The sequence below is a fragment of the Mesorhizobium bavaricum genome, assembly GCF_056781655.1.
Genome location: NZ_CM165566.1, coordinates 3964587 through 4076288, shown reverse-complemented (window position 1 = coordinate 4076288; position 111702 = coordinate 3964587). Strand labels below are relative to the sequence as shown.

Below are 111702 nucleotides of genomic sequence, written 5' to 3'. Positions count from 1 at the left end.
CGATGGCCGCGAGCCGCGTTGGCGCCCAGGTGCACAGCTTGGCGAGCATCGGATCATAGAACATCGAGATCTCGGAGCCTTCGGTGACGCCGGTGTCGTTGCGGATGACGACGTCGCCGAATTGTCCTTCCTCCGGCGGCCGGTAGCGCGTCAGTCGGCCGATCGAGGGCAGGAAATTGCGGTACGGGTCTTCGGCATACAGTCGGCTTTCCACCGCCCAGCCGTTCAGCTTCACATTACCTTGCTTCAAGGCGAGCTTTTCGCCGGCGGCGACGCGGATCATCTGCTCGACCAGATCGATACCCGTGACGAGCTCCGTCACCGGGTGCTCGACCTGCAATCGTGTATTCATTTCAAGGAAATAGAAGTTCTTGTCCTTGTCGACGATGAACTCGACGGTGCCTGCGCTCTGATAGTCGACTGCCCTGGCCAGCGCCACCGACTGCTCACCCATGGCCTTGCGTGTCCTGGCGTCGAGGAACGGCGATGGCGCCTCTTCGGCGACCTTCTGGTTGCGGCGCTGGATCGAGCATTCGCGTTCGCCGAGATAGACCGCGTTGCCATGCGCGTCGGCCAGCACCTGGATCTCGATATGGCGCGGATCGACGACGAACTTCTCGATGAAGACGCGGTCGTCGCCGAACGAACTCTTGGCTTCCGAGCGCGCCCGGTCGAAACCGTCGCGCACTTCCGACTGGCTCCAGGCTATACGCATGCCCTTGCCGCCGCCGCCGGCCGAGGCCTTGATCATCACGGGATAGCCGATCTCGCCGGCGATCTTCTCGGCATGGTCCGCATTCTCGATGACGCCGAGCCAGCCGGGCACGGTGGAAACCTTGGCGGCCTTGGCGAACTTCTTCGATTCGATCTTGTCGCCCATCGCCCTGATTGCCCGTGGTTTCGGGCCGATGAAGACGATGCCTTCCGCTTCCAGCGCTTCACAGAAGGCCGCCCGCTCGGAGAGGAACCCGTAGCCGGGATGCACGGCTTGCGCACCCGTCTCCTTGCAGGCGGCGATGATCTTCTCTGGCACGAGATAGCTCTGCGCGGCAGGCGAAGGCCCGATATGCACCGCCTCGTCGGCCATTTCGACATGCACGGCATCGCGATCGGCATCGGAATAAACCGCAACCGTGGCGATGCCCATCTTGCGCGCCGTCCTGATGACACGGCAGGCAATCTCGCCGCGATTGGCGATCAGGATCTTGGTGAACATGCGGAATGTCATCCCTCGGGTCGGCCGTTCCTTTTATGGCCTGTGTCGGCGCGGTCAAGCCGGCCGGGTCAATCGCGACCTTTCAATCGATTTGGGATTAAAATTCTCCGTATTGGCCCATGCCTGGAACCAGCTAGCTGTTGATCGCCAAGACAAAACCTGAAAGCTTGCGCAAAAATCGCCTTTGGAGGAATTGCCTGATGAAAACCCGCGCCGCAGTCGCAGTCGCCGCCGGAAAGCCGCTGGAGATCATGGAGGTCGACCTCGACGGTCCGCGCGACGGCGAGGTGCTGGTCGAGATCAAGGCCACCGGCATCTGCCACACCGACGAGTTCACGCTGTCGGGCGCCGATCCCGAAGGCCTGTTTCCGGCCATCCTCGGCCATGAGGGCGCCGGCGTCGTCGTCGATGTCGGCAAGGGCGTCACCTCGGTCAAGAAGGGCGACCACGTCATCCCGCTCTATACGCCCGAATGCCGGCAGTGCCCGTCCTGCCTGTCGCGGAAGACCAACCTGTGCACGGCGATCCGCGCCACCCAGGGCCAGGGCCTGATGCCCGACGGTTCGTCGCGCTTCTCGATCGGCAAGGACAAGATCTTTCACTATATGGGCTGTTCGACCTTCTCCAACTTCACCGTGCTGCCCGAGATCGCGCTGGCCAAGGTCAATCCCGACGCGCCCTTCGACAAGATCTGCTACATCGGCTGCGGCGTCACCACCGGCATCGGTGCGGTCATCAACACGGCCAAGGTCGAGCAAGGCGCGACCGCCGTCGTCTTCGGCCTCGGCGGCATCGGCCTCAATGTCATCCAGGGCCTGAAGCTTGCCGGCGCCGACATGATCATCGGCGTCGATTTGAACAACGACAAGAAGCCTTGGGGCGAGAAGTTCGGCATGACGCATTTCGTCAATCCCAAGGAGATCGACGGCGATGTCGTGCCTCACCTCGTCAACATGACCAAGCGCGGCGCCGACCAGATCGGCGGTGCCGACTACACCTTCGACTGCACTGGCAGCACCAAGGTAATGCGCCAGGCGCTGGAAGCGTCGCATCGCGGCTGGGGCAAGTCGGTCGTCATCGGCGTCGCCGGCGCCGGCCAGGAAATCTCGACACGGCCGTTCCAACTGGTCACTGGACGCACCTGGATGGGCACCGCCTTCGGCGGCGCGCGCGGCCGCACCGACGTGCCGAAGATCGTCGACTGGTACATGGACGGCAAGATCCAGATCGACCCGATGATCACCCACACGCTGAAGCTCGAGGACATCAACAAGGGCTTCGACCTCATGCATGAGGGCAAATCGATCCGAAGCGTCGTCGTTTACTGAGGAGGAGAAAGCCGCCGACCGAAGGGCCAGCGACTGAAGTTGCACAGGGTTCAACAAGGGAGGAATAAATGCCGGAAAAACTGCATCCGAAAATCGACAATGGGCTGCCTAAGGAAAGCGCGAGCTTTGCCGGCGGCACGCTGGTCTGCGCCTGCACCAGCAAGCCGGTGAAGGTGAAGGTCAAGGGCCAGATCGCCCACAACCATGCCTGCGGCTGCACCAAATGCTGGAAGCCGGAGGGCGCGGTGTTCTCGGTCGTTGCCGTGGCTGGCACCGGCGACGTCACCGTCACCGAGAACGGCGACAAGCTCAAAGTGGTCGACCCCAGCGCGCTGATCCAGCGTCATGCCTGCACCGGCTGCGGCGTCCACATGCACGGGCCGGTCGAGCGTGATCATCCATTCAAGGGCCTGTCCTTCATCCATCCTGAGCGCTTCGAGGAGGACGGCTGGTCGCCGCCGGGCTTTACCGCCTTCGTCTCGTCGATCATCGAATCCGGTGTCGATCCGAAGCGGATGGACGGCATCCGCGCGCAGTTGAAGTCCATCGGGCTGGAGCCCTATGACTGCCTCAATCCCGGCCTGATGGACTATATCGCCACCTGGACGGCGAAGAAGTCCGGCGCCTTGCCGGGGTAGCAGCCGATTGGATCACATCCATGGGGCCGGACGAAATCGCCCGGCCCCATATTCATTGGAACCCACGATGCCCGCACCGTCAATTCTCGTCGACGCCGATGCCTGCCCGGTCAAAGCCGAGGTCGAAAAGGTCGCCGAGCGCCACGGCGTCGTTGTCACCTATGTCTCCAATGGCGGCCTGCGGCCTTCGCGCGATCCGATGGTCCGCAACGTCGTGGTGTCTAAGGGCGCTGACGCCGCCGACGACTGGATCGTCGACAATGCGCACGCCAACGACATCGTGATCACATCAGACATTCCGCTCGCCGCCCGTGCGGTGGCGCTCGGTGCCCATGTGCTCGGGCCCACCGGGCGCCCGTTCACGCCGGAAACGATCGGCATGGCGGTGGCGATGCGCGACCTCAAGCAGCATCTGCGCGAGACCGGCGAAAGCAAGGGCTACAATGCCAGCTTCGCGCCGCAGGACCGCTCGCGGTTTCTCGGCGAACTCGACCGCATCTTGCGGCGCGCCCTCAAATCCGCCACACCGCAGTAGAAACCGAGCGCCATCCAAGGGGGCGACGCCATGGCTGCCGAAACCCCGACGAAGAACCCCATGCAGCGCCACATGCTGTTCGCGATGTCGTTCGGCTTCGGCGTTGTGGCACTTGTCGTGGCGTTGCTGCTGCATGCCTCACTCGCCTATTCGATCGGCGCCAACGCATTCTTTGCCGCCTACGTCATCCTTGTCGTCGGCCAGATGCCAAAGTTCACCGGCAGGTATCTGAGCAAGAATGCGCGCGCCACCGACCAGCCGGTGCTGGTCATCTTCGCGGTGACGCTTGTCGTCGTCGGCGTTGCCACCTTCTCGCTGTTTCAACTGATCAACCAGAAAGACAGCGCTCACCCTGTCGAGCTTGGCTTTGCGCTTTTGTCGATCCCGCTCGGCTGGTTCACCATCCATGCCATGGCAGCTCTCCATTATGCCCATGTCTACTGGATGGACGGCGATGCGGTCGACGCCGAAACCAAGAAGAAAATCCCGGTCGGCGGCCTGCTGTTCCCAGGCGACAAGCGGCCGGAAGGCTGGGATTTCCTCTACTTCTCGACGGTCATTGGCATGACCGCGCAGACTGCCGACACCAACATCTCGACAACGCATATGCGTTGTGTCGTGCTTGTCCATTCGATCCTGTCGTTCTTCTTCAACACGGTGATCGTCGCCGCGGCCGTCAATCTCGCGGTCAGCCTGGGCAGCCCATAATAATTCCGTGATCGGATGAAACATCGGTTTGGTTGGCGACGTATCAGGAGGACAATGAACGCGCAGGCCACGCCGCGAGGCCGGGAGACGAGACAAGATGGAATCGGTTGCCAGAAGCCAAGCCGCCGCCGGACCGGATGCGCCCGCTTCGAATGACACAACGCTGATCTATCGGCAGTCGCGCTGGACGCGGCTGACGCACTGGATCTGGGCCATCTCGCTGTTCTTCATGCTGCTGTCCGGCCTGCAGATTTTCAACGCCCGCCCACAGCTCTACATCGGCAAGCAGTCGGGCTTCGACTACAACAACACCATCTTGGCCATAGGCGCCGAAAACACCGACGCCGGCACGCGCGGCTATACCGAAATCTTCGGGCGTCGCTTCGACACCACAGGCGTGCTCGGCTGGTCCGGTCCGGCCGGCAACGAAACGGCGCGCGGCTTTCCGTCCTGGGCGACCATCCCGTCCTATTATGACCTCGGCACCGCCCGCGTCATCCATTTCTTCTTTGCCTGGATACTGACCACGACCTTGATCGTCTGGCTGGTCGCCAGCACTGTGAATGGCCATCTGCGTCGCGATCTGGCGCCGCGCCTCGACGATCTCAAGCGCCTGCCGCAGGACATCGTCGACCACGCCAAGCTCAAATTCCACCACACGCGGGAATACAACACGCTGCAGAAGATGGCCTATGGCGGCGTGCTGTTCGTGCTTTTGCCGCTGATGATCATCACCGGCCTGGCTATGTCGCCCAGCATGAACTCGGTGCTGCCGTTCCTCAACGATCTGCTCGGTGGCCGGCAGACGGCGCGCACCATCCATTTCACCGTCATGGTGCTGCTGGTCGCCTTCTTCGTCGTCCACATTCTGATGATCCTGGCTGCTGGCCCGATCAACGAACTGCGCTCGATCATCACCGGCTGGTACCGCACCGATCCTCCCGCACAGGGCGACAATTCCACCGAGAGGAGTGCGTGACATGGGTAAGTTCCAGATCAGCCGCCGGAAATTCCTGACGGGTGCCGGCCTTGGCGCCTCCGGCATCATGCTGTCGGGCTGCGACGCTTTCGACAGCCAGCTTAGCATTGGCAGCGGCCTGCGCAGCTTCCTCGAAAACGCCAATGGCCTGACATACCGGGCGCAACGCCTGCTTGCCGGCCGCGATGCGCTGGCGCCGGAATTCACCGAGGCCGATATCCGCCAGCCGCAGCGGCCGAACGGCGTCACGGCGCCGGACGACGACGTCTACAAGGGTCTACTCGCCAACAATTTCGCCGACTGGCGGCTGGAGGTTTCGGGTCTTGTCGAAAAGCCGCTGTCACTTAGCCGCGAGCAATTGATGACCATGCCGAGCCGCACCCAGATCACCCGCCACGACTGCGTCGAAGGCTGGAGTTGCATCGCCAAATGGACCGGCACGCCGCTGTCGCTGGTGCTCGACCAGGCGGTGGTCAAGCCGCAGGCCCGCTACGTCATGTTCCATTGTCTCGACACGATCGACCGCAGTCTCTCCGGCGACATCAAATACTACGGCACGATCGACCTGATCGACGCCCGCCACCCGCAGACGATCCTTGCCTATGGGCTGAATGGCAAGCCGCTGCCGGTCGAGAACGGCGCGCCGCTGCGTGTCCGCGTCGAGCGTCAGCTTGGCTACAAGATGCCGAAATATCTCTACAAGATCGAGCTGGTCGACGGCTTCGCCAATGTCGGCGGCGGCAGGGGTGGCTATTGGGAAGACAATGGCTACGACTGGTACGGTGGAATCTGAACCGCAAAGCGCAAGATGATGATCGGCCCGGGGGCGTAGCGAGCGCCGCCGCGTGTTCAGGCTACCTTGTCGAGCAGCGGCTTCAGCGCCGGGTGGATTTCTGGCGAGGCATGCTTGATCAGGGTCAGCAGCGCGCGCTCGTTCTCGTACAGCGGCCTGTCCGCCCCGATGTGCTCGATCAGCCAGCTGGCTTCGCCGGCATCGATCGTCTCGGCGCGGCGCGCCAGGGCTTCAGTCGCCCTGTTCTTGGCTTCCCACTCGGCCTCGATGTCGTCGGGGGACCGGTAGGCCTCCATGATGCCGGCGAGGCCGCCGGAGACCATGCGGCTGAAGAAGCCGCCGATTTCCGGATCGGCGGCTTCCAGGAAGGCATCACGGCGCAGCGCCACATCGCGTGTCGGCGCCTCATAGCCGGCCGAGCACATGACGAAATTGGCGATCGCCTTGACGAACAGATCGTTCCAGGACGGATCGTTCTCGGCCTGGGCTGTCCGCTCATTGATCTTGAACAGCACTTCGGCCTCGGCACGGGTGATGGCGATGTTGCCGTCACCGCCATGGGCGTGGAGGATCCGGCGCAAAAGCTCGACCTCCGCCTTGGCGATCAGTCCGGGAACCAGCGCACCGCCAAGCATGAGCGGCCCCTTGCCGTCGATGACGGCGTGGGCGACCTGCTCCAGCGCATAGACGCAAAGCTGGCTCGGCGACGATCTCGCCTCTTCCAGCACATGGACCAGCAGCTCGAGTTCGGTGCGGCTGTCGACCATGCCGTCTCGCGAGATCGTGCGGATCAGCCACTCGGCATTGTCCTGCGAGATGTAGCCCGACGGCTTTTCCTGGTGGACGATGTAGTCGGTGACCGCTTCGACGAAAAAGCCCGGCCATTCCTGGCACTTCTCCTTCGCCGTGGCGTCGAGCGCGAACAGTGCCTCGGCCTCGCCGCGCGTCACCACGCCATCGCCGAACACTTCATGGCGCAACATGGCCACGTCTTCCCTGGTGATGCGGCTTTTCGAGGTCAGCCCCGCCACCGGCGCACTCATGATCAATTCGCCCATTTGTCGTCCCCGTCCGCTGCCGGCAAGCGCCGGCGCAAAGCCTCATGGCTGCCAACATATCAGCAGTGTCTTGAAAATCCGGCAAACGGCGTGGTTAGCGAAGACTTGTCAGCAACACGTCGCAGGCAGGTGACAATGTGTCGTCGACGGGCTATGGATGACGAGTCGAGGGCTCTTGCGAGTCCTACCTGTTTGCGGGAGAGAGCAGCGAAAGCTGCCGCCGAAGGGGAAATCGCCCGAAATCTCTCAGGCAAAAGAACCGTAGACGGGAAAGACACTCTGGAAAGTCGGGGCTTGCCCCCGCGCCGAAGGTGTAAGCGCCGCTGACAGAGTTCCGGTTGCGCGAGTCTCTCAGGCTTCAGACAGAGGGGCACGGACTGGTCGCCATTCGCGGCCGATTGCGTGCGACTCTGGAGATGACATGACGGGCGACGACACCAAACACCTTCCCCTGGAAGATATCCACGTAGCCGCCGGTGCACGCTTTGGCGCCTTTGCCGGCTGGTCGATGCCGCTGACCTATCCGGCCGGCGTCATGAAGGAGCATCTTCACACCCGCGAGCATGCCGGCCTGTTCGACATCTCGCATATGAAACTGTTCGAGATCAGCGGGCGCGAAGTGGTTGCGTTGCTCAACCGCGCCTGTCCTGTGGATGCCGGCGCGCTCGAAATCTCGCAGTCCAAACTGTCCTTCTTCCTCAATGAAGCAGGAGGCATTCTGGACGACCTGATCGTCACCAGGCTGGGCGACCAGCGCTTCATGGTGGTCGCCAACGCAGGCAACGCCGTGGCCGACGAAAAGCATTTGCGTGCGCTTGCCGCGGATTTCGACGCCAGGGTCGAGCCACTCGATCGCGTCTTCCTTGCCGTCCAGGGCCCGGAAGCCTGGGCAGCCCTTTCCCGCGCCGGCATCGAGACCGGCTCACTGCTGTTCATGCATGGGGTCGAGCCACGGCAGAACTGGTTCATGAGCCGCTCCGGCTACACCGGCGAAGACGGTTTCGAGATCGGCCTGCCAGAGACAGATGCGCGCGACCTCGTCGCGAAATTGCTCGGCGATGAGCGCGTGCTGTGGATCGGCCTTGCCGCTCGCGACAGCCTCCGACTGGAGGCTGGGCTGTGCCTGCACGGCCAGGACATCACACCGGAGACCGACCCGGCCAGCGCCAGACTGACGTGGGCGATCCCGAAAGATATCCGCGCCTCCGGCGCTTTCATCGGCGCCGACGCCCTGCGAGCCGCCGTAGAACGGGGACCCGCGCAAAGGCGGGTTGGGTTGAAGCCGGAGGGCCGCCAGCCGGTACGCGCCGGCGCCGCGCTCTTCGATGCCGACGGCAATCCCGCCGGTCATGTCACGTCAGGCGGCTTCGGCCCCTCGGCCGGCCATCCGGTAGCCATGGGTTATGTCGCAACGCCGCTGGCAAAGCCCGGCACACGGGTTTTCGCCGACGTGCGCGGCACGAAAATCCCTGTCGATATCAGCTCCCTGCCCTTCACACCGCATCGCCACCGCAAAGGATGAATCCGATGGCAAAGACCTATTTCACCGAAGATCACGAATGGCTCCGCGTCGAGGGCGGCATCGCCACGGTCGGCATCACCGACTACGCGCAGGAGCAGCTTGGTGATCTCGTCTTCGTCGAACTGCCCGAAACGGGCAAAAAGCTCGCCAAGGGCGATACCGCCGTGGTGGTCGAGTCCGTCAAAGCGGCATCCGACGTCTACGCGCCGGTCGACGGCGAAATCACCGAGGCCAACGGCACGCTGTCGTCTGATCCGTCGCTGGTCAATTCGGCGGCAACCGGCGCCGGTTGGTTGTGGAAGATGAAGCTGGCCAATGAGAGCCAGTTGGAAGGCCTCATGGATGAGGCCGCCTACCTGGCCCACATCGGCTGAAAGCAGGACCAAAAAAGATGACCGCAGCACTCACCCCCTTCTCGGCCCGCCACATTGGCCCCGGCCTCAACGATGTCAGAGCCATGCTGGCCGTGATCGGCGTTCCCTCGGTTGAGACGCTGATCAGCCAGGCCGTGCCGAGATCGATCCGCCTCGACTTGCCGCTGAACCTGCCCGTGCCGGCCAGCGAAGCTGAAGCCCTGGCCGAATTGTCAGCGACGATGGCAAAGAACACGGTGTTGAAGAGCTTCATCGGCGCCGGCTATCACGGTGTCGATGTGCCGCCGGTGATCCAGCGCAATCTGTTCGAGAACCCGGCCTGGTACACGGCCTACACGCCCTACCAGGCCGAGATCAGCCAGGGCCGGCTCGAAATGCTGTTCAATTTCCAGACCCTGGTCGCAGAGCTGACCGGTCTGCCGGTGGCTTCGGCCTCGCTACTCGATGAAGCCACCGCCGTCGCGGAGGCGGTCGGCATCGCGCTGCGCCATCATCGCGACAAGCGCACCAAGGTGGCGCTGGCCGGCACGCCGCATCCGCAGACGCTGGATGTCGTGCGCACCCGCGCAGAACCGCTCGACATCGAGATCGACGGCGAGACGATCGACGACAACACCGCCGCCCTGCTGGTCTCCTGGCCGGACACGTTCGGCGTCTATGGCGACCACAAGGCAGCGATCGAGAAGGCTCGCGCCACCGGCGCACTGGTCATCTTCATTGCCGATCCGCTCGGCCTGACGCTGACCGACGCACCGGCGAAACTCGGCGCCGACATCGCCGTCGGCCCGATGCAGCGCTTCGGCGTGCCGATGGGCTTTGGCGGCCCGCACGCCGCCTATTGCGCCGTCTCCGACAAGCTGACCCGGCTGATGCCCGGCCGCCTCGTCGGCCAATCGACCGACAGCAAGGGCCGCCCGGGCTATCGTCTTGCGCTGCAGACGCGCGAGCAGCACATCCGCCGCGACAAGGCGACCTCCAACATCTGCACCGCGCAGGCGCTGCTCGCCAATATGGCGACGGCCTATGCCATCTGGCACGGCCCTGCCGGATTGCAGGCGATCGCCGGACGCATCCATGGGCTGGCCAACCGCCTGGCCGCCGGTCTAAAGGCAGCAGGTGTTTCGGTGCTCGGTGCCAGCCGCTTCGACACGGTGACGGCGGAGGTCAAAGGCAAGGCCGCGGCAATCGCATCTGCCGCTGAAAAGACCGGCCGGCTGTTGCGCATCATCGACGCCGACCATGTCGCCGTCTGTTTCGACGAGACCTCGACCGATGCCGATGTGGAGGCGATCGCCGCGCTGTTTGGCGCCAAGGCTGGGACCGCCGCTGCCAGCACCGTGCCTGGCAAGCCGCGTGGCAAGGAGTTCCTCACCCAACCCGTCTTCCACGAGAACCACTCGGAAACCGAGATGATGCGCTTCCTGCGCCGGCTGGCCGATAAGGATCTGGCGCTCGACCGCGCCATGATCCCGCTCGGATCCTGCACCATGAAGCTCAACGCCGCCGCCGAGATGATGCCGGTCAGTTGGCCAAGCATTGCCAATCTCCATCCCTTCGCACCGGCCGCGCATTCAGCTGGCTATCGCGCCATGATCGGCGAACTGGAAGGATGGCTGTCGGAGATCACCGGCTTCGCGCCGTCACCTTGCAGCCCAATGCCGGCAGCCAGGGCGAATATGCCGGCCTGCTTGCCATTCGCGGCTACCACCGCTCGCGTGGCGACAGCCATCGCACCGTCTGCCTGATCCCGTCCTCGGCGCATGGCACCAATCCGGCGAGTGCGGCGATGGCGGGCATGAGCGTCGTCGTCGTGCGCTGCAGCGAGGATGGCAATATCGACATGGACGATATGAGGGCCAAGGCCAATGAGCATTCAAGAAATCTCGCGGCGCTGATGTTCACCTATCCCTCGACGCATGGCGTCTACGAGGAAGGCGCGCGCCACCTCTGCGCCCTCATTCACGAGCATGGCGGCCAGGTCTATTTCGACGGCGCCAACCTCAACGCCCTGGTCGGTCTCGCCCGCCCCGGCGACATCGGCGCCGACGTCTGCCATATGAACCTGCACAAGACCTTCTGCATCCCGCATGGCGGCGGCGGCCCGGGCGTCGGCCCGATCGGCGTCAAGGCGCATCTGCAGCCGTATCTGCCGGGCCACGTCACCGAAGGCTCGGGCCATGCGGTGTCGGCCGCCCCTTTCGGCAGCGCTTCGATCCTGCCGATCACCTGGATGTACATCCGCATGATGGGCGCTTCCGGCCTGAAGCAGGCTACGGAAACCGCCATCATCTCGGCCAACTATGTGGCGACGCGGCTCGCGCCGCATTTCCCGCTTCTCTACAAGGGCAGGCACGATCGCATCGCGCATGAATGCATCCTCGACACCCGCGTGCTCAAGGACAGCGCCGGCATAAGCGTCGACGACATCGCCAAACGGCTGATCGACTATGGTTTCCATGCGCCGACCATGTCTTTCCCGGTCGCCGGCACGCTGATGGTGGAGCCGACCGAGTCCGAGCCCAAGCGCGAACTCGACCGTTTTTGCGAGGCAATGATCGCCATCGCTGGCGAGGCCGCCAAGGTGGCCAAGGGCGAATGGCCCTTGGCCGACAACCCGTTGGTCAATGCACCGCACACAGCCGCCGAGGCACTGGCCAGCCAGTGGAGCCATCCCTATTCGCGGCTGGAGGCGGCCTACCCCGCCGGTGACGCCGACACAGCAGCCAAATACTGGCCGCCGGTGTCGCGCATCGACAATGTTGCCGGCGACCGCAACCTGGTCTGTTCCTGCCCCCCGCTGTCGGACTATCTGGGTGCGGCGGAATAACTACGCTGAGCGCAAGGCCGGCTTCACCGGTTCGGCCTTGCCCGTCCTTTTGCGGCTGATGACGCAATTTCGCCCGGCGCGCTTGGCGGCATAGAGCGCTGCGTCGGCCTCGGCCAGCACGTCATCGAGGCTGCGGCCGTCGGCCTCGCCAAAGCCGATGCCGCCGCTGACCGTGCTGCGCAACGGACCAATCTGGGTGGCAACGATTTCGGTGCCGAAGGCGACGCCGATCTTGCTGGCGAGATCGTAGGCCCTTTCATCCGTCATCCGCGATATGACAACGGCGAATTCCTCGCCGCCGAGGCGAAAGGCGTCGACGCCGGTTCTGGCATATTTCTTGATGACCGCGGCGAAGCGGCACAGGACCTGGTCGCCGACCGGGTGACCGTAGACGTCGTTCGTCCGCTTGAAGTGGTCGAGGTCAAACATGACGACGAACATGAATGGACCGAAACTCCGCTCCCCATAGAGCGATTTCAGCGCCCGACGGTTCATCAACCCCGTCAGCGGGTCGGTCATGGTCTCGGCCTTCAGCTCGATCTGCGCCTGCAGATGATGGAGGGAGAGCGTCAACGCGCCGAGCCCGGTCATGCAAGCCACCGCCACCACGGAATTCAGCCGTTCGGCCCAGTTGTCGGGTGCGACCGCGAGCACCCACTGCCCCCTGCCCAGCAGAACCATGCCACAGAGCGCAAAGGACACCGCACAGGTGCCGCTCAGAAACGAAACCACCAGCAGGATCCGGCGATCATGGCTGCCGTTGATCCAGAACATCGCGCCGATCGCCGACAGCAGCGCCGTTACCGTCGCGTAGGTGATGATGAAGCCGACACCATCAAGGCCGATGAAGGTCACGGCCGCACAGACCGCCATGGCGGCAAGGGTCGGTGCAAAGGCCCGTCGATAGCCGGGCACGCCGAGATATTGCATGGCCGACAAGCAGATGATCAGGAACCCCAGGCTCAGCAGCACGAGCACGACCTGGCAGAGCAATGGATCAGGCTGCTTGGTGTATCGCCAGAACAGGATCACATGCGCGACGAGCACCAGAATGCCGCACGCCACGGTCAGGACGAAGCCCGCCTTGGGCGCGGTGCACCAGATCGCGAACATGGTAGCGCTCAGGCAGATCCCCGACAGCGCGGCCGCGAGCAGGAGCGAACTGAAGTCCAACATGTCAGGCGAGAGCCTCTCGAGCGTCGGTGGGTGCGCTGCATTCTAGGTCAGCGGCAGCCCTCGGATACGGTTTTCGGCCGACCTTTCGACGCAACCTGCGGATAGGGTTTACAAAGCGTCGATGCCCTGTGTCCCGAAACCGCACCCTTGGACGCGACGACCGGATCAGCCCTTGTTCAGCAGAGCGAGATTGGCGTTGACGACCGTGGCATCGGCCATGCCGGCCTTCGCTTCGAGCAGCAGCGCCTTGGCTTTCTTGCGATTGCCACGCAACAGTTGCGAATAGCCCATGTTGTTGACGATCTGCGGCTTGCGGCCGGCGACTTTCAAAAGCTGGTTGTAGGCACGGTCAGCAAAGTCGAAGCGGCCAAGCTCGTCATACGAAGCGGCGAGCCCCATCCAGGCTTCGGCATTGTCGGCCTTCAACTCGACAGCCTTGCGGAAATGCTGTTCGGCGAGGCCGTAATTGGCGTCGCGAAACTGCGCCTTGCCTTCCGCCAGTTCGGAGGCGTCGATGTCCTTTGCCGCCGGTTGGATGGCGGTGGTCTTGGTCGTATCGACGCTGCCCGTCGTACAGCCAGACATAATCAAGACGGCCGCCAACGCGGCCATTGCCGAGAAGTTACTGTGACGCATGCCCCTGCCTCATCGCCCGATTTGCCGGGTCGTTCTTCGGGAAACACACTACATCCGAGCGATTAAACTTCGGTGCCGAAATGCGCTTAAAATTAGGCTTCGGGCACACCGGCCATTAACCACCAGGCCGCGAACCTCCGAGTGAAGACCTGTTTTCCCGCGTTCTCACGGTCCCAAGGCTTTGAGCGCCGCCGGAACCGGATAGCGGCTGCCGTCATAGCGCAGCCGATAGGTCCGCTTTACGGACTTGCCGGGATGGGACTGGCACTCACCATTCTTGTCGGGCAAGGGATTGTCGGTATCCGTCCGCTGGACCACGGTGATGTCGTGGTAGCCATGATGTTTCGCCGAGCTCATCGCCAGGCTGACCTGGCTGGTATGAAAGGACCCGGCGCAATTGGTATCGCCTTCGCCGCCATTGTCGGCCACGACGAGGCCGTCGAGCACCAACCGCAGGGCATTGCCGTCGAGGGCATAGAGCCGCAGGTCGGTTTCGCTGAAGGGATTGGGCAGCGAATTGTTTGCCATTTCGATGCGCAGGCCAAAGGCGGTGACATCGGGCGACAGCGTGTAGCGGCCGGTATCGAATTCGATCTTGCGGATGGCGACGGCATCATCGTTCATCAGCCCCGGCTGCAGCAGGCGCTGGCGCACCTGCCGGCTCGTCCTGTCGACAACCAGAAGCTCGATATCGCCGACATGCTCGCCGTCACTGGATTTGGCGCTGTCGATCAGCGGCACTGCGACCAGCAGCAGGTCGTCATGCGCCGGCCAGATCTTGCAGACCACCCCCGGCCTATCGTAATCCGTGAGCGCCAGGGCGATGCTGATATCGGGTTCGAGCGTCAACGCGGCGCTGTCGCTGCTCTTCCGGGCCTTGGGATAGGCCTGCTGCACGAGGGCGACAACATCGCCGCAATCGCCGGCCGCGGCCCAGGCTGGCGACAGACTGGCTGTAGCGAGACCTAGGAAGAGGGTGCGCAACAGCATTCGCATGGGCTTCTCACTCATTTGCGGACTTTGCCGATCCCGATGTAGGGCTGTTCAGGCCGGGCCCACCTGAATATCAGCATTTCCTAGTGCGTCGTCATTTTGACGATGATCGGAATGATCGCAATCATCAGCACCACCGGCAGGATGCACACCGTCACCGGCACCGACATCTTGGCCGGCAGGGCGTGCGCCTTCTCCTCGGCCAGCGACATGCGCTTGTGGCGCATTTCATCGGAAAAGACGCGCAGCGCCCCCGACAGGCTGGTGCCGAGCTCCTTCGATTGCTGCAGCAGCGTGGCGAAGGACCGCACCTCGTCAAGGCTGAGGCGGTCGGCCAGCGCCTTCAGCGCATCGTCGAGGCTGCGCCCGGCCCGCAGTTCCAGCGACACGAGCTGCAGGTTCTGGCTGAGCGCGGGATAGGTCTTGGCGAGTTCCTTGGAGACGCGCTCGATGCCAGCCTCCATGCTCATGCCGGCATCCGAGCAGACGATCATCAGGTCCATGAAATCGGGAAAACCGTTGCGGTATTCGCGCCGCTTTTCCCGCCCCCTCTGGCTCAGCACGAGGCCAGGGAAGAAATAGCCCGCCACTCCCGACAAGATGACGAAGGCCCAGCGGCTGGCCATCGTCGAGTCGGGGCTGCCCAGCCATTGATTGAGCACAAATGCGCCGATCGCTGAGCCGACCATCGCGGCGAAGCGTACGAGAAAGAACATGCCGACCGCACGCGGCTCCATGTAGCCCGCCTGGATGAGCTTCATGCGCAGCCGGGCGACATTTTCCGGATCGCTCTTGGCGTAGAATTCCTGCGCCCTCTTCACCGCCTTCTCGCGCACGATGCCGGCATTCTTCTTCTGCACCGGCTCGGGCTTCGCGGCCACGGGACCGTCATCCACCTTGAGTCGGCGCTTGACCTCGTTGTGATCGCTCTTCGCCGTCACCATTGGCCAGGCAACCGCGACAGCGCCCAGAGCCAGCAGCAGGACGGCCGCCGGCATCAGCGAGGTCGGCGCAAGCGAAGCGAGGAATTCGATGAAGCCTTGCATGTCAGAACCTGAAATTCGACATCTTGAACATCATCAGATTGCCCAGCATCAGCCAGGCGATTGAGCCGCCAATCAGGTACCAGGTCTTCGGCTCACCCCAGACGTCGCGGTAGAAGCCCGGCATCAGTGCCATGATGGCGGCAAACAGCAGCGCCGGTATCGCCGTCAGGATGTAGGCCGACATGCGGCCTTCAGTCGAAATGGCGCGCACCTTGCGGCGCAGCTTGCCGCGCTCGCGGATCGTCAACGCCAGGCCGTCGAGGATTTCGCGCAGATTGCCGCCCGAACTGCTCTGGATCGAGACGGCGGTAACGAACAGCGGCAGGTCCTCATGGCCGACCCGGTCGAACAGCGAATTCAAGGCCGTAACCAGATCCGACCCATAGGTCACCTCGTCGGCGATGACGCCGAACTCGGTGCCGATCGGGTCGGGCATTTCGCGCGACACCATGGCGATCGCCACCGGCACCGGATGGCCGGCCTTCAGGCCACGCGTGATCAATTCCAGCGCCTCCGGCAATTGCGTGCCGAACCTCTTCAGCCGGCGGCCGCGTTTGAAGCGCAGCGCCATCACCGGCAGCACCGGCACAAGCATGACAAACAGGATAAGCCCGAGCAGCGGCGGCATGCCGTACCAGATGGCCGCCAGAGCCGCGGCGAATGCCACGCCACAGGTGATCATCAGGAATTTCGGCAGCGGCATGATCATGCCCGACTGGGTTCGCAGGGCGCGGAACCGGTCCGGCGAAAACAGCGACGTGCCCGCATCCAGGCCGCGCTCCTTGCGCAGCTGGACAAGCACTTGCTCCTGGCTGATCCTTTTGTCCTGCAGTTTCATGCGCCGGTTGATCGCGGTACGCTTGTCGCTGCGGCCGGCAAAAAGCAGGTAGCAGGCTTCGGCGATCAGGATGCCGGTAAGCGCTGCCGTGGCATAGACGATGTAGATCGCGCTGAGTCCGTCGAACACCTGGGCTACTCCTGCGGCCGGCCGGGTTCGAAGTATCGTCCGGGGAACTCGATGCCCATGGCGCGCAAATCCTCGAGGAAACGCGGCCGGATGCCGGTCGCCTCGTAGTGGCCGAGGATCTTGCCATCGGCCTCCATGCCGGTGCGCACGAAGCGGAAGATCTCCTGCATCTGGATGACGTCGCCTTCCATGCCGGTCACCTCGGCGACGCTGGTCACCTTGCGCTTGCCGTCGGACAGGCGCGTCAGTTGCACGATGAGGTCGAGCGCACTGGCGATCTGGCTGCGGATCGACTGCACCGTCATCGGCATACCGGTCATGCCGAGCATCTGCTCGAGGCGCGAAATGGCGTCGCGCGGCGTGTTGGCATGGATGGTCGCCATCGATCCCTCATGGCCGGTGTTCATCGCCTGCAGCATGTCGAAGGCTTCCTCGCCACGGCACTCGCCGAGGATGACGCGATCTGGGCGCATGCGCAGCGCGTTCTTGACCAGATCGCGCTGCTTCAGCTCGCCATGGCCTTCGATGTTGGCGGGACGCGTCTCCATGCGCGCCACATGCGGCTGCTGCAGCTGAAGCTCGGCTGCATCCTCGATGGTGATCAACCGCTCATCTTCCGGGATGAAGGCCGACAGCGCGTTGAGCATGGTCGTCTTGCCGGTGCCGGTGCCGCCCGAAATGATCGTCGTCTTGCGGGCATGCACGGCCGCCGCCAGCACTTCAGCCATGTTCTGGGTGATGGCGCCGAATTCAACCAGCTTGTGCAGGCCGAGCTTGTTCTTGGAGAACTTGCGGATCGACACAAGTGGCCCGTCGACCGCGACCGGGCGGATCGCCGCGTTGAAACGCGAGCCGTCCAGCATACGCGCGTCGACCATCGGCTGCGATTCGTCGACCCGGCGGCCGACCGCGGCGACGATCTTGTTGATGATGCGCAGCAGATGCGCCTCGTCCTTGAAAGGAATATGGACCGGCGTCAGCTTGCCCTTCTTTTCGACAAAGCAGTTCTGGTGGCCGTTGATCAGGATGTCGTTGATATCGGGGTCCTTGAGCAGCGGCTCCAGCGGACCGAGGCCGACCATCTCGTCGACAATGTCGTCGACCAGCGCGTCAAGCTCGACGGTGTTGATCGCCATCCGCTCCTGCTTGGTCTTTTCCGACACGAAATCATGCACTTGCCGGCGCATCTCGTCCTTGGGCAAACGCTCCAGCGCGACAAGATTGATCTCCTCGAGCAGCAACCGGTGGATACGCACGCGCGCATCGAGAACCTTGTTGGCATTCTTTGCCGGTGTTGCTTCCGACTTTGCCGGCAGCGCCTTTCGGTTGGTCGGAATGACGACCGCATGATGCGCGACCGGCATTGGTTCGGCGGCGCGCTGCGGGCGCGCATCGCGGTTCTGCAGGGTGGAAAAGCGGCTGGTCATCCGGCCTTCCTCTTCAGCAATCCCCGGCCCATGCCAAACAGCGAGCGCGACTTCGTCCGCGGTTGGACTGCTTCCTCCGGCAGGATGATCTTCTTCAGATCGTTGATGACATTGGCGTTCGGGTCGATCTCGTGCAGCGGCACGCCGCGATCGACCGCCTCGCGCACCAGCCGGTAGTTGTTGGCGATACCGCCGACGAAATGCTCACCGAGGATTTCCTGGACGTCCGCCTGCTTGATGCCGTTGTCGAACATCTTCTGCTCGAAACGGTTGACGATGACGTTCGGCTTCACTTCCTTACCGACGGTCTCGTAGACCGCCTGGATCAGGCGCTGCGTGTGGCGCAGACACGGCACCGTCATTTCGGCGACGATATAGAGCTTGTTGGAACCGAGCAGCACGGTCTCCGTCCATGGAAACCAGGTGCGCGGCATGTCGATGACGACATTGTCGAAATAGGCCGAAACAAGGTCCAGCATGCGCACCACGACATCGGTCTTGAACGAGCGCATTTCCGCCGGATGCGTCGGCGCCGCCAGCACGCAAAGCCCGCTGGCATGCTTCGACAGCATCACGTCGAGCAGTTGCCGGTCGAGGCGTTCGGGCTGGTTTTCGATCTCGGTGATGTCGAAACGCGGTTCGAGGTCGAGATATTCGGCACAGGCGCCCTGCTGGAAATTGAGGTCGACCACGCAAGTCGACGCGCCGCGCGTCACCGAGTGGTGCAGCTGAAAGGCGGTCTGGAGGGCCAGCGTCGTGGTGCCGACACCGCCCGCAGCCGGCATGAAGGTGTAGATCTGCGACTCGGTGTTCTCCTCGCGCCCGGGTCCCTGCAGCGCCCGCACCACGGAGCGCACCAGGTCAGCGGTGGTGATCGGCTTGACCAGGAAATCCGCGACCTTGAGCTGCACCAGGATACGCACGGCGGCGGCATTGAACTCCTGGGTGACGACGACCACCGGGACCTTGTCCTCCAGCCGGCGCATGATGCGCTGCAGCGACTCGACCTCCTCCAGCCTTGCCGCATCCATGTCGACGATGATGGCGCCGAAGTCGGCTTCCTGAATCTCGCCGCGCAGCTCCGTGATACTCTTTTCCACTGTCGAGAGCTGGATGATCTCGGAGGCGGCGAATGCGGTCCGCGTATCCTGCACAAAGGTCCTGTCGGTCGATACGAGCAGGATCTTCCTGGTCTTGGTGCCGTTTGCCATTCTGTCAGCCTGTCAGGTCGATCGACCGTTGAATCAGTTGCCCGCGAGATCAGTTGCTTGTGGTGGATTGCGACGCCTTCGCGCTGGCCGCCTGATCGGGGGTGATGACCGCCGCTTCGCCGCGCTGGGCGGGAACAAGAAGTTTTGTGTTCTGGACACCGTATTTCCAGGGATCGACCATCTGCATGGCGGTGTTGGCGGCTTGCGCATTGCCAGCGGCGGACGACACCCCTTCGGTGCGCACATAGTCGTCGCTGGTGCAGCCGACGGCGAGGCCGGCCAGCAGCAGGGCGATGCTCGATCTCAAGACCAGACGCATGGTTTCAATCCTTGGGCAGGTCGAGGAAATGCCCGACCGTGGTAACGGCAGCCGGCTGCGCGACACTGCCGCCGGCCATGGCCAGCGCGCGATTGGTGTCGGACGTCTTCACTTCCTCGGTGTTGTTGAGAAAATAGTCGACGTTGCTTGCCGGCTGCGTACCATCGGTCGGTTCGACGAGCTTCTTTGACGGGTCGACCGGCTTGACCAGATAGGGGGTGACGATGATGACCAGATCGGTCTCACGCCGCTGATAGGATTTCGACGAAAACAGCGCTCCAAGCACGGGCATCTTGCCGAGGCCGGGAATGCGCGACGTGGTGATGTCGTTTTGCGACTGCAGCAGTCCGGCGATCATGAAGCTCTGGCCGTTCTTCAGGTCGACGGACGTCCTGGCGCGGCGCACGATGAAGCCGGGCACCGAAATGCTGCCGATATTGTAGGAGGATGACGCGTCGATCGACGAGACTTCCGGCGCGATGTCCAGGCTGACCAACCCGTCCTTCAGCACCGTCGGGGTGAAATCCAGGCTGACGCCGTATTTCTTGTAGCTGACGGAGATCTTGCCGTTGTCCTCGGAAACCGGGATCGGGAATTCGCCACCGGCGAGGAAGCTTGCCGTCTGGCCCGAACGGGCGATCAGGTTAGGTTCGGCCAACCGACGCGCCAGGCCGCGCTCTTCCAGCGCCTTGATGGCGATATCGATCGACACACCGTCCGACAGCAGCCGGCCGATGATCTCGCCGGTGCCGGCCGCCGGCACCGTGCCCGGTTCGATCGAGACATCGCGTCCGCCGAGGCCGTAGGCGAAATTGGCGCTGTATTTGGCCCCGAGATCCTGGCCCGCCTGGCGGTTGATCTCGACGAAGCGGACGTTGAGCTGGACCTGCTGCGACGACGAGATGTTGACCGAGTTGATCACCTCTTCGGTGCCGGAAAAGCGCGTCGCGATCTTGTTTGCCTTTTCGGCGGCGACCGCGTCATCCGCCTCGCCCGACAGCACGACACGGCCATTGGCCGAGCCGACCTTGATCCTGGCGTCCGGCACGCTGGCGCGGATGGTGCTGGCCAGCTGGTCGGTGTCGAGCGTCACCTCGATGTCGACAGTGCCGACAAGCTGCTTCTTCTCATCGAACAGCGCAATGCCGGTGGTGCCGAGATTGTTGCCAAGCACGTAGAAGGATTTGTCGGTCAACGGATTGACGTTGGCGATCTCCGGATCGCCGATGACGATCTGGTAGAAGGCGGCGTTGGTCATGATCGTCTTCGGCTTGCCCTTGGCCACCTTGATCGAGGCATTCTTGGTCGACGACACGTAGACGATGTCGTTGTCGGCCCTGGCCGAGGTGCCGAACGCCAGCATCCCGGCAGCAGCCAGCGAAGCCGCGACAGCCACGGTGCGCAAAACGCGCAACCGTCCCATGATCCGATATGTGATCAGCCCGAACATTGTCCCGTCCCTCACCCAGTCCCCACTGGCTTCTATTTCTGGTCCGGCGAAGGAACCTGGTATTCCTCGGCCTTTGTGCCGCGTGTCACGATGACCGTCTTGAATTTCGGTTTCTCCGGCCCTTTCGCCACGGCATCGAACAACGAACTGGCCGCCGCCTGCACATTCGAAGCGACCGAACCGCCGAAGGAAGAGATGGTGGTGACGCCGTTCTTGCCGTCACCGCCTTCGCTGGCGGAGCGAAGCGACAGCGACAGCGTGCCGACGGTGCGGGCAAGCGCCACTTTCTGCGCGCCTTCGGTCGTCACCTCGATGGTCACGGAATTGGCAATCTGCGGCGTGGTCTGGCGCGAGTCGGCGCCCTGACCGACGCTCAGCACCTTGGCATCGGAGACGACGATCTCTGAAGTGACCGTCGAACCGGCAGCGCCTTGCGCGTTCTTGGCCACTTCCTGGATTTCACCGGCATCGCGCGTCAGCACGACATCGACCCGGTCGCCCGGCGTCACGAAGCCGCCGACACCGGCAATCTCGTCGGTGCGAATGGTCACCGCCCGCATTCCGGGCGTCAACATATTGGAAAGTGTCGCGCGGCCATTGGGCCCGGACAGCTTGGTGAGCAGCACCGGTTCGTTGACTTCGATCGGCGTCAGCACCACGCGATTGCCGTCGCCAAGCAGCCCATCGATGGTCGGGAAGGCGCCCTGCGGCAGGGAATCCTGCGGCCAGGGGATTTCGCTGAGCTTGGTGCGGTCGAGCTCCATGCCATAGCGCAACGGGGCATTGGCCACCACGATGGTCTTGAACTCGATTTTGGGTGCCGCGGGAGCGGCGATCGACGCCGTCTTCTCTTCGCTATCGGCCCTGGCCTGGCTCTTGACCCAGAAATCCGCCGCAAAGATCGAGATCGCGCCGAAAACGGCGGCGATGCCGATCATCGATATGGCCTTGCCCCTCACGCCGAAACCCCTGATAGCCCGTAGTTTCTTGTTTTGTTGGGCTCACGCTAGGCGGCATTGTTAAAGAATCAGGAATCTTGTGCGGCGGCATTTGACCTATTTCCGCCGGCTTGGTTATCGAATGGTTTTGGGTTAAGACGGGGCAATCCCCCGAACGGAACAGGAACCTCCGTCGCTTGGCGCTGAAAAGCGTGGCAGTATCGCGAGGTGATTCGCAGCATCGGACTCTATGGCAGGCATGGACGACAACAACGACCTTTTCGGCAATCTGGACAAGCAGCCGCCGCCGGTGCGCACGCCGGCGCGCCCGGCCGATCCGCTGGTGCAAGCCACCAAGCGTCCTGCCGCGACCAAGGATGGCAGCGAGGGCTATAGCGCCGCCGACATCGAGGTGCTGGAAGGGCTGGAGCCGGTGCGCCGCCGGCCAGGCATGTATATCGGCGGCACCGACGACAAGGCGATGCACCACCTGTTCGCCGAGGTCATCGACAATTCGATGGACGAGGCGGTCGCTGGCCATGCCACCTTCATCGATGTCGAACTCTCGGCCGACGGCTATCTCGCCGTCACCGACAATGGCCGCGGCATCCCCGTCGATCCGCATCCGAAATTCAAGAAGCCGGCGCTCGAAGTGATCATGACGACGCTGCATTCGGGCGGCAAGTTCGACTCCAAGGTCTACGAAACATCAGGCGGCCTGCACGGCGTCGGCGTTTCCGTGGTCAATGCGCTGTCGGACCATCTCGAGGTCGAGGTCGCGCGTGGCCGCCAACTTTATCGCCAGCGCTTTTCGCGCGGCGTCCCGGTAACCGGCCTGGAGCAGCTGGGCGAGGTTCACAATCGGCGCGGCACAAAAATCCGCTTCCATCCCGACGAGCAGATTTTCGGCAAGGGCGCGGCATTCGAACCGGCGCGGCTCTATCGCATGACGCGCTCGAAAGCCTATCTGTTCGGCGGCGTCGAAATCCGCTGGACCTGCGACCCGTCGCTGATCAAGGAAAAGGACCAGACGCCGGCCAAGGCCGAGTTCCATTTTCCTGGCGGCCTGAAGGACTATCTCAAGGCATCGCTCGGCGACGAGTTCCAGGTGACGCGCGAAATCTTCGCCGGCAAGAGCGACAAGCAAGGCGGCCATGGCTCGCTCGAATGGGCGGTGACCTGGTTTGGCGGCGACGGCTTCATCAATTCCTACTGCAACACCATCCCGACCGGAGAAGGCGGCACCCACGAGGCCGGCTTCCGCAACGTGCTGACACGGGGCCTGCGCGCCTATGCCGATCTCGTCGGCAACAAGCGCGCCTCGATCGTCACCTCGGAAGACGTCATGATCTCGGCGGCGGGCATGCTGTCGGTGTTCATCCGCGAGCCGGAATTCGTCGGCCAGACCAAGGACCGGCTGGCGACCATCGAGGCAATCCGCATTGTCGAGACCGCGATCCGCGATCCATTCGACCATTGGCTGGCCGACAATCCGCAGGAGGCGTCGAAGCTGCTCGAATGGGTGATCGCGCGCGCCGACGAGCGGGTTCGCCGGCGCCAGGAAAAAGAAGTGTCGCGCAAGAGCGCGGTGCGCAAATTGCGGCTGCCGGGCAAGCTCGCCGACTGCACGCAAAATGCCGCGGCCGGCGCCGAACTGTTCATTGTCGAAGGTGACTCGGCTGGCGGCTCGGCCAAGCAGGCGCGCGACCGCGCCAGCCAGGCCGTGTTGCCGCTACGCGGAAAAATCCTCAATGTCGCCAGCGCCGGCAACGACAAGCTCGCCGGCAACCAGCAGATTTCGGACCTGATCCAGGCGCTCGGCTGCGGCACGCGGTCGAAATATCGCGACGAGGATTTGCGCTACGACCGCGTCATCATCATGACCGACGCCGACGTCGACGGCGCCCACATCGCCTCGCTGCTGATCACCTTCTTCTACCAGGAGATGCCGGCTCTGGTGCGTGGCGGCCACCTCTATCTGGCGGTGCCGCCGCTCTACTCGATCCGGCAAGGCGGCAAGGTCGCTTATGCCCGTGACGACGCGCACAAGGACGAGCTGCTGCGCACCGAATTCACTGGGCGCGGCAAGGTCGAACTTGGCCGCTTCAAGGGTCTGGGCGAGATGATGGCCGCACAGCTCAAGGAAACCACCATGGATCCGAGGAAGCGCACCTTGCTTCGCATCGATGTCATCGATGCCGAGGCCGCGACCAAAGACGCCGTCGACGCGCTGATGGGCACCAAGCCGGAAGCCCGCTTCCGCTTTATCCAGGAACGCGCCGAATTCGCCGCAACGGAAGTGCTGGATATCTAGGCGCCCGCCGGTCCATAACAGGCTCAACTTGCGGAGACGGGCATGTGAGCTGGGAGCGGCTGAAGGGCTATTTCGAGACCAGTTTGGCCGGACTAACGCAACCAACGCGCTCGGACTGGATTTTCGCCCTGCGCACCGTTTCGGCGGGCTTGATCGCGCTTCTGGCCGCCTACGCCCTCAAGCTCGACCACCCGCAATGGGCCATGATGACGGTGTTCATCGTCGCCCAGCCGGTCGCCGGCATGGTGCTGGCGAAAGGCTTCTACCGGCTGCTCGGCACGCTCGCTGGCGGCATAGCTGCGATCGGCATCACGACGGTGGTCGGCACCGGCCCTTGGGTGGTGGTGACGGTGCTTGCCGTGTGGATCGGCATCTGCACCTTCGTCTCATCGCTGCTGCGCAATCCCGAAGCCTATGGTGCAGCCCTTGCCGGCTACACCGCGATGATCATCGGCCTGCCTGCCTTCGGACAGCCGCACCTCGTCGTCGATGTCGCGGTCGCACGCTGTGCCGAGATCGTGCTCGGCATTGTCTGCGCCGGCCTGACCAGCCGGCTGATCCTGCCAAAACTCGCCAGCGACGCCATCATCTCGCGGCTGAAACACTGCATCCTCGATCTTGCCACCTATGCCGGTGGTGCATTCTCCGGTGGTGATCCGGCAACACTGTCGGGCCTGCACCGAAAGCTGGTCACCGACACCCAGACGCTTGGCGAGATGCGCGCCTATGCCAGGCTCGAAGCACCGAGCTTCGCGCCGCGCGCGCATCCGGTCCGGCGCACCATTGGACAACTTCTCTCCGCCCTGTCGGCGGCACGCGCGCTGCATTCCCACGCTGCCCCGAAAAACGCGGCGCTCATTCCGGTGCGCTCGGAGCTGCAGGCCCTTGTCAGCGAGCTGGCGGCCAAACCCGGCGCTCTGGACGACACCGCACCCTGGGTGGCCCGGCTCGACGCGATCTCGGTCAAGGCACGGCAAATGCCCGAAGCATCAAGAGATCAGGGCGACGACAGGGTCGGCACCATCACCCGCCTCACCATCGCCGCCGATTTCGCCGAGGCGCTCAAGCAGGTGCTGCGCGGCCTCGACGCCTTGCGCGCGCCTGTCACGCACCCGGCGCGGGGCAGCAGGCAACCCGCGCTGGTGGTGCATCGCGATTACCCCGGCGCATCGCGCAATGCGGTGCGCGCTGCCCTGGCCACGTTGCTGGTCGCGGCCTTCTGGCTGACGACGAAATGGTCAGAGGCGGCCGGTACGGTCATTCTCGTTGCCGTCGTGTCGAGCCTGTTTGCCGCCCGCCCCGACCCCGTGCAAGTGTCCTGGGGCTTCTTCAAGGGAACGCTGCTCGCTCTACCCTTTGCCTTTCTTGTCGGCCAGATCGCATTGCCCGCGTTGCCCGGCTTCGGCTGGTTCATGCTGTTTGTCGTGCCTATCCTGGTGCCTACGGCGCTGGCCATGGCCAATCCACGCTATGTCGGCGTGGCGACGGCCTTCGCCATCAACTTCCTTGCCTTCCTCAGTCCGCATCAGGGGATGACCTATGATCCTGGCCCATTCTTCGCCGGTTCGGCGTCGGTCCTGGTCGGCATCCTGCTGGCGATAGGTGTCTTCATCCTCGTGCTGCCCGCCGATCCGTGGCTCGCGGCCAACCGCATCGTGCGCGCCATGCGCGAGGACCTGGCGCGGCTTTGCCTGCATGAGCGCGTGCCGAGGCGTTCGGCCTTCGAGAGCCTCGCCTATGACCGCATCAACCAGCTGATGCCGCTGGTGCAGAATGCCGGCAGGAAAGGCGATGCGGTTCTCGGCGGCGGCGTCGTCGCCGTCACGGTCGGCCTGGAGATCCTGCGGCTGCGCGGCGCAAGCCAGGGCCATGCCATTCCATCCGAGACCGCGCTGTCGATCGCCAACTTCCTGAGGGGGCTGGCTCGCGAACTGCTCTTTCGCGCCCCCGGCGATCCGCATACGTCGACCATCGCTGTCGCCCGTGACTATGCGGCGAGCATCGCACAGCGCAACGGCACTGGCGAGATGCTGCAGATCGCGGCCTCGCTGCGCATCATTGCCGCCGCGATGGAGGATTTTCCGGACTTTTTTGCGAAGGATCGGGGCTAGAGTGGCTAAGCGTATTCAGGCAGGAATCGCCATTTGCAGGCCGGCATCACCTGCGTATCGAACACTTCAGGCCGCGGCGATTGCCAGCGCATGGCCCCGTGCATTTTCACGCAGCGCATCGAGATGGATCGACTTGACCAGCGCGGCAAGATCGCCTTCGGCAGACTGTCCGCCCAATTCCTTGAGCATCAGCCAGCTGACCTCCTGCACACCAGCGACGCGCTTGCCATTGGCAACCTCGCGCCAGATTTTCAGCGCACGCAGGATGATGGCATGCGTCACGGCGGCGAGACCGGCGCTGCGGAACAGCGCCTCCAGAGCCACATCGTGCCCGCCGGCAAGCAGCGTCCTCACCCTTTGTTCGGACTGCTGGCTGAGCGCGACCAGCGCCGAGCCGAAGAAATCGACCTTGCCGTGCGTAATGGTGCGGATGAGGAAGCTGGCGGTGAGATCGCCGCGCAGCCTGAGATGCTCGATGAGCGCCGGATGTTCTACCTGGCGCGTGCCTTCGATCAGCGTCACCGAAGCCTTGACGCAGGCGTCGCGCATGACGCGGTCGGCTCGTGCCGCACCCATCAACGCCATAACCAGCGGCGACGTTTTCAGCATCTCGCCAAGCTTGACGAGCAGCATATGCCGGCAGTCGGCAGGCAGGCGGGCGTCCGATATCAGCGCCTCGCGCACCAGAGGCAGATGGCCGTGGCGTTCGGCCATGCGGCGGAAGCTGAGCGAGGCGATGTCGGCGCCGCTGTTGGCGAGCAGCACGGCGCAGGCTTCCGCCTCGCCGATCTCGGCGATGGCCGCCGACAAGGCCATAGAAACCAGCGGCCGGTCGGCGATCAGCTTTTGCGTCACCTTCGGACTGCTGGCCACGCGGTTGATCAGATCAGCGTCGGTCAGCAGCGGCGAGCGCGCCAGCACCACGCCGGCGACTTCCGGCTGGTCGGAGGCCAGTGCGCTGATGATCTGCAAGGGCGCATGGAGGCTCATGGACAGCGCCTCGGCCATCGCCAGCCGCACCTTCGAGGAAGCGTCATCAAGCAGGAGTGTCAGCGCCGCCTCGGCCGCGCAGCGGTCCTCGAAAGGCAGGTCGGAATTGACGTACGCTCGAGCCAGAGCATTGGCCGCGGCGGCCCGCTCCGAGACCCTGGCCGTGCAAATCCATCTCAAAAAATGCGAAACAACCATACCGCCTGCTTACGCCCCTTGCCAGAATGCTCCTGGCCCCGTGCAGACGGTAGGCAGAAATGGTTTACGAACGGTTCACCATGTTCATTAACTGGCTTGCGAGCCCTGGATGCAGCGCCTATCAACCCCATACGCAGCAGAGGAGCAGGATATGGCCGGACTTTATCTCCAGGAGTTCGTCGTCGGTCATGTCTTCCAGCACACACTGCGCAAGACCGTCACCGAGAGCGACAACATGCTGTTTTCGGTCATGACGCTGAATCCGCAGCCGCTGCACATCGACTTCGACTTTGCGGCGAAGAGCGAATGGGGCAAGCCGCTGGTCAACTCGCTTTTCACGCTAGGTCTGATGATCGGCATTTCGGTCAACGACATCACCGTCGGCACCACGGTCGCCAATCTCGGCATGAAGGAGACCGTGTTTCCGCATCCGGTCTTCCATGGCGACACCATTCGGGTGGAAACGACGGTGCTTTCGGTGCGCGAGTCCAGGTCGAAACCGGATCGCGGCATCGTCGAATTCGAACATCGCGCCTACAACCAGAACGGCGATCTCGTCGCCAAATGCACCAGGCAAGCAATGATGCTGAAGAAGGCCAGCTGACGAATGCGTTCTCTGCTGTTCGTCCCCGGCGATTCCGAAAGGAAGCTGGAAAAGAGTTTTGGTGCCGGTGCCGACGTGATCATCGTCGACCTTGAAGATTCCGTGGCGCCGCAGAACAAGGCGCTGGCGCGCGAGATCGCGGCGCGCTTCATCCTTGAACGCCGGGCGCAAACCAGCTCGGCGATCTACGTGCGCGTCAACGATCTGTCGTCCGGCATGACGGATGACGATCTGGCGGCGCTTGTTTCAGCTAAGCCCGACGGCATCATGCTGCCCAAGTCGAACAGCGGCCAGGACGTGCAGCATCTCTCGGCAAAGCTCAGGGTTCGCGAGGCCGAAAGCGGCTTCGCTGACGGCGCGATCAAGATCCTGCCGATCATCACCGAAACACCGGCGGGGGTGCTGGCGGCGGCGACCTATGCCGGGACGAGTGCACGGCTCGCCGGTCTCACCTGGGGCGCCGAGGATCTGTCGGCGGCGATCGGCGCGCGCAATGCCCGCGACGAGCGCGGCCGCTACACTGATGTTTTCCGCTTCGCCCGAACCATGACCCTCCTTGCCGCGGGCGAGGCTGAGGTCGCGGCGATCGACACCGTATTCCCGAATTTTCGCGACATGGCGGCCTTCGAAGCGGAATGCGCCGAGGCCGAGCGGGATGGCTTCACAGGCAAGATGGCGATCCATCCCGACCAGGTGCCCGTCATCAACGCCGCTTTCACGCCTTCGGCCGAGGCCGTCAAACAATCGGCGGCAATCGTCGCGGCGTTCGCGGCGGCGGGGAATCCCGGCGTGGTCGGCATCGACGGCAAGATGTACGACCGCCCGCATTTGCGGCTGGCCGAGCGGCTTCTGGCCCGTGCCAAGGCAGCCGGGATTTCGGCTTAGTCTTTACCCCAGTGCGGCCGGCGCATCGAAAAAACCTCGCTGACGCTGGCATAGTCCATATAGCCGAGGCGAGCGACGTTGCCGGCCTTGGTGATATCGAACAGGCCATCCTTCAGGAAGGCATCGTCGATGTACACGCCGACCACTTCGCCGGCGACGACGACCGCGCTCGTCGGCGATCCATCCAGTGCCTTTGGCCGGAAGACCTCTGTCACCCGGCATTCGAGCGCCGCAGGCGCTGCCGCCACGCGCGGCGGTTTCACGAGACGCGAGGGTGCCATGGCAAGATCGGCATGGGTGAACTCATTGACGCCGCGCGGCGCGTTGACGGACGTGCGGTTCATCTTCTCGGCGAGATCGCGGCTGACGAGGTTGGCAACGAACTCACCGGTTTCCTGGGCGAAGGCAGCGCTGTCCTTCTCGCCTTCAGAGGAAAACCAGACGATGAACGGCCGCGTCGAAACGGCGTTGAAGAAGGAGTATGGCGAGAGGTTGATCTCGCCTGCTCGGTTCATTGTCGATATCCAGCCGATCGGGCGCGGCGCCACGATCGCTTTCGACGGGTCGTGCGGCAGCCCATGACCCTTTGACGGCTCGTAGAACATTCAGCCGTTCCACGGCCCCGAATAATCGGCATAGAGCTTTTCCGGATCGGGCCGGGGCCGCTCCGGCGCCGGCCCCGCATAGGAGCCGATATGAATGAAGCCAATGACGCGCTCCTGCGGTGCCAGCCCGAGCAGCGCCCTGCCCTCCGGCACGTCCGAATACCAGTTGCTGATCATGTTGGTACCATAACCCAAAGCATTGGCCGATATCATCAGGTTCATTGCCGCCATGCCGCCCGACAGGAACATCTCCCATTGCGGGATCTTTGGATTCTCCCTGGCGATCGACACCACGCCGATCACCAGCGGCGCACGCGAGAACCGCGCCAGTTCCTGGTTGCGGCGGCCTTCCGGCAACGGCCCCTCCCGCTGCTCGGCAAGCGCCGCCAGCTGTCTGCCGATCTCGACGCGGGCGTCGCCACGGTAGAGGATGAAGCGCCAGGGTTCGAGCCGGCCATGGTCTGGCACCCGCGAGGCGGCGGCGATCATCGTCGCGATCTCCGCATCGCTCGGCGCCGGCTCCTTCAAATCGGGGATCGGTGCGGAGTTTCGGGTCAGCAGGAAGTCGATGATCGGCGACGCCATGGGCGCAAAGTCTCCTAACACACTCTGTTTTGAGCTGAAGCGCACCATCGGGAATTCGGGCGGCTCGGGCAATGGCGCGGCGCGCGCCGGACGGAAGAGTCGTATCACTCGGACTCTTAAGCCTTGAAATTGCCACTGCCATGGGCTTCAACGCAAGGCATGTTTGAGGGGACACTGCGTCTTTTCCTGGTCTGGTTGGTCGCCTTGCTGTTCATGGCGCCGTTTTCGCTCGCCTTGGCGCAGAACGCGGACGGTGTTGGCAATCTCAAGCTTCCCGGAATTTCGAGCTACGCGACGCCGAAAAGCGAGAGGTCGCTGGCGCTCGGGAGCGGCGGTGCCATCACCTTGTCCGCCCAGTTGACCGACAAGGGCGCCGAGATCACCCGTGGCATCGTCTGGCGCGTCTTCAAGCCCGAGGCCGTCAACGGCAAATTGCCGATGGTCGCCACCGCGCATGGCGGCACCGCCGTCTTCCAGCTCGAACCGGGCAGTTACCTGGTTCATGCCTCCTATGGCCGGGCCGGCGCCACCAAGCGCATCACCGTTGTCGGCAAGGGCGCCAAGCGCGAAAGCCTTGTGCTCGACGCCGGCGGCCTCAAGCTCGACGCCGTCCTGTCTGGCGGCGTGCGCATTCCGCCGAAGAATCTGCGCTTCTCGATCTACGAAGGCACCGCCGAGCCGAATGGCGAGCGCGCGCTGATCATACCCGATGTCGAGCCCAACAGTGTCGTGCGGCTCAACGCCGGCACCTACCACGTCGTCTCGACCTATGGCGCGGTCAACGCGGTCATCCGCTCCGACATCCGCGTCGAGGCCGGCAAGCTGACCGAAGCCACCGTCGAGCATCACGCCGCCGAGATCACGATGAAGCTGGTGCGCGAGACCGGCGGCGAGGCGATCGCCGACACGTCCTGGTCGCTGCTTAACGAATCCGGCGATCCGATAAAGGAAAGCGTTGGCGCCTTCGCCTCGATGGTGCTCGCCGAGGGCGACTACACCATTATCGCCAAGAACCGCGACCGCATCTACCAAAAGGATTTTACGGTCGTGGCCGGGCAGAACCAGGAAATCGAGGTTCTGGCCACCGAGGCCGCGGCGATGGACCCCGAGGAAGGCGCCGACTAACCTTCCACCGCAGATTGGCTGATTTCAGGCCGCCAGCTTGCTCCGAGCGGGGAGAAACGGAAGCCGGCGACGCGCCACAATTGGCGCCATGTCGAAAACACCGCGATAGAGACGATCAAGCAAGGCCTTGCGGTCGCGCAGCGGCTCCAACTCGCTCCAGCTCAGCACATCGCCGACGCGCACGTCGATCGCCTTGCCAGACAGCCGCGCGAATTCGCGGGTGAGCAGTGACGTGCGCAGCGTCAGCGAGGCCTTGCCGACGAATTTCGCCAGGCGGCCATCGCTCTCGGCCATGTTCATCGGGCCACTGACCAGGTGGAACAGCCGACCGTTCTGCCCGTGAAAATACATCGGAATGACCGACGCCCTGGCGTCCTGGACGAGACGGGCCGGAAACATCTTCCACGGCAGGTCGCGCGCCCGGCCAAAACCTTTCGGCGCGGTGGCGACGCCGCCGGCCGGAAACACCACGATGGCGACGCCCTCTTTCAGCAGCCGCACCGCCTCGTGGCGCACGGCCATGTTGTTCTTCAGGGCGTCCTTGGTCTCGGAAAAGTCGATTGGCAGCGAGTAAGGTTCCATCTCGCGGATCTTGAGCAGGTCCTTTTGGATCATCACCCGGAACGGTCGCCCCAGTTGCTCGGCCAGCGACAGCACGGCAATGCCGTCACCGATGCCGAACGGATGGTTGGCGACGATGACCAGCGGGGTATCCGGCAATCGCACTGGCGGCCACTGATCCGCGGTCCGCACGATCAGGTCGAGCATGCCGCTGAACACCCGCTCGCCGGTCGGCACGACCTGGCGGCGCCAGAAATCATAAAGTGCGGTGTAGCGGTCGCGGCCCGACAGGCCTTCGACCGAATGAATGAACCAGCGCGTCAGCGCCGGCTGGCGCGGATTGGCATAGGACAGCTCGGGAAAGGGTCGTTCGCGCAATTTCAGCTTGAGCATAAGGGCTCGTTACAAGGTCGGCGTGACAGGGATATGAAAAGGGCGGTGGATCGCTCCACCGCCCTCTCGTCGGGACCATGCCGATCAGGCAGCGCGCTTGCGCCGGCGATCAGGCGTGATCGCCTCTTCGGTCAATTGCGCGATCGCCTCGGCAAGGCCAAGCGATTCCTGGTCACGCGAGCCGAGCCTGCGCATGTTGACCGTCTGCTCCTCCGCCTCGCGCTTGCCGCAGACGAGAATGACCGGAACCTTGGCGAGTGAGTGTTCGCGGACCTTGTAGTTGATCTTCTCGTTGCGCAGATCGGCTTCCGCCAACAGCCCGGCGGCCTTCAGTTTTGCCACCACCTCGGTCGCATAGCCGTCGGCATCCGACGTGATCGTCGCCACCACCACCTGCAGTGGTGCGAACCACAGCGGGAAATGACCGGAATAGTTCTCGATCAGGATGCCAAGGAAGCGTTCCATTGAACCGCAGATGGCGCGATGCACCATGACAGGCTGCTTCTTCTCGGAATCCGAGCCGATGTAGAAGGCGCCAAAACGCTCCGGCAGGTTGAAGTCGACCTGCGTCGTGCCGCACTGCCATTCGCGGCCGATGGCATCCTTCAGCACATATTCGAATTTCGGCCCGTAGAAGGCGCCCTCGCCCGGATTGATCGAGGTCTTGATCCGATTGCCGGACCGCGTCCTGATCGTCTCCAGCACGCTGCCCATGATCGCCTCGGCGTGATCCCACGCCTCGTCGGTGCCAACGCGCTTGTCCGGCCGCGTCGACAGCTTGACGCTGATCTCGTCGAAGCCGAAATCGGCATAGGTCGACAGGATCAGATCGTTGATGCGCAGGCACTCCGACGCCAGCTGCTCCTCGGTGCAGAAGATATGCGCATCGTCCTGCGTGAAGCCGCGCACCCGCATCAGCCCATGCAGCGCGCCCGATGGTTCGTAGCGATGCACGTTGCCAAATTCTGCAAGTTTTACGGGCAGATCGCGATAAGACTTCAACCCATGCTTGAAAATCTGCACATGGCCCGGACAGTTCATCGGCTTCAGCGCGAAGACACGATCATCATCGGTATCGTCGCCGGCGACCGTTACCTTGAACATGGCGTCGCGATACCAGCCCCAGTGGCCTGAGGTCTCCCATAGGCTCTTGTCGAGCACCTGCGGCGCGTTGACCTCCTGGTAGCCCTGCTCGTCGAGGCGGCGGCGCATATAGTTGACCAGGTTTTGGAACATCTTCCAGCCTTTGGCGTGCCAGAAGACGACGCCCGGTCCCTCCTCCTGGAAATGGAACAGGTCCATCTCGCGGCCGAGTTTCCTGTGGTCGCGCTTCTCGGCTTCTTCCAGCATCGTCTGATAGGCTTCGAGCTGCGCCTGGTCTGCCCACGCGGTGCCGTAGATGCGCGTCAGCATCGGATTGTTGCTGTCGCCGCGCCAATAGGCACCAGCCACCTTCATCAGCTTGAAGGCGTTGCCGATCTGCCCGGTCGAGGCCATGTGCGGGCCACGGCAGAGGTCGAACCACTCGCCCTGCGCGTAGATCTTGAGGTCCTGATCCGCCGGGATGGCGTCGATCAATTCCAGCTTGTAGCGCTCGCCCTTGTCGGCAAACACCTTTTTCGCTCTGTCACGCGACCAGACTTCCTTGGTGAACGGCTTGTTGCGCGCGATGATCTCGCGCATCTTCTTCTCGATCACCGGGAAATCGTCGGGTGTGAACGGCTCGTTGCGGGCGAAGTCATAGTAGAAGCCGTTCTCGATCACCGGCCCGATGGTCACCTGCGTCCCCGGCCACAGCTCCTGCACGGCCTCTGCCAGCACGTGTGCCGTATCGTGGCGGATGAGCTCCAGCGCGCGCGGGTCATCGCGGGTGACGATCTCGACCTTGCCGGACTTGCCCAGCGGGTCGGAAAGATCGCGCACGACGCCGTCGATGCTGTAGGCGACCGCTTTCTTGGCCAGAGATTTCGAGATCGATTCGGCAAGGCCGGCACCGGTCATCGCCGCGTCGTAGTCGCGGATGGAGCCATCGGGAAATGTCAGGGAAATGGAATTCAGCACGGGGTTCTCCTATCCAGTCCCGCAAACGAGCGCGGGTGGTCGTGGGTAAAGCCGGATGCGTCCGGCAGCGGGCGGGTTTTAGAGGCAGCGCCGCGTCAGGTAAAGAGCGCTGATTGGCCTGGCTGTCAGGAAATGTCGCCAGAGATGTCGCAGGCCGGTCGTCGAGTCTTGCGAGCATCGCCGGCATCGGGTGGAATTATCGACATGGAAGACGCATCCCCCAGCCAAACCGCCCTGCGAGTCGCGCGCTTGAGAGCGCTCCATCAGATCTCGCCGCAGGCGGCGCTGTTTCGTGACCCATACGCGATTGCGATTCTCGGCGAAGGTGGTCCCGCCGATCAGCAACTTGCGCAAGAAGATGCCCGCGGCCGGCGTATGCGTCTGTTCGTGGCGGCGCGCGCCCGCTTTGCCGAGGATTGGCTGGCAGCAGCGGTGCGCCGTGGCGTCCGCCAGCTCGTCGTGCTTGGCGCCGGCCTCGACACGTTTTCACTGCGCAATCCGTACCCTGAACTCGCAGTGTTCGAGGTCGATCACCCGGCAACCCAAGCCTGGAAACGCAGATGTATCGCCGATGCCCGTCTTGCCGAACCGCCGGCCACCACCTTTGTGCCGGTCAATTTCGAACGGCAGCGTCTGGCCGAGGAACTGGCCTCGGCCGGGTTGAAATCGACCGAGCCAAGCTTTTTCATGTGGCTGGGGGTCGTGCCCTACCTGACGAAAGACGCGATCCACAGCACGCTGTCCTACATCGCAGGCACCCCCGGGTCGGAAGTCGTATTCGACTATGGCGAACCGTCTGAGCATCGCGATGCGGCGGGGCAAGCCGCCCTGGCTTTTTATGCGGCGCGCGTCGCGGCGCTCGGGGAGCCATGGATCAGCTTCTTCGTTCCCGGCGAACTGGCGAAATCTCTGCGCGACCTCGGATTCGATGAGATCGAAGATCTCGAGAGCGGCGATATCGCCGCCCGCCTTTCCGGGTCATCGAAGGGAACGACGACCAACTTCGGTGGCCATATCATCCGCGCGCGTCGATCAGCGACAGTGGCACCTTGAACGTCGAAGCCGGGCTTAACCTCTGGCCGTCCTGGCAAAGCGTCTTGCCGCTCCCGGCATCGACGATGAGCGTGCACTGCACAACCCCAAGCGGCGCCGATTGTGCGCGCAGCGGAAATCCCAGCAGCCAGGCGAGCAGGAACAGGATCCCGGCAAAGATGAAGGGAAGACGGTCGACGTTACGCATTTGATGCTCGCTCCAGAGGGGGTGTTCGCGAGCGGCTTAGCGAAGTCTCTTGTCTCGATTTTGTCTCAAATGCGCAGTCTTTGTGCAGGCTGGCGTTAACCCTACCAGATCGTAAACGGCAAGGCCGCACAGGCTTGGCAGGTCGATCAGCCTTGCGCCTGGCCGCGCTTGCCGCCGATCCGCCAGTACCGCCACGGCGCGAACCAGACATAACGATCCGCCAACACCTCCGGCACGCGGTCAATGCCATGCGTCCCGAACGGCCCGCAGCGCAGCACCCGGAAAAACCCCATCCAGCCGCCGGCCCAAAGGCCATGACGGGCGATCGCCTCATGCGCATATTCGGAACAGGTCGGCAGGTGCCGGCAGGAATTGCCGACAAAGCCCGACAGCGTCAGCTGATAGAGTCTGACCAACGAAGTACCCAGGACCCGGCCCGGCGTCTTGCGCCACGGGCCCGGCCAGTTGCGGCCGCGCTTTGGCGGTCCGGCACTATGCGCGTGCCCATGCTGGTGGCCCACCGTTTTCTCCGTATCGCGTTCCAAAGCGATAGATGTGAGCTTCTCCCTGAGAACGCAATCCCCACACTTACCCTCTGCGTCATCACGGGCGGGAGCGGCGAGACGGCTGCCTGTCAACCGAAGGCGCCCAGCGGCCAGGACTGATCGGCCCTTCGCGGCGCCTTGCATGCCCTCTGTCGTCACGCCATTGAAACGTCACGATCCGCATGACATCGCCGAAGATGCTCAGAAACTGGATCATGGTCATGTCTCCTTTGGCGCGATTAGACCGCCGCTGGCCTTCGCCTTCAAACGAGTATAATTTCCACTTCGGATAATCCTGGGTTATGCGAATGAAGCGCGGACGCCTGCCGCTGACGGCATTGAGGAGCTTCGAGGCGGCGGGCCGGCATCTGAGCTTCAGCAGGGCCGCCGAAGAGCTTTTCGTCTCGCAGGCGGCGATCAGCCGGCAGATCCGCGAGCTCGAGATCTTCCTGCACCGGCCCCTGTTCGAACGTCACCATCGCCGCGTCGAACTGACCGATACCGGCCGCCGGCTTCTGGATCAGCTGGTCAAGAGTTTCGACGCCATCGACACCTTGCTCGGGGAATTGGTGGCAACACCGGCGCAGTCCGTGGTTCGTGTCAGTGTCGAGCCATCACTTGCGTCCATGTGGTTGGTACCCCGACTCAATCGGTTTCGCGAATTGCGGCCCGATATCGACGTCTCTCTCGAAGTCGATCCAAGGCCGATCGAGTTCCGCAGCGATCAGCCCGAACTGGCTTTGCGCTTCAGCGCGCATGCCACCTCGTGGCCACGCAGCGAAGCTGAGCGGCTTGCCTCGACAGCCGATTCACCGGTGCTGTCGCCGGCGCTGCTCGCCTCGGGCCCTGCCCTCGAGAAGCCGATCGACCTTGGCCGCTACACGCTGTTGCACGAGGAAAACCGTCAGGGTTGGGCACGCTGGTTCGAAGCGGCTGGCGTACCCGCCGATGCCGTGCCCGCGCGCGGCCCTATCCTGGCTGATACGTCGCTTTCAAGACAGGCCGCCGTGCTCGGACATGGCGTGGCGCTGGGCGATCTCTTGCAGATCGGTGGGGAAATCGCATCCGGCGCGCTGATCAAGCCGTTCGACATCGACGTCGCATCCGGCGCCTATTGGCTGGTGGCCAGGAGCTTGCGCGACCTCTCTGAGCCGGCCGCGGCCTTCGCCGACTGGCTGAGAAGCGAATTTGCCGAAAGCAGACGGACGCTGGAAGCGCGGGCTTAAGGCGGAGCTTCCTAGGCGGCACTCTCGCCAGCTTGCCATCAGGCCGCTTGTTCGGCGCGCTTTTTCTCGATCTGGCCGATGGCATCGACGACCGCGTCGAAGGTGAGCATGGTCGACGCATGCCGCGCCTTGTAGTCGCGCACCGGCTCCAGATATTTCAGGTCCGCGAAGCGGCCGTCGGGCGGGGTGCCATTTTCCTTCAGCATCTTCAGCATAATGTCGCGCACGGCTCGCAACTCTTCGGCACTCGCGCCGACGACATGCTGTGCCATGATCGAGGATGACGCCTGGCCGAGCGCACACGCCTTCACGTCATGAGCGAAGTCGGTGACCACGCCGTCCTCCATCTTGAGATCGACGGTGACGGTCGAGCCGCACAGCTTGGAATGCGCTTTCGCGGTCGCGTCAGGATGCTCGAGGCGGCCGATGCGGGCGATGTTTCCGGCAAAACCGAGAATTTTCGCATTGTAGACGTCGTTGATCATTATTTTCCAATCCGTCGCCGCCAAGCGAACAGCGATTGCCGCTGTCGTGTCTTCCTTTCGCTCGTCATGACCATATATAATGCTGGCAGTCCGGTATCGACAAGACAACGAAAGCCAGTGTCCTTGCCGGGAAGTTCACGCCACTTGCGGGGCTGGAAACGGGGCGAGTTTCCGACACCGAAAGGTCGTGGTCCGTTCAACTCGTTCCTCCGCCGAGAGGAACTACGGGAGACGCCTTTTATGGATGCCGTCATCAAGAAACTCATGCCCCAGTCAGCCTATATGGAGAAGCCGGTCACCGACCGGCCGAGCGAAGCCGAAGTCGAGGCCGCCGTGCGCACGCTTTTGCGCTGGACTGGCGACAATCCGGACCGCGAAGGGCTGGTCGACACGCCGAAGCGGGTGGCCAAGGCGTTTCGCGAAATGTTCGGCGGCTACGACATGTGCCCGGCGGAGGAGCTTGGCCGCACCTTCGAGGAGGTGGCCGGCTATGACGACCTGGTCATCGTCAAGGACATCCAGTTCCACTCGCATTGCGAACACCACATGGTGCCGATCATCGGCAAGGCGCATGTCGGCTACCTGCCGGATGGCAAGGTCGTCGGCCTGTCCAAGATCGCGCGCGTGGTCGATATCTTTGCCCACCGGCTGCAGACCCAGGAGGCCCTGACTGCACAGATCGCCGGCGTCATCCAGGATGTGCTCAATCCGCGCGGCGTTGCCGTCATGATCGAGGCCGAGCACATGTGCATGGCCATGCGCGGTATCCGCAAGCAGGGTTCAACCACCCTCACTTCGACCTTCACCGGCGTCTTCAAGGACACGCCCGAAGAACAGGTTCGTTTCGTCACCATGGTGCGCGGCGGCGGGGTGTAAGCCCTCGCCCATATCGCCAGACCATGATCCCGAAAAGTGGAGACCGGTTTTCGGACAAGATCATGGTCAAAGAGGAAAATAGACCGGCGATGTCGGCACTGGAATTTCCCAAAGCTTCGTCAGACGAGAAGGCGCTCGAGGAAGGCGCGGTGTTTTCACCGCGCTTCGACGCAGCTGGCCTCGTCACGGTCGTCGTCACCGACGCCGAGGACGGCATGCTGCTGATGGTTGCGCACATGAATGCGCAAGCGTTGGCGTTGACGCTGGAGACAGGCATCGCCCACTACTGGTCGCGCTCCCGCAACGCGTTGTGGAAAAAGGGCGAAACCTCGGGTAATTTTCAGCATGTCGTCGAGATGCGCGCCGATTGCGATCAGGATGCATTGTGGCTGCGCGTCAAAGTGTTGGGCCACGACGCAACCTGTCACACGGGCCGACGTTCATGCTTTTATCGGACGGTGGGCCTGGTTGACGGCAAGGGGACGCTTGCCGACGACGGCAGCAAGCCGCTGTTCGATGCGGAAAACATCTATCGGAAACCACCAGCTTGAACCTTCTGCCTGACATCAGCGACATAGATTCATCATTTCGATACGGCCCGCCTGTATATTAGCCGTGGGACAAGGGAGATCATGATGCTCGAGTGGGCGTCATTGCGTAACAGACCAGATGTCAGGGAGGCCAATGGCCTGTCCTCGTCAGGCGGCGCATCCGAAACAACACCGCCAGGGAAAACCGGCATTTCGCTCGCCTTGGGTGGCGGTTGCGCCAGAGGCTGGGCACATATCGGCGTGCTGCGTGCACTTGACGAAGCCGGCATCGAAGTCTCGATGATCGCCGGCACCTCGATCGGGGCGCTGGTCGGCGGCTGCTACCTTGCCGGCAAACTGGACGAACTGGAAGAATTCGCCCGCAGCCTGACCAAGCGGCGCATCTTCGGCCTGCTCGATCTCAACCTGCGCGGCAGCGGCCTGTTCGGCGGCATGAAGCTCGACGCCCGGCTGCGCGAGCATATGGCCGGCATTCGTTTCGAGGACCTGGTCAAGCCGTTCGTCGCAGTCACTTCCGAAATCCGCACCGGTCACGAAATCTGGCTGTCGAGCGGCTCATTGATCACCGCCATGCGCGCCTCCTATGCGCTGCCCGGCGTGTTCGAGCCGGTGAATTGCAATGGCCGCGTGCTGGTCGACGGTGCGCTGGTCAACCCGGTTCCTGTCTCGGTCTGCCGCGCCTATGAGCAGCCCCTCGTGGTGGCGGTCAACCTTCACTATGATCTGTTCGGCCGCGCTGCCGTCATCAAGCACAGCGCCGGCGAACTGGTCGTCGAAAAGGACGCACCGCGGCCCGGCCACATCGACCCCCAGCACCAGTCGCATCAGACGCGGCTCGGCATCACCGGCGTCATGGTCGAGGCCTTCAACATCATCCAGGACCGCATTTCCCGCGCCCGGCTTGCCGGCGATCCGCCTGACATGTCGCTGCAGCCGAAGCTCAGCCATATCGGCCTGACCGAATTCCACCGCGCCGACGAGGCGATCAATATCGGCTATCAGGCGACGATGGCGCAGATCGGCGAACTGACCCGGCTGCAGTCCGTTCTGGCCTAGGCCTATCTGCCGTTCGCCGTGCAGGGCATGCTGCTGCGCACTTCCAATTTCGTTCGCTTCGCCATAACCCGATTGCAAGATGCAATTGGTTATGCTCGTTTGCTGGGCGCTGCAAGCCGTACTTCCAGTCCGGCCCATTGTTGACATTGAGGCCGCTCGGCACGGAAAGCCTTGCCCAGAGCGTGACACTGCTGCGTTACGCGCCAGCAAGCTGAGTTGGCGCGACTAAGCACGCGCCGCATCGGTGATGCGAAACTGAACCGTGCGGTTGCCGTTCCAGTGATTGCCTGAAAGCGAGCCGGCGACATGGATTGTCTTGCCCCGGTTCTTGAACAGGAATTCGCCAAGTGCGGTATCGACCGCGCGAAACGCGATCGCCTGGATGCGGCCGCCGCTTTCCGACTGCAGCTCGATGCGGATGTGGTTGGTGCCAACCGGCCGTGCATCGGCCAGCCGATGACGCGGCAGCACGAAGACCGGTGCTGCATGCCCGGCGCCGAAGGGTCCGGCCTTCTCCAGCGCGTCGAGCAAGCCAAGCGTCGCGCCTTCGGCGGCAAGTGCACCATCGATCGCCAGGCTTTCCTCGCCTTGCAGGCGGAACACATCGGCCGCCGCCCGCTCTTCGAAAAACGCCCTGAGCTCGCCTAGCTTCGCCCGCTCCACCGTGATGCCGGCCGCCATGCCGTGGCCGCCGCCCTTGACGATCAGCCCGGCATCGGACGCTTCGCGCACCAGCCGGCCAAGGTCGAAGCCCGACACCGAGCGGCCCGAACCGGTGCCGATGCCATTGGCGTTGAAGGCGATGGCGAAGGCCGGCCGGCGCGCGTGATCCTTCAGCCGTGACGCGAGCAGGCCGACAATGCCCGGATGCCAGTTGTTGCTGGCGGTGACGACGATCGCCGGGCCATTGCCGCCGGCCAGCTCGGCATCCGCCTCGGCGCGCGCCGCCGCCAGCATCTCCTGCTCCATCAACTGCCGCTCCTGGTTGAGGCGGTCGAGCGTTTCGGCAATGGTGCGCGCCTCGACCGGGTCGTCGGTCGCAAGCAGGCGGCTGCCCAGTGCGGCATCGCCGATGCGCCCGCCGGCATTGATGCGCGGGCCGATCAGATAGGCGAGATGGAAGGTGCTGATCGGCTCGCCGATGCGCGACACTCGCGCCAATGCGGCGAGCCCTTCGTTCTTCTGCTGGCGTGCCATCTGCAGCCCCTTGACGACGAAGGCGCGGTTGACGCCGGCAAGCGGCACCACGTCGCAGACGGTGGCGAGCGCGACGAGATCGAGCAGCGAAAGCAGGTCCGGCGGCGTGGCATCGGCCATGCGCCCGCGCAGGATCCTGGCCGTCTGCACCAGGGCGAGAAAGACCACGCCCGCGGCGCAGAGATGACCCTGCCCGGAAAGATCGTCGTCGCGGTTCGGATTGACGACAGCGATTGCCGCCGGCAAAGCACCGCCGACCTGGTGGTGATCGAGCACGACGACATCGGCGCCGACAGCATTGGCGGCATCGATGGAAACGGCGCTGTTGGTGCCGCAATCGACAGTGACGATCAGTGTCGCGCCGCGCGAAACGAGTTCGCGCATGGCTTCCGGATTGGGACCATAGCCCTCGAAAATACGGTCCGGAATGTAGATTTCCGACGGCACCGAGAAATGCGCCAGGAACCGCTTCAGCAAGGCCGACGAGGCGGCGCCGTCGACGTCATAGTCGCCGAAGATCGCCACCTTTTCCCTGGCCATCACGGCAGCGGCGATGCGGGCCGCAGCCTCGTCCATGTCGGTCAGCGATGCCGGATCCGGCAGAAGGTCACGGATCGTCGGGTCGAGAAACCGCTCGGTCTGCTCGGCGGAGACGCCGCGACCGGCAAGCACCCGCGCGACGATGTCGGGCACACCGTGGCCCTGCGCGATGGCGAGCGCAATCATGTCCTGCCGTTCAGTCAGCCGGTGCTCCCAGGAAACCCCGGTAGCCGACTGCCTTATATCGAGGAAGAGGCGTTTCTCGCCTGTCATGCGGTTTGCCAACTCATAATTGGCCGCAGGATAATGCATGTCGCCCAAAAAGTGTGCAGCGGTTTTGGGACAACCACATGCACAAACAACAACGTAAAGCGCGTCGCGTGAGCGCGCCGCGCTTTAGAGCAATTCCAGGAAAAGTGTGAAACGGTTTTCCGTCCGGAATTGCGCCAAAACAAAGCTCTAGGCCAAAGGCAGGCAAAGCCAAGCGGTTCGCGGTGATGCGCCGTCGAGGGAGATTTCAAGAAAACGACGCTTTCCGCTTTTCAGCCTGGCGCCGAAGCCATTCGTCGGCCGCATCGCCCATCGTCTTCTCCGCACCGTCCTTGAGCCAAGCCATGAAAGGCCGATCGAACCTGAACGCATCGCCGCATTCGCGGGTGAAGAAGCGGCGCACGTTCTGGGTATTGCGATAGGATTTCGTAATGGCGGTGGCGCGCGAAATCGGATCCGCGTGCCAGTCGAACGGGTTCATCGTCAATTCCTTGCGGCCGGCATCATCCGATGCAGCCACAGGGCTAACAACTGCGATGCCGGTCCGCAAGCACCCGAGCCAACAACAGAGACTAGAACTTGTCCAGATCCTGATGGCGCGCCTTGATCTCGCGCACCGTCCGCGACGACGAGCGCAGCACGATCGTGTGGGTGGTGATGGTGTTGCGGCCGAACTTGACGCCGGCCAGCATGTTGCCGTCGGTGACACCGGTGGCCGCGAACAGCACGTCGCCGCGCGCCATGTCTTCCGCTTGATAGACCCGTTTCGGATTGGAAATACCCATCTTCGCGGCACGCGCGACCTTTTCCGGCGTGTCGAGGATCAGCCGGCCCTGCATCTGGCCGCCGGTGCAGCGCAGCGCCGCCGCGGCCAGCACGCCCTCCGGGGCACCGCCAGTGCCGAGATAGATGTCGATGCCGGTTTCCTCAGGGTCCGTGGTGTGGATGACACCGGCGACATCGCCGTCGCCGATGAGCCGGATCGCGGCGCCCGTGGCGCGCACGGCGTCGATCAGCTTGCTGTGGCGTGGCCGGTCGAGGATACAGGCGGTGATGTCCGATACCGCGACACCCTTGGCGCGGGCGAGGCTGGCGATGTTCTCGGCCGGCGAGGCATCGATGTCGATGACGCCGTAGGCATAGCCCGGGCCGATGGCGATCTTTTCCATGTAGACGTCGGGCGCGAACAGCAGGCTGCCCTTCTCGGCGATCGCGATGACGGCAAGCGCATTGGGCAGGTTCTTGGCGCAGATCGTCGTGCCTTCGAGCGGATCGAGTGCGATATCGACCGCCGGGCCTTTGCCCGTGCCGACTTCCTCGCCGATATAGAGCATCGGCGCCTGGTCCCGCTCGCCCTCGCCGATCACCACCGTGCCCTTGATGGCAAGCCGGTTGAGCTCCTCGCGCATGGCGTCGACGGCGACCTGGTCGGCGGCCTTTTCGTCGCCCCGACCGCGCAGCCTGGCGGCCGCGACGGCGGCCCGTTCGGTGACGCGCACCAGCTCCATGGTGAGTATCCGGTCAAGGCCGGCGACAATGTTCTGGGCCACATTCATTTGGCAATTTCCTCGTTGATATGCGGCCTCCCGCCGGAGGCGCATCCCTTTTGTCAAACGAGCATGACAACGGCAAGACCTGGCGAAAATTTTATCAAATAGCCAGCAATATCAATCGATTAAATCGCATTCTTGAAACGAAGCCGGCCCGGTCGCAAAGAACCGGGCCGGCTTGAAAAGTGAAACTCGATACCCTTCTGGCCTAGAAAACCGCAAGATATTTGAGCAGGGAAATGATGCCGATGATGATGACGATAATCTGGGCGATCTGTCTCATCCGGGCGTCGAGCGGCAGACGCTGAACCAGATAGAGAACGAGGATGATGACGAGGAATGTGATCAGGATGCCGATCAACATGGATGAAGCCATAATGCCCTCCTGGAAATGATGTTTTTGAAAACAGAGAAATGAGCCGGCGGGGCCGGTTCCGTCACGACGCGATCAATACCAGCGGCGCTGCTGCGTGTCGTTCATCGACTGGCCAATGGCAAGACCGGCCAGAAAGCCGAGCAGACCGATCACGCCGACCACGGCGGTCGTCGTACCGGGGTTTTCGCGCGCGACTTCCGACACCGCCTGGGCCTGGCTGCGCAATTGCTGGGTGGTCCGCGACGCGCGGGCTGCGGCCGTTTCGTAGAAATCCGAAGCCTGTTCGCTGGCGTCATCGAGCATTTCCGCACCCCGCGCCGAAATGCTCTTGTTGATCTTGGTGATCTCCTTGCGCAGTTCAGCGATCTGTTTTTCCAGCGTTTTCTGGATGTCGTCGATGTGGGGGTTATCGGATTTGCTGGTATCGGCCATGAAGCGGTTCCTTTGGTTGCTGACCAAGAGAACGGCGGCGACGCCAATTCGTTCCGGTCGGGTGGTGGCTCATTGCCATCAACCGATGCGCAATACCGGCGGGATTCTTGCCTCCGCGCGGCGACCAGACGGGAGCTATCCTGCCCGCTCGATGCGAATGACCTGCGGCTTGTCGGTCAGATGGCCATCCTTGGTGATGCCGTCGACGGCCTTGCGCACGGCGGCTTCGGTCGTCTCGTGGGTGACGAGGATCACCGTCTTCTGCGCCGCCGCTTCACCATTGACCGCATGCTGGACGATCGATTCGAGCGAAATGTCATTGTCGGCCATGCGCTTGGCGATCGCGGCAAACACGCCGATGCGGTCATGCACGGTCAGCCGGATGAAGTAGCCGCCGGCATGGCTGCGCATCTGTGCCTTCTTGTAGGGTTTCAGCTCCTTGGCCGGCCGGCCGAAGACCGGACCGTGCTGGAAGCCGGGCCGGCTCTTGGCGATATCGGCGATGTCGCCGATGACGGCCGAGGCAGTGGCGTTGCCGCCGGCGCCCGGACCGGAAAGCAGCAGTTCGCCCAGTATATCGGTCTCGATCGCCACCGCATTGGTGACGCCATGCACCTGCGCGATGACCGAGGCGGTCGGCACCATGGTCGGGTGCACGCGCTGTTCGATGCCGCTGTCGGTGCGCTGCGCGACACCCAGCAGCTTGATCCGGTAGCCGAGATCGCCGGCCGCGCGGATATCGGCCTGGGTGATGTTGGAAATGCCTTCCATGTAGATATCGTTGGCGGCGATCCTGGTGCCGAAGGCAAGGCTGGTCAGGATCGACAATTTGTGCGCCGTGTCGTGACCCTCGATGTCGAAGGTCGGATCGGCCTCGGCATAGCCGAGCCGCTGCGCGTCCTTCAGGCAGGCGTCGAACGAGATGCCCTCGGCCTCCATGCGGGTCAGGATATAGTTGCAGGTGCCGTTGAGAATGCCGAACACGCGGGTGACCGAATTGCCGGCCATCGCCTCGCGCATCGTCTTGATGACCGGGATGCCGCCGGCAACCGCCGCCTCGTAGTTGAGCAGGACGCCGCGCTTCTCGGCGATTTCGGCCAGCGCCACGCCATGCTTGGCCAGCAGCGCCTTGTTGGCGGTGACGACGTGACGGCCGGCTTCGAGTGCCGCCTTCACCGACGACCGCGCCGGGCCCTCGTCGCCGCCGATCAACTCGACAAGCACATCGATATCGGCGGTCTGCGCCATCTTGACCGGATCGTCGAACCATTTTGCCGAGCTGACATCGACGCCGCGATCGCGTTTCCGGTCGCGCGCCGAGACCGCCGTGACGACGATGTCGCGCCCGCATTGCCGGGTCAGTTCCGCCGCTTTGTCGCGCAGCACGCGCGCCACCGACGCGCCAACCGTGCCGAGGCCGGCAATTCCAACACGCAGTGCTTCAGCCATGGCCGGCGACGTCCTCAAAATTCGATCAAATTGTGTACGGCAAACTTACCGGTGAGCGGAAAGCGGCACCACATTGTTGGGTTGCTTTGCACTGCTCGACAGGAAGCGCTTGATGTTGCGCGCCGCCTGCCGGATCCGGTGCTCGTTCTCGACCAGCGCCACGCGCACGAAATCGTCGCCATGTTCGCCGAAGCCGACACCGGGCGCCACCGCCACGTCGGCATGTTCGATGAGCAGCTTGGAGAATTCGAGCGAGCCGAGATGCCGGAACGGTTCCGGGATCGGCGCCCAGGCGAACATCGATGCCGCGGGTGCCGGAATGGCCCAGCCGGCGCGGCCGAAGGAGTCGACCATCACATCGCGGCGCTTGTGATAGATGTCGCGCACCTCGGCGATGTCGGCGCCATCACCGTTGAGCGCGTGTGCTGCCGCAACCTGGATCGGCGTGAAGGCACCATAGTCGAGATAGGACTTCACCCGCGTCAGCGCCGAGATCAGCCGCTCGTTGCCGACGGCAAAGCCCATGCGCCAGCCGGGCATGGAGAAGGTCTTCGACATCGAGGTGAACTCGACGCAGACGTCGATGGCACCCGGCACCTGCAGCACCGAGGGTGGCGGATTGCCGTCGAAATAGATCTCCGAATAGGCAAGGTCGGACAGGATGATGATGTCGTTCTTCTTCGCAAACGCCACCACGTCCTTGTAGAAATCGAGCGAAGCGACCAGGGCCGTCGGGTTCGACGGATAGTTGAGGATCAGCGCCAGCGGCTTCGGGATCGAGTGACGGACGCCACGCTCGAGCGCCGGAATGAAACCGTCGTCCGGCTCCACCTGCAGCGAACGGATGACGCCACCCGACATGATGAAGCCGAAAGCGTGGATCGGATAGGTCGGATTGGGGCACAGGATCACGTCGCCGGGGGCGGTGATCGCCTGCGCCATGTTGGCGAAGCCCTCTTTCGAGCCGAGCGTCGCCACCACTTGCGTGTCGGGGTTGAGCTTCACGCCGAAGCGCCTGCTATAGTAGGCGGCCTGGGCGCGGCGCAGGCCCGGAATGCCGCGCGACGAGGAATAGCGATGTGTGCGCGGATCGCGCACGACCTCGCACAATTTGTCGACGATGGCCTTGGGCGTCGGCAGGTCCGGATTGCCCATGCCGAGGTCGATGATGTCGGCGCCGCGCGAACGGGCGCTGGCCTTGAGCCGGTTGACCTGCTCGAAGACGTAAGGCGGAAGCCGGCGAACCTTGTGAAATTCTTCCATGGCAGTTCCAGACAGCGAAAGGGGGCCCAGATATCTGAGGCTTTGGGCGCGCGCTATATACTTATTTGCAGGTAGGGTCGAGGGCGGGGTCGCATTTGCCTTCGATCTGCTTCAGTGTTTCGTCGCCATGCTTTTTGGCAAGATCGGTGAGCGCCGCCTGGTCGGCCACGTCGGGGCTGGCGTTTTTTGCCCCCTGCGCGCTCTCATCCGCCTTCAATTGCGCAAGCTTGGCGTTCTTCTCGGCATCGGTGAACTGCGGCGCCGCCACTTGCGGCTTGATGTTCAGGTTCGGAAAGGTCCCGGTATCCTTCGGACCGGTGCCCGCCGCGACCGACGTCGTGCCGCTGGTGCTCGAGCATCCGGCAATCGCCAGCACGACGATTGCCGCACCGATGCGGCAAAAACGTCCAGCACCGAAAAAAACAGTCTCGCCAATGTTAATCGTCATATTGTTTCCTTGGCAGCCGGGGTAGAGCGAGATTGGACCCGGTCGGATGTCCCATGTTAATATGTCAAGAAAAGGCCTCGGGAGGAACCCCGCGAACCATGTCCAAAACACCCGATTCGGGCAAAGCGGAAGATGACGAGCCTTCGACCGTCGAGCAATATCTGGTGAAGGACCCGGAACGCTTCGCCCTGAACATGGCGCGCATGATCGAGCAAGCCGGCAAGGCGGCCTCCGCATGGGCCGAGCCGCGCGAAAAAGGCGACGTGCGCGATCACGTCGCCGAGCCGGTAGTCGACATGGTCAAGACCTTCTCCAAGCTCAGCGAATACTGGCTGTCCGATCCGCAGCGCGCGCTGGAAGCGCAGACGCGGCTGTTCTCCGGCTATATGTCCGTCTGGGCCAACGCCATTCAGCGTACCAGCAACGCCGCGGAAGCGACGGAGGATGCAGTCAAGCCGGAGCGTGGCGACAAGCGCTTCCTCGATCCCGAATGGGGCCGAAACGCCTTCTTCGATTTTCTCAAGCAGGCCTATCTCGTCACCTCGCGCTGGGCGGCCGACCTGGTCGAGCACGCCGATGGCCTGGACGAACACACCCGCCACAAGGCCGGCTTCTACGTGAAGCAGGTGGCCAACGCCATCTCGCCGTCGAATTTCATCCTGACCAATCCGGAACTGTTTCGCGAAACCGTCGCCTCGAACGGCGAAAACCTGGTGCGCGGCATGAAGATGCTGGCCGAGGACATCGCCGCCGGCAAAGGCGACCTGAAGCTGCGCCAGGCCGACTACTCGCCCTTCGAGATCGGCAGGAACATCGCCACCACCCCCGGCAAGGTGGTCGGCCGCAGCGATGTCGCCGAGATCATCCAGTACGATCCGGCGACCGAGACTGTGCTCAGGCGACCGCTGCTGATCTGCCCGCCATGGATCAACAAGTTCTACATCCTCGACCTCAACCCGCAGAAATCCTTCATCCGCTGGGCGATCGAACAGGGCCACACCGTGTTCGTCATCTCCTGGATCAATCCCGACGAGCGCCACGGCACCAAGGGTTGGGAAGCCTATATCCGCGAGGGCCTGCAATACGGCCTCGACACAATCGAGAAGGCCACCGGCGAACGCGACGTCAACGCGATCGGCTATTGCGTCGGCGGCACGCTGCTGGCGGCGGCACTGGCGCTGATGGCGCAAGAAGGTGACGACCGCATCAAATCGGCCACCTTCTTCACCACGCAGGTCGATTTCACCCACGCCGGCGACCTGAAAGTGTTCGTCGACGAGGAGCAGGTCGCGGCGGTGGAAAAGTCGATGAGCGAAAAGGGCTACCTCGACGGCACCAAGATGGCGACCGCCTTCAACATGCTGCGCTCCGGTGACCTGATCTGGCCCTATGTCATCAACAACTACATGCGTGGCAAGGATCCCCTGCCCTTCGACCTGCTCTACTGGAATGCCGATTCGACCCGCATGGGCGCGGCCAATCATTCTTTCTACCTGCGCAACTGCTATCTCGAGAACAACCTGTCGCAAGGCATGATGGAACTGGCGGGTCACACGGTCTCACTCGGGGATATCACCATCCCGATCTACAACCTCGCCGCCAAGGAAGATCACATCGCGCCGGCACTTTCCGTGTTCCTCGGCTCGAAATACTTCGGCGGCAAGGTCGACTACGTGATGGCGGGATCGGGCCATATCGCCGGAGTCGTCAATCCACCGGCATCCAACAAGTACCAGTACTGGACCGGGGGGACGCCAACGGGCGACTTCGGCCAGTGGATAGCCAAGGCCACCGACCATCCCGGATCCTGGTGGCCGCACTGGCAAAACTGGATAGAGGCCAAGGACAACACCCGCGTGCCGGCCCGCAAACCCGGCAAGCATATGAAAACCTTGGGAGATGCTCCCGGCACCTATGTGAAAGTGCGTGTGTAACGGACTGTAATGTCTGGTGAGTTGACGGGCCGGTAAAAGCGGGCGAAATGGTGTCGTCAACCATCAAGCAGTCGTAATTCGGCAATCTCTGCAAAAATACTTCCAGGCTTGCGGATTTGACACAGGTCTCGTTTCCGGAGCGGAGACAAAGGTCACCTCGACGCTGACATCAGTGCTGCACGAGGATATACCGACCGGACATCGAGGGGGAATTTGAGTTTGAAACCAGCAGGTTGGAGCCTCGCAAAGGGAGAACGCCGCGCCATCGTGGCAGCGCTCTGCTCCGTGCTTCTGGCTTCCTGCACCTCGGCCGGCGACCCTACAATGTCGGTTGGAATGCCCGGCTACAATGCCACTGCATCGGACATAAGCGCTGCCTCGAGTGGCAAGTCGACTGCTGTCGTCGATTCGACGCAGACCACGACCGAGCAGACGATCGTGATGACAGCGAGCGATACGGCGCTTCCCGAGAAGGTCGCCTACGTTCCGATAGCCAAGCCGCAGGCCGCCTTTCCGCTGACCACGCCGGCAGGCACCGAGACGATCGCCGGCAACACCCCGCAATCCCTGCAGCAGCCGGCGCAGACGGCGCAGCAGACCGACGCGGTTGCCCAACAGATTGCTGCGGCCGATGCCGGCGTGAACGCGCCGAAGCCGACAGCTGCTCCGGCGATGGACAATCCGGTCTATGTGACGGCAGGCGAGATGCCGCAGGCCGACGCGCCGAAGAAAAGGGGCTTCCTGGCCTCGATGTTTGGCGCCACGCCCGCTTCGGCAGCACCGGCGCCGCTTATCAACACAAGGTCGGGCGAGCCGCCCGCGGCGCAAGCCAAGCCTGAGCCAGCAGCGGCAAAACCGATCATCACGCTGGCCTCGGCCAATTCCACGGCAAAACCGGTGCAACTGGCTTCGATCGGCGGCGATACCGGCCACATAACCGGTAGCGATGCGCTGCCCGGCGTGCGCCAGACGGCCCTGTTCGAGATCAAGCGCAAGTCCGGCCTCGATGATGAGAGCGACGTTGACCTCAATGAGGACGAGGGTCCAATCGGCGGTTCCTATCAGGTTGCGTCCGCCGCCGGCCTTGCCCGACTGGCGCCCAACGGGTTGCTCAAGCAGAACGAGAGCGTCGATGTGGCTTGCCTGAAGCCGTCGCTGGTTCGGGTCCTGAAGACGATCGAAGGCCACTACGGCCGCAAGATGGTGGTGACCTCGGGTTATCGCGACCCGGCCCGCAACCGCCGCGCCAATGGCGCCAAGAATTCGCTGCACATGTATTGCGCCGCTGCCGACATCCAGGTCCCCGGCGTTTCGAAATGGGAGCTGGCGAGCTACATCAGGACCATGCCGGGCCGCGGCGGCGTCGGCACCTACTGCCACACCGAATCCGTGCACGTCGACGTCGGCCCCGAGCGCGACTGGAACTGGCGCTGCCGTAGGCGCAGCGGCGGCGACGGCTAGTCTTCCCCATTCTGCCCAGATTTGCAGGCCGGCCACGCGGCATGGCTCGCGGGATACCGGAACCATGCCGGACCTGGCGAAATCCCTGATTGAAAAGGCTGGAAAAAAGTTGTCCAAGGCGGCAACTGACGGGTTGCCGGTTGCGCGCAACGTCAGTATAAGCCGCTTTCATCTGAGCGCGCCCATCGTCTAGCGGTCAGGACACCGCCCTTTCACGGCGGTAACAGGGGTTCGATTCCCCTTGGGCGTACCAGAGATTTCAAGCACTTGTTGTCGTTTGTTCGGATGTGTCGAATATCCGGCAAATACACGCCTGCGAACAGCGGGCGTCCGATCCTGGCTTTGGGCGCGAGGCCAGCGACGCCATTGCGCTTGATGGCGGCATAGGCACGGCTGCCGGCGCCGACCCAAGTCTTCCTTCATGAATCGAATCTATAGTCGAATTGGGTGACTATCGGCGGAGGCCTGCTGTTGACACGTAGCAACAAGACTATCGCCATTGTTGTCGCCGCCGCTCTTGCTATCTGGTTCCTGGGTCCGAGACTGCTTGGATTCAGAAGCTGGGAATGGCATCAGAAGCTCGTGCTGGAGGTCGACACTCCGGCCGGCGCCAAAACTGGCGGCAGCACCGTTGCAATTTACGCCAACACGGAGCCGAAATGGATCCCGATTTCAGCGGCGGGCGGTATTCATAGCGAGATCAGAGGGGAAGCATCCTTCGTGGAGGTCTCGCCTGGCAGATATCTCTTCGCGGTGATTCGCGCCCAAGATGAGGCCGAGCGCGCGGTCGTTTCCTTCCATTTCCAGAAGGGCGCCACAAATTCCCAGATTCTCAGTGCATTGGACACCAAGCGCGGGACAGGCTTCGTACCGTACATTTATTACCCGCAACTCCTGACTTTTGATGATCTTTCCGACCCAAAGTCGGTGAAAGAGGTCGACCCTCGCAACCTCGAGGCGACTTTTGGCCCTGGTGTCTCCCTTAGGCGCATCGCATTGCAGGTTACCAACGAACGAGTGACAGACGGTCCCATAGAAAAAATCTTGAAGTGGTTGCCTGACTATTGCGGAATTCTCTTCGACCGGAGTCGATACGAGAGCTTGTCTGCCCCCAACAGGCTTGCCAATTCATTGAGTTCTGGAGTGTTCAAAGTGCCCTGCAGATAATGAAGCGCCCGGCAACACAATGGGTCAAGTTGGGCCTTGTTGACACCGGCGTTGACGGCAACCGCGTCTTCGGCGGCCTGCTGCCACCGTGTCCCTGACTTCCGATGATCCCTGAATAGCAAGTGACCAGGCTTGCGTCACTTGACCGCCAAAGCCCACACCCAGGCAGGCCACATGCCTAGCTGCCGACCAGCGGCACGGTAACGGTGGTCGCGTAGTTGATCGGGTAGGAGCTGAGGTAGGGGAAGTCGATGACGAAGGCATAGGTGGCGGTCAGATGCGCCATGCGGAAGCCACCGCTCGCCGGATCGATGGCGATCGTGACATTCACATCCTTCAAACCCAAGGCCTGCAATTTCTGTGTGGCGATCGTTTGGATGTCGGCCTGGGTCAGCGTGTTCTGAAGCTGCAGCGAGCGTGAGGATGTCTCCAACGCATAGCGAACGCTGGACACGGAGTTCATCGACCAGCCGAAGGCGAAGATCCCGAACAGCAGAATGATGAGGAAGGGCGCGATCAGCGCGAATTCCAACCCAGCCCCGCCGGATCGATCCCACCTGAACGCGCCTGCCCTAGCGGACACGGATCACCTCCTGGTGGCCAATGACACTGGGGGCGGAAAAGACCCCGAAGGTGAAGGGCGGCGTCCAGGTTGCCGATGCCTGGATCTGGACATAGACCGATGGCACCTTCGGCCCACTGCACAATGTGGCAGCGCCGACCACGGTCGTCCCGCACTTGTAGATCCGGCTTAGCGTGACCTGGCCATCCGCCGGCCGCTTCTCCCAGCTTGAAATGGCAACGGCCTGGGTCGCCGTATCATTGGTCGATCCTGCCATGATCAGATTCGCTGCGGTCTTCACACCGGCGCGCATCGACAGCGAGCTCGTCATGTAAGACCAGCCGTCGATGATACCGAGCAACGCCACGCACAGGAAGGGCAGGACCATCGCGAACTCGACCGAGGCAACGCCCGCATCATCGCTCAGCATCGGAGTCGATGGGCGTTCCACGGAGGCTACTCTACCAGCGCCACGGACTGCGCCGCCGGAATGTCGCGCATTCCGAGGCTCGTGCAATCCTGGTTGATGGTTGTGCTGCCGGACCATTGAATCGTATTGGCTACGACCTGGGTGCAGCCGCTGTTGCCCGAGAAGTTGCCTAGATAATTCACTTGCTGTCTGGGGAAGTAGATGGCCCCGGTCAGCAGCGAATCCGCTGTACCATTGAATGTGCTGGATGCGCTGTTGCCGGTCCTGTCGCCGTAGAACAGCACACCGGAATAGGGGCCCGAGGTCGGCGCGCTGAGCTTCACGGAGGCGTTGCCATTCATGCTGACGGTCGAACTGCCCGACATGAAGATGGTCACCCCGCTGCCGATGATGGCCGCGTTGGCGTTTATCTTGAGATCGCCCTGAACGACATAGACGCCGGGCGAGAGGGTGACATTGCCCTTCAGCGTCATGCCGCTGCAATAGGTGCCTGGGCTCAGCGTCGCCTTGTTGTCGTTCTGGCAAGGGTTCGAGGCCGCCGGGGTCGGCAGGTCGGCAAATGGATCGGCGGCAGGCAGCGCCTGGGTGATCGGGGCCGCGCAGACAGTGGTGACGGGATTGCTGAGAGAGACGCCGCCCGCCGCTATCAGGCAATCGACCTGGAGGCTCGCCGAGCCCTGGAGCTTGATGGAGTCCGTGGCGTTCGAATTGGACATGACCACGCAGCCGGTGACCTTCACGCTGGTGTTGCCGGAAAACAACGCCGCCTGCGAGGCGGTCGGATCGAGCGCGGTCATGCAGGACTTCGAGGCATTGGTGATGAGGGCCACCGCCCTCGCCTGTTCTGGAACCTGGCCCTGCGTAAAGATTGCGGTGAACATCCGGTCGAGGTTCTGGCGGACGATAACCTCGACCGCCTTCTTCGCCGTATTCGGTCCGGACGCTGGTGGCGTATTGACGACGATCGTCCCGGAGCCCAGCCAATTTGTCGCCGCCGACTGGGTCGCGGCCGCGACAATCGTCGGCTTGTCGGACCCTGAGATCTGTTCGAGCGCGCCGGCATAGGCCGCGGCATCGGCCGTCGCCTGCAGTCTCAGGCTGTTGTAGTACCAGTAGGAGGTCTCCACCCCGAAGCCTGCGGCGCCGACAACGATCGGCAAGGTCAGGGCGAAAATGGTGGCAACGTTAGCGTTCCTACCCCGGCATATGCCGTTCGCTATAAGCCAAATTCGGGTAAAGCCACTGAAGACCATGAGATGGATTAGAAAACACGCATGTATGAACGAATGGCTAAAAAGTTCAGTTCATTTTTGATCAGTAAGCTATTGGTTTGCAAAAGAAAGGTTCGTTGGCTGTTCGAAGCCTGTGCAAGGCAGCCAGAAGAACAAAAAGCGGGGAATAGTTTACCATTCGCTAACAGCGCAACGGTGACGACGGCGGCAAGTGATCCGCCATGGAGCATGGATCGGACGGCCTGTGTTCGCGACAAGATTTGTGCGCCGGCAAACTGACACCAGGTCCGTCTGGCGGAGCTATCGGCGTCGTCGCATGGTCGCGGCAACGGGCAGCGTTTACGCGCATTTGGCGTAAAAAGGCGTAACCTTGTAGGGCGGCTTTGCTCTCAGGCGGAAAGAATTGGTGTCGACTCAGCGTTAGCGCCGGCCGACATTTCCCTCTGCACGGCCAGGAAGAACCTGCGCACTTCATCGCTGGCTGCAGTTCTGTCCCGGCCGGATCCGACAACGAGATCGAGCAACTCCGACGCCTTTGCCCTCCAGAACGAGGTGGCCGGCTCGCCATGCAGATTGCCGAGCTTGGCGGCAACCTCTCTGACCAAAAATACCTGACGGTCGATCGGGAACGCACGGACTTTTTCTGGAGACATCTTCCGAACCATGAACTGACGCAACGAATCAACCATTGCTGAACAAGCACTGGCGTAGCTGCGAAGGTGGAAACGGAAGCTTAACGACGCAGACATTGACGCAGCTTCGTGCAATCGGACGCAACAGTCCGATCACGACATCGCCGTGTGGGTTCAAAGGCGATCGTTGGCGATTCAAACGGACGGACGAAGCGGTCGACGGCCTTCAGGCCTGCAGCGTTCTCGCCTCACCGCCACGCTTGCGCGGCATCATCATGTCCTTGGCCATTAGACCGCTGGCACGACAAAACGCCATAAACGCGCGGCAGGCTTCCTCGGTCTTGACCACGTCCACCGTGGCGCCGAAGCAGGCATTGAACGCCTTCTGATAGATCGGGCCCTGACGGCGCACAGGCCAGTCCTGGAGAATATCGAGCGCCTGTTCGACGCCATAAATCTCCTCGACTGGCAGGCCGGGCGCGGGTGCGATCCGCACCGGCACCTCGAATTGCAGTCTGTCCATTCCATATCTCCCGAACTGGCATCAACCGACGCAACGCCGTTCGTCGTCAAAAGTTGCTTTGACCGGCTTTGGCGCAGAAATGTGTCGTCACTGCGGTCAGGAACCACCCCGCCTTGACGGGGCCAAGAGCTGTCAAAGCGCGGCCGTCTGCGACGCGCTTTGAGTCTCTGTTTCATGCATGCCGTCGTCCCAAAACCGCTGCGCGCTTTTGGGCGACATCGGGCTCACTGGTTCGCCGGATCTGTCTCCGCGTCAAAAGCCATGCGAACGGCCTTGATCAGCACAAATGCCGTCGGCACGGCGAAGATGCCGCCGAGAACGAGTGCCGCCATTGCCGACAGGCCGAGCGTCTCGGCGACCGCCCAATAGACGGTGCCGATGCAGATGACCGCCTGGACGGAGAGGAACGTGGCAGCCGAGGCCCCGCGCGACAGGGTTTTGAATGTCTTGATGCGTTGCATTGAAATAGTCCGGAAATGACGCGCCGCGCAACCGGTGCACGGCTGACAGCCGCCGCACGGTCACGACGCGAACAGGGATAGCTATAAGGTGAAGGTGCGGTTCTGGACCGCTCAGATCACGATGGTCGGCGGTGCACGCGGCTGGTGGGCATTTGCCCTGGGGCCCGACGGCGCTCCATATCTCGAAACAACCGCTTTTGGCGAAGTCCGCTCAACCCAAAGAAAAACAGCGTCGAGAATCGGCAAGGCGGGATGGCCGCTGGCGAACTTGACCACGGCCGGTCGAACGGCGCGAACTTCCAGCGCTTGCGCCTTGCCGGAGACACGCAGCAGCGCCGCCACCTCGCCAGACCTTTCCAGGCCGACGCTGGCACCGCCTTGCGCACCGCCCGCGAAGGCTGGCACGTCCGGGCGGCCGAGGCACAGCATCGCCAGCAGCACCATGCCCATCAGGCATGAGCAGGCCGCCGTCAGCGGCGCTTCAAGCAATCTGGAACGCTTGGCCGCCGTGAAGGGACGTCTCGAAAACATCACTCGCCCTAACGCAGGATGGCCGGAAAGGAAAGCAAGCCGGGCAAAAACCGGCATGACATCACTCCATGCAGGCGAATATCCCGAAGTGCGCGGCTGCATCAGGCAGTTCTTCCTTGAACCTTTTGCCTTCAAGTGCCAAATCTGGGGAGATTTTCACGTTGGCTCTCTTGCAGCGCCCTACCGGCTATACGGACAAAATGGTCACCTATCTCGACGCCGCCACGGCACCACTCAGAAACACCGGCCAGATCCGCCTCTACGGCGAGGAAGGCTTTGCCGGCATGCGCAAGGCATGTGATCTCACCGCGCGCTGCCTCGACGAGCTGGTGCCGATGGTCGAGCCCTGCGTCACCACCGAAGCCATAGACCGCTTCGTCTTCGAGTTCGGCATGGACCATGGCGCGCTGCCGGCGACGCTCAACTATCGCGGCTATACCAAATCGTCCTGCACCTCGATCAACCATGTCGTCTGCCATGGCATCCCCGACAACAAGCCGCTCAAGGATGGCGACATCGTCAACATCGACGTCACCTACATCCTCGATGGCTGGCACGGCGATTCCTCGCGCATGTACCCGGTCGGCACAATCAAGCGCGCCGCCGAGCGATTGCTGGAGGTCACCCATGAATGCCTGATGCGCGGCATCGCCGCGATCCGGCCCGGTGCCCGCACCGGCGCCATCGGCGCCGCCATCCAGACCTATGCAGAGGCTGAGCGTTGCTCGGTGGTGCGCGACTTCTGCGGCCACGGTGTCGGCCAGCTTTTCCATGACGCGCCGAACATCCTGCACTATGGCAGCGCCAATGAAGGCGTCGAAATGCGGCCCGGCATGATCTTCACCGTCGAGCCGATGATCAATCTCGGCCGCCCGCATGTGAAGGTCCTGTCGGACGGCTGGACCGCTGTGACGCGTGACCGCTCACTGTCGGCCCAGTATGAGCATACGATCGGCGTGACCGACACCGGCTGTGAGATTTTCACGCTGTCGCCCAACAAGCTCGACCGCCCCGGCCTGCCGGCTTAAACTCGTTCCGCCGGTTCTTCCGGCCAGAAAAATGCGGAGCAGCTTGTGGGGACAGGAAGCGACGACGAGCGAGGCTTCTTCTCCGAAGTGCCGATCCGGCCTCCTGCGAAGGCCAAGCCGAGCGAGGAAAAGCCGCATTATCTCGGCCATCGCGACCGCTTGCGCGAGCGCTTTGCCATGGCCGGTCCAGACGCCCTGCCCGACTATGAACTGCTGGAGCTTCTGCTCTTTCGCCTGATCCCCCGCGCCGACACCAAACCGGTCGCCAAGGCATTGCTGGCGCGCTTCGGTACGCTGGCTGAAGTGCTTGGCGCCCCGGTTGGCCTGCTGCAGGAGGTCAAGGGCATTGGCCCGGCTGTGGCGCTCGACCTTAAGGTCGTCGCGGCGACCGCGCAGCGCATGGCGCGCGGCGAGGTCCGTGGCCGCGAAGTCCTTTCGTCATGGACGCAGCTTCTCGACTATTGCCGCTCGGCAATGGCGTTCGAGGAGCGCGAGCAGTTCCGCATCCTGTTCCTCGACAAGAAGAACGCGCTGATCGCCGACGAGGTGCAACAGGTCGGCACCGTCGACCACACGCCTGTCTACCCGCGCGAGGTGATCAAGCGCGCGCTCGACCTCTCGGCGACCGCGATCATTCTGGTCCACAACCACCCGTCGGGCGACCCGACGCCATCGCGCGCCGACATCGAGATGACCAAGGAGATTGTCGACGCGGCCAAGCGGCTGGGCATCGCCGTGCATGATCACATCATCATCGGGCGGAAAGGCCATTCCAGCATGAAAGGCCTGCTGCTGATCTAGGGGGCGACCGCCGCTGCTCCAGAATACGCTGACCAGGCCGACATCCAGTCAATGGCGACGCAGAAATCGCAGCGGTCTCCGGACAGCCACCGATCCGCAAAGCGGCGGCTTCAGCATCGCGCATCTGGCCGGGACCTGTGCTTTCGTGACCGACTTCCCTTGTTTTCAACGCCCCTTTCCGACAAATCAGTCGACGACCGCTGTAGTACCGCTGGCTGGTAACTAGGACCATGGTCTGGCCGGCATGGGACTTCAGTGCCGAGGCGGTATATTTATATGCAATATCAAATAGTTAATGCCAATGCGAGTGCCAGGCTCGCGGATTGAAACCGCTTTTGTCTAAAGTTTACTCCGCACATTTAGTAATTCCTCATACGACGCTGCTCTAGCGGTTGGGCGCAGGTGGCGATTCCCCGAGGAGACACCATGACAAACCGAAAAACTCTGTTCGCGGCGCTTGCCGCATTGGCGCTTCTGGCGTCTCCGGCGCTCGCCGGAGGCGGCAACGGGCACGGCAACGGCGGCGGCAATGCTGGCGGCAATGGCGGTGGCAATGGCAATGCCGGCGGCAACGGCAATGGCAAGAGCGGGGCCTCGCATGGCAAGTCTGCGTCGGCCCGAGGAAAGGTGGCCAAGGCGGAAACGGACACGACGACCGATATCACGGTCAATACGAAGTCCGTGCCCAAGGACAAGAACATCCATGCCAAGCTTGGGCGGCTGAACTCGCTGCAGCGCAACATCAACGCCTACATGAACTCCAAGAGCAAGAAGTTCGCTGCCATTCAGGCCTTCGTGACGCAGTCCGCGATAGCCCAGAACGCCGAGGCCGCAGCTGCCGCGGCTGACGCGACGGCAGAAGCCGCCCAGGCCGAACTGGATGGCCTGAAGGCAGATCTGACCAAGCTGCAGTCGGATCCGTCCGCCACGACTGCACAAATCCAGGCTCTGAACGATCAGATCACCGCTCAGCAGGACGTTGTCGACGCCGCCGATGCGAAGGCGGCCCAGGCCGAGGCGGACGCTAAGGCGGCAACGGTCGGCACCGATCCGGCGTCGCTCAACGCGGCGCTGACGGAGATGGCCAACAAGCCCGTCGACGCCGAGGTCACGACTTGGGCCGAGGGCGTCCTTGCCGACAAGATCGACCAAGCGGCCGCCGCACTTCAAGCGGAGGCGACGCCGTAGGCATCGCGACCCGAACGACTGCAGTCAAAGAAAATGCCGCCGGGCTAGCCCGGCGGCATTGCTGTTTCCAGGCCATGGAGAAGAAAGCCGGTCGCCAACGCGCCCACCCGGCGTGATCCATTGCGCGATAATCGGACCTGCGATGCCCGAACGGGTCTCGACGATGAATAAGATGCAGAAAATTCGCATGCACAATCTTTTTGCCGAAAATTTGAAAATTGTTCAATTTCGGAAAGAACGATCCCGGAATAAGCCTTCATTCGGGACAATCTTCTAATAAAGAGGAACAATCTCCCATTCTTTAGAAGACAGTTTCGTTGAGGGGCGGCATTTCCGCTGTTACCGTTTGAAACGCTTCAATCGGAACCAGGCAATTGCAACGCAAGCGCCCAACCATAGCGGATGTCGCACGAACCGCCGGTGTTTCCATCGGAACGGTGTCGAACTTCATCAATGGGACGGCCGGCCTCAAGGACGGCACGCGCGACCGCATCGAGAAGGCGGTTGCCACGCTGATGTATCGGCCGAGCTCGTTTGCGCGCTCGCTGCCGGGCCGCGCGCCACGCAGGCCAAAAAACCTCGACCATCTGCCAAGGCTTCTCGTCGCTGGCCGGGTGAGCGTCGACTTCCTGTGCCGGGTCGACGTATTGCCGCATCGCGACGACCGTATCACCGCCAGCCATATCGAAAAGGCGTTGGGCGGGCCTGCGGCCAATCTCGCTGTTGCTGCCGCCGGTGTCGGAGCGCCCTACGCTCTTGACGTCGAGTTGGCGACAGCGGTCGGCGAGGATGCCGAGAGCGACTGGGCGCTCGGCGCGCTTTCGAAACTGGGCGTCCACGCCCTGCCGATCCGCAGCACGCCCAACAACCGCCTCTCGCAGGCGATCGTGATCATCGAGCGCAATGGCAGCCGCACGATCATCAGCGAACCGTTTGAGCTTGGCGAGGTCGATTTGACCGCCAATCTGGATATCCAGCCCGAGCAACGTCCGGCCTGCCTTCACATCGAGGGCTTTCACTATGAAACGATGACCGCTTCCATCGGGCGCTTTCACCATGCCGGATGGAAGGTGAGCCTGCATTCGGCCGGCCTGCCCAAAAGCGCGCGCACGCCGGAAACCTTCACGCAGATGGTCAGGCAGATCGACCTGACCTTCATCAACGACGTGATGATGCGGGAGATTTTCGACTTCCGCTCCCGGATGGCGACAATGATCGAGGAGGTGCGGCTGATGCTGTCACGCATCAAGCGGCGCGGAACGGTTGTGCTCACCCTCGGCGAATTTGGCGCGGTCGTGTTTCCGGCAAACGGCGGCCCGCAGATCGAGGTGCCGGCACTGCCCGTCAATCGCGTCGATGCCACGGGCGCCGGCGACAGCTTTGCCGGCATCTTCCTCAGCCTGTGGCTGCATGGCGCGCCGCTGGACGATGCCGCCCGCCATGCGGCGATTGGCGCAAGCCTGACGACAACGGTCGAAGGCGCGCAGGGATACATCGCGGACTTTGCGACACTGAAGGCTGCCGCCCTGGCGAACAACGCCATGATGGCAAGCTGAATCAATGGCTTATTGACGCTTAGACATCCGCAGACAGCCGTCCCAGTGACGACATCAGGAGAATATGATCATGGCGAAAACAAAGGTCCTTCTGGTCGGCGAGAGCTGGGTGAGTTCGGCGACCCACTACAAGGGGTTCGATCAGTTCGGCAGCGTCACCTTTCATCTCGGGGCAACGCCTCTGGTCGACGCCTTGAAAGACAGTGAATTCGATCTCGACTACATGCCCGCCCACGAGGCTGTCGAGAAGCTGCCTTTCACCATGGAGGGCCTGTCGCAATACAAGGCGATCATCCTGTCCGACATTGGTGCGAACTCGCTCCTGCTCCATCCCGATGTCTGGCTGCACGGCAAGACCGTCCCCAACCGGCTCAAGCTGCTGCGCGACTGGACGCTGACTGGCGGCGGTCTGATCATGATCGGTGGCTACTTCAGCTTCCAGGGCATCGACGGCAAGGCCCGCTGGCATCGCACGGCTGTGGAGGATGCCTTGCCGGTGACCTGCCTTCCCAACGATGACCGGCTTGAAATTCCCGAAGGGTTCCGGCCTTCGATCACTGGCCCCAGGGATCATCCGATTTTTGCCGGCATCGAAGGTGACTGGCCGCTGCTGCTCGGCGCTAACGAGGTCATTGCCCGCGATCGGGACGATATCGAGGTTCTGGCGCGGCTGCCGCAGGACCAGGGCAATCATCCCTTGCTGGTCACCGGACGTCATGGCGAAGGGCGCACGCTGGTCTGGACGTCGGATATCGGCCCGCACTGGCTGCCCAACAGCTTTGTCGAATGGCCCGGCTACGCCCGCCTGTGGACCAACGTGCTTCGCTGGGTCAGCAAGGCCGTCTAGCCAACCGTAGTCGCCGGGGAACCGCCATGACCGAACCGTTTCTTGTGGCAAGGAACATCGCCAAACGCTTTGGCGCGCTGACTGCGCTTGCCAATGTCGACCTGGAAATTCGCTCCGGCGAGGTGCTGGCGCTGCTCGGCGACAACGGCGCGGGCAAATCGACCTTCATCAAGATCCTGGCCGGCGCTCATCCGCCCAGCGATGGCGAACTCGTCATCGAGGGCAGTCCGGTGGCTTTTTCCTCGCCCAAGGATGCAGCGTCGTCGGGGATCGCGACGATCTTCCAGGAACTGGCGCTCTCGGAGAACCTGTCGATTGCCGAAAATGTCTTTCTCGGCCGTGAATTGAAACGCTCCATTTTGGGCATTCCCTTTCTCAAGCGCAAGGAAATGCGCCAACGCGTCGATGGCCTACTGAAAGAACTCGACGCCCATATATCCGATCCGGAAGCCCCGGTCGGCAGCCTGTCGGGTGGCCAACGCCAGGCTGTGGCCATCTGCCGGGCGCTCAATCTCAATGCCAGGCTGGTCATCATGGATGAGCCGACGGCGGCCCTTGCCGTCGCCGAGACACGCAAGGTCCTGGCGCTGACGCGGCGGCTCGCCGCGCGCGGCTGTGCCGTCGTCCTCATCAGCCACAACATTTCCGAAGTCTTCGAGGTTGCCGACCGCATCGTGGTGTTCCGGCGCGGCCGCAAGGTGGCCGAACGGCTGGCCGCCGAGACCAATCACGAGGAAGTCGTTTCGCTCATAACAGGCGCCCATCCCGACGTGCGGGCGCTCGAAAAAACAAACTGAAACGCACGTCATTTCCAGAGAGGATCAAACCACAATGCTTTCACAGTTCAAGAAAGTGCTCGCAGCCTCCGCACTGTCACTCGTCGTTGCGACGGCAGCGCATGCCGCGGACAAGCACAAGGTCGCGTTCGTCCCGCAGTTGATCGGCATCCCCTATTTCAACGCCATGGAAGCCGGCGGCAATCGCGCCGCCAAGGATCTGGGCGTCGACTTCATCTATTCCGGTCCGGTCGACACCAATCCGGTCGACCAGTTGCAGATCGTCCAGAACCTGATCGATCAGGGCGTCGAGGCGATCTCGGTCAGCGTCCTCGATGCCTCCAGCATCGCCCCTGTTGTCGAGAGCGCCAAGGCAAAGGGCATCAAGCTGTTCACCAGCGACAGCGATGCGCCCGACAGCGGCCGCGCGGTCTATGTGGCCCAGGCGACCGACGAAGGCCTCGGCACGACCATCGTCGACGAGCTCGTCAAGCGTGTTGGCGAGGACGCAACGATCGGCATCGTTTCCGGCGAAGCGACGGCATCCAATCTCAATGCCTGGATCGGCTTCATGCAGAAAGAAGCCGCCGCCAAGTATCCGAAACTGAAGCTGCTCGCGCCGCAGTTCGCCGGTGGCACCGCCGAGCGTGCCGCGCAGATCTCTGGCGATCTCATGGCCGCCAACCCCGATATCAAGGCCATTATCGCCGTCGCATCCTCGACATGCCCGGGCGTTGCTCAGGCAATCGAAACCGCCGGCAAGATCGGCTCCGTCATCGGCGCGGGCTATTGCAGCCCGAACACAGCACGCTCCTACCTCAAGAGCGGCGCCTTTGGCTTCACCGTGCTGTGGGATCCCGAGCAGCTTGGCTATCTCACCGTCTGGGCCGGCAAGCAGCTGATCGACGGCAAGACCTTCGAGGCGGAAAACAAGATTGCCGGCCTCGACAAACCGGTCACCTACGACGCCACAAAGGGCATTCTGCTGCTCGGGCCGCCGGCCGTCTTCACCAAGGACAATGTCGACAAGTTCAACTTCTGAGCTCCGGCATGAACGCGGTGCGACAGTTTGGAAACGGTATTTTCTCCATGAACGGGCGGGAATGGTCTTTGCTTGTCGCCTGTCTGCTGGCGATCATCCTCTTTTCTGTCGCATCGCCCCACTACGCGACCTCTGGCAATGCGGCCACGGTCCTGCGCAACAGCGTCGAACTGCTGCTGATCGGCCTAGGCATGACCTTGCTGCTCGCCATGGGCGGCATCGATGTGTCGATCGGCATCGTCATGGGTCTTGCGGCCATCGCCATCGGTCGCGTGCTTGGTGTCGGCGGCAATCCGCTGCTGGCGCTTGTTGCAGGCCCCCTGGTCGGTGCACTGCTGGGGTGTGTGACCGCCACCGTCGTCGTCATCGGCCGAGTTCCGGCGATTGTCGGGACGCTCGGCCTGCTCGGCGTCTACCGCACCGCTGTCTTTGTTCTCCTCGGCGGGCAATGGCTTTCCGGCCTGCCCTCGAGCCTCACCGATCTGTTGGCAACCACCGTGCTTGGCGTCCCCGTCCCCGCCCTGGTGATTGCGATTGCCTATCTGGCCGTTTGGCTGGCGTTGCGGCGAACCCCTTATGGGTTGCACTTGCTGGCGATCGGCAATTCGGAGGAAAAGGCGCGGCTGTCAGGCATCCCGGTGATCAAGACCCGCTTCATGACCTTTGTCATCAGCGGCGTTCTGACCGGCATTGCCGCCACTTTCTATGTCGCCACCTACCGCAATGTCGAAATGACGATCGGCAGCACGCTGGCGCTCGATGCCATTGCCGCGGTCATTCTCGGCGGCACAAGCATCTTGGGCGGTAGATGCAGCCTGATCGGCACCGTGCTTGGCGTGCTTCTCCTGCGAATTCTCCAAAACGGATTGCTTCTGATTGGTGTCCCATCCCTCTGGCAGCCCGTCGTCACCGGCATTCTCATCATCGGCGTGCTTGGCTTTGAGGCCGTTTCCAACCGCTTCCCTCTGGTCCAGCTGCTGCGGGCCCGCGCATGAAGACGCTCGGGAAGTTGCAGGGCCCGGCCCTCACCCTGGCCTTGCTGTGCGGGCTGTGGTTGATCGTGGTTTTGGGCCTGCTGGTGCTCAAGCCTTCGGTCTATAATCTCGGCACCGTCACCACCATCCTGCAATTCTCGACCATCCTGGCCCTGGTTGGACTTGGACAAGGGTTGGTCATCCTGGCCGGTGGCTCGGGCATCGACCTGTCGGTCGGCGGCGCGGTCTCGCTCTCCGCCATCGTTGCAATGCTTTCCCTCAAGCTGGGCTTGCCACCCGTTCTGCTGCCCGTCGTCTGCATTTTGGCCGGCGCGATGCTCGGCGCCTTGAACGGATGGCTGGTCAACGGGCTCGCCCTCCTGCCCTTCATCGCGACACTGGGCACATTCTTCGCCTATTCCGGTACAGCGCTTGCCATCACAGGCGGCGCGGCGCAGGCGGGCGTACCCGCCTGGCTGCTCCTGTGGGGGCGCGGCGTCGTGATGGGCATTCCGGTGCCTTTTCTCACCCTTGCCATTCCGTGCTTCGCACTTGCCGGCCTGGTGCTGCTCTCGACGGCCTGGGGGCGCTGGATCTACGCGATGGGCTTCAACGAACGTTCCGCCAGACTGGTCGGCATTCCGGTCGACCGCGTTCGTTTCATTCTCTACTCCCTGAGCGGCGCACTGGCCGGCGCCGCCGGTCTCGTCTCGATCGCCTGGCTCGGCAGCGGCAGGCCCAATATCGGCCAGAACCTCGAACTCGAATCGCTGACTGCCGCCATGCTTGGGGGCATCGCCATCACCGGCGGACGTGGTGGCGTTGGTGGCGTGTTCGCGGCCGTCCTGCTGCTGGTCACGCTGAAGACCGGTCTTCTGCAACTGAACATCAACACGGTCTGGCAGGTGGGAATTGTCGGCGCCCTTCTGGTTTTCGTCCTTCTCGCCGACCGACTTTCCCAACGTTGGAGATCATAATGCCGTCCATGGAAGAGATCATTGCCGCGCGCGTCGAGGCAACCGCCGATCGCATCGTCGAAACGTTGAGCGATCTCGTTGCCTTCCCCTCGATCGTGAAATCCAATCCCAGGGACGCCGGCCCCGGCGAGCGTGATTGCCAGCTGTATCTGCAAAAGCGCCTGGAGGCGCTCGGCTTCTCGACCGATCTGTGGGATCCGGATGGCCCGGCGCTCTATGAAAAATACAAGGGGCGCGCCGGCGCCAACAAGGGCAGGACGTTCGACGGCAGGCCCAATCTCGGCGGCGTCCTGAAGGGCACCGGCGGCGGACGCTCCATCATGCTGACCGGCCATATCGACGTCGTCCCGCCGGGCGCCGCCAGCCATTGGATGACCGACCCGTTTCAGCCAGTCCTCAAGGATGGATTTCTGCACGGTCGCGGCACGGTCGACATGAAAGGTGGCGTCGCCTGCATGCTGATGGCCGTCGATATCCTCAGGGAACTCGACATTCCTCTCTCCGGCGACGTCGTCTTCACCACCGTCGTCGATGAGGAAATCGGTGGCATGGGGTCGCTGGCCATGGTCGATCGCGGCTTTCATGCCGACGCCGGCATCATGACCGAACCGACGGCAAACAAGATCGCACCGCTTTGCCACGGCATTCTGTGGGGAAGGATCATCATCGACGGCATAGGCGGGCATGCGGAACTGACGCCGAATGCCTGGTATTCGAGCGGTCCGGTCGATGCTGTCCAGCTTTGCCGGCAAATTCTCGACGGCATCGACATTCTCAACCGGCGCTGGATGTTCGATCCGAAGAAGAACCATCCTTTGATGGATCTGCCGAACCAGATCATCGTCACCCAGATGAGTGCTGGCGAACATCCCTCCTCCATGGCGGGCCGCGGCGAGATCATCATCGACGCGCAGTATCTGCCAAGCGAGCATGACGAGTTCAAACTGGGCGGCAACGTCAAGCGCGAAATCGAAGAGCATATCGCCAATGTCTGCCAGGCAGATCCCTATCTGCGCCAGCATCCTGCCCGGGTCGAGTGGATCCTCGATGCGGATTGCGCCGAGATCCCGTCGGACAATCCTTTCGTCGGCGTCTTCCAGCAGGCCGTCAAGCAAGCCAACCTGTCGCCGGTCCTGAGTGGCTTTGGCGCGCATAGCGACATCGGCCTGCCGACCGGCCTTGGCAACACCCCGACCGTCAACTTCGGTCCCGGCGATCCGGCGCAGGCGCATCAGCCGAACGAGCGCGTCTCGGTGCGTGATCTCGTCGATTGCACAAAGGCGATTGCAATCGCCGTCGAGAAATGGTGCCGCTAACGGCGGCAACACGACGGGGCGAATGGACAATGCCTCGGCGTCGCCGTGCACGACCACATCATCATCATCATCATCATCGGTTGGAAGGCCATTCCAGCATGAAGGCCTGCGGCTGATCTGGCGTGATCCTGAACCAAAAGTGGCTTTTTTTCCCCTCCCATAGTCGGCTCTGGAATTTCGATCGCAAATCAAGCATGATGCGCTTGGTTTTTCCTGGGACAGCTTCACGCGCCCTCGAATGCCGGGAGGAACGGGACATGGCCGTAGCGCTTGTACTCGTTTTAATCGTCGTGGGCTCGGTGTTGTTTCACCTCCTGAGCCCATGGTGGTGGACTCCGATTGCCTCGAACTGGGACTATATCGACAACACCATCATTATCACCTTCTGGATCACGGGCGTCGTCTTCGCCGCCGTGGTTCTATTCATGGCCTATTGCGTCTTCCGCTTCCGTCATCAGGACGGGAGCCGGGCTGCCTACGAACCGGAGAACAAGCGGCTCGAATCGTGGCTTACGATCGCCACCGCGGTCGGGGTCACGGCGTTGCTGGTTCCCGGCCTGTTCGTCTGGAGCCGGTTTGTCAACGTCCCGAGCGACGCAACCGACGTCGAAGTCGTCGGCCAGCAATGGCAGTGGAGTTTCCGTCTGCCCGGCAAGGACGGCAAGCTTGGCACATCCGATACCCGCGACGTCACCGCTGAAAATCCGCTGGGCGTGATCGCCAGCGATCCCAATGGTCAGGACGATGTCGTGGTCGAAGCGGCTGACCTGCATCTGCCGGTCGGCAAACCGGTCAAGATGCTGCTTCGCTCGATCGATGTGCTGCATGATTTCTATGTGCCGGAATTCCGCGCCAAGATGGACATGATCCCGGGCTCGGTCACCTATTTCTGGTTCACACCGACCAAGACCGGGACCTTTCAGGTCCTGTGCGCCGAACTTTGCGGCCAAGGGCATCCTTTGATGCACGGTGTGGTTATGGTCGACACACAGCAGGACTACCTGGCCTGGCTTGGCCAGCAGCAGACTTTCGCGCAGCTGTCGGCACCCCAGCAAACGGGCTCGGCAGACCAGGCGCCTGGCAACACGATGGCGTCAGGTTTGAAAATTGCAGCAAAGCTCGAAACGGTCGGGTCTCGCTGAAAAGGACACGGAGGTGTTCCTATGGTCGACATCACGCCTGCAGATGGCATCCCGCCGGCCGAAGTCGCGGAAGTGGAGCTCTACCATCCGCACAGTTGGTGGACGAAATACGTCTTCTCGCAGGACGCCAAGGTCATCGCCATCCAGTATTCGGCGACAGCAACGGCAATCGGCCTGGTCGCCCTGGTGCTCTCCTGGCTGATGCGGCTGCAGCTCGGCTTCCCCGGCACGTTCGACTTCATCACCCCGGAAGCCTACTACCAGTTCATCACCATGCACGGCATGATCATGGTGATCTATCTGCTCACCGCCCTCTTCCTCGGCGGCTTCGGCAACTATCTGATTCCATTAATGGTCGGCGCGCGCGACATGGTCTTTCCCTATGTCAACATGCTGAGCTACTGGATCTACCTGCTCGCCGTGCTGGTTCTGGTGTCGAGCTTCTTTGCGCCCGGCGGACCGACGGGCGCCGGCTGGACCCTCTACCCGCCGCAAGCCATCATGAGCGGCACACCAGGCGGCCAGGACTGGGGCATCATCCTGATGCTGTCCTCGCTGATCCTGTTCATCATCGGCTTCACGATGGGCGGCCTGAACTATGTGGTGACGGTGCTGCAGGGCCGCACGCGCGGCATGACGATGATGCGCTTGCCGCTGACCGTATGGGGCATCTTCACCGCGACCGTCATGGCGCTGCTCGCCTTTCCGGCGCTGTTCGTCGCCTGCGTGATGATGCTGCTCGACCGCGCCCTCGGCACCAGCTTCTTCATGCCGGCAATCTCCGAGATGGGCGAGCAACTGCAGCACAATGGCGGCAGCCCGATCCTGTTCCAGCACCTGTTCTGGTTCTTCGGCCACCCCGAGGTCTACATCGTGGCGCTGCCGGCGTTCGGCATCGTATCCGACCTGATCAGCACCCATGCACGCAAGAACATCTTCGGCTACCGGATGATGGTCTGGGCCATCGTCGGCATTGGTGCGCTGAGCTTCGTGGTGTGGGCGCACCACATGTATGTCAGCGGTATGCATCCGTATTTTGGCTTCTTCTTCGCCACCACGACGCTGATCATCGCCATTCCGACCGCCATCAAGGTCTACAATTGGGTGCTGACCCTATGGCGCGGCGACATCCATCTCACCATACCGATGCTCTTTGCCCTGGCCTTCATCGTCACCTTTGTAAACGGCGGGCTGACTGGGTTGTTTCTCGGCAATGTCGTCGTCGATGTTCCGCTGTCCGACACGATGTTCGTCGTCGCCCATTTCCATATGGTCATGGGTGTCGCCCCCATCGTCGTGGTTTTTGGCGCGATCTACCATTGGTATCCGAAGGTCACCGGCCGGATGCTCGACGAGACGTTGGGCCGGTTCCATTTCTGGGTCACGTTCCTCGGTGCCTACCTGATTTTCTTCCCCATGCACTATCTCGGCCTGATGGGCGTGCCGCGGCGCTACGCTGAACTGACCGACATGACCATCATGACGGAGTCGGCCCACCACCTGAACTCGTTCATCAGCATCATGGCCTTCATCGTCGGCTTTGCCCAAATGGTGTTCCTGTTCAATCTGATCTGGAGCATCCGCCATGGCCGCGAGGCCGGCGGCAATCCGTGGCGGGCCACGACGCTCGAATGGCAGACCCCGCAAACACCGCCGGCCCACGGCAATTTCGGCAAGGACCTGCCGATCGTCTATCGCTGGGCCTATGATTACAGCGTGCCGGGCGCCAAGGAGGATTTCATCCCCCAGAACGTGCCGGGCTCCTTCGGCCCCTCAAGGGAGCCGGCATGAGCGTCATCCTCGCCTTCCTGCTCGTCATTGCCGGTTTCGCCGGATGGTGGCTTTCGCACCAGAGGCTGATGACCAAACCATGGCTCGAACAAGGTCTGGCCGGCGATTTTGTCGGCCTCGACCGGTCGGCGCTGCCCACCGCCAAGGTCGGCCTCGGCGTGTTCCTCGCCGTCGTCGGCTGCCTGTTTTCGCTGTTTACCAGTGCCTACTTCATGCGCATGGGCCTGTCGGACTGGCGACCCCTGCCGCTGCCGCGCCTGCTCTGGCTGAACACAGGCGTGCTGGTCCTGAGCAGCATTGCGCTGCAATGCGCCGTGGTGGCGGCACGCAGGGGTCAGATCGACATGGTCAGGCTCGGCCTTGCGACGGCCGGGGTCACGGCGCTTGCCTTCCTCATCGGACAGTTGATGGCATGGCGGCAAATGACCGAAGATGGCTATCTGCTGAGCTCCAATCCGGCCAACAGCTTTTTCTACCTGATCACCGGCATGCATGGCCTGCACATACTGGGCGGGCTGGTGGGCCTCGGCAGAACGACCGCAGGCGCCTGGAACGCAGCGCGGCCAGAACGGCTTCGCCTCGGCGTCGAACTGTGCGCCATGTACTGGCATTTCCTGCTCTTCGTCTGGCTCGCCATCTTTGCCTTGCTCGCCGGCTGGGCGGCGACCTTCATCGACATTTGCCGACAGTTGCTGACCTGAGAGGATCAAGCGGATGGCAGAGACTCTGACGCATATCGGCCAGACGGAGCCAAGGCCCACAGGCTGGCAAGGCATCGCCGCCGACTGGTCTTCGGATCAGCGTGCGTTCAAGAACGTGTCCTGGGGCAAGGCCATGATGTGGATCTTCCTGCTCAGCGACACCTTCATCTTCGGCTGCTTTCTGCTCTCCTACATGAGCGCGCGCATTTCGACACGCGTGCCGTGGCCCAATCCGAGCGAAGTCTTTGCACTTCGTATCGGCGGCTCGGATATCCCGCTGATCCTTATTGCCATCATGACGTTCGTGCTGATCTCAAGCAGCGGAACCATGGCCATGGCGGTCAATTTCGGCTATCGCCGCGATCGCCGCAAAACAGCGATCCTCATGCTTCTGACCGCGGCACTCGGCGCGACCTTTGTCGGCATGCAGGCCTTCGAATGGACCAAGCTGATCACTGAAGAGGTGCGGCCCTGGGGCAACCCCTGGGGTGCCGCACAATTCGGATCGTCTTTCTTCATGATCACCGGTTTCCACGGTACCCATGTGACAATCGGCGTGATCTTCCTGATCATCGTGGCGCGCAAGGTTTGGCGCGGAGATTACGACACCGGACGGCGCGGCTTCTTCACCAGCCGCACGGGCCACTACGAGAACGTCGAGATCATGGGGCTGTATTGGCACTTCGTCGATCTGGTCTGGGTGTTTATCTTCGCATTCTTCTATCTTTGGTGAGAGGCAGGGACATGGCTGAAGCAACCGCAAACGGCCTCGGACAACACGCACTTCATGCTGCTCATGCCCATGAAGCGCCGGCGGTCGCCGCGCATGCCGACGTGCATCAGGAACATCCGATCAAGCTCTATCTGGTGGTCTGGGCATGGCTGTTCATCCTCAGCGCATGCTCCTACATGGTCGATTATTTCGGCCTTCACGGCTATCTCAGATGGTCCTTGATCCTGATCTTCATGATCCTCAAGGCAGGGCTGATCGTCGCCGTCTTCATGCACATGGCCTGGGAACGGCTGGCGCTGGCCTATGCGATCATTCTGCCGCCGATACTGGTGCTGGTGTTCGTGGCAATGATGGTCTTCGAAGCCGACTACACCCTTTTCACCCGGCTGGCGTTTTTCGGATCCGGGCCCTGACGCCGCTCGGCGTCGCGAACTCCGGCAAGGGAGGCCAAGATGACGATCGCAACCAGACTGAAGGACTTCATCGACGGCAAGGGAATTTCCTACGAGACCGTCGCTCATCATCGCACTTCAACAAGCCGGCAGTCGGCGATAGCCGCGCATGTGCCCGGCAGCATCATGGCGAAATCCGTGGTTGTTCACCATGAGCTTGGCTATACGCTGGCCGTGGTTCCGAGCACTCACAGGATCGAACTTGGCAGGCTGCAAGACGTCATGAACAAGCGTCTTGGACTTGCCTCCGAAGACGAGGTGATTTCTCTCTTCGGTGATTGCGACACCGGCGCTATCCCACCGATCGGTGCAGCCTATGATGTGCCGGTGATTGTCGATGAAAGCCTCGGCGATGTCGCCGACGTCTACTTCGAAGGCGGCGACCATCGAACGCTGGTGCATGTCAGCGGCAAGGATTTCCGCAACCTGACCATGGGCGCATACCAAGCCCGCTTCAGTCACCCGGCCTACTGACGGCTTCGTTCAAACTTGCACCGGCCCCCTTGCCGGTGCGGTGAGGTCGAACTTCCTCAAGTTGCCGGTCTGGCGGGCGACTCCACGACCTTGCGGTAGACATGCCAGGTGGCGTGACCGAGGATCGGCAACACGACGGCCAGGCCGGCGAACACCGGCAGCGAGCCGATGATCAGGGCGACGGCGACGATTAGTCCCCAGACAGCCATGGTGATCGGGTTCGCCAGCACCGCACGCACCGAGGTGTGGATGGCTTCGTAGGCGCCGACGTCGCGGTCGAGCAACAATGGGAAGGCGATGACCGTTGTGCACAACACCACAACGGCGAACACAAAGCCGATGGCGTGCCCCAGGATAATCAGCGTCCAGCCGCGTCCGGTGGCGAATATTTCATTGATGAAGCCGGATATCGATGCCGGCGGAGCCGGGCCGAAAAGATATTGGTAGAACATCTGCGCCGTCAAAAGCCAGGTGATGAAGATTGCAAACAGCATGATCCCGACCGCCGCGATGGCCGGCAGCGCCGGAGAATTCCTGACCTCGAAAGCGTGCCTCCAGGAGGTGTCGAGTCCGTCTTCCCGTCTGCGGCTGATTTCATAGAGGCCTATCGCCGCGAACGGGCCAATCAGCGCAAAACCGGAGACCAGCGGAAACAACAACGGCAACGCATTGGCGCCCGAAGTCCAGGCGGCGAGCACGACGCCGACGAGCGGATAGATCAGGCAGAGAAAAACGATGTGCGATGGTTTGACCATGAAGTCGTCGACGCCCCGCTTGAGCGCGTCGAAAAGGTCGGAAACGCCGATTTTTCGAATTTTGGTATGTTCCAGCGTCTCGCTGGCGCCTGCTATCACGTGAAAGCTTGCCATGACCATTCCTCCAGACCCAAGTCCGGCAAGGTCGCGGTTTCACGGTGCATCCGTTTTGCGTGACTGGCCACGCAAACCGCGACCTGCACCGCAATCAACATACTCTCTTGCCAGAGACTTGTCGCCCTTTGTCAGAAGAGATCCAGCGGTCTGGCTAGCTCTGGTGGTCTTTTTTCGATATTCTCTTGGGATTAGAGGGGAAGGTCATGGACGGAAGGACGCTTCTTATACTCGGCCTTGGCATAGTCGCCCTGCTGATCCTGGGATTCTGTGCAATACCATCGTGATGTTCGAGCCGATTCTGGTCTGCAACGTCTTCAATTCAGCAACCAGGCTGGCCGCTTCGAGCCGTTGAGTCTTCCGACAACAGCGATCATGCCGTCAACCTCCGGCTGACATGAACCCCCGCATTGCGATGGTGTCGGCAAGCAGTATGGCAAAGATCGCGAAAAGATAGAAAATCGAGAAGGCAAACAGCGCCTTTGCAGGCTTCATCTCCTTGTCTGGAGCGACAACCAGGACCCTCCAGGCGTGCCAGATGAAACCCGCGCCCAATGCAGCCGAAACAATTCCATAGAACGCGCTTGCGAATCCGAACGCCCAGGGCAGGACGCCGATTGGCGCCAGGAGCAGTGAATAGGCGAACATCTGTTTTCTGGTCGAGGCCTGGCCGGCCACGTTCGGCATCATCGGGATGCCGGCAGCGGCGTAGTCCCCGACCTTGAACAGCGCCAGCGCCCAGAAATGCGGCGGCGTCCACAGAAAGATAATCAGAAACAGGATGAGGCTTTCAACGCCGATGGCGCCAGTGGCGGCCGCCCAGCCAATCATCGGAGGCAGCGCACCCGCCGCGCCGCCGATGACGATGTTCTGCGGCGTCGAGCGCTTCAGCCACATCGTATAGATGACGACGTAGAAGAAGATGGTGAAGGCCAGCAACGATGCGGCAAGCCAGCCCACCAGCACGCCGAGCGTCATGACCGAAAGCGCGGATAGCACCAGGCCGAAGCCGAGAGCCTCGCCCGGCGTGACGCGGCCCGACGGGATCGGCCGCTTTGATGTGCGCGACATCAACGCGTCGATGTCCGCGTCGTACCACATGTTGAGTGCCCCCGCCGCTCCCGCTCCGATCGCAATCGCACCGATTGCAATCACGGCGATGACCGGATTCATCGCGCCGGGCGCCACGATCAGGCCGACAAAAGCGGTGAATACCGCAAGCGCCATGACCCTCGGCTTCAAAAGCGCGAAGAAATCACCCGCCGTCGCTTCCGAGAGGCGGATGCCGGTATCCTTGAGGCGGTTTTCCCTGGTCGACATCTCAGACCGATGGAAGCAGGCAATGCGGGCAATGATCCCGAACTGAAGGCATGCGAGCGAAAACGGAAACCCGGTTTTTGCTTACGCTGCCCACGGTTCGGACAAGATCACGGTAAAACAAGAGGCTAGACGCATGGCGGAGGAGCCAGGTCACTTGGAGAACGTTTTCAGATAGGCAATGACGTTGGCCACGTCCGCATCGTTCTTGAGGCCGGGAAAAGCCATCTTGGTCCCTTTGACCATGGCCTTGGGATCGTGAAGATAGGTCGCCAGTGTTGGTTCGTCCCATTTGACGCCGGATTTACCGGCCGCAATCATCGCATCAGAATATTTGAAATCCGGATGCGTACCGGCAATACGGCCGATGACGCCGTGCAGCGATGGACCGATCTTGTTCTTGTCCTCGTCCGCGACGTGGCAGGCCTTGCATTTGGTGAAGACCTTCTCGCCGGCCGCAGTATCCTGGGCCTGCGATGGGTTGGCGACGAAGGTTGCAACAGACACGACGGCCAAAAACGCGACCAAGCGCATGACTTTTCCTCCCTGATTGTCAAATGTGCCTGAGACGATCTGCGCATGCCGGCACCACCGGCGATGCACCTTGTACGGCAGAACAGATTTTTTGCTTCTCCCCCTATGGAATTGCCGCACCTCTATACCACAGAATCTGGCCGACAGGTAGAAGAGGTCGCCCGTACAAAGGTTTAGGTGGTATGCAGCGGCTCAGGGCACATCCGTGTTGCAGGTGCCGGCAATTTGCGCGAGCGCCTCGCCAAGCCCGGCAAGGTCGAAGTCCGCCTCGCCGCGGCCCGACAGCAGGCCGAACCGCCAGGAAAGCCCCAACCGGCTCGCCGACACCAACTGCTTGACGCCGTCCGCGCCATCCCTGACAAGCATTCTGCCACGGCCACCGACGGACCAGCTTTCATTGACCTTGTCACCCCGGTCGACCGAAACCGACATGGTAATTTTCCGGCTGGCGGACACGGCATCGTTGAGCTGCAGCCATTCGCTCCAGCGCGGTTGGCCGCCGGGTCGGCAGGCGATGGTCAACACCGGGCTGTAGCCCAGAGCGCCGCCGCCGGTAAAAAGCTTGTTGGTGGCATAGAGCGAGGCGGTGACCAGGCCGTCGCTGCCGGTGTCGAAGCGCCAGTTGTCCAGAACGCTGTCAGCTCGGGCGGCGCCACAGACCGAAGCGACAAGCAGCGCCGTGGCAACCACCCCACCCATCTGGACGAACAGTCTCAACGATGCCTCCAACGGCCTGCGTTCTGCAACACAACAGATAATCATCAAAAGTTCGTACCGCCAGCCGCCAGCCGCCATTTGCCGGAGAGGCTGTTGCCACAACGCCACAACGAAAAAGGCCGCCTCATGGGCGGCCTTTTGAAATTCCGTTTTCAGACGCTTATTCGGCGTCCTTGGCAGCCTTCTTCTTCGGCGCCGCCTTTTTCTTGGGCTCTTCCGCGTCGTCGGCCTTCTTGTCGTCAGCCTTCTTTGCGGCGGCTTTCTTCGCCGGCTTCGCCTTGGTTGTGGTCTCGGCCTCCTCGTCGTCGGCCATCAGCTCTTCCTTGCTGACCTTGACGTCCGTGACCGAGATCTGGCCGAGCAGGTGGTCGACCACCTTCTCCTCGAACATCGGCGCCCGCAGCGTGTTCAACGCTTCCGGGTTGTTGCGGTAGAACTCGAAGACTTCCTGCTGCTGATTGCCCGGATAGCGGCGCACCTGCTCGAACAGGCCGCGCTGCAGTTCCTCGTCCGATACGGTGACGCCGGCTTTCTCGCCGATTTCAGCCAGCACCAGGCCAAGACGCACGCGGCGCTCGGCAAGACGCAGATATTCGGCGCGTGCCTCTTCTTCCGTCGTCTCTTCGTCGGCGAAAGTGCGGCCGGCGGCTTCCAGGTCGCGATTGACCTGCGCCCAGATGTTATTGAACTCGGCGTCGACGAGCTTCGACGGCGCCTCGAACGAGTAGGACGCGTCGAGCTGGTCGAGCAGCTGGCGCTTGACCTTCTGGCGCGTCATGGCGCCGAACTGGTTTTCGATCTGGCCACGAACGACATCACGCAAGCGCTCCAGCAACTCAAGGCCCAGGTTCTTGGCGGTCTCGTCGTTGATTTCCAGCGCGCCGGGCTGGGACACTTCCTTGACGGTGACGTCGAAGGTCGCTTCCTTGCCGGCAAGATGCGCCGCCTGATAGTTTTGCGGGAATGTCACGGTGACCTGCTTTTCGTCACCGGCCTTGGCGCCGACCAACTGATCCTCGAAACCGGGGATGAACTCCTTCGAACCCAGCACCAGCGGCTGATCGGTGCCGGCGCCGCCATTGAAGGCCTCGCCGTTGATCTTGCCGAGATAGTCGATGGTCACGCGGTCGCCGTTGGCGGCCTTGCCGGTCTTCGGCTCGTAGCTGCGCGCCGATTCGGCAACGCGCTGGACCTGCTCGTCGATCTCGCTGTCCGGAACGTCGAACACCTGACGCGTCACCTTGATGTCGGAGAAATCCTTGATCTCGATCGTCGGAATGATCTCGTAGTTGAGGCGGAATTCGAAGTCGGCGCCCCCGGCCAGGATCTTCTCGGCTTCCTTCTCGTCCTCGGTCATGATGACTTCGGGCTGCATGGCCGCCTTTTCACCGCGCCCGGTAATGATCGTGCGGGTCGAATCATTGAGGATTTCGTTGACCACTTCGGCCATGAACGACTTGCCGTAGACCTTGCGCAGGTGCTGCACCGGTACCTTGCCGGGACGGAAGCCGTTGATGCGGACCTTGTTCCTGGCGTCCGAAAGCCGCGCCATCAGCTTGGCTTCCATGTCACCGGCCGGCACGGTGATCTTGATCTCGCGCTTGAGACCGGAGTTGAGCGTTTCGGTGACCTGCATCGTAAAACCTTTGTTTTCACCAATGAGACTGCCACGGCCTCTGCCGTTCACAGCCTGCCGGTATAATCTTGCCGGGAATGGCTTTTGGTACGGAACCTGGCGATTTGACCGAAAATACGGCTCAAACTCTCCCAAACTGCGTTCCAAAATGTGAATAAGTTCTTGTTTTTCCTACTTCTTATCACATTTTGTAGAAGCGGATCGTCGCGTTCCGTCACATTCGACACGCCTTTTGTCACAGGCGAGGCTATTTTTCAACCTTCTTCGCATTTCGGCGAACAACCAACATTTTGGCTCCGACATTGACAGAATGATGGCTACATGGGATTGCCGGTCCATGCGGATGTGGCGGAACTGGTAGACGCCCTGGATTTAGGTTCCAGTGCCGAAAGGCGTGGGGGTTCGAGTCCCTTCATCCGCACCAATTCACTGGCTTTTCTTCCTGGCATCGGTGCCTACGCCTCGAACACTCTCCCTGTGAACCACTCGGCCAGCTTTGCAAGCTCCGGCCCCAGCACGCGATCGTCGCCGACGGGCGGTACGATGGCTCTGATTTCATCGACGAATGACTGAAGCGCCGGCGGTGGCGCGCGTTCGGTGACGTGCAGCGCCTGCGAGGCCATCATCGCCAGCATCGCCATCGCCGCATCGACGCAGCGGCCGGCGGTTGCCTCCTTGGTCCATGCGAAGAACGCCGTGGTGGCGACGTCGTCCTGCCCGGCACCGGCCGATTCCGTTCCCGGAATGAAGGTGCGCTGCGCCGCGAGCTTGGCCTGCTCGAGATAACCGGTGATCGCCATCGGCACATAGCCGACATTGCCATGACCGTCGCTGTCGGCCCAATGCCGCCCGGTCATCAAGAGATCGGGCAGCAGCGACACCTTGCCGTTCAGAAGCTTGGAGGCATGACGGTCGCAGAGCAGGCAGATATCGGCCCATATCGCTGCCAGATCGTCCATCGCCGGCGTCGCCATGGCATTGTGATAGCCGCCGGTGCTGATGCAGCGGCCGAGCGGATGTGCATCGTCCGGCGGGATATAGACCGGATTGTCCGAAATCGAGGCCAGCGAGACCGTGGCCGCCCGCTCGGCGCCTGCCAGCGCACGATGCGCCTGGCCGAGAACGCGCGGCACGATCCGGTAGCTGACCGGCGCCTGGTAATTGCGCCGCCCGTCTCCGGCGCCAACCAGAAATTCCCGCAACCCCTGGAGGGCCGCCGCTTCATGTTCATCGCCCCAGAGCATGTCGAGCGCCGCGTCATAGTGCTCGAGCGGGGCGCGAAACGCTTCGATCGACAGTGCGAACACCTTGTGCGCCATGCGGACGCGGCGTCGTGCCGCGAGCGCCGCGTCGGCCACCAGCGCCGCGGCGCAGGGCGAGCCGTTGATCAACGAGCCCCGTTCCTTGACCTCCAGGTCGAAGCGCGTCGTGAGTTCGGCAAACAACGGATAGAGCGCCAGGATCTCGCCGGCGCCGCCCTGGCCGGAGGCCGGTACCGTTGGCATCGGGCCGCCGTCGAGCATCGCGGCAACGGCGAGTGCGATGCGTGGCGTGGTGGCAGCGTTGCCCTCGATGAAGTTTGTCAGGCGGGCCAGCGTGATCGCCCGGACCACACGATCGGGCAAGAGATCGCCGAACGAGGTGGCGGCGGCGAACGCCTTGATGCGCGCATGGCGATCCCGCTCGTCACGTTCGAGCCTGCGGCTCGCCAGCTCCCCCATGGCGGTCGTTACGCCATAGATGACCGGTGGCGGGTCGGATTCAATCAGCTTCAGGAATAGGGCACGGCATTCGGCGATGCGCTGCAAGGCCGCCTCGCCGATCTCCACTGTCTCCTTCTTCCAGGCGACGCGAAAAACAGTGTCGAGGTTGATGTCGCCACGCGTCGACAGGGTAATTGGCATGCTTCTACCGTCCAAGAGGGAGACAAAGAAGGGCTTCTGTCGACCATCACGGTCGACATCACTAGAGCAATTCCAGGAAAAGCGTGAAACGGTTTTCCGTCCGGAATTGCGTCAAAAACAAAGAGATAGAACGGTTCGGCGTTTCCGTGAAATGATGAACCGCTCTATCCTAATACAGCGGTTCCTCGAACAGGGTCTTGTCACCGTCCACCAGCGCCTTGATCTGCGCGGTGCCGTCACCGGCGAGCGCAAGACGGATACCGAACGGCCGCACCCGCATGTCGTCCTGGATCGCCGCCCCCTCACCTTCCGGCAGATAGAAACGCTCGATGCCGTAGTCCGGCGCGATGGTCATGCCTTCGCTGCGAAGGTCCCACCCCTCGGCGACATGGCCTGATATATCGGCCTCGTCGGCAGCTGCCGGCGTCGGCGCCTTGCCGAACCAGGCGGTGGCCGGCTGCCAATAGCCATCGGCGTCCTTCTTCAGGCGGACGACAATCGATGTATCATCGCTGGAGAGTTTGTCGGCGGGGATGTTGGCGATCATTTTCACCGGTATGCGCGAAATCTCGTAGCCGAGGATAATGTAGTCGCCGCGCAGGAGATCGCGTGGATCGACGGGTTCGATCTTCAGCAGCACTTCCTTGCCGTTGCGCAGGATCGCCGCGCGGCCGGCGATGATCCAGCTCAGAAATCCGATCTGGACGAGCGCCAGCACCAGCGCCGAGATGATCAGCCTCTTTCCGGTCATCATGCCGCGGCTCCTTTGGCGACTGGGCTCTTCATGCGTTTTTCGATGCGGATGATGACGAGCGCAAGGATGCCGAGCAGCACCGCGGCGGCAAGGAAGAAGCCGGCCGTATCGAGCATCGATTGCAACATCACCACATAGATGATGGCGATTTCCAAGGCGAAGCCGGCATAGGCAAGCCAGCGCAACCCGCGGCTCTCTCGCCCGGCCAGCACGATTGCAGCGACGATGCCAGCCAACGCAATCACCGATGCTATGGCGAATCCGCTGTTGTAGGTGCTCTCATCCGCGAGTTCGAACTGGATCATCGCCAGGCCCGTCAGGAAGCCTAGCAGCGCGTGCAAGGGCAAGCGGCCGCCGAGTTGCACGATCCTGTCGACCGGCTCTGGCGCGAACACTGAGGCGGCGAACAGCAGCGCCGATACGGCGACCAGCGGGATCGCTACCTGCAGGGTGTCGTGGTTCGTGACCAGCAGCACCAGATAGAAAAGCAGCGACAGGATGATCAAGTGCCGCGCCGGCTGGCTGCGGGTCCAGAACGATACGGCAAACAGCACGATCGCCATAACCACGAAGAGATGCGGAAATTCACTGCGGCTGTAATAGTCGAAGCCTTTCAGGAACAGCCAGGCATCGGCGATGCCGACCGAAGCGATGGTCAGCGGGTTCGAACGCAGCGCGACCGCAGCCAGTGCCGTTCCGGCACCCCAGGTGACCAGGGCCGACGCCTCGTCGCCCGAGAGATGATACATCTGGCCGATCAGCGCGATCGAGCCGCCGAAAGCCGCCGCGGCCACGAACCACAACGCTTCGCCGATCGCCGCGTGGTCGCGCGTCTTCAACAGCGCACCGCCAACATAGCCGCCAAGAATGATGGCAAAGAGTGCCGCCACCCGCGCCAGCCTCGGAATAGCGTCCCAGTTGGCGGCGACGAAAATCAGGATGGCGGCGCCGAACAGCAAGGCGGCCATCATCGCCAGGATAGAGCCGAAGCTGAGCGATTTGCGCTCGTTGGCCTCGACATCGCTCGTCAGGGAATCGGCGGTCGCGGCGTCGATCAGGCCGGCCTGCCGCCAGCGCGCGATATCCGCCCTCACTCGTGACGAATAGCCCGCCATACCGCTTCTCCCCCAGCTTGGTCTTTTTTTCAGCCGACCCGGTCAAACCGTTGACGTTACGGCATTTTCCGATTCGGGTTTCTTTGTGTCAGTCCGTGAACGCGCGTTAATGCTGCATTGCACAATTTGCATTGCTGCCATGCAGCCATAGCGCTTTTAAATCGATATAGGCCCGCCTATCTATCGTTCGTACACAAAGACGGAATGATCCGAAAGAAAGACGAAACGAGAAATACCATGAACCTGATCCGCAACTACCGCAACTGGCGCCGCTACAGGGACACCGTGTCCGAGCTGAGCCGCCTGAGCAACCGTGAACTGACCGACCTCGGCATCAGCCGCAGTGACATTCCTTACGTCGCTCGCAAGGCGGTCTAATTCTTCGGACCGCAAATGGTCCGAACAAGTTTTGAAAAGAGAACGACAATGAACCTGATCCGCAACTATCGTAACTGGCGCGTTTATCGCGAGACGGTTTCCGAGCTGGGTCGCCTTTCGAACCGTCAGCTGCATGATCTCGGTATCGTCCGCGACGAAATCAAGATCATCGCCCGTCGGGCGATCTAACCAGAATTTCGCCAGGGTCGACCTCCTCCCCGACCCTGACGGATCCGGTCAACCTTCACCTCCTCCCGAGGGTTGACCACCAAAACGGCGCCCGCCGCACCTCCTCCCGCGGCGGGCGTTGTTTCCCAAAAAGGGTTTCGCCCCTTTTAAAAATGGCGAAAGAGATTTCGTCAAAGCCGACCTCCTCCCCGGCGATGACGAATACGGTCGGCCTTCACCTCCTCCCGAGGGTCGACCCCAAAAACGACACCCGCCGGACCTCCTCCCCCGGCGGGTGTTGTCGTTTTCAGGGTTTGGTTGCACCCGCATCTGTCTGCCCTGCGCCGCGCACGGGAATTGCAATCGCCGCACCAAGCGATTATTCCGGCGCTCATGAACAAAAATCCCATCCACATCATCGGCGGCGGCCTCGCCGGTTCCGAAGCCGCCTGGCAGGCGGCGCAAGCCGGCGTTCCGGTCGTGCTGCATGAAATGCGCCCCGTTCGCGGCACCGACGCGCACAAGACCGATGGCCTGGCCGAACTGGTCTGTTCCAATTCCTTCCGCTCCGACGACGCCGAAAACAATGCCGTCGGCCTGCTGCATGCGGAAATGCGGCTGGCCGGCTCGCTGATCATGAGCGCCGGCGATGCCAACCAGGTGCCGGCCGGCGGCGCACTTGCGGTCGACCGCGACGGTTTCTCCGACGCGGTGACGAAGAAGCTCGAAGCGCACCCGCTGATCACCATCCAGCGCGAGGAAGTGCCGGGCCTGCCACCGGCGGATTGGGACCAGGCGATCATCGCCACGGGTCCGCTGACCGCGCCTTCGCTTGCCCAGTCGATCGCGGAAGCGACCGGCGCCGATGCGCTGGCATTCTTCGATGCCATCGCGCCGATCGTCCATTTCGACACGATCGACATGGATATCTGCTGGTTCCAGTCGCGCTACGACAAGGTCGGGCCCGGCGGCACCGGCAAGGACTACATCAACTGCCCGATGGACCAGGACCAGTATCTTGCCTTCGTGCAGGCGCTGGTCGACGGCCAGAAAACCGAATTCAAGCAATGGGAAGGCACGCCCTATTTCGACGGCTGCCTGCCGATCGAGATCATGGCCGAGCGCGGCGTCGAGACGCTGCGCTACGGACCGATGAAGCCGATGGGGTTGACCAACGAGCACAATCCGACGGTAAAGGCCTACGCCGTCGTCCAGTTGCGGCAGGACAATGCGCTGGGCACGCTCTACAACATGGTCGGCTTTCAAACCAAGCTGAAGCATGCCGAGCAGGTGCGCGTGTTCCGCACCATTCCAGGCCTCGAAAACGCCGACTTCGCCCGCCTCGGCGGCCTGCACCGCAACACCTACATCAATTCGCCGACCTTGCTCGACGCCTCGCTGCAGCTGAAGTCGCGTCCGGGCCTGCGTTTTGCCGGCCAGATCACCGGCTGCGAGGGCTATGTCGAAAGTGCCGCGATCGGCCTGCTTGCCGGCCGGTTCGCCGCCGCCGAGCGGCTCGGCCAGGCACCATCGCTGCCGCCGCTGACCACGGCCTTTGGCGCGCTGCTCAACCACATCACCGGTGGCCACATCGTCTCCGAAGACGAGCCGGGAAAACGCTCCTTCCAGCCGATGAACGTCAATTTCGGCCTGTTCCCACCAATGGAAGCACCGAAAATCGAAGGCAAGCGCCTGCGCGGCAAGGACAAGACCGTCGCCAAGCGGCAGGGGATCACCGCACGTGCGCGCGCCGACTGCCGGCAATGGCTGGGGCTTCCGGCGCAAACAGCCGAAGCGGCGGAATAAAGAGCTCTATTCTGCAGCCTCGGCACTTGCCGCCGGCAGTCCCGGCTTGCCGGCCTCGCCCGGATTTCGCCTGACATAGGCGGCCTTCAGGCTCTCTGAGGTTTCGCGCGATCCGTCATGGCTCCAGCCCGGCGGCTTGATCAGATAGTTCAGGCGGTCGCTCATGTTCAGCCCGGGTGCAAAGGCATCGCTGAACATGCCGATCCATTCATGGAACGCCACTTTCAGCGGATTGAAGGTGCCGAGATTTTTCACAATCCCATAGCGCGGCCGGTCTTCCTCCAACTCCGCGACGAAGGTTCCAAACATGCGATCCCAGATGATCAGCGTGCCGGCATAATTGGCGTCGAGATAGCGCGGATTGGTGGCGTGGTGGACGCGGTGGTGTGACGGCGTGTTGAAGATGAACTCGAACCAGCCCCACATCTTGCCGATCGTCTCGGTGTGGATCCAGAACTGCCAGACGAGGTTGAAGCCGAAGGTGAAAGCAATCACCGCCGGATGGAAGCCGAGCAGCACCAGCGGCGCCTGCAGCACGAACATGAAGGTGAACAGCCCCGTCCAGCTTTGCCGCAGCGCCGTCGACAGGTTGTAGTGCTGGCTGGAATGGTGGTTGACGTGTTCGGCCCACACCCAGCGCACCCTGTGCGCAATGCGGTGGTAGACATAGTAGCGCAGGTCGTCGAGCAGGAAGGCGGCCAGGAACACCCAGACGGACAGGCCGAGATTGAAGACGCGGAATTGCCACAGCCACAGCAGCGCCCAGTAGGACACCACGCCAAGCAGCAGCCCGGCGACGACATTGCCGGTTCCCATCATCAGGCTGGTCAGCGTGTCGCGCGTCTCGAACGAGCCCTTGGCGCGGCCGCTGCGCACCAGCCAGAGTTCGATCAGGATCGCGGCAACGAAGAACGGGATGGCAAGCTGGGTGACCTGCGGAAAATTGTAGCTGTCCATCACGCCGCCTCCCCGGCGGAATTCGAATGTTGCGGCTCAAGCGCTTTCAGCAAGCCCTGCGCATCAGTTGCACTGGCAAAGCTGAAGCGGCCGCCTTTCCAGGTGAAATCGGCAAGCCGAAACGAGACCGTATTTGCATTGTCAGCAGTCAAAGCGGTGGCGTCCCGAGGCGTCACGACGCGGGTCAAAAAGCAGTCGCCGATGCTGTGCACGATCCCGATGCGCCCTCGGCCAAGATCGAGGAACGCCGTCCTGGCATCCGCGGTCAGGCGCACCACCGTCGCCACGTCGTCGGGAAAATCCTCGGCGAAACGGCTCAGCGCCTGATCCGTGCCGGTGAGCGTGGCCGTCTTGCTGCCGCCGGTGAAATGCACGGCGGCGACCGACAGCGCAATGCCAAGGGCGACGATCGCGACCAGCAAAGGCAAGCTCATCGATGGGTATCTCCTCCGGGCCGGCCTATCGTCTATGGCAACAGTTTTGGCCCGGGGACTCCTTAGCATGGTTGACGTTTACGTCAAAGTGCAGGCCAACCCTTGCTCGCGCGACGCAGCAACAGCCAATGCCGGTGCAAGGCCGACAGCCGCGCGACACCGTCCAGCGGCGAGCCACTCTCCATTTTCGCGAGATAGGCACGCGACAGGGCCAGCGGCAGGAACGCCTGGTACAACGAGACCGGCAGAGCCGATGCGCCTTGTTCGAAAGCGGAAAGATGGTCCCGCGCCAGCGCGATCATCGCCGCCACCGCGCGCTTCGCACCAGGGCCACCATCGCCGGTAACAAACTCCTCGGGCGACGATCCAGCGGCGGCCAGGATATCGGCCGGGACAAAACATTGCCCGCGTTTGCGGTGCAGCGGCAGCAGGAGCAGCAGACCGGTGATCGCCTGTGCGCAGCCTGCCCTGCCCGCCAGTTCGGCAAAACGCGGCGCCTCGACGGGATCGAGCACCATGGCCGCAAGCTGGATGAGCGCGGCTGCCGTCTCGCCGCAATAGCCTTCCAGATCGGTGCGCGACGGCATCGGATCGTCGTAGAGGTCGAAAATGCGCGCATCGAGCATATTGTCGAACGCCGGCTTCGGCAGGCTACAAGCGGAAATGGTCGCCTTCAGCGCGTCGGCGACAGGGTGGCCGATGCCCGTGCCGTCATCTTCAGCGGCAAGGACATCGCGCCACCATTGCAGCCGCACCTCTCCCGGCAGCGCCTCATGGATGCGATCGCGAATGCCCGCGATCTCGGCGTTGAAGGCGTAGAGCGAAAACAGCGCGTCACGTTTGTCAGCCGGCGCGTAGAGCGCGGTGAGATAGCGGTCGTGGTCGGCGGCGCGCACCGCGTCCATGACGATTTTGGCATTTTCAGACATGTCAATCGACGGCAATGAGCGCGGCGGCCACGGCGCGGTCTTCCGCCAGAAGGACATTGTAGGTCCGCACCGCTGCCCCCGTCGACATCGGGTCGGACGCAATGCCGGCCGCCTTCAGCGCGGCCCGCAGTGCCGCCGGCAATGGCCTGAGGTCCCGGCCCATGCCGACCAGCAGGATCTCGACCTTGTCGGCCTCAGCCAGCAGCCTGTCGAAATCCGCCACCGTCAGCGCCAGAGGGTTCGCCGGTTCCCAGCCGTGGATGCCGGACGGCAGACAGAGCAGCGAACCGCGATGCGACATGTCGGCGAAGCGGAAGCCGCCATTGCCATAGGCCTCGATCGGCGCGCGGCCGGGGAAGTGCGCCTCGCGGATGACGATGCCTTTGCCGGTCACCGTTCTGTCACCCCTTCGGGGCCGCGCGTCAGGTCGCGACCGCCTTGCCGCCGCCGACCGGCTTCTCCTCGTCGGCTGCAGCCTGAGGCCGCAGCTTGAACAGGATCAGCAGCGGTGCCGCGATGAAGATCGACGAATAGGTGCCGAACACGACGCCGAACAGCATCGCCATGGTGAACGAGCGGATCACCTCGCCGCCGAACAGCACCAGCGCCAGCAGCGCCAGGATCGTCGTCACCGAGGTCAGCGTCGTTCTCGACAGCGTCTCGTTGATGGCGTTGTTCAGGAGTTGCGGCAGCGGCATCCGCTTGTATTTTCGCAGATCCTCACGGACACGGTCATAGACCACGATGGTATCGTTGAGCGAATAGCCGATGATGGTCAGGATCGCTGCCAGAGACGACTGGTTGAACTCGAGCCCGGTGATGACGAAGAAGCCGATGGTCATGACCACATCGTGCACCGTCGCTATGATGGCGCCGACCGCGAACTGCCATTCGAAGCGGAACCAGACGTAGATCAGGATGCCGAGCAGCGCCACCAGCATGGCAATGGTGCCTTGCTTGGCCAACTCCCCGGAAACCGTCGGCCCCACCACTTCGACGCGGCGGAAATCATAATTGTCCTGCAGCTCGCCGCGAACCTTGTCGATGACCGTCTGCTCGGCATTCTCGCCACCGTCCTGCGTACCGACACGGATCAGCACGTCGTTCGGCTCGCCGAACTGCTGCACCTGGACTTCGCCGATATTGAGTTCCGTCAATCTGGCACGGAGGTCGGCGAGATCGGCATTGCCGCTCTTGGACTGCACCTCGATCAACGAACCGCCCTTGAAGTCGATGCCATAATTGATGTCGACAGTCATGAACAGCACGACCGACAGCACCGACAGCAAGCTCGACAGCGCAAACGTCCAGCGGCGAATGCCCATGAAGGGGATCTTCGTGCCCGGCGGAATGAAGGTCACCGGTGCACGCGGCAATTCCTTCGGGCGGGCACGACGCAGCCAGATCGACACCAGCAGGCGGGTGAAGGTGAAGGCGGTGAAGACGGTGGTCAGGATGCCGATGGCGTAGGTGATGGCAAAGCCCTTCACCGGCCCGGTACCGAGATAGAACAGCACCACCGTGGCGATCAACGACGTGACGTTGGAATCGACGATGGTCGCCAGCGCCTTGGTGAACCCGGTATCAATCGCCTGGATCACGGAGCGGCCGTTTCGCCGCTCCTCGCGAATACGCTCGTAGATCAGCACGTTGGAATCGACCGCCATGCCGATGGTCAGCACGATACCGGCGATACCCGGCAAAGTCAGCGTCGCGCCGAGCAGCGACAACAGCCCGACGATCATCGCCACGTGCACCGCCAGCGCGATGTTGGCGAGGAAGCCGAGGAAGCCGTAGGCCACGAACATGAACACGACGACGAGGATCGAGCCGATGATGCCGGCGACCTTGCCGGCATGGATGGAATCCTGGCCGAGACCCGGACCGACGGTGCGCTCTTCGATCACCGTCAGCGTCGCCGGCAATGCGCCGGCGCGCAGCAGCACGGCGAGGTCATTGGCGCTCTGGGCGGTGAAATTGCCGGAGATCTGGCCGGTGCCGCCGAGGATCGGCTCACGGATCTGCGGCGCCGAGATCACCTGATTGTCGAGGATGATGGCGAACAGCTTGCCGACATTCTGCGAGGTCGCCTGGCCGAAGCGCGCAGCACCCTTCGAATCGAAGCGGAACGAAACCACCGGCTCATTGTTCTGCGAATTGTATGTCGCCTGCGCATCGACCAGGTTTTCACCCGAGACGATGACACGGTTTTCGATCAGATAGGGAACCGGCGGATCGTCCTGCGAATACAGCACCGACGAGCCAGCTGGCGGGCGGCCGTTGAGCGCGTCCTGTACCGGCATCGACTGGTCGACCATCTGGAACGTCAGCTTGGCCGTCTGGCCGAGGATTTCCTTCAGCCTTTGCGGATCCTGAAGACCCGGCACCTGGACAAGGATACGGTCGTCGCCCTGCCGCTGCACAATGGGTTCGGTCGTGCCGAGTTCGTTGACGCGGCGTTCGACCACCTCGATCGACTGCGTCAGCGCCGTGGACGTGCGGTATTTGATGCCGGCGTCGGTGACGTTGAACTTGAGCAGGCCGGGCTCGGAATCGTCGAGCGTCATTTCCTGGATGGAGCCGCCGGTGAACAGGCCGGCGGCGACTGGATCGGTCAGCGGCTTCAGCGCCGTCTTGGCGGCATCGAGTTGAGCGGAATCGGTGATGCGGACCTGCAAGGTCCGCCCCGTGCCGGCAAGGCCGGTATAGCCGATCTTGGCGTCACGCAGCAGCGTGCGGATTTCGTCGCGCGTCGTCTCCAGCCGATCCTTGATCAGATCGTTCTGGTTCATCTCCAGCAGGATGTGCGAGCCGCCCTGCAGATCGAGGCCGAGCGTCATCTGCCGCTTCGGTACCCAGCTGGGCAGATGCGCCAGCGTGCTGGCGGAGAACAGATTGGGCGCGGCGAGGATCACTGTGATGGCCACGGCCACCCAGATCAGGATCATCTTGAAGCGCGAAAAATACAGCATATGGCGTCGTCCGTCAGAGCGTGTCCGCGGATCGCTCCGCCTGAAATTCGGTTATTTCTTGGCGTTCTGGTTCGCCACCGGCTCGCCCTTGACGCGCACATCGGCGATCGTCGAACGCAGTGCGGTCACCTTGGTGCCACCGCCGAGGTCGATCTCGAGCTCGTTGTCGTCGATCACCTTGGTCACCTTGCCGACGAAGCCGCCGCCGGTGACGACCGTGTCACCACGACGAACCGCGGCCAGCATCTCGCCGCGCTTCTTCAGCTGCGTCCGCTGCGGCCGGATGATCAGAAAATACATGATCACGAAAATCAGGACAAACGGCAAAATGCTGATGAACATGTCGGGAGAGGCCCCAACGCCTTGGGCGTATGCCGGTGTCACGAACATCGAGGTACTCCTGAATTTTGAAAACAGCCGCCAAACCGTCCTGTGAGATTGGCGGCCCCTTGAAATTTGGCCGGAATATAGTCGGTAAAGTTGCCAATGCAACTGCGTGGCCGGCCAAATCGGCTGCTTTTCCGGCCTGTTGAGCCGTGTTAGAGCATGATCGCCAACAGCACGAGCCGGTTTTCGGAAAAGATCACGCTCGAACAAAAGGTTGCAACCGGTTTCGGTCCCGACGGAATCGACACGCTCCCACGTCAAAACGCGAAAAACAAAAGACCGACATGACCGACAGCAGCATTGATGCCCTCAACAAGAAGCTCGACCGCCTGATCGAAGCGGTTGGCCGCCTCGCCCCGCCGCCGGTGCCTGAAACGGACATCGGCGAGGCCGACTGCTTCGTCTGGCAGGCCGATCCGGGCTATCTGGAGCCGGTGCGCAGGGTTAACCGCGTCGACATCGGCCTGATCCGTGGCGTCGACCGCGTCCGTGACATCCTTGTCGACAACACCGAACGCTTCGCCGCCGGCTATGCGGCCAACAACGTGTTGTTGTGGGGCGCGCGCGGCATGGGCAAATCGTCGCTGGTCAAGGCCGTGCATGCCGAGATCAACGCCAGGGCCAGGTCCGACCTGCCGCTGAAGCTGATCGAAATCCACCGTGAGGACATCGACACGCTGCCGAAGCTGATGGGGCTGCTGAAGTCAGCTCCGTTCCGCTTCATCCTGTTTTGCGACGACCTCTCCTTCGACCACGACGACACCTCCTACAAGTCGCTGAAGGCAGCACTTGAAGGCGGCGTCGAGGGCCGCCCGGCCAATGTCATCTTTTACGCCACCTCGAACCGCCGCCACCTGTTGCCGCGCGACATGATCGACAATGAGCGCTCGACCGCCATCAACCCGTCCGAAGCGGTCGAGGAAAAAGTGTCGCTGTCCGATCGGTTCGGCCTGTGGCTCGGCTTCCACAAATGTTCGCAGGACGAGTATCTCGACATGATCGACGGCTATGTCCGCCATCACGACCTCGCCATCGACCCCGAGACGTTGCGCACTGAGGCGCTGGAGTGGGCGACGACGCGCGGCAGCCGCTCGGGCCGCGTCGCCTGGCAGTTCACCCAGGACCTGGCTGGCCGTCTCGGCAAGCCGCTCAAGGATTGACGTGCACGCAAGCAACTGAAAAAGCCCGCTCCTTGCGGGGCGGGCCAAGCCGGCGGGCCGGACTGGAGGTCAGGCGGCCCGCAAAATCTCTTCTTTTCTTCTATTCGAGATCGCCCGACTATTCGAGATAGCCAGAGGGGTCGACCGGGGCGGAATTCTTGCGCACTTCGAAGTGCAGCTTCGGCGAGTCCGTCGTGCCGCTCATGCCCGACAGCGCGATTTCCTGGCCGCGCTTGACCTTCTGGCCGCGCTGGACCTCGATCGAACTGGCGTGGCCATAGACGGTGACCAGACCATTCTCGTGGCGCACCAGCACCGTGTTGCCGAATTCCTTGAGGCCATCGCCGGCATAGATGACGACGCCGTTCTCGGCTGCCTTGACCGGCGTGCCGGTCGGCACGGCGATGTCGACACCGTCCTTGCCGGACCCGAAACCGGAGATCACGCGGCCGCGGACCGGCCAGCGCATCTTGCCGATGCCGGTGGCGTCAGGCGCGACAGCGTCGTCGTCCTCGGCCTGCTGAATGACCTTCGAATCTTTCTTCGGCGGCGTGTAGGACGCCAGCGTTTCCGACGGTGTCGTCTTTGCCGCGGGCGGCGTGGTGGCCGTGGTCACCGGATCGATCTTCGCCGGCTTGGCGCTGGCGACGGTCGCGGCTCCGCCGGCCGGCACATTCAAGGTCTGGCCGATCTTGAGCAAGCCGTTCTGCATGCCATTGGCCTGCTTCAGCGCAACGGTGCCGACGCCTGTCTTCCTGGCAATCGAGGAAAGCGTATCGCCTGACTGGACCGTATAGGTGCCGGCAGCGCCGGTCGCCTTGGCCGCGGCCATCTGCGGCGCGGGCTTGGCCTTGGGCTGGCTTGCGGCGGCCGAAGCATCAACCTGAGCGGCGGACTTGCCCTCCTTGAGCTTCGGCTGCTGCGGCAGGACTGCGACCTTGTCCGGTGCGGTGGCCGGCAGGTCGTGCTTGCCGTTTTTCGCCGGCTTGGCATCGGCGACTTTCGGTTCTGATTTGCTCGAGTAAGCATAGGCCGGGATGACCAGCTTCTGGCCGGTCTTCAGCCCCTTGGTCGCGCTCAGCCCATTGACCTTCATGATCACGTCGGCCGGCACCTTGTAGCGCTGCGCCAGGCCGGAAATCGTCTCGCCATCACTGACGACGATCTCGGTCGCGTGCGGCTTGCCAGCCGCGGCGACGCGCGGTGCGTCGGGCTGCGCGACCTTGAACGGCGATGCCGCCGGAGCGACGGTGCCGGTCGTGGTGGTCCGGTCGAGGTGCGGCGCCGGGGCCGATGCGGTGCGTACCGGCTTTGAAGCAGGCGCCAGTGCGGGAGCCGGCTGTGCCTGGGCAACGGGCGGAGGCAGCGGCCGCGTCGAGACCGGCTCGAGACTGGAGCGGCTGACCGACTGCGTATGGCTGCCGTCGACCGGAGCGGCCGCGACATCGCCCGGATAGGGCTGCACGGCGTCCTGCTCTTGCTTGTTGATGATGGCGCGCTGATTGTTGGTCGATGAGGTAAAGACGTCATCGACACTGTTGAAGCGTGAAGCCTGGGAGCTGCACCCCGCCGCAACACCTGCGACCATGAGGACGGCGCAACCACGCATCAGATTGCGGCCATTTGTCTTCAAAACACTGAGTTGCATCGCACTGACCCGCACATACCCGGTACAAACTAGGTATGATTAAAGCGCGTTAATGTTACTCGTCGGTTAACCTCATGGAATCCGATGCAATTTTTCTTAAAATATTAGGGGGCGGACTAAATGACGGCGGCGAGGCTGCGCAGGATCGGCTGCAGGCGCACCAGGCCAATGTCCTCGCGTTCAAAACGGCTGCCGACCTTGGTCAGCTTGGCCAGCACCTGCTCGCCCTCTTCGGGTCCGATCGGAGCGATGACGATGCCGCCGCTCGACAACTGGTCGAGCAGGAAGCGCGGCAAGCTGTCGAAGGCAGCCCAGGCGACGATGCGATCGAACGGCGCTTCGTTCGGCAGCCCGCCAGAACCATCAGCTTGGCGCACGATGACATTGCCGATGCCGAGCGCCTCGAAACGCTGCCTGGCCTGCTCGACAAGCGTCTTGTAGCGATCGGCGGTGACGATCCGCGCCGCCAGCCGCGACATCACCGCCGCCGTATAGCCGGAGCCGGTGCCGATCTCGAGCACGCGATTGCCCTGCTCGATGGCGAGTGCCGCGATCACCGCCGCCTGCAAGTCGGCACCCTCGATCGCCTCGCCGCATTCGATGGGCAGCATGCGGTCCGACCAGGCGATCTGATGGAACTGGGCGCCGAGGAAACCGCGCCGAGGCGTCGCCTCGAACGCGGCGATCAGCGCCTTCGGCACCGTCCCCCTGCCGCGCAAGCGCAGCAGAAAGGCGGCAAAACCTTCGCGGTCATCGATTGGGAGGCCCTGGTTCATGCAAGCGCCTTGCTCAGTTGGTCACGGATTTCATGCGCGGTGAGGTCGAGTTGCAATGGCGTCACCGACACAAGCCTGTTGCGCAAGGCATGGAGGTCGGTGCCTTGCTTGCCTTCGACCGGCTCGCGGCCGAAGCGCAGCCAGTAGTAAGGCAGGCCGCGCCCGTCGCGGCGCTCGTCGACCCACAGGCTGTGCACGAGCTTGCCTTGCGAGGTGACCACCGTGCCGGCGACTTCTTCGGGAAGGCAGTTGGGAAAATTGACGTTGAGCAGCACGCCGTCCGGCAGCGGCGTGGCGACAAGCTTCTTCAGCAAAGCAGGTGCCAGCGCCTCTGTCGTCTCATAGGGAACGACGCGATCCTCGCCGACATAGCTGTAGCCCTGGCTGAGCGCGATCGAGCGGATGCCGAGCAGCGCGCCTTCCATGGCGCCGGCGACGGTTCCCGAATAGGTGACGTCGTCGGCGATGTTGGCGCCGGAATTGATGCCTGACAGGATCAGGTCGGGCGCGCCCGGCAGGATCTTCTTGACGCCCATGATAACGCAATCGGTCGGCGTGCCGCGCACGGCAAAATGCTTCTCGCCGATCTTGCGCAGCCGCAGCGGCTCCGAGATCGACAGCGAATGCGCGTAGCCGGACTGGTCCTGCTCCGGCGCCACCACCCAGACATCGTCGGACAGCGTCTGCGCGACGCGTTCGAGCACCGCCAGGCCCTCGGCATGAATGCCGTCATCGTTGGTCAGGAGAATCCGCATTATTTCGATTCGATCTTTTCCAGACCGCCCATGTAAGGCCGCAGCACTTCAGGAATGGTTACGCTGCCATCCTCGTTCTGGTAGTTTTCGATAACGGCTATGAGCGCGCGGCCAACCGCGGTGCCCGAGCCGTTGAGCGTGTGGACGAAGCGGTTGCCCTTGCCGTCCTTGTCCTTGTAGCGGGCGTCCATGCGCCGTGCCTGGAAGTCGCCGCAGACCGAACAGGACGAGATCTCGCGATAGGCGTTCTGGCCCGGCAGCCAGACCTCGATGTCATAGGTCTTGCGCGCGCCAAAGCCCATGTCGCCGGTGCACAGCGTCATGGTGCGGAACGGCAGGCCGAGCCGCTTCAGCACTTCCTCGGCGCATTGCGTCATCCGCTCGTGCTCGGCGAGCGACGATTCCTGGTCGGTGATCGACACCAGCTCGACCTTGTAGAACTGGTGCTGGCGCAGCATGCCGCGCGTATCGCGCCCGGCCGAGCCTGCTTCCGAGCGGAAGCACGGCGTCAGCGCGGTATAGCGCAGCGGCAGCTTTTCATGTGCGGTGATCTCTTCGCGCACCAGGTTGGTGAGCGGCACCTCGGCGGTGGGGATCAGGCCAAGCCGGCCCTCCCCATGTGGCGTGAAAAACAAATCTTCCTCGAACTTCGGCAGCTGGTTGGTGCCGAAAAGAACGTCGTCCTTGACCATCAGCGGCGGGATGACTTCCTCGTAGCCATGCTCGGTCGTGTGCAGGTCGAGCATGAACTGTCCGAGTGCACGCTCCATCCGCGCCAGCCCGCTTTTCAGCACGGTGAAGCGCGAGCCCGACAGCTTTGCCGCGCGCTCGAAGTCCATCATGCCGAGCGCTTCGCCGATCTCGAAATGCTCCTTCACCCAGTTCGGGCGCGTCGGCACCTTGCCGACGATGTGCTTGACGACATTGTCGTGCTCGTCCTTGCCGACCGGCACATTGTCGAACGGCACGTTGGGCAGCACCGCCAGCGCGTCGTTCAGCGCCTTGTCGAGGTCGCGTTCACGCGCCTCGCCATTCTGGATGAAGGTCTTGATCTCGCCGACTTCGGCTTTCAGCTTTTCGGCAAGCGCTGCATCGCCCGAGCGCATGGCGTTGCCGATCTCTTTCGAGGCGGCGTTGCGGCGCTCCTGCTTGGTCTGCAACTCGGTGACGTGTTCGCGCCGCGCCTCGTCCGACGCGATCAGACCGTCGACCGTGGACTGCGCATCGTCGGCCGACCACGAGCGCTTGACCAGCGCCTCGACAAGGGCCTTCGGGTTGTCGCGAATCCACTTGATGTCAAGCATGGTCTGGAAGCTCCTGCGGTAGCATGTCGCCCAAAAGCGCATGGCAGTTTTTGCGCTACGATACGCTCAAGAATAAAGCCTGAAACACATCGTCGATTTTCTCGACGCGTTTCAGGCCAGAGGGCGTAAACTGCATCTTTGATCGATGCAAGATCGGGCGTCGTGAAGCCAAGGCTCGAGCTCGCTTTGGCGCGCTTTCGACCGGGGATGGCGAGAGCCTGAAACAAAAAACCCGCCTCTGAGGCGGGTCGCTGGCGCAAATCAGCACCATACCCAAATCCATAGCATAGTTGCCGTCACAAAGCAATGATTCCAGGTCCGCCGACCCCGGCGGGGCGCCGCGCAATAGCTATGTGGAGGACACGTCCGCTGGCTTTTCGGCCACCTCTTCCGCCGCGTCCTGCTTCTCGCGCGCCACCCGCTGCTTTTCCTGATCGCGCTCGATCAGTCGGGCGGCCCAGATGGAGACCTCGTAGAGAAGGATGGTCGGAATGGCCAAGCCAATCTGGCTCATTGGATCAGGTGGCGTCAGCACTGCCGCCACGACAAAGGCAATGACGATCGCCCATTTGCGCTTCTCGGCCAGCGCCTTGGACGACAGCATGCCGACCCGCGTCATCAGGCTGGTCACCACCGGCAGCTGGAACACAAGGCCGAAGGAGAAGATCAGCGTCATGATCAGGCTGAGATATTCCGACACTTTCGGCAACAGCGAAATCTGCACCTGATCGTCGGTGCCGGCCTGCTGCATGGCCAGGAAGAACCACATCACCATCGGCGTGAAGAAGAAATAGACCAGCGAGGCGCCCATCAGGAACAGGACGGGCGATGCGATCAGGAACGGCAGGAAGGCATTGCGTTCGTTCTTGTAGAGGCCAGGCGCAATGAACTTGTAGATCTGCGTGGCGATCAGCGGAAAGGCGATGACCATGCCGCCGAACATGGCGAGCTTGACCTGGGTGAAGAAGAATTCCTGTGGCGCGGTGTAGATCAGCTCGACCTTGTGCGGATCAAGCCCTGCCCACTTCGTCGCCCATTTGAACGGGACGACCAAAAGGTTGAACAGCTTCTTGGCGAAGAAGAAACACACCAGGAAGGCGACGAAGAAGCCGCCTAGCGACCAGATCAGCCGCCGGCGCAGCTCGATCAGATGCTCCATCAGCGGCGCCGACGATTTCTCGATCTCGTCTTTTTCCTTGTCCGAAACGCTCACTTGGCGGCTCCCGCCGTCTTTTTGGCCGCCGGCTTCTTCGCCGCGGCAGGCTTCGGTTCGGCTTTCGGCCCCGTCTTGGTCGCCATCGTCTTGGTCGCAACCGCCTTGGCTGCGGCCGGCTTCGCGGCTTTGGTCGTTTCAGGCTTTGCCGCCGGCACCACCTTCGCGGGCGCCTTGGATACGGGCGTAGTCTTCACGATCGCCGCTTTCGCCGGCGCGGCAGCCTTTGCGCCATTTGCCGACGCCTTGGCAGGCGCTTTTGCGGCCGGCGTGGCCTTCGCCGGCGCAGCCTTGGCCACTTTCTTCGCCGCCACAACTGGTTCCGTCGGCACCGACGCCGTCAGCACCGATTCATCAGTCATTGCCGGGAAAATCGGCGCTGCTGGTGCGGCGTCCGGCCCGTTGACGCCAGGCATGGTGGTTGCCCCGTTTTTCAACGGTTCGGCCGCCTGCAGCGTCGAAGCGGCAGGCGTTGCAGGATCATCGGCCGGCTTCGGCTTCATCACCGCGTCGACGCCGGAGCGCACGTCGGCTGCCGCCTGTTCGAATGGATTGAGCTGCTTCTTGATCTCGGCCATCGGACTGAGGCCCCTGAGCTCGTCGACCGATTTCTTGACGTCGTCGAGCTCGGCTTCCTTCAGCGCCTCGTTGAACTGTTTCTGGAAATCGGCCGCCATCGCGCGCAGCTTCGCCGTCGTGCGCCCGAAGGTGCGCAGCATATTGGGCAAATCCTTGGGCCCGACGACCACGATCATGACGATCGCGATGACCAGCATTTCGGTCCAGCCGACTTCAAACATGGCACTCTGTTCCGACTAGAACCTTTTTGGCTCAGCTCTTGCTGGCTTTTTCCTTCGCGGCCGAAACGGTCTCGTCGGCACGATGTTCGACGGTGCGCTTGTCTTCGGCAACGTCGTCGTCAGCCATGCCCTTCTTGAAGCTCTTGATGCCTTTGGCCATGTCGCCCATCAGCTCGGGAATCTTGCCGCGGCCGAACACCAGCAGCACGATCACCAGCACGATCATCCAGTGCCAAATCGAAAATGAACCCATAGCAAATCTCTCTCGAATGTTTTCCCTGGCGATGATCTATGCGTTTTCGCGTTGGGATTCAAACACAACTGCGACAGAGTTTATGAAAGGGTGGCGGATGTCACGCATTTTCGGCGTGATGGCCCGCTACGAATCCGCGCATCCTCGACAGAATGGCCGCCATTGCCAGTCAATCTTCCGTGACGCGCGGCGTCAGCAGGCCGAGTTCCTCGAGATCGATATCGGTCAGCGCATCCTCGTCGTCGGTCAGCGCATCGGGATCGGACGGCGGCTGCGGAATGGAAAAATTCGACGGCATACGGCCGGAAAGCAGTCCGGCGCCCTTCAGTTCCTCCATGCCGGGAAGGTCGCGGATCTCCTCCAGCGCGAAATGGTCGAGGAAGGTCTCGGTCGTGCCATAGGTAACAGGGCGTCCAGGCGTTTTGCGCCGGCCGCGCATGCGCACCCATTCCGTTTCCAGCAGCGTGTCGAGCGTGCCTTTCGAGGTTTCGACGCCTCTGATGTCCTCGATCTCGGCGCGCGTCACCGGCTGGTGATAGGCGATGATTGCCAACACCTCGAGCGCTGCGCGCGACAGCTTGCGCTGCTGCACCGTGTCGCGGCTCATCAGGAAAGCCAGGTCGCCGGCGGTACGGAACGCCCAGGCATCGCCGACGCGGACCAGATTGACGCCGCGCCGCGCATAGATCTGCTGCAGGTCGGCCATCGCCGCGGCAATGTTGATGCCGTCGGGCAGACGTGCCGCAAGCTGCTTTTCGCTAACAGGTTCGGCGCTGGCGAACACGATCGCCTCGGCCATGCGCACGGCTTCCGCCATATGCAGCCGCTCGGCCGGGTTCTGGACCTGCTCGCCCGGTTCCTGGGAAAACAGCTCCCCTTCCGGTTCGTCGTCTACCTTGAACGGGATAACCGAAGCGTTGGCGCGTTCGCTCATGATGCCACCTCGACTGCCTTGATTGCCTGCGCGCGACCGCGCAGGTAGATCGGCGCGAACACTTCGTCCTGCCGCATGTCCATGCTGCCTTCACGCACCAGTTCCAGCGTGGCCGCGAACGAGCTCGCGATCGCCGTGCGCCGCTCCTCGGGGCTGGTCATGTATTCGATCAGAAAACTTTCCAGCGTCGCCCAGTCGCGAAGCGACCCAACAAGGCGGGTCAGGATGTCGCGCGCATCCTTGAGCGACCAGACACCACGCCTGGCGATCGTCACATTGTTGATCGCCTGCTTCTGCCGCTGCTGCGCATAGGCGGTCAAAAGATCGTAGAGCGACGCCGAATAGGCGTTGCGCTTTTCGACGATGACCATTTCCGGCATGCCGCGCGCGAACACGTCGCGGCCGAGCCGGTTGCGGTTGACCAGGCGCGCCGAGGCGTCGCGCATGGCCTCCAGCCGCTTCAGCCGGAACTGCAGCACCGCCGCCAGCTCCTCGCCGCTTTCGCCCTCGTCGCCCGGCTGCTTGGGGATCAGAAGCTTTGACTTGAGGAAGGCCAGCCACGCCGCCATCACCAGATAGTCGGCAGCAAGCTCGAGCCTGAGCGCCCTCGCCGTCTCGACAAAGGTCAGATATTGCTCGACCAGCGCCAGGATCGAGATTCGCGCCAGATCGACCTTCTGGGTGCGGGCAAGATGCAGCAGCAGATCGAGCGGACCTTCGAAGCCGGCCACGTCGACGACCAGCGACGGATCGCCGGTGACACGCGAATCGTCGTTCTCGGCCCACAGACGGTCCATCGGTGCGGCCTTCGCGGCCTTGCTTTCCAATGTTTCCGCCACGTCCTCTCGCTTCCTTTGTCAGGCCACCGCATCGAAATAGGTGGCGAATTCTGCACGTATCTCGGTTTCTTCAGCCGCGTCGCTTTTCCTGATATAGGTCAGCGCCCGCTTGGCGCGCTCCAGCGACTTGCCTTCAAGCCCCGTGGTCCGCGATGCGATGCCGGCCATCTCCTCGAAAACGCCGTTGCAGTGAAGGACCAGATCGCAGCCCGCCGCAAGGATCGAGGCCGCCTTTGTCGGGAAATCCCCAGAAAGTGCCTTCATCGAGGTGTCGTCGCTCATCAGCAGCCCATCGAAGCCGATTTCACGCCGGATGATCTCGTCGATGACCTTGCCGGAGGTGGTCGCCGGGTTCTTCGGGTCGATGGCGCTGTAGACGACATGCGCCGTCATCGCCATCGGCAGATGGTTGAGCTCCCGGAACGGGGCAAAATCATGCCGTTGCAGATCGCTGAGCGATGCGTCCACCGTCGGCAATTCGAAATGCGTGTCGGCAAAGGCGCGCCCGTGGCCCGGAATGTGCTTCATGACAGGCAGCACACCGCCCGACATCAGCCCTTCGGCGGCAGCGCGGCCGAGTTCGATGACCGGTCGCGGATCCTTGCCATAGGCGCGCGCGCCGATGACGTCGCTGGCGCCTTCGATCGGCACGTCGAGCACCGGCAGGCAATCCGCCGTGATGCCGTAGCGCAGCAGGTCGAAGGCATGCAGCCGCGCCATCAGCCACGCCGCGCGCGCGCCGGCGTCATGGTCGTCGCGCCATAGCGCGCCGAGCGCGCCGCCGGCCGGATAATTCGGCGCCAGTGGCGGGCGCAGGCGCTGCACCCGGCCGCCTTCCTGGTCGATGAACACCAGCGCGTCCGGACGCCCGATGCAGTCGCGCATCTCGGCGACCAGATCGCGGATCTGCTCGGTCTCGCCAATGTTGCGCGCAAACAGGATGAACGCCCACGGGCATTCATTGCGATAGAAATTGATTTCTTCGCGAGTGAGCGATTTCCCGGCACAGCCGAGGATCATGGATTTTGATTCGGTCATGCCGGGAGTTTAGGGCTTCGCGCGATCAAAGGGAATCGCCCCCGGTCGCATGCTGTTGAAGACATATCTCTTCCACATGAAAAAGCCGACGCTGTCTGGGACAGCGCCGGCTTTGATTGGTTGGGTGGCTGCTAGCGCGAGACGAAGCAGTTGCCGCCGGCAGCCTTGTAGCTGGTGCACAGGTTGATCGCGTCGTTACGCGACTGTGCTGGCACGCGCACACGGTAGAACGTACCCTTGCCGGCGATCTCCGCCTTGACGATGTTGGCGGTGCGGCCGGAAAGCACGCTGCCGTAGCGGCGCTGCAGATCCTGGTAGGTCGACTTGGCGCTTTCGACCGTCGGCTGCGAAGCGATCTGCATCGACCACGAACCACCACCGACCGCGGTCGAAGCCGGATCGATGGATGCAACCTGGTCGGGCTTGACCTCACCTACGACATCCACCGGCTGGTCGGACGGGCGCTGCGGCGCGACTGGAACCTTGGCCGGCGTGTTGGCCGACTGCGCTTTGGCCTCTGCCTTGGGCTTGGCTGTCGCCGCCGGCTTGAGGGCCGGCTCATCGTCCGCCTGGGCGGTGGCCGGCGCCACGGTGCCGGTCTGGTCCGCGTCGGCCTGGGCCGCCGGAGCAACATGCTGCGGCGCAGGGTCGGACGGTTCAGCGGCCGCCACTTGCGGTGCCGCGGGCGCCGGGTCCTCACGCGGCACCAGCGAACCGTCTGATTTGACCACCATGGTCCTCACCTTGCGCGGCGCGACGGCGACGACATCGGCGTTGGTGCCCTTGTCAGCTTCCTGCAGCACCTGCGCGATGCGATCCTCGGATTTCGGCGCCGGCGCCGCGGCGTCGGCTGGCGCCGCGCTGGCGGTCGAAGCGGCGCTGCCGTCCTCGGTTCCAGCTGCCGCGGCATCCTGGTCAGTCGAAAGATCGATGGCGCGGGCAGGATCCTTCGCCTGCACATCCACCGGCTCTTCGGTGTTGGTGACCAGTTTTTCCTGGACCGGTTCGGCGGGCTTCGTCCCCTTGACCACCGCGTCGTAGACCTTGTTGTCCTGGTTCGGCACCACCGTGCCGCCTGGATTTTCCGGCTTGACCTTGATCGGTGCGTTGTCGGCCTTGACGATTACCGGTGCTTCGCTGCCGCCCTTGCCGCCGAAAGACAGCGCAAAGGCACCGAGGCCGCCAGCGACCGCCACCGCGCCGACAATGGCGGCAATGAACAGGCCACGTCCGCGCGAAGGCTTCGCGGCCGTCTGCTCTCCGAAACCCGGAACAGCCATCGCCTCGTCCAGGTCGGGATCGTAGTCCAGGTCGTCGACAGTGAAATCGTCCGCCTGTGAAACCGGCTGGCTGCCAGGCAAACTATCGAGGTCGAATTCAGCGGCATCGGCATAGGCGCCCGATGCTGTCGCGCGGGCGGACGCTTCCATCGGCCGCGCCGTGTAGGTCCGCGCTTCCGGCTGATAGCCCGGCTTGACCCCGTCATAGCCCGGCTTGACGCCGTCATAGGCCGGCTTGACCGCGTCATAGGCCGGCTTGGGTTCCTCATGGCCAGGATTGAACCCGGCATTGTAGGATTCATCGCTATAAGAGGCGCTGCTTGCCGGAGCAGGAGCGACCTCCACTGAATTCATCTCGGTGAGAAGGCTGGAGAATTCCGCGTCGAGATCGTCATAGCCAGGCGCCGCCGGCTCGTCTTCCTCGAAGTGCAGCTCCGGAATGTCGAGATCGTCCGCCAGCGCCACGACACGCTCGGGCACGTCGACTGTCTCGACATCGGGCACGTCTTCGTAGCGTGCGGACTGTCGCGGCTGCGGCTCGGATACAGGGGCTGCATAGGCGACGGTCTCGGCCGGCTCGGTCGAACGGTAGGACGGCGCTGCGGTGACTGCCGGCGCCGCGGCCGCTAGTGCTATCGAAGCGGTCGGCTGAGCGCTGAATGCCGGTTGCTGCGGAACCGGCGTCACGCGGCTCCACGAGCGGGTTGGCTCCGGCGACGTCGAACGCTCTGCCAGCCAATCGGGGGACCCGCCCTGATCGTGCCGGGAAGCGGCGGAATCATCCAAGCTCTTGGCCAAAGCGGCGTCGAACGCATCATTGTCGAAATCGACATCACCTTGCGCGGAGACATCCGCGCCCAGATCCTGATCCTGAAGGTCATCGAGCTGCTGATCGTCGAGATCGGGATCGGCTGCTTGGGCAACATCAAGGCGATGCTGTTCCTCAGGCGCGTGTTCGTCGAGACTCCATTCGAGGTCGCCAACAATATCGGCCGGCTCCTCGGTGGTCTTTGCAACTGCGGCGACCGGCGGCTGGGCGGCGACAGCCGGCTGAGCCGTGACGGGCTCCCTGGCCAGCGGCACCCCGCGCGTGGTCATGGCACCCAGCAGCGCATTCAACTCGTCTTCCAGGCTTCGTTCATCCGCGATCGGGGCGTGCACCGGCTCGGCCACAAAGGCAGCTGGCGCCGCCGGTTGGACCGTAGCGGCTGCAACCTCTGGGATCGGTTCCTCGGCCGTCTCGGCAAACGTGTCGCCGAAGTCCAGGTCGAACCCGTCATCCGACGCGCCTTCAGGGCTGGAAATCTCGCCCTTCGCGTCCACTGCATCGGCGCGCACATCATGCGCTTCCGGCTCATCCGCTTCCGGCTCGTGCGTTTCCGGCTCATCGAATGCGACCGGCTCATCCGCGCGACTGTCAAAATCCATGTCGACATCAGCCATGGCGTCGTCGAGATCACCGGCAAAATGCTCGGCGGAGATCGCCTCGACGTCAGGCGCAGCCGCTTGCGCCGGCACAGAATATTCGACCGGATCTGCAGCGGTGGAGGACTGTTCCGCCGCCCAATGGTCGTCGAGCATCAGCTCGTCTTCGAGCGAGATCGCAACCGCATCGTTGAATTCAGGATCGGCGGCCGGCTCGACCGAAGCAGGCGCGTCGGCAATGGCCGCGGCGTGCTGGACCTCGTCGGCTTCCTCGTCAGTCCGGAAGCCCTGATCGAGCGACGCGGCAAGCTCATCCTCCATCGGCTGATCGTCCTCGAAGGGCGAAACGTCTTCGAGCGAACTGGCAACGGCATTGTCGAAATCAGAACCGAAAGCCGGCTCGACGGCTGGTGCGGTTTCGGCAGCGCCCAAATCCGCATGGCCGGCGACATCCGCATGGCTGGCGACGGCTGCGTGGTCGTCGACATCCGCAATGTCCAGATGGAAATCTTCGTCGAACGACACCGCAAGGCCGTCGTCCGCCGCGCCGGCATCAGTCGTTTGGAACGTCGGCTCATGAGCCTCGGCAACCGGAGCGGCGTCGCTGTCGTCAGCGCCGAACTCGCCCATCAGTTCCTTCTCGAGGTCAATATCGAAATCGCTCTCCTGCGCCGACTGATCGGCGACGGGTGCCTTCGGCGGGACAGGCGCTTGCGGCTTGACCGGCTGGCGCGGGTCGAATCCCATGATCCTGGTCAGTTCCGCGAACGGATCATCGTCAGCGATGTCGTTGTTGTCGGCTACTCTCAGCTGGGTTCTGTCTGCCATTATTGTTCCCGAACTCGCACTCATTCGGACGCCATGGACGTCGCGTAGGGTTGGCCCTTACCAGCGCAATGTGGGCAAAAGGTGACAGGTTTTTTAGTCAAACCTAACGCATTTCGGTGGGCGCAGCGGCTCCGATCAACGTCAGGCCGGACGTGAGAACGTCCGAAACAGCCTGCACCAGCCCTAGTCTGGCATGCGTCAATTGTCGGTCGTTAACCTTAACAAAACGTAAGTCCGGATTATCTGTGCCACGGTTCCAGTGTCCGTGGAAACTGGAAGCCAGATCATAGAGGTAGAATGCCAGCCTATGCGGCTCGAGCGCAAGGGCCGCGGACTCGATCAGGCGCGGGTATTCGGCAAGCTTGCGGATCAGGCCGATCTCGCCCTCGTCAGTCAGCAAAGCACCCGCGGACGCCAGGCTGTTGCGATCGAAATTGGCCTCGCCCAGCTGCTCGCTGGCTTGCCTGAACACCGAATGGCAGCGCGCCGAGGCATACTGCACATAGAACACCGGGTTGTCCTTGGACTGCTCGGTCACCTTGGCGAAGTCGAAGTCGAGCGGCGCATCGTTCTTGCGATAGAGCATCATGAAGCGCACGGCATCCCGTCCCACCTCCTCGATGACTTCGCGAAGGGTCACAAAATTCCCGGTCCGCTTTCCCATCCGCACAGGTTCACCCTCGCGAAACAGCTTCACCAACTGGCAAAGCAGCACGGTAAGCTTGACCTTATCACCGGCAATCGCGCGCGCTAAGGCCTCCAGCCGCTTGACATAGCCGCCATGGTCGGCGCCGAGCACGTAGATCAGGTCGACGAAACCGCGATCGATCTTGTCCTTGAGATAGGCGACGTCGGCGGCGAAATAGGTGAACGAACCATCCGACTTGACCAGCGCCCGGTCCATGTCGTCGCCGACGGCGGTCGAGCGGAACAGCGTCTGCTCGCGATCCTCCCAGTCGTCGGGCTTCTCGCCCTTGGGTGGCGGCAGCTTGCCCTTGTAGATATGACCCTTCAGCGTCAGGTCGTTGATCGCCGAGCGGATCTTCTTTGCGTTGTCGGCGTGCAGAGTGCGTTCGGAGAAGAACACGTCGTGATGGACGTTGAGCATCGCCAGATCCTCGCGGATCATCGCCATCATCGCATCGATGGTGCGGTCCTTGACGATGGCCAGGGCCTCGTCTTCCGGCATCTGCAGCAGCGAGCGGCCGAACTCCCTGGCCAGCGCCTCGCCGACAGGGACCAGGTAATCGCCGGGATAGAGCCCGGCCGGAATCTCGCCGATATCCTCGCCAAGCGCCTCGCGGTAGCGCAGCACGACAGAACGGCCGAGCACGTCGATCTGCGAGCCGGCGTCGTTGATGACGTATTCCTTGGTCACGTCGTAGCCGGCGAAGGCCATCAGGTTGGCAAGCGCATCGCCAACCACAGCGCCCCGGCAATGGCCGACATGCATCGGGCCCGTCGGATTGGCCGAGACATACTCGACATTGGTTTTCCTGCCGCCGCCAACCGTCGAGCGGCCATAGTTGCGGCCTTCGCCAAGCAGCGCGGTCAGATGCGCCTGCCAGAAGCCATCCTTGAGCCTGAGATTGACGAAACCGGGACCGGCAACCTCTGTGGCGGCAACGTCCTTGTCCTCACGCAGCGCCTGCGCCAGTCTTTCGGCCAGAGCACGCGGATTCTGGCCGGTCGGCTTGGCCAGCACCATCGCCGCATTGGTCGCCAGGTCGCCATGGCTGGCGTCGCGCGGCGGTTCGACGGCAATGCGCGACAGGTCCGGCGAAACGCCATCATTGTCTTTCAGATCAAGCGCTTCGACGGCTTTTATGATTCGCGCGGTGAAATCGGCGAAGATGTTCATTTGTGTGACTCTGGGGACTGACTCTGGCGGCTTTGTAGCGAATCCGGCTCGTTGGCCGGCAAAATCGAGCCCGCCCTAGCTCAAATCCGGAGTGCGGTCAAACAAACGCCGATGTTCCTTGAGTGCGTAGGTGTCGGTCATGCCGGCCAGGAAGTCGGTCACGCTGCGCGCCTTGATGCGATCGTCGGCCCGATCCAGCCCTTCGCGCCAGCCGTCCGGCATGGCGCGCGGATCGGCGAAATAGGCATCGAACAGGTCTCTGACGATCTGCTCGGCGTCGGCGCGCACCCGCATCACCTCCTCGTGCCGGTAGAGATGCTTGTAGAGAAAGGCCTTCAGCTCTTTCTCGAAGGCAGCCATTTCAGTCGAAAAAGTCACCATCGTCTCCCCGGCCGACCTCACCGCGTCGGCGCTCCGCGGCCTGATCCGCTCCAGATTGGCAGTGGTGGAAACAATGACATCCTCGACCATCGCGGTGATCTGGCGCCGCATCAGTTCATGGCCGGTACGCACGTCGTCGAGCGCCGGATAGCGTGCGCGCACGCCCTTCAGGATCGTTCCCGGCAGCGAAACAGTCTCCAGCATGTCCAGCGTCAGCAGCCCTGCCCTCAGCCCGTCGTCGATGTCATGCGTGTTGTAGGCGATATCGTCGGCAATCGCCGCGCATTGCGCCTCGATGCCGGCAAACCGGGCCAGCTCGAGGTCGTGCAGCTCGGAATAATCACGGATCGCCTGCGGCACCGGCCCTTTCAGACCCTTTCCGTTGGCGTCCGTCAGCGGTCCATTGTGCTTGACCAGGCCTTCGAGCGTTTCCCAGGTCAGGTTGAGCCCGTCGAACTCGGCATAGCGCGCCTCCAGCCTTGTCACGATGCGCAGTGATTGCGCATTGTGGTCGAAGCCGCCCCAGGCGGCCATCTTCTCGTTCAGCGCGTCCTCGCCCGTATGGCCGAAGGGCGTGTGGCCGAAATCATGCACCAGCGCCACCGCTTCGGCGAGATCCTCGTCGCCGCGCAACGCCCGCGCCAGTGCACGCGCGATCTGCGCCACTTCGATCGAATGGGTCAGGCGGGTGCGATAATGATCGCCTTCGTGCGCGATGAAGACCTGCGTCTTGTGTTTGAGCCGCCGGAACGCCGTCGAATGAATGATGCGGTCACGATCGCGCTGGAATGGCGTGCGGGTCGGGCTCTCAACCTCGTCGAAAAGCCGCCCGCGCGACTTTGCCGGATCGCAGGCATAGGCCGCGCGTGGCCGATAGCCGAATCCGATGTCGCCCAACTCGTTGGTCATGATCGATGCCGCAGTTGACTAGGTTGACTTGGCCGCTCGCGCTTCATACCTATCATGTGAAACCGAAAGCAAGGTGACGCCCATGGGCGCGGATGCCAAGACTGCCATGAAAGTCGACATGACCGAGGCCGCCGCCAGGCGGATCGCCAAGATTGTCTCTGGCGAAGCCGGCAAGACGGCGCTGCGCGTTTCGGTCGAAGGCGGCGGTTGCTCCGGCTTTTCCTACAAGTTCGACCTGGTCGCCACGCGCAACGACGATGACGTCGCCATCGAGAAGGATGGCGCCACGGTGCTGATCGACGATCTGTCGCTGGTCTATATGGGCGGCTCGGTGATCGATTTCGTCGACGACCTGATGGGCCAGTCGTTCCAGATCAGGAACCCGAATGCCGTCGCCTCCTGCGGCTGCGGCACGAGCTTTTCCATATAGAAATGCCTGCAATCGGCGCGGTCCGTCAGATCGCGTTGTCGGCCGGGCGCAACCTTGACGCCACGCTGGCCTTCTGGCGCGATGTGCTCGGCATGAACGTGCATGCGCGCTTCGATCCGCCGGGCATCGCTTTCATCATGGCTGGCGATGTGCGGCTGTTGTTCACCGACGGCATACCGGCCGGAACCGTCTATCTCGACATATCGGGCCTCGACGATTTCCACGCCGAGGCAAAAGCCGCAGGCGTCCCCTTCACCGCGCCGCCGACGCTCGTCCATCGTGACACCGAAGGCCAGTTCGGTCCGGCGGGGGAAAGCGAATGGATGGCCTTCCTAAAGGACCCGGCTGGCAATACGATCGGCCTGGTCGAACGCCACCCGCCGCAAGAACAATGAGACTGTCATGAAAATCGTCACCTGGAACATCAACGGCGTGCGCGCACGCATCGGGAACCTCACCCATTGGCTGACCGAGAGCGCGCCCGACATCGTCTGCCTGCAGGAGATCAAGACGGTCGACGACCAGTTTCCGCGCGCCGAGATCGAGGCGCTTGGCTACAATGTCGAAACCCACGGCCAGAAAGGCTTCAACGGTGTCGCCATCCTGTCGAAACTGCGCTTCGACGAGGTCAATCGCGGCCTGCCGGGCGACGATGCCGACGAGCAGGCGCGTTTCATCGAAGGCGTTTTCTCGACCGACAAGGGCGCGCTGCGCGTCGTCTCGCTCTATCTGCCGAACGGCAACCCGATCGATGACGAGAAGAAGTTCCCCTTCAAGCTGTCCTGGATGGCGCGGCTGGAGCGCTGGGCGCAGGAACGATTGAGGCTGGAGGAGGCCCTGGTTCTGGCCGGCGACTACAACGTCATTCCCGAGCCGATCGACGCACGGTTTCCGGAAAACTGGCTGGGCGACGCACTGTTCCAGCCGCAGACGCGGCAAGCCTTCCGCCGGCTGCTCAATCTTGGTTTCACCGAGGCGGTGCGCGCGGTCACCGACGTGTCAGACACCTACACGTTCTGGGACTATCAGGCAGGCGCCTGGCAGAAGAACAACGGCATCCGCATCGACCATCTGCTGCTGTCCCCGGAAGCCGCCAACCGGTTTTCTTCCGCCACGATCGAAAAGCATGTGCGCGCCTGGGAAAAGCCGTCCGATCACGTGCCGGTGGCGATCGATCTCGCGCTCCAGCCTGTCTGAGGGAGAGCCACCTCCTGACCCCGGACCCGCCGGCGCTGGACCTCATATAGCCACATTCCGGCGCATGATGGGAGATCATCATGGCGGCCGGGGTTCCCATGACCATTCGTATTGCTCTTTGTCCGATCGGCTTGGCATTTGCCATGGCCGCTCCTGCAGCGGCCCTCGCCGATCAGGAATGCCTGGCCAACGGAAAATCCTACCAGGTCGGCCAGGTCGCCTGCCTGACGATTGCCGACCAGAGCCATCTGGCCCGCTGCGACATGGTGCTCAACAACACGTCGTGGACGAAGGTCGGGGATAGCTGCCCCGCAAATACGATGGCGCCTCATCTGCATGTGACGCCGATTTCGACGCCGGCCCCCAGCATGGTGCCGACGGAACCGACCGAGAACTGATCAACATCGAAATCGAATGCTGTTGGTGAGGCCGGCGCGGCCGCGAGACTACTGGTCTGCGTTGCCGCCCTTGGTGAGGATGTCGTCAGCCAGCGAGATCGCGGTGCGGCGGTCGGCTTCGCCGGCGGTGGCAAATGCCTCTTCCTGCATGCCGCGGATCCACGGCTGATCGGCCGGCGAAGCGCGCTCGAGCGCGGCGGTCATCATCGCCAGGCCGCGAACGATCTTGCCGCTCTGGAACAACAAATGGCCCAGCGTCGCCTGCGCGCCGGCATGGCCCTTCTCGGCGGCAAGCTGGAACCAGCGCCCGGCCTGCTTGACGCTGGCCTTCACGCCGCCCTCGCCCTTCAGGAACATCTGACCCATCTCGAACTGCGCGTTCGGATTGCGGTAGTTGGCGGCGGCGCGCATGTAATATTCCTGGGCCGCCACCTCGTTCTCGGTGACCGGGGTGCCGGGAATGCCCTTGCGCAGATAATCGCCCAGCGCCACCAGCGCGTCGGAGACGTAGCTTTCCTCGGGCGAGCCGGGCTCGACATCCTGGTCGACGATCTCGGAGAAGAACTTGAACGCCTCGTAGTCATCGCGCGCCACGCCATCGCCCTCGGCATACATGCGGGCAAGCTTCCACGTGGCGCCGATCTGGCCGTTTTCGGCGGCGTATTTATAGGCCTCGGCGGCCTGTTCCTTGTGGCCGTTCTTGTAGGCGGAGAAGCCGAACTGAAACACCGCCCATGGGCTGGATTGCGGCTTCACGCCGGTCTTGTCGTCGAACACCTTGTCGTCGAAGGCCATAGCCTGGCCCACGGCGCCAAAGGTCGCGCCAAAAGTGGCGAACACGACCAGTGCCGAAAAGACAGACGACCTCAACAACTCAGATGTCCGCATAACAGTGTGTTTCTTTCGCACCGCCCGGATGGGTGACCGCGCCATCGCGCGCCGGCCCAACCGTCTGTGCATATTTCCATATCGCGCCCGACTGATAGTCGGTCGTGCGCGCCTTCCAGGTCTTTGCCCTCGCCGCCAGTTCGCTGTCCGACAACGCCACCTCGATCGTGCCGTTCACCGCGTCGATCGAAATCACGTCGCCATCCCTGAGCAGCCCGATCGGGCCGCCCACGGCTGCCTCAGGCCCGACATGGCCGATGCAGAAGCCGCGCGTCGCGCCCGAGAAGCGGCCGTCGGTGATCAACGCCACCTTGCCGCCCATGCCCTGGCCGTAGAGGGCTGCCGTCGTCGACAGCATTTCGCGCATGCCTGGGCCGCCGCGGGGCCCTTCGTAACGGATGACGAGAACCTCGCCTTCCCTGTAGTTGCGATGTGTCACCGCCTCGAAACATTCCTCTTCCGACTCGAAGCAGCGCGCCGGGCCGGAGAACTTCAGCTCCGACATGCCGGCGACCTTGACGATCGCCCCTTCGGGGGCAAGGTTTCCCTTCAACCCCACGACACCGCCGGTTTGAGTAATGGGTCTGTTGGCCGGGCGGACCACATCCTGATGTTCATTCCAGGCAACGTGCTGCATGTTTTCGGCCAAAGTGCGGCCAGTCACCGTCAGGCAGTCGCCATGCAGATAGCCGTGGTCGAGCAGCGTCTTCATCAGCAGCGGAATGCCGCCGGCCTCGAACATGTCCTTGGCAACATATTTGCCGCCCGGCTTGAGGTCGGCGATGTAAGGCGTCTTCTCGAAGATTTTCGCCACGTCGAACAGGTCGAACTTGATGCCGGCCTCGTGCGCGATCGCCGGCAGATGCAGTGCTGCGTTGGTCGAGCCGCCAGTGGCCGAAACCACCGTCGCCGCGTTCTCCAGCGCCTTCAGCGTGACGATGTCGCGCGGCCGGATGTTTTTCGCGATCAGTTCCATGATCTTTTCGCCCGAGGCGAAATTGAAACGGTCGCGCATCTCGTAAGGCGCCGGCGCGCCACAGGAATAGGGCAGTGCCAGGCCGATGGCCTCGGCAACGGTTGCCATTGTGTTGGCGGTGAACTGGGCGCCGCAGGAGCCGGCCGACGGACAGGCGGCCTGCTCGATTTCAAGCAGCTCGGCATCACCGATCGTACCGACCGAATGCTGGCCGACCGCCTCGAACACATCCTGTACGGTGATCTGCCTGCCGCGATAGCTGCCTGGCAGGATCGACCCGCCATAGATGAAGATCGACGGCACGTTGAGACGCACCATGGCCATCATCATGCCGGGCAGCGACTTGTCGCAGCCGGCCAGCCCAACCAGCGCATCGTAGCAATGGCCGCGCATGGTGAGCTCGACTGAATCGGCGATGACCTCGCGCGACACCAGCGACGACTTCATGCCCTGGTGGCCCATGGCGATGCCGTCTGTCACGGTGATGGTGCAGAATTCGCGCGGCGTGCCGCTGGCGGCCGCGACGCCCTTCTTGACCACCTGCGCCTGGCGCATCAGCGAGATGTTGCAGGGAGCCGCTTCGTTCCAGCAGGATGCGACACCGACCAGCGGCTGCGCGATCTCGGCCGCCGACAAACCCATGGCATAGAGATAGGAACGGTGCGGCGCACGCGCCGGACCGACGGTCACATGGCGGCTCGGGAGCTTGGCCTTGGAAATGACT

General features: G+C 62.7%; 110 protein-coding genes, 2 tRNA genes, 2 pseudogenes and 1 riboswitch (2 of these 115 running past the window's edge). Of the genes and pseudogenes, 50 read left to right on the top strand and 64 right to left on the bottom strand.

What is annotated here, in order from left to right; genetic code table 11:
* Window positions 1-1216: the 5' portion of an acetyl-CoA carboxylase biotin carboxylase subunit gene (locus tag AC1RZR_RS20035; protein ID WP_481825718.1), read on the bottom strand. The gene continues 797 nt to the left of window position 1, outside the view; only the first 1216 of its 2013 coding nucleotides appear in the window; the start codon lies at window positions 1214-1216; its stop codon lies beyond the left edge, outside the window.
* A 200-nt stretch (window positions 1217-1416) separates the two neighbouring features.
* On the opposite strand from AC1RZR_RS20035, the gene AC1RZR_RS20030 reads away from it, so the two are divergent.
* The 6 genes from AC1RZR_RS20030 to AC1RZR_RS20005 all read left to right on the top strand — a co-directional run bounded on the left by AC1RZR_RS20030 (window position 1417) and on the right by AC1RZR_RS20005 (window position 6197).
* The gene (locus AC1RZR_RS20030) at window positions 1417-2544 is read left to right on the top strand and encodes an S-(hydroxymethyl)glutathione dehydrogenase/class III alcohol dehydrogenase (RefSeq protein WP_481825717.1); all 1128 of its coding nucleotides are present in this window, start codon (window positions 1417-1419) and stop codon (window positions 2542-2544) included.
* A gap of 68 nt (window positions 2545-2612) precedes the next feature.
* Window positions 2613-3182, top strand: coding sequence for an S-(hydroxymethyl)glutathione synthase (gene gfa, locus AC1RZR_RS20025; protein ID WP_481825716.1), 570 nt, complete (start codon window positions 2613-2615; stop codon window positions 3180-3182).
* A 67-nt stretch (window positions 3183-3249) separates the two neighbouring features.
* Complete coding sequence (locus AC1RZR_RS20020) at window positions 3250-3717, top strand: YaiI/YqxD family protein (RefSeq protein ID WP_481825715.1); 468 nt, start codon at window positions 3250-3252, stop codon at window positions 3715-3717.
* Window positions 3718-3747: 30 nt separating this feature from the next.
* Window positions 3748-4425: a DUF1345 domain-containing protein gene (locus AC1RZR_RS20015; RefSeq protein ID WP_481825714.1), complete on the top strand. Its 678-nt coding sequence runs from the start codon at window positions 3748-3750 to the stop codon at window positions 4423-4425.
* Window positions 4426-4522: 97 nt separating this feature from the next.
* On the top strand, window positions 4523-5404 hold the full coding sequence (locus AC1RZR_RS20010; protein WP_481825713.1) for a cytochrome b/b6 domain-containing protein: 882 nt from the start codon (window positions 4523-4525) through the stop codon (window positions 5402-5404).
* 1 nt (window position 5405) lies between these two features.
* The gene (locus AC1RZR_RS20005) at window positions 5406-6197 is read left to right on the top strand and encodes a molybdopterin-binding protein (protein ID WP_477279287.1); all 792 of its coding nucleotides are present in this window, start codon (window positions 5406-5408) and stop codon (window positions 6195-6197) included.
* Between the two features lie 56 nt (window positions 6198-6253).
* Here AC1RZR_RS20005 and AC1RZR_RS20000 read toward each other — a convergent pair whose 3' ends face one another.
* Window positions 6254-7255 carry a hypothetical protein gene (locus AC1RZR_RS20000; RefSeq protein ID WP_481825712.1) on the bottom strand — a complete coding sequence of 334 codons (1002 nt, stop codon included), beginning with the start codon at window positions 7253-7255 and terminating at the stop codon, window positions 6254-6256.
* Window positions 7256-7440: 185 nt separating this feature from the next.
* Window positions 7441-7527: riboswitch (glycine riboswitch) on the top strand.
* Between the two features lie 149 nt (window positions 7528-7676).
* On the opposite strand from AC1RZR_RS20000, the gene gcvT reads away from it, so the two are divergent.
* From gcvT to gcvP, 3 genes and pseudogenes are all read left to right on the top strand, one after another.
* Complete coding sequence (gene gcvT, locus AC1RZR_RS19995; protein WP_481825711.1) at window positions 7677-8777, top strand: glycine cleavage system aminomethyltransferase GcvT; 1101 nt, start codon at window positions 7677-7679, stop codon at window positions 8775-8777.
* A 5-nt stretch (window positions 8778-8782) separates the two neighbouring features.
* A complete protein-coding gene (gene gcvH, locus AC1RZR_RS19990) occupies window positions 8783-9151 on the top strand; it encodes a glycine cleavage system protein GcvH (RefSeq protein ID WP_379104044.1) in 369 nt (122 codons plus the stop codon).
* Between the two features lie 17 nt (window positions 9152-9168).
* Window positions 9169-11978: pseudogene (gcvP, locus tag AC1RZR_RS19985) on the top strand (aminomethyl-transferring glycine dehydrogenase).
* On the opposite strand, the gene AC1RZR_RS19980 reads toward gcvP, so the two are convergent.
* The 10 genes from AC1RZR_RS19980 to cpaB all read right to left on the bottom strand — a co-directional run bounded on the left by AC1RZR_RS19980 (window position 11979) and on the right by cpaB (window position 22162).
* The gene (locus AC1RZR_RS19980) at window positions 11979-13154 is read right to left on the bottom strand and encodes a GGDEF domain-containing protein (RefSeq protein WP_481825710.1); all 1176 of its coding nucleotides are present in this window, start codon (window positions 13152-13154) and stop codon (window positions 11979-11981) included. It abuts the pseudogene before it with no gap.
* Between the two features lie 165 nt (window positions 13155-13319).
* Window positions 13320-13790, bottom strand: a complete 471-nt coding sequence (locus AC1RZR_RS19975) for a tetratricopeptide repeat protein (protein WP_481825709.1) — start codon at window positions 13788-13790, stop codon at window positions 13320-13322.
* 165 nt (window positions 13791-13955) lie between these two features.
* Complete coding sequence (locus AC1RZR_RS19970) at window positions 13956-14801, bottom strand: PA3715 family protein (RefSeq protein ID WP_481825708.1); 846 nt, start codon at window positions 14799-14801, stop codon at window positions 13956-13958.
* A 65-nt stretch (window positions 14802-14866) separates the two neighbouring features.
* Window positions 14867-15829 carry a type II secretion system F family protein gene (locus AC1RZR_RS19965; RefSeq protein WP_481825707.1) on the bottom strand — a complete coding sequence of 321 codons (963 nt, stop codon included), beginning with the start codon at window positions 15827-15829 and terminating at the stop codon, window positions 14867-14869.
* 1 nt (window position 15830) lies between these two features.
* On the bottom strand, window positions 15831-16796 hold the full coding sequence (locus AC1RZR_RS19960) for a type II secretion system F family protein (protein ID WP_481825706.1): 966 nt from the start codon (window positions 16794-16796) through the stop codon (window positions 15831-15833).
* Window positions 16797-16801: 5 nt separating this feature from the next.
* Window positions 16802-18223, bottom strand: a complete 1422-nt coding sequence (locus AC1RZR_RS19955) for a TadA family conjugal transfer-associated ATPase (protein WP_481825705.1) — start codon at window positions 18221-18223, stop codon at window positions 16802-16804.
* A complete protein-coding gene (locus tag AC1RZR_RS19950) occupies window positions 18220-19434 on the bottom strand; it encodes a CpaE/TadZ family protein (RefSeq protein ID WP_481825704.1) in 1215 nt (404 codons plus the stop codon). The genes AC1RZR_RS19955 and AC1RZR_RS19950 overlap by 4 nt, the downstream gene beginning before the upstream one ends.
* A gap of 49 nt (window positions 19435-19483) precedes the next feature.
* On the bottom strand, window positions 19484-19753 hold the full coding sequence (locus AC1RZR_RS19945) for a hypothetical protein (protein ID WP_481825703.1): 270 nt from the start codon (window positions 19751-19753) through the stop codon (window positions 19484-19486).
* 4 nt (window positions 19754-19757) lie between these two features.
* Window positions 19758-21203: a type II and III secretion system protein family protein gene (locus tag AC1RZR_RS19940; RefSeq protein WP_481825702.1), complete on the bottom strand. Its 1446-nt coding sequence runs from the start codon at window positions 21201-21203 to the stop codon at window positions 19758-19760.
* Window positions 21204-21235: 32 nt separating this feature from the next.
* The gene (gene cpaB, locus AC1RZR_RS19935) at window positions 21236-22162 is read right to left on the bottom strand and encodes a Flp pilus assembly protein CpaB (RefSeq protein ID WP_481825701.1); all 927 of its coding nucleotides are present in this window, start codon (window positions 22160-22162) and stop codon (window positions 21236-21238) included.
* A 238-nt stretch (window positions 22163-22400) separates the two neighbouring features.
* Here cpaB and parE point away from each other — a divergent pair, with 238 nt between their 5' ends.
* Both parE and AC1RZR_RS19925 read left to right on the top strand, forming a co-directional pair.
* A complete protein-coding gene (gene parE / locus AC1RZR_RS19930; RefSeq protein ID WP_477279260.1) occupies window positions 22401-24455 on the top strand; it encodes a DNA topoisomerase IV subunit B in 2055 nt (684 codons plus the stop codon).
* Between the two features lie 44 nt (window positions 24456-24499).
* Entirely contained in the window at window positions 24500-26566 is a 2067-nt protein-coding gene (locus tag AC1RZR_RS19925) for an FUSC family protein (RefSeq protein WP_481825700.1), read from the top strand.
* Between the two features lie 66 nt (window positions 26567-26632).
* Here AC1RZR_RS19925 and AC1RZR_RS19920 read toward each other — a convergent pair whose 3' ends face one another.
* On the bottom strand, window positions 26633-27754 hold the full coding sequence (locus AC1RZR_RS19920; RefSeq protein ID WP_477279256.1) for a DUF2336 domain-containing protein: 1122 nt from the start codon (window positions 27752-27754) through the stop codon (window positions 26633-26635).
* 151 nt (window positions 27755-27905) lie between these two features.
* Here AC1RZR_RS19920 and AC1RZR_RS19915 point away from each other — a divergent pair, with 151 nt between their 5' ends.
* Both AC1RZR_RS19915 and AC1RZR_RS19910 read left to right on the top strand, forming a co-directional pair.
* Window positions 27906-28358: a MaoC family dehydratase gene (locus tag AC1RZR_RS19915; RefSeq protein WP_477279254.1), complete on the top strand. Its 453-nt coding sequence runs from the start codon at window positions 27906-27908 to the stop codon at window positions 28356-28358.
* Window positions 28359-28361: 3 nt separating this feature from the next.
* Window positions 28362-29243: an HpcH/HpaI aldolase/citrate lyase family protein gene (locus tag AC1RZR_RS19910; RefSeq protein ID WP_481825699.1), complete on the top strand. Its 882-nt coding sequence runs from the start codon at window positions 28362-28364 to the stop codon at window positions 29241-29243.
* Here the strand turns inward: AC1RZR_RS19910 and AC1RZR_RS19905 are convergent.
* Together AC1RZR_RS19905 and AC1RZR_RS19900 are read right to left on the bottom strand one after the other, a co-directional pair.
* The gene (locus AC1RZR_RS19905) at window positions 29240-29848 is read right to left on the bottom strand and encodes a flavin reductase family protein (protein ID WP_477279250.1); all 609 of its coding nucleotides are present in this window, start codon (window positions 29846-29848) and stop codon (window positions 29240-29242) included. The two genes, AC1RZR_RS19910 and AC1RZR_RS19905, sit on opposite strands and share 4 nt — an antisense overlap.
* Complete coding sequence (locus tag AC1RZR_RS19900) at window positions 29849-30433, bottom strand: nitroreductase family protein (protein WP_477279248.1); 585 nt, start codon at window positions 30431-30433, stop codon at window positions 29849-29851.
* 159 nt (window positions 30434-30592) lie between these two features.
* Between AC1RZR_RS19900 and AC1RZR_RS19895 the strand changes: the two genes are divergently transcribed.
* Window positions 30593-31558: an RgsD C-terminal domain-containing protein gene (locus AC1RZR_RS19895; RefSeq protein ID WP_481829085.1), complete on the top strand. Its 966-nt coding sequence runs from the start codon at window positions 30593-30595 to the stop codon at window positions 31556-31558.
* 24 nt (window positions 31559-31582) lie between these two features.
* On the opposite strand, the gene AC1RZR_RS19890 is transcribed toward AC1RZR_RS19895, so the two are convergent.
* Both AC1RZR_RS19890 and thrS read right to left on the bottom strand, forming a co-directional pair.
* Complete coding sequence (locus tag AC1RZR_RS19890; protein ID WP_481825698.1) at window positions 31583-32512, bottom strand: lysophospholipid acyltransferase family protein; 930 nt, start codon at window positions 32510-32512, stop codon at window positions 31583-31585.
* Window positions 32513-32596: 84 nt separating this feature from the next.
* On the bottom strand, window positions 32597-34573 hold the full coding sequence (gene thrS / locus AC1RZR_RS19885; RefSeq protein WP_477279244.1) for a threonine--tRNA ligase: 1977 nt from the start codon (window positions 34571-34573) through the stop codon (window positions 32597-32599).
* A gap of 204 nt (window positions 34574-34777) precedes the next feature.
* Here thrS and AC1RZR_RS19880 point away from each other — a divergent pair, with 204 nt between their 5' ends.
* The gene (locus AC1RZR_RS19880) at window positions 34778-35626 is read left to right on the top strand and encodes an SAM-dependent methyltransferase (protein ID WP_481825697.1); all 849 of its coding nucleotides are present in this window, start codon (window positions 34778-34780) and stop codon (window positions 35624-35626) included.
* Here the strand turns inward: AC1RZR_RS19880 and AC1RZR_RS19875 are convergent.
* Window positions 35604-35813, bottom strand: a pseudogene (locus AC1RZR_RS19875) (class D beta-lactamase); the annotation flags it as partial. The gene AC1RZR_RS19880 and the pseudogene AC1RZR_RS19875 sit on opposite strands and share 23 nt — an antisense overlap.
* Before the next feature lie 146 nt (window positions 35814-35959).
* Window positions 35960-36334 carry a membrane protein insertion efficiency factor YidD gene (gene yidD, locus AC1RZR_RS19870; RefSeq protein ID WP_379103995.1) on the bottom strand — a complete coding sequence of 125 codons (375 nt, stop codon included), beginning with the start codon at window positions 36332-36334 and terminating at the stop codon, window positions 35960-35962.
* Between the two features lie 332 nt (window positions 36335-36666).
* Here yidD and AC1RZR_RS19865 point away from each other — a divergent pair, with 332 nt between their 5' ends.
* Window positions 36667-37584 (top strand): LysR substrate-binding domain-containing protein, encoded by a 918-nt coding sequence (locus AC1RZR_RS19865; RefSeq protein WP_477279236.1) that lies wholly within the window; start codon window positions 36667-36669, stop codon window positions 37582-37584.
* A 38-nt stretch (window positions 37585-37622) separates the two neighbouring features.
* On the opposite strand, the gene AC1RZR_RS19860 is transcribed toward AC1RZR_RS19865, so the two are convergent.
* Complete coding sequence (locus AC1RZR_RS19860; protein ID WP_477279234.1) at window positions 37623-38069, bottom strand: iron-sulfur cluster assembly scaffold protein; 447 nt, start codon at window positions 38067-38069, stop codon at window positions 37623-37625.
* A 240-nt stretch (window positions 38070-38309) separates the two neighbouring features.
* On the opposite strand from AC1RZR_RS19860, the gene folE reads away from it, so the two are divergent.
* From folE to AC1RZR_RS19845, 3 genes are all read left to right on the top strand, one after another.
* Window positions 38310-38945, top strand: coding sequence for a GTP cyclohydrolase I FolE (folE, locus tag AC1RZR_RS19855; RefSeq protein ID WP_477279232.1), 636 nt, complete (start codon window positions 38310-38312; stop codon window positions 38943-38945).
* Between the two features lie 89 nt (window positions 38946-39034).
* Window positions 39035-39496 carry a phosphoribosyl-AMP cyclohydrolase gene (gene hisI, locus AC1RZR_RS19850; protein WP_481829084.1) on the top strand — a complete coding sequence of 154 codons (462 nt, stop codon included), beginning with the start codon at window positions 39035-39037 and terminating at the stop codon, window positions 39494-39496.
* A gap of 84 nt (window positions 39497-39580) precedes the next feature.
* Entirely contained in the window at window positions 39581-40552 is a 972-nt protein-coding gene (locus AC1RZR_RS19845) for a patatin family protein (protein ID WP_477279230.1), read from the top strand.
* A 225-nt stretch (window positions 40553-40777) separates the two neighbouring features.
* On the opposite strand, the gene recJ is transcribed toward AC1RZR_RS19845, so the two are convergent.
* From recJ to AC1RZR_RS19805, 8 genes are all read right to left on the bottom strand, one after another.
* Complete coding sequence (gene recJ, locus AC1RZR_RS19840; RefSeq protein ID WP_481825696.1) at window positions 40778-42562, bottom strand: single-stranded-DNA-specific exonuclease RecJ; 1785 nt, start codon at window positions 42560-42562, stop codon at window positions 40778-40780.
* 244 nt (window positions 42563-42806) lie between these two features.
* Window positions 42807-43040: a DUF6434 domain-containing protein gene (locus AC1RZR_RS19835; RefSeq protein WP_481825695.1), complete on the bottom strand. Its 234-nt coding sequence runs from the start codon at window positions 43038-43040 to the stop codon at window positions 42807-42809.
* A gap of 91 nt (window positions 43041-43131) precedes the next feature.
* Window positions 43132-44115, bottom strand: coding sequence for a class II fructose-bisphosphatase (gene glpX / locus AC1RZR_RS19830; RefSeq protein ID WP_481825694.1), 984 nt, complete (start codon window positions 44113-44115; stop codon window positions 43132-43134).
* Between the two features lie 202 nt (window positions 44116-44317).
* On the bottom strand, window positions 44318-44485 hold the full coding sequence (locus AC1RZR_RS19825) for a Thivi_2564 family membrane protein (RefSeq protein ID WP_258593979.1): 168 nt from the start codon (window positions 44483-44485) through the stop codon (window positions 44318-44320).
* A gap of 72 nt (window positions 44486-44557) precedes the next feature.
* Window positions 44558-44917 (bottom strand): hypothetical protein, encoded by a 360-nt coding sequence (locus AC1RZR_RS19820; RefSeq protein WP_477279222.1) that lies wholly within the window; start codon window positions 44915-44917, stop codon window positions 44558-44560.
* 135 nt (window positions 44918-45052) lie between these two features.
* Window positions 45053-46366 (bottom strand): homoserine dehydrogenase, encoded by a 1314-nt coding sequence (locus AC1RZR_RS19815; protein ID WP_477279220.1) that lies wholly within the window; start codon window positions 46364-46366, stop codon window positions 45053-45055.
* A gap of 45 nt (window positions 46367-46411) precedes the next feature.
* Window positions 46412-47629 (bottom strand): LL-diaminopimelate aminotransferase, encoded by a 1218-nt coding sequence (locus AC1RZR_RS19810; RefSeq protein ID WP_481825693.1) that lies wholly within the window; start codon window positions 47627-47629, stop codon window positions 46412-46414.
* A 61-nt stretch (window positions 47630-47690) separates the two neighbouring features.
* Entirely contained in the window at window positions 47691-48005 is a 315-nt protein-coding gene (locus tag AC1RZR_RS19805) for a hypothetical protein (protein WP_481825692.1), read from the bottom strand.
* A gap of 170 nt (window positions 48006-48175) precedes the next feature.
* On the opposite strand from AC1RZR_RS19805, the gene phaC reads away from it, so the two are divergent.
* From phaC to AC1RZR_RS19780, 5 genes are all read left to right on the top strand, one after another.
* Window positions 48176-50011, top strand: coding sequence for a class I poly(R)-hydroxyalkanoic acid synthase (gene phaC, locus AC1RZR_RS19800; RefSeq protein WP_481825691.1), 1836 nt, complete (start codon window positions 48176-48178; stop codon window positions 50009-50011).
* A gap of 213 nt (window positions 50012-50224) precedes the next feature.
* Entirely contained in the window at window positions 50225-51472 is a 1248-nt protein-coding gene (locus AC1RZR_RS19795) for a YcbK family protein (RefSeq protein WP_481825690.1), read from the top strand.
* 64 nt (window positions 51473-51536) lie between these two features.
* Window positions 51537-51665 carry a hypothetical protein gene (locus tag AC1RZR_RS19790; RefSeq protein WP_477279210.1) on the top strand — a complete coding sequence of 43 codons (129 nt, stop codon included), beginning with the start codon at window positions 51537-51539 and terminating at the stop codon, window positions 51663-51665.
* Window positions 51651-51725, top strand: a tRNA-Glu gene (locus AC1RZR_RS19785). Before AC1RZR_RS19790 ends, AC1RZR_RS19785 begins: the two co-directional genes overlap by 15 nt.
* 218 nt (window positions 51726-51943) lie before the next feature.
* Window positions 51944-52639 (top strand): hypothetical protein, encoded by a 696-nt coding sequence (locus AC1RZR_RS19780; protein ID WP_481825689.1) that lies wholly within the window; start codon window positions 51944-51946, stop codon window positions 52637-52639.
* Window positions 52640-52817: 178 nt separating this feature from the next.
* Here AC1RZR_RS19780 and AC1RZR_RS19775 read toward each other — a convergent pair whose 3' ends face one another.
* The 3 genes from AC1RZR_RS19775 to AC1RZR_RS19765 are packed head-to-tail and all read right to left on the bottom strand — an operon-like array spanning window position 52818 to window position 54884.
* A complete protein-coding gene (locus tag AC1RZR_RS19775) occupies window positions 52818-53222 on the bottom strand; it encodes a TadE/TadG family type IV pilus assembly protein (protein WP_477279206.1) in 405 nt (134 codons plus the stop codon).
* Window positions 53212-53631 (bottom strand): TadE/TadG family type IV pilus assembly protein, encoded by a 420-nt coding sequence (locus AC1RZR_RS19770; RefSeq protein WP_481825688.1) that lies wholly within the window; start codon window positions 53629-53631, stop codon window positions 53212-53214. The genes AC1RZR_RS19775 and AC1RZR_RS19770 overlap by 11 nt, the downstream gene beginning before the upstream one ends.
* Before the next feature lie 26 nt (window positions 53632-53657).
* Window positions 53658-54884 (bottom strand): TadE/TadG family type IV pilus assembly protein, encoded by a 1227-nt coding sequence (locus AC1RZR_RS19765; RefSeq protein ID WP_481825687.1) that lies wholly within the window; start codon window positions 54882-54884, stop codon window positions 53658-53660.
* 21 nt (window positions 54885-54905) lie between these two features.
* Here AC1RZR_RS19765 and AC1RZR_RS19760 point away from each other — a divergent pair, with 21 nt between their 5' ends.
* Entirely contained in the window at window positions 54906-55142 is a 237-nt protein-coding gene (locus AC1RZR_RS19760; protein WP_481825686.1) for a hypothetical protein, read from the top strand.
* Between the two features lie 110 nt (window positions 55143-55252).
* Here AC1RZR_RS19760 and AC1RZR_RS19755 read toward each other — a convergent pair whose 3' ends face one another.
* The 4 genes from AC1RZR_RS19755 to AC1RZR_RS19740 all read right to left on the bottom strand — a co-directional run bounded on the left by AC1RZR_RS19755 (window position 55253) and on the right by AC1RZR_RS19740 (window position 57010).
* A complete protein-coding gene (locus AC1RZR_RS19755; protein WP_481825685.1) occupies window positions 55253-55612 on the bottom strand; it encodes a DUF6074 family protein in 360 nt (119 codons plus the stop codon).
* Between the two features lie 109 nt (window positions 55613-55721).
* Window positions 55722-56018, bottom strand: coding sequence for a DUF982 domain-containing protein (locus AC1RZR_RS19750; RefSeq protein ID WP_477279198.1), 297 nt, complete (start codon window positions 56016-56018; stop codon window positions 55722-55724).
* Window positions 56019-56242: 224 nt separating this feature from the next.
* Window positions 56243-56479: a hypothetical protein gene (locus tag AC1RZR_RS19745; protein ID WP_481825684.1), complete on the bottom strand. Its 237-nt coding sequence runs from the start codon at window positions 56477-56479 to the stop codon at window positions 56243-56245.
* Window positions 56480-56590: 111 nt separating this feature from the next.
* Window positions 56591-57010, bottom strand: a complete 420-nt coding sequence (locus tag AC1RZR_RS19740) for a hypothetical protein (RefSeq protein ID WP_481825683.1) — start codon at window positions 57008-57010, stop codon at window positions 56591-56593.
* Between the two features lie 200 nt (window positions 57011-57210).
* Between AC1RZR_RS19740 and map the strand changes: the two genes are divergently transcribed.
* From map to AC1RZR_RS19660, 16 genes are all read left to right on the top strand, one after another.
* Window positions 57211-58038, top strand: a complete 828-nt coding sequence (map, locus tag AC1RZR_RS19735) for a type I methionyl aminopeptidase (RefSeq protein ID WP_481829083.1) — start codon at window positions 57211-57213, stop codon at window positions 58036-58038.
* A 45-nt stretch (window positions 58039-58083) separates the two neighbouring features.
* Entirely contained in the window at window positions 58084-58839 is a 756-nt protein-coding gene (gene radC, locus AC1RZR_RS19730; protein WP_481825682.1) for a RadC family protein, read from the top strand.
* Window positions 58840-59265: 426 nt separating this feature from the next.
* Window positions 59266-60027 (top strand): hypothetical protein, encoded by a 762-nt coding sequence (locus AC1RZR_RS19725; protein ID WP_481825681.1) that lies wholly within the window; start codon window positions 59266-59268, stop codon window positions 60025-60027.
* Window positions 60028-60401: 374 nt separating this feature from the next.
* Window positions 60402-61583: a carbohydrate kinase family protein gene (locus tag AC1RZR_RS19720; RefSeq protein ID WP_481825680.1), complete on the top strand. Its 1182-nt coding sequence runs from the start codon at window positions 60402-60404 to the stop codon at window positions 61581-61583.
* A 70-nt stretch (window positions 61584-61653) separates the two neighbouring features.
* Entirely contained in the window at window positions 61654-62430 is a 777-nt protein-coding gene (locus AC1RZR_RS19715; RefSeq protein ID WP_481825679.1) for a glutamine amidotransferase, read from the top strand.
* A gap of 26 nt (window positions 62431-62456) precedes the next feature.
* Window positions 62457-63227 carry an ATP-binding cassette domain-containing protein gene (locus AC1RZR_RS19710; RefSeq protein WP_481825678.1) on the top strand — a complete coding sequence of 257 codons (771 nt, stop codon included), beginning with the start codon at window positions 62457-62459 and terminating at the stop codon, window positions 63225-63227.
* A gap of 34 nt (window positions 63228-63261) precedes the next feature.
* Entirely contained in the window at window positions 63262-64248 is a 987-nt protein-coding gene (locus tag AC1RZR_RS19705; protein ID WP_481825677.1) for an autoinducer 2 ABC transporter substrate-binding protein, read from the top strand.
* A gap of 47 nt (window positions 64249-64295) precedes the next feature.
* The gene (locus AC1RZR_RS19700; RefSeq protein ID WP_481825676.1) at window positions 64296-65243 is read left to right on the top strand and encodes an ABC transporter permease; all 948 of its coding nucleotides are present in this window, start codon (window positions 64296-64298) and stop codon (window positions 65241-65243) included.
* The gene (locus AC1RZR_RS19695) at window positions 65240-66199 is read left to right on the top strand and encodes an ABC transporter permease (RefSeq protein ID WP_481825675.1); all 960 of its coding nucleotides are present in this window, start codon (window positions 65240-65242) and stop codon (window positions 66197-66199) included. Before AC1RZR_RS19700 ends, AC1RZR_RS19695 begins: the two co-directional genes overlap by 4 nt.
* Window positions 66199-67515 carry a M20 family metallopeptidase gene (locus AC1RZR_RS19690; RefSeq protein ID WP_481825674.1) on the top strand — a complete coding sequence of 439 codons (1317 nt, stop codon included), beginning with the start codon at window positions 66199-66201 and terminating at the stop codon, window positions 67513-67515. Before AC1RZR_RS19695 ends, AC1RZR_RS19690 begins: the two co-directional genes overlap by 1 nt.
* A gap of 257 nt (window positions 67516-67772) precedes the next feature.
* Window positions 67773-68657: a cytochrome c oxidase subunit II gene (locus tag AC1RZR_RS19685; RefSeq protein WP_477279297.1), complete on the top strand. Its 885-nt coding sequence runs from the start codon at window positions 67773-67775 to the stop codon at window positions 68655-68657.
* A gap of 21 nt (window positions 68658-68678) precedes the next feature.
* Window positions 68679-70448, top strand: a complete 1770-nt coding sequence (ctaD, locus tag AC1RZR_RS19680) for a cytochrome c oxidase subunit I (protein ID WP_379104604.1) — start codon at window positions 68679-68681, stop codon at window positions 70446-70448.
* On the top strand, window positions 70445-71149 hold the full coding sequence (locus tag AC1RZR_RS19675; protein ID WP_481825673.1) for a cytochrome c oxidase subunit 3: 705 nt from the start codon (window positions 70445-70447) through the stop codon (window positions 71147-71149). Before ctaD ends, AC1RZR_RS19675 begins: the two co-directional genes overlap by 4 nt.
* A 13-nt stretch (window positions 71150-71162) precedes the next feature.
* Window positions 71163-71882 carry a heme-copper oxidase subunit III family protein gene (locus AC1RZR_RS19670; RefSeq protein WP_477279172.1) on the top strand — a complete coding sequence of 240 codons (720 nt, stop codon included), beginning with the start codon at window positions 71163-71165 and terminating at the stop codon, window positions 71880-71882.
* Between the two features lie 11 nt (window positions 71883-71893).
* On the top strand, window positions 71894-72295 hold the full coding sequence (locus AC1RZR_RS19665; RefSeq protein WP_477279170.1) for a cytochrome C oxidase subunit IV family protein: 402 nt from the start codon (window positions 71894-71896) through the stop codon (window positions 72293-72295).
* Between the two features lie 39 nt (window positions 72296-72334).
* Window positions 72335-72808, top strand: coding sequence for an aminoacyl-tRNA deacylase (locus AC1RZR_RS19660; protein WP_379104596.1), 474 nt, complete (start codon window positions 72335-72337; stop codon window positions 72806-72808).
* A gap of 56 nt (window positions 72809-72864) precedes the next feature.
* Here the strand turns inward: AC1RZR_RS19660 and AC1RZR_RS19655 are convergent, their stop codons facing one another.
* The 5 genes from AC1RZR_RS19655 to tig all read right to left on the bottom strand — a co-directional run bounded on the left by AC1RZR_RS19655 (window position 72865) and on the right by tig (window position 77881).
* Window positions 72865-73677 (bottom strand): DUF2189 domain-containing protein, encoded by an 813-nt coding sequence (locus tag AC1RZR_RS19655; protein WP_477279168.1) that lies wholly within the window; start codon window positions 73675-73677, stop codon window positions 72865-72867.
* Window positions 73678-74058: 381 nt separating this feature from the next.
* Entirely contained in the window at window positions 74059-74997 is a 939-nt protein-coding gene (locus AC1RZR_RS19650; RefSeq protein WP_477279166.1) for a heme o synthase, read from the bottom strand.
* Window positions 74998-75147: 150 nt separating this feature from the next.
* A complete protein-coding gene (locus AC1RZR_RS19645; protein WP_477279164.1) occupies window positions 75148-75528 on the bottom strand; it encodes a c-type cytochrome in 381 nt (126 codons plus the stop codon).
* Window positions 75529-75720: 192 nt separating this feature from the next.
* A complete protein-coding gene (locus AC1RZR_RS19640) occupies window positions 75721-76245 on the bottom strand; it encodes a hypothetical protein (protein ID WP_477279162.1) in 525 nt (174 codons plus the stop codon).
* A 160-nt stretch (window positions 76246-76405) separates the two neighbouring features.
* Complete coding sequence (gene tig / locus AC1RZR_RS19635; protein ID WP_481825672.1) at window positions 76406-77881, bottom strand: trigger factor; 1476 nt, start codon at window positions 77879-77881, stop codon at window positions 76406-76408.
* A gap of 339 nt (window positions 77882-78220) precedes the next feature.
* Between tig and AC1RZR_RS19630 the strand changes: the two genes are divergently transcribed.
* Window positions 78221-78305, top strand: a tRNA-Leu gene (locus tag AC1RZR_RS19630).
* A gap of 31 nt (window positions 78306-78336) precedes the next feature.
* On the opposite strand, the gene AC1RZR_RS19625 is transcribed toward AC1RZR_RS19630, so the two are convergent.
* From AC1RZR_RS19625 to AC1RZR_RS19615, 3 genes are all read right to left on the bottom strand, one after another.
* Entirely contained in the window at window positions 78337-79785 is a 1449-nt protein-coding gene (locus AC1RZR_RS19625; protein WP_481825671.1) for an aromatic amino acid lyase, read from the bottom strand.
* Window positions 79786-79954: 169 nt separating this feature from the next.
* Window positions 79955-80539, bottom strand: coding sequence for a GDYXXLXY domain-containing protein (locus AC1RZR_RS19620; protein ID WP_481825670.1), 585 nt, complete (start codon window positions 80537-80539; stop codon window positions 79955-79957).
* Complete coding sequence (locus AC1RZR_RS19615; RefSeq protein ID WP_481825669.1) at window positions 80536-81654, bottom strand: DUF2157 domain-containing protein; 1119 nt, start codon at window positions 81652-81654, stop codon at window positions 80536-80538. The genes AC1RZR_RS19620 and AC1RZR_RS19615 overlap by 4 nt, the downstream gene beginning before the upstream one ends.
* A gap of 237 nt (window positions 81655-81891) precedes the next feature.
* On the opposite strand from AC1RZR_RS19615, the gene AC1RZR_RS19610 reads away from it, so the two are divergent.
* From AC1RZR_RS19610 to trmFO, 3 genes are all read left to right on the top strand, one after another.
* Window positions 81892-82032 carry a DUF1127 domain-containing protein gene (locus tag AC1RZR_RS19610; RefSeq protein WP_013531315.1) on the top strand — a complete coding sequence of 47 codons (141 nt, stop codon included), beginning with the start codon at window positions 81892-81894 and terminating at the stop codon, window positions 82030-82032.
* Between the two features lie 48 nt (window positions 82033-82080).
* On the top strand, window positions 82081-82221 hold the full coding sequence (locus AC1RZR_RS19605; protein ID WP_379104575.1) for a DUF1127 domain-containing protein: 141 nt from the start codon (window positions 82081-82083) through the stop codon (window positions 82219-82221).
* A 372-nt stretch (window positions 82222-82593) separates the two neighbouring features.
* Window positions 82594-84006 carry a methylenetetrahydrofolate--tRNA-(uracil(54)-C(5))-methyltransferase (FADH(2)-oxidizing) TrmFO gene (gene trmFO / locus AC1RZR_RS19600; RefSeq protein WP_481825668.1) on the top strand — a complete coding sequence of 471 codons (1413 nt, stop codon included), beginning with the start codon at window positions 82594-82596 and terminating at the stop codon, window positions 84004-84006.
* Between the two features lie 6 nt (window positions 84007-84012).
* Here trmFO and AC1RZR_RS19595 read toward each other — a convergent pair whose 3' ends face one another.
* From AC1RZR_RS19595 to yajC, 6 genes are all read right to left on the bottom strand, one after another.
* Window positions 84013-84963: a sterol desaturase family protein gene (locus tag AC1RZR_RS19595; protein ID WP_481825667.1), complete on the bottom strand. Its 951-nt coding sequence runs from the start codon at window positions 84961-84963 to the stop codon at window positions 84013-84015.
* Window positions 84963-85397, bottom strand: coding sequence for a hypothetical protein (locus AC1RZR_RS19590; RefSeq protein ID WP_481825666.1), 435 nt, complete (start codon window positions 85395-85397; stop codon window positions 84963-84965). Before AC1RZR_RS19590 ends, AC1RZR_RS19595 begins: the two co-directional genes overlap by 1 nt.
* Before the next feature lie 83 nt (window positions 85398-85480).
* Window positions 85481-86326, bottom strand: coding sequence for a phytoene/squalene synthase family protein (locus tag AC1RZR_RS19585; protein WP_481825665.1), 846 nt, complete (start codon window positions 86324-86326; stop codon window positions 85481-85483).
* 1 nt (window position 86327) lies between these two features.
* On the bottom strand, window positions 86328-86720 hold the full coding sequence (locus tag AC1RZR_RS19580; protein ID WP_481825664.1) for an Mth938-like domain-containing protein: 393 nt from the start codon (window positions 86718-86720) through the stop codon (window positions 86328-86330).
* Window positions 86721-86748: 28 nt separating this feature from the next.
* Window positions 86749-89298 carry a protein translocase subunit SecDF gene (gene secDF, locus AC1RZR_RS19575; RefSeq protein WP_481825663.1) on the bottom strand — a complete coding sequence of 850 codons (2550 nt, stop codon included), beginning with the start codon at window positions 89296-89298 and terminating at the stop codon, window positions 86749-86751.
* Window positions 89299-89349: 51 nt separating this feature from the next.
* Entirely contained in the window at window positions 89350-89688 is a 339-nt protein-coding gene (gene yajC / locus AC1RZR_RS19570; RefSeq protein WP_008876289.1) for a preprotein translocase subunit YajC, read from the bottom strand.
* Window positions 89689-89969: 281 nt separating this feature from the next.
* Between yajC and AC1RZR_RS19565 the strand changes: the two genes are divergently transcribed.
* Window positions 89970-90845, top strand: a complete 876-nt coding sequence (locus AC1RZR_RS19565) for an ATP-binding protein (protein WP_481825662.1) — start codon at window positions 89970-89972, stop codon at window positions 90843-90845.
* Window positions 90846-90963: 118 nt separating this feature from the next.
* Here the strand turns inward: AC1RZR_RS19565 and AC1RZR_RS19560 are convergent, their stop codons facing one another.
* The 13 genes from AC1RZR_RS19560 to AC1RZR_RS19500 form a co-directional block, all read right to left on the bottom strand.
* Window positions 90964-92493, bottom strand: coding sequence for a peptidoglycan DD-metalloendopeptidase family protein (locus AC1RZR_RS19560; RefSeq protein WP_481825661.1), 1530 nt, complete (start codon window positions 92491-92493; stop codon window positions 90964-90966).
* Between the two features lie 116 nt (window positions 92494-92609).
* Complete coding sequence (locus tag AC1RZR_RS19555; RefSeq protein WP_477279135.1) at window positions 92610-93269, bottom strand: protein-L-isoaspartate(D-aspartate) O-methyltransferase; 660 nt, start codon at window positions 93267-93269, stop codon at window positions 92610-92612.
* Window positions 93266-94024 carry a 5'/3'-nucleotidase SurE gene (gene surE, locus AC1RZR_RS19550; protein ID WP_481825660.1) on the bottom strand — a complete coding sequence of 253 codons (759 nt, stop codon included), beginning with the start codon at window positions 94022-94024 and terminating at the stop codon, window positions 93266-93268. Before surE ends, AC1RZR_RS19555 begins: the two co-directional genes overlap by 4 nt.
* On the bottom strand, window positions 94024-95328 hold the full coding sequence (gene serS, locus AC1RZR_RS19545) for a serine--tRNA ligase (RefSeq protein ID WP_481825659.1): 1305 nt from the start codon (window positions 95326-95328) through the stop codon (window positions 94024-94026). The genes surE and serS overlap by 1 nt, the downstream gene beginning before the upstream one ends.
* A 349-nt stretch (window positions 95329-95677) precedes the next feature.
* The gene (gene tatC / locus AC1RZR_RS19540; protein WP_477279129.1) at window positions 95678-96541 is read right to left on the bottom strand and encodes a twin-arginine translocase subunit TatC; all 864 of its coding nucleotides are present in this window, start codon (window positions 96539-96541) and stop codon (window positions 95678-95680) included.
* Window positions 96538-97341 carry a Sec-independent protein translocase protein TatB gene (tatB, locus tag AC1RZR_RS19535; RefSeq protein ID WP_477279127.1) on the bottom strand — a complete coding sequence of 268 codons (804 nt, stop codon included), beginning with the start codon at window positions 97339-97341 and terminating at the stop codon, window positions 96538-96540. Before tatB ends, tatC begins: the two co-directional genes overlap by 4 nt.
* 31 nt (window positions 97342-97372) lie before the next feature.
* Window positions 97373-97594 carry a twin-arginine translocase TatA/TatE family subunit gene (locus AC1RZR_RS19530; protein ID WP_095087696.1) on the bottom strand — a complete coding sequence of 74 codons (222 nt, stop codon included), beginning with the start codon at window positions 97592-97594 and terminating at the stop codon, window positions 97373-97375.
* 169 nt (window positions 97595-97763) lie between these two features.
* The gene (gene scpB / locus AC1RZR_RS19525; RefSeq protein ID WP_481825658.1) at window positions 97764-98528 is read right to left on the bottom strand and encodes an SMC-Scp complex subunit ScpB; all 765 of its coding nucleotides are present in this window, start codon (window positions 98526-98528) and stop codon (window positions 97764-97766) included.
* The gene (locus AC1RZR_RS19520) at window positions 98525-99325 is read right to left on the bottom strand and encodes a segregation and condensation protein A (RefSeq protein WP_477279295.1); all 801 of its coding nucleotides are present in this window, start codon (window positions 99323-99325) and stop codon (window positions 98525-98527) included. Before AC1RZR_RS19520 ends, scpB begins: the two co-directional genes overlap by 4 nt.
* 60 nt (window positions 99326-99385) lie before the next feature.
* Window positions 99386-100405 (bottom strand): beta-N-acetylhexosaminidase, encoded by a 1020-nt coding sequence (nagZ, locus tag AC1RZR_RS19515; protein WP_481825657.1) that lies wholly within the window; start codon window positions 100403-100405, stop codon window positions 99386-99388.
* A gap of 131 nt (window positions 100406-100536) precedes the next feature.
* The gene (locus AC1RZR_RS19510) at window positions 100537-103938 is read right to left on the bottom strand and encodes an SPOR domain-containing protein (RefSeq protein WP_481825656.1); all 3402 of its coding nucleotides are present in this window, start codon (window positions 103936-103938) and stop codon (window positions 100537-100539) included.
* Between the two features lie 103 nt (window positions 103939-104041).
* Entirely contained in the window at window positions 104042-105799 is a 1758-nt protein-coding gene (argS, locus tag AC1RZR_RS19505) for an arginine--tRNA ligase (RefSeq protein ID WP_481825655.1), read from the bottom strand.
* Window positions 105800-105874: 75 nt separating this feature from the next.
* Window positions 105875-107089, bottom strand: a complete 1215-nt coding sequence (locus tag AC1RZR_RS19500) for a deoxyguanosinetriphosphate triphosphohydrolase (protein ID WP_477279117.1) — start codon at window positions 107087-107089, stop codon at window positions 105875-105877.
* An 82-nt stretch (window positions 107090-107171) separates the two neighbouring features.
* On the opposite strand from AC1RZR_RS19500, the gene erpA reads away from it, so the two are divergent.
* The 4 genes from erpA to AC1RZR_RS19480 all read left to right on the top strand — a co-directional run bounded on the left by erpA (window position 107172) and on the right by AC1RZR_RS19480 (window position 109114).
* On the top strand, window positions 107172-107519 hold the full coding sequence (gene erpA, locus AC1RZR_RS19495) for an iron-sulfur cluster insertion protein ErpA (RefSeq protein ID WP_481825654.1): 348 nt from the start codon (window positions 107172-107174) through the stop codon (window positions 107517-107519).
* Between the two features lie 2 nt (window positions 107520-107521).
* A complete protein-coding gene (locus AC1RZR_RS19490) occupies window positions 107522-107914 on the top strand; it encodes a VOC family protein (protein WP_477279115.1) in 393 nt (130 codons plus the stop codon).
* A 7-nt stretch (window positions 107915-107921) separates the two neighbouring features.
* Entirely contained in the window at window positions 107922-108716 is a 795-nt protein-coding gene (gene xth, locus AC1RZR_RS19485) for an exodeoxyribonuclease III (protein ID WP_481825653.1), read from the top strand.
* A gap of 80 nt (window positions 108717-108796) precedes the next feature.
* The gene (locus tag AC1RZR_RS19480) at window positions 108797-109114 is read left to right on the top strand and encodes a hypothetical protein (RefSeq protein WP_477279111.1); all 318 of its coding nucleotides are present in this window, start codon (window positions 108797-108799) and stop codon (window positions 109112-109114) included.
* 48 nt (window positions 109115-109162) lie between these two features.
* Here the strand turns inward: AC1RZR_RS19480 and AC1RZR_RS19475 are convergent, their stop codons facing one another.
* Together AC1RZR_RS19475 and ilvD are read right to left on the bottom strand one after the other, a co-directional pair.
* Window positions 109163-110002 carry a tetratricopeptide repeat protein gene (locus tag AC1RZR_RS19475; RefSeq protein ID WP_481825652.1) on the bottom strand — a complete coding sequence of 280 codons (840 nt, stop codon included), beginning with the start codon at window positions 110000-110002 and terminating at the stop codon, window positions 109163-109165.
* Window positions 109989-111702, bottom strand: the 3' portion of a protein-coding gene (gene ilvD / locus AC1RZR_RS19470; protein WP_481825651.1) for a dihydroxy-acid dehydratase. The gene runs 11 nt beyond the window's last position; 1714 of the gene's 1725 nt are visible here — the last part of the coding sequence; the start codon falls outside the window, past its right edge; it ends in the stop codon at window positions 109989-109991. Before ilvD ends, AC1RZR_RS19475 begins: the two co-directional genes overlap by 14 nt.

What these genes read in the sequence shown, in the direction of transcription:
- AC1RZR_RS20030 (WP_481825717.1), top strand. Translation starts at nt 1,417, where the DNA reads ATGAAAACCCGCGCCGCAGTCGCAGTCGCCGCCGGAAAGCCGCTGGAG.
- gfa (WP_481825716.1), top strand. Translation starts at nt 2,613, where the DNA reads ATGCCGGAAAAACTGCATCCGAAAATCGACAATGGGCTGCCTAAGGAA.
- AC1RZR_RS20020 (WP_481825715.1), top strand. Translation starts at nt 3,250, where the DNA reads ATGCCCGCACCGTCAATTCTCGTCGACGCCGATGCCTGCCCGGTCAAA.
- AC1RZR_RS20015 (WP_481825714.1), top strand. Translation starts at nt 3,748, where the DNA reads ATGGCTGCCGAAACCCCGACGAAGAACCCCATGCAGCGCCACATGCTG.
- AC1RZR_RS20010 (WP_481825713.1), top strand. Translation starts at nt 4,523, where the DNA reads ATGGAATCGGTTGCCAGAAGCCAAGCCGCCGCCGGACCGGATGCGCCC.
- AC1RZR_RS20005 (WP_477279287.1), top strand. Translation starts at nt 5,406, where the DNA reads ATGGGTAAGTTCCAGATCAGCCGCCGGAAATTCCTGACGGGTGCCGGC.
- AC1RZR_RS20000 (WP_481825712.1), bottom strand. Translation starts at nt 7,255, where the DNA reads ATGGGCGAATTGATCATGAGTGCGCCGGTGGCGGGGCTGACCTCGAAA.
- gcvT (WP_481825711.1), top strand. Translation starts at nt 7,677, where the DNA reads ATGACGGGCGACGACACCAAACACCTTCCCCTGGAAGATATCCACGTA.
- gcvH (WP_379104044.1), top strand. Translation starts at nt 8,783, where the DNA reads ATGGCAAAGACCTATTTCACCGAAGATCACGAATGGCTCCGCGTCGAG.
- AC1RZR_RS19980 (WP_481825710.1), bottom strand. Translation starts at nt 13,154, where the DNA reads ATGTTGGACTTCAGTTCGCTCCTGCTCGCGGCCGCGCTGTCGGGGATC.
- AC1RZR_RS19975 (WP_481825709.1), bottom strand. Translation starts at nt 13,790, where the DNA reads ATGCGTCACAGTAACTTCTCGGCAATGGCCGCGTTGGCGGCCGTCTTG.
- AC1RZR_RS19970 (WP_481825708.1), bottom strand. Translation starts at nt 14,801, where the DNA reads ATGAGTGAGAAGCCCATGCGAATGCTGTTGCGCACCCTCTTCCTAGGT.
- AC1RZR_RS19965 (WP_481825707.1), bottom strand. Translation starts at nt 15,829, where the DNA reads ATGCAAGGCTTCATCGAATTCCTCGCTTCGCTTGCGCCGACCTCGCTG.
- AC1RZR_RS19955 (WP_481825705.1), bottom strand. Translation starts at nt 18,223, where the DNA reads ATGACCAGCCGCTTTTCCACCCTGCAGAACCGCGATGCGCGCCCGCAG.
- AC1RZR_RS19950 (WP_481825704.1), bottom strand. Translation starts at nt 19,434, where the DNA reads ATGGCAAACGGCACCAAGACCAGGAAGATCCTGCTCGTATCGACCGAC.
- AC1RZR_RS19945 (WP_481825703.1), bottom strand. Translation starts at nt 19,753, where the DNA reads ATGCGTCTGGTCTTGAGATCGAGCATCGCCCTGCTGCTGGCCGGCCTC.
- AC1RZR_RS19940 (WP_481825702.1), bottom strand. Translation starts at nt 21,203, where the DNA reads ATGTTCGGGCTGATCACATATCGGATCATGGGACGGTTGCGCGTTTTG.
- parE (WP_477279260.1), top strand. Translation starts at nt 22,401, where the DNA reads ATGGACGACAACAACGACCTTTTCGGCAATCTGGACAAGCAGCCGCCG.
- AC1RZR_RS19920 (WP_477279256.1), bottom strand. Translation starts at nt 27,754, where the DNA reads ATGGTTGTTTCGCATTTTTTGAGATGGATTTGCACGGCCAGGGTCTCG.
- AC1RZR_RS19915 (WP_477279254.1), top strand. Translation starts at nt 27,906, where the DNA reads ATGGCCGGACTTTATCTCCAGGAGTTCGTCGTCGGTCATGTCTTCCAG.
- AC1RZR_RS19910 (WP_481825699.1), top strand. Translation starts at nt 28,362, where the DNA reads ATGCGTTCTCTGCTGTTCGTCCCCGGCGATTCCGAAAGGAAGCTGGAA.
- AC1RZR_RS19905 (WP_477279250.1), bottom strand. Translation starts at nt 29,848, where the DNA reads ATGTTCTACGAGCCGTCAAAGGGTCATGGGCTGCCGCACGACCCGTCG.
- AC1RZR_RS19900 (WP_477279248.1), bottom strand. Translation starts at nt 30,433, where the DNA reads ATGGCGTCGCCGATCATCGACTTCCTGCTGACCCGAAACTCCGCACCG.
- AC1RZR_RS19895 (WP_481829085.1), top strand. Translation starts at nt 30,593, where the DNA reads ATGTTTGAGGGGACACTGCGTCTTTTCCTGGTCTGGTTGGTCGCCTTG.
- AC1RZR_RS19890 (WP_481825698.1), bottom strand. Translation starts at nt 32,512, where the DNA reads ATGCTCAAGCTGAAATTGCGCGAACGACCCTTTCCCGAGCTGTCCTAT.
- AC1RZR_RS19880 (WP_481825697.1), top strand. Translation starts at nt 34,778, where the DNA reads ATGGAAGACGCATCCCCCAGCCAAACCGCCCTGCGAGTCGCGCGCTTG.
- AC1RZR_RS19865 (WP_477279236.1), top strand. Translation starts at nt 36,667, where the DNA reads ATGAAGCGCGGACGCCTGCCGCTGACGGCATTGAGGAGCTTCGAGGCG.
- AC1RZR_RS19860 (WP_477279234.1), bottom strand. Translation starts at nt 38,069, where the DNA reads ATGATCAACGACGTCTACAATGCGAAAATTCTCGGTTTTGCCGGAAAC.
- folE (WP_477279232.1), top strand. Translation starts at nt 38,310, where the DNA reads ATGGATGCCGTCATCAAGAAACTCATGCCCCAGTCAGCCTATATGGAG.
- hisI (WP_481829084.1), top strand. Translation starts at nt 39,035, where the DNA reads ATGTCGGCACTGGAATTTCCCAAAGCTTCGTCAGACGAGAAGGCGCTC.
- AC1RZR_RS19845 (WP_477279230.1), top strand. Translation starts at nt 39,581, where the DNA reads ATGCTCGAGTGGGCGTCATTGCGTAACAGACCAGATGTCAGGGAGGCC.
- recJ (WP_481825696.1), bottom strand. Translation starts at nt 42,562, where the DNA reads ATGACAGGCGAGAAACGCCTCTTCCTCGATATAAGGCAGTCGGCTACC.
- AC1RZR_RS19835 (WP_481825695.1), bottom strand. Translation starts at nt 43,040, where the DNA reads ATGAACCCGTTCGACTGGCACGCGGATCCGATTTCGCGCGCCACCGCC.
- glpX (WP_481825694.1), bottom strand. Translation starts at nt 44,115, where the DNA reads ATGAATGTGGCCCAGAACATTGTCGCCGGCCTTGACCGGATACTCACC.
- AC1RZR_RS19825 (WP_258593979.1), bottom strand. Translation starts at nt 44,485, where the DNA reads ATGGCTTCATCCATGTTGATCGGCATCCTGATCACATTCCTCGTCATC.
- AC1RZR_RS19820 (WP_477279222.1), bottom strand. Translation starts at nt 44,917, where the DNA reads ATGGCCGATACCAGCAAATCCGATAACCCCCACATCGACGACATCCAG.
- AC1RZR_RS19815 (WP_477279220.1), bottom strand. Translation starts at nt 46,366, where the DNA reads ATGGCTGAAGCACTGCGTGTTGGAATTGCCGGCCTCGGCACGGTTGGC.
- AC1RZR_RS19810 (WP_481825693.1), bottom strand. Translation starts at nt 47,629, where the DNA reads ATGGAAGAATTTCACAAGGTTCGCCGGCTTCCGCCTTACGTCTTCGAG.
- phaC (WP_481825691.1), top strand. Translation starts at nt 48,176, where the DNA reads ATGTCCAAAACACCCGATTCGGGCAAAGCGGAAGATGACGAGCCTTCG.
- AC1RZR_RS19790 (WP_477279210.1), top strand. Translation starts at nt 51,537, where the DNA reads ATGCCGGACCTGGCGAAATCCCTGATTGAAAAGGCTGGAAAAAAGTTG.
- AC1RZR_RS19770 (WP_481825688.1), bottom strand. Translation starts at nt 53,631, where the DNA reads ATGCTGAGCGATGATGCGGGCGTTGCCTCGGTCGAGTTCGCGATGGTC.
- AC1RZR_RS19765 (WP_481825687.1), bottom strand. Translation starts at nt 54,884, where the DNA reads ATGGTCTTCAGTGGCTTTACCCGAATTTGGCTTATAGCGAACGGCATA.
- AC1RZR_RS19760 (WP_481825686.1), top strand. Translation starts at nt 54,906, where the DNA reads ATGTATGAACGAATGGCTAAAAAGTTCAGTTCATTTTTGATCAGTAAG.
- AC1RZR_RS19755 (WP_481825685.1), bottom strand. Translation starts at nt 55,612, where the DNA reads ATGTCTGCGTCGTTAAGCTTCCGTTTCCACCTTCGCAGCTACGCCAGT.
- AC1RZR_RS19750 (WP_477279198.1), bottom strand. Translation starts at nt 56,018, where the DNA reads ATGGACAGACTGCAATTCGAGGTGCCGGTGCGGATCGCACCCGCGCCC.
- AC1RZR_RS19745 (WP_481825684.1), bottom strand. Translation starts at nt 56,479, where the DNA reads ATGCAACGCATCAAGACATTCAAAACCCTGTCGCGCGGGGCCTCGGCT.
- AC1RZR_RS19740 (WP_481825683.1), bottom strand. Translation starts at nt 57,010, where the DNA reads ATGTTTTCGAGACGTCCCTTCACGGCGGCCAAGCGTTCCAGATTGCTT.
- map (WP_481829083.1), top strand. Translation starts at nt 57,211, where the DNA reads ATGGTCACCTATCTCGACGCCGCCACGGCACCACTCAGAAACACCGGC.
- AC1RZR_RS19725 (WP_481825681.1), top strand. Translation starts at nt 59,266, where the DNA reads ATGACAAACCGAAAAACTCTGTTCGCGGCGCTTGCCGCATTGGCGCTT.
- AC1RZR_RS19715 (WP_481825679.1), top strand. Translation starts at nt 61,654, where the DNA reads ATGGCGAAAACAAAGGTCCTTCTGGTCGGCGAGAGCTGGGTGAGTTCG.
- AC1RZR_RS19710 (WP_481825678.1), top strand. Translation starts at nt 62,457, where the DNA reads ATGACCGAACCGTTTCTTGTGGCAAGGAACATCGCCAAACGCTTTGGC.
- AC1RZR_RS19705 (WP_481825677.1), top strand. Translation starts at nt 63,262, where the DNA reads ATGCTTTCACAGTTCAAGAAAGTGCTCGCAGCCTCCGCACTGTCACTC.
- AC1RZR_RS19700 (WP_481825676.1), top strand. Translation starts at nt 64,296, where the DNA reads ATGAACGGGCGGGAATGGTCTTTGCTTGTCGCCTGTCTGCTGGCGATC.
- AC1RZR_RS19695 (WP_481825675.1), top strand. Translation starts at nt 65,240, where the DNA reads ATGAAGACGCTCGGGAAGTTGCAGGGCCCGGCCCTCACCCTGGCCTTG.
- AC1RZR_RS19690 (WP_481825674.1), top strand. Translation starts at nt 66,199, where the DNA reads ATGCCGTCCATGGAAGAGATCATTGCCGCGCGCGTCGAGGCAACCGCC.
- AC1RZR_RS19685 (WP_477279297.1), top strand. Translation starts at nt 67,773, where the DNA reads ATGGCCGTAGCGCTTGTACTCGTTTTAATCGTCGTGGGCTCGGTGTTG.
- ctaD (WP_379104604.1), top strand. Translation starts at nt 68,679, where the DNA reads ATGGTCGACATCACGCCTGCAGATGGCATCCCGCCGGCCGAAGTCGCG.
- AC1RZR_RS19675 (WP_481825673.1), top strand. Translation starts at nt 70,445, where the DNA reads ATGAGCGTCATCCTCGCCTTCCTGCTCGTCATTGCCGGTTTCGCCGGA.
- AC1RZR_RS19670 (WP_477279172.1), top strand. Translation starts at nt 71,163, where the DNA reads ATGGCAGAGACTCTGACGCATATCGGCCAGACGGAGCCAAGGCCCACA.
- AC1RZR_RS19665 (WP_477279170.1), top strand. Translation starts at nt 71,894, where the DNA reads ATGGCTGAAGCAACCGCAAACGGCCTCGGACAACACGCACTTCATGCT.
- AC1RZR_RS19660 (WP_379104596.1), top strand. Translation starts at nt 72,335, where the DNA reads ATGACGATCGCAACCAGACTGAAGGACTTCATCGACGGCAAGGGAATT.
- AC1RZR_RS19655 (WP_477279168.1), bottom strand. Translation starts at nt 73,677, where the DNA reads ATGGCAAGCTTTCACGTGATAGCAGGCGCCAGCGAGACGCTGGAACAT.
- AC1RZR_RS19650 (WP_477279166.1), bottom strand. Translation starts at nt 74,997, where the DNA reads ATGTCGACCAGGGAAAACCGCCTCAAGGATACCGGCATCCGCCTCTCG.
- AC1RZR_RS19645 (WP_477279164.1), bottom strand. Translation starts at nt 75,528, where the DNA reads ATGCGCTTGGTCGCGTTTTTGGCCGTCGTGTCTGTTGCAACCTTCGTC.
- tig (WP_481825672.1), bottom strand. Translation starts at nt 77,881, where the DNA reads ATGCAGGTCACCGAAACGCTCAACTCCGGTCTCAAGCGCGAGATCAAG.
- AC1RZR_RS19625 (WP_481825671.1), bottom strand. Translation starts at nt 79,785, where the DNA reads ATGCCAATTACCCTGTCGACGCGTGGCGACATCAACCTCGACACTGTT.
- AC1RZR_RS19620 (WP_481825670.1), bottom strand. Translation starts at nt 80,539, where the DNA reads ATGATGACCGGAAAGAGGCTGATCATCTCGGCGCTGGTGCTGGCGCTC.
- AC1RZR_RS19615 (WP_481825669.1), bottom strand. Translation starts at nt 81,654, where the DNA reads ATGGCGGGCTATTCGTCACGAGTGAGGGCGGATATCGCGCGCTGGCGG.
- AC1RZR_RS19610 (WP_013531315.1), top strand. Translation starts at nt 81,892, where the DNA reads ATGAACCTGATCCGCAACTACCGCAACTGGCGCCGCTACAGGGACACC.
- AC1RZR_RS19605 (WP_379104575.1), top strand. Translation starts at nt 82,081, where the DNA reads ATGAACCTGATCCGCAACTATCGTAACTGGCGCGTTTATCGCGAGACG.
- trmFO (WP_481825668.1), top strand. Translation starts at nt 82,594, where the DNA reads ATGAACAAAAATCCCATCCACATCATCGGCGGCGGCCTCGCCGGTTCC.
- AC1RZR_RS19595 (WP_481825667.1), bottom strand. Translation starts at nt 84,963, where the DNA reads ATGGACAGCTACAATTTTCCGCAGGTCACCCAGCTTGCCATCCCGTTC.
- AC1RZR_RS19590 (WP_481825666.1), bottom strand. Translation starts at nt 85,397, where the DNA reads ATGAGCTTGCCTTTGCTGGTCGCGATCGTCGCCCTTGGCATTGCGCTG.
- AC1RZR_RS19585 (WP_481825665.1), bottom strand. Translation starts at nt 86,326, where the DNA reads ATGTCTGAAAATGCCAAAATCGTCATGGACGCGGTGCGCGCCGCCGAC.
- secDF (WP_481825663.1), bottom strand. Translation starts at nt 89,298, where the DNA reads ATGCTGTATTTTTCGCGCTTCAAGATGATCCTGATCTGGGTGGCCGTG.
- yajC (WP_008876289.1), bottom strand. Translation starts at nt 89,688, where the DNA reads ATGTTCGTGACACCGGCATACGCCCAAGGCGTTGGGGCCTCTCCCGAC.
- AC1RZR_RS19565 (WP_481825662.1), top strand. Translation starts at nt 89,970, where the DNA reads ATGACCGACAGCAGCATTGATGCCCTCAACAAGAAGCTCGACCGCCTG.
- AC1RZR_RS19560 (WP_481825661.1), bottom strand. Translation starts at nt 92,493, where the DNA reads ATGCAACTCAGTGTTTTGAAGACAAATGGCCGCAATCTGATGCGTGGT.
- AC1RZR_RS19555 (WP_477279135.1), bottom strand. Translation starts at nt 93,269, where the DNA reads ATGAACCAGGGCCTCCCAATCGATGACCGCGAAGGTTTTGCCGCCTTT.
- surE (WP_481825660.1), bottom strand. Translation starts at nt 94,024, where the DNA reads ATGCGGATTCTCCTGACCAACGATGACGGCATTCATGCCGAGGGCCTG.
- serS (WP_481825659.1), bottom strand. Translation starts at nt 95,328, where the DNA reads ATGCTTGACATCAAGTGGATTCGCGACAACCCGAAGGCCCTTGTCGAG.
- tatB (WP_477279127.1), bottom strand. Translation starts at nt 97,341, where the DNA reads ATGTTTGAAGTCGGCTGGACCGAAATGCTGGTCATCGCGATCGTCATG.
- AC1RZR_RS19530 (WP_095087696.1), bottom strand. Translation starts at nt 97,594, where the DNA reads ATGGGTTCATTTTCGATTTGGCACTGGATGATCGTGCTGGTGATCGTG.
- scpB (WP_481825658.1), bottom strand. Translation starts at nt 98,528, where the DNA reads ATGAGCGAACGCGCCAACGCTTCGGTTATCCCGTTCAAGGTAGACGAC.
- AC1RZR_RS19520 (WP_477279295.1), bottom strand. Translation starts at nt 99,325, where the DNA reads ATGGACCGTCTGTGGGCCGAGAACGACGATTCGCGTGTCACCGGCGAT.
- nagZ (WP_481825657.1), bottom strand. Translation starts at nt 100,405, where the DNA reads ATGACCGAATCAAAATCCATGATCCTCGGCTGTGCCGGGAAATCGCTC.
- AC1RZR_RS19510 (WP_481825656.1), bottom strand. Translation starts at nt 103,938, where the DNA reads ATGGCAGACAGAACCCAGCTGAGAGTAGCCGACAACAACGACATCGCT.
- argS (WP_481825655.1), bottom strand. Translation starts at nt 105,799, where the DNA reads ATGAACATCTTCGCCGATTTCACCGCGCGAATCATAAAAGCCGTCGAA.
- AC1RZR_RS19500 (WP_477279117.1), bottom strand. Translation starts at nt 107,089, where the DNA reads ATGACCAACGAGTTGGGCGACATCGGATTCGGCTATCGGCCACGCGCG.
- erpA (WP_481825654.1), top strand. Translation starts at nt 107,172, where the DNA reads ATGGGCGCGGATGCCAAGACTGCCATGAAAGTCGACATGACCGAGGCC.
- AC1RZR_RS19490 (WP_477279115.1), top strand. Translation starts at nt 107,522, where the DNA reads ATGCCTGCAATCGGCGCGGTCCGTCAGATCGCGTTGTCGGCCGGGCGC.
- xth (WP_481825653.1), top strand. Translation starts at nt 107,922, where the DNA reads ATGAAAATCGTCACCTGGAACATCAACGGCGTGCGCGCACGCATCGGG.
- AC1RZR_RS19480 (WP_477279111.1), top strand. Translation starts at nt 108,797, where the DNA reads ATGGCGGCCGGGGTTCCCATGACCATTCGTATTGCTCTTTGTCCGATC.
- AC1RZR_RS19475 (WP_481825652.1), bottom strand. Translation starts at nt 110,002, where the DNA reads ATGCGGACATCTGAGTTGTTGAGGTCGTCTGTCTTTTCGGCACTGGTC.